Below are 86,803 nucleotides of genomic sequence, written 5' to 3'. Positions count from 1 at the left end.
CCCTTTTTTCCGCCGGCCGCGTGCTGGTGCGCCCGGACGATCGAACTGTCGATCAGTTCGAGGGAACCGGGTGATCGAGCCGCCAAGGCCTCGAAGATCCGGATCCAGACGCCCGCCTTGGCCCAGCGGTTGAAGCGGTTGTAGACGGTCGTGCAGGGACCGTAGCGATCCGGCAGGTCTCGCCACGGCGCGCCCGACCGCAGGATGAAGAAGATCCCGTTCAGGACCTTGCGGTCGTCCGGCCGCGGACGACCGTTCTTCTTGCCCTCCGCGCCCGGCAACAGCGGTGCGATGATCGTCCATTCCGCGTCCGTCAAATCGAAGCGTGCCATCGGAGCCTCCATCCGGAAGCCTTGAATCACCGACGACGATCAACCACAAGGGGTTTGGGTACGCGACCTAGGCGCCGCGCCAGTCTCCCAGCACCGCCTGCAGCACCGCGAGCGCGGCGACGGCGGCCGTGTCGGCGCGCAGGATGCGCGGCCCGAGCGACAGGCGCAGCACGTTGGGCCGGGCGGCGAGCAGGGCGCGCTCGGCCGCGTCGAACCCGCCCTCCGGCCCGATGAGGAGGGCGAGGGGCATGGCGCCGGTACCGTTCCGGCGGGCCTCCTCGCGCAGGCGCGAGAGGGCTTCCACCGGATCGGCGACGTCCGCCTCCTCGTCGCAGAAGACAAGAAGGCGCTCCGGCTCGAGCAGGGCCACGGCCTCGGGCAGGCGCCGCTCCTCGGCGACCTCGGGCAGGGCCAGGATGCCGCACTGCTCGGCGGCCTCGATGGCATTGGCGCGCATGCGCTCCAGGTTGACGCGGCTCGCCTGGGTGCGGCGGGTGATGACCGGCGCGAGACGGCTTGCCCCCATCTCCACCGCCTTCTGCACCATGTAGTCGAGGCGGGCGTGCTTCAGGGGCGCGAAGAGGTAGTGCAGGTCTGCCGCTGGCGGCTGCGGACGCGTCCGGCCGACGAGCGACAGCGTCATGCCCTTCCTGCCAATCTCCGCGATCTCGGCGCGCCATTCGCCGTCACGGCCGTTGAAGACAAGCACGGCTGCGCCGACGCCGAGGCGCAGCACGTTGCCGAGGTAGTTGGCCTGGGTCTTGTCGAGCGCCACGCCGCCCGCGCCCGGCAGCGGCACGTCGACGAAGAGGCGCGGGGCGCGGAAATCGTAGCTCGCCATCGTGGGCCTTCCGGACATGTCCTCGTCGCGCCCTCGATTAGCCGAGGCCGGGGCGTGACGAAAGCCGCCACAATCGGATGGCACAAGAGCGCCGCCAGCGCCGCCCGGGCGACGTGGCCCCGCCTGCCGGGAGCGGGCTTGGCGCGGCGGGCGCGGGCTGCTATCGGAACGGCAACCGGCCCCGGGCGGAGGTCCGCGGGCAGGAGACCACGTGCGACGAGGTTCGATGATGTCACGGTCCCATCCCGCGCGGGCGACGATCGGCGCCAAGGCCGGCACTGCGATCGGCTCCGCGATCGGCTCCCTTGCCACCGCGGCCCTCGTCGCGGTCCCGCTGATGGCGGCCGGCACGGCGGGGCCGGCCCGGGCCCAGGCTTCGAGCTGCGAGAAGCTCCGGGAGTTCCTCAGCGAGCGCCAGGAGCTCGTGAAGCGGGTCAACGGCCTCGGCAAGAAGGTCAATGCCAAGGACGCCTGCGCCGTCTTCGGCCAGCTCGTCTCCAACGGCAGCAACGCCCTGAAGTGGGTGGAGGCCAACAAGGACTGGTGCCAGATCCCCGACCAGTTCTCGACCGGCCTCAAGAACGATCACGAGAAGGCCGTCTCCATCCGTGGCCGCGCCTGCCAGGTGGCGGCGCAGCAGGCCCAGATGGAGAAGCGCGCCAAGGAAGGCGGTGGCCTCCTGGGCGGCGGGGGCGGCGACATCCTCACCGGGCCGACGCGCATTCCCCAGGGCGCGCTCTGATGCAGGCCGCGCCGGGCGTCGACCGGCCGGTTCCCGACGCGCCCGCCGGCAATTGGGTCGACCGGCGCGCGCCGGTCTTCACGCGTCCTTACCTGCGCCTCGCGCGCATCGACCGGCCGATCGGCTGGTGGCTCCTGCTGCTGCCCTGCTGGTGGTCGACGGCCGCCGCCGCCATCGCGGCCGGGCAGGGCTTTCCGAGCCTCGCCCACCTCGCGCTCTTCCTCGTCGGGGCCGTCGCCATGCGCGGCGCCGGCTCGACCTACAACGACATCGTCGACCGCGAGCTCGACGCCAAGGTGGCGCGCACGAGGAACCGTCCGCTGCCCTCGGGACAGCTGACGGTGGCGCAGGCCGCAGCCTTCCTCGTGCTGCAGGCCCTCGTCGGCCTCGCCGTGCTCGTGCAGTTCAACGGTTTCGCCGTGGGGCTCGGCCTCGGCTCCCTCGCCGTGGTGGCGGTCTACCCCTTCATGAAGCGCATCACCTCGATGCCGCAGCTCGTGCTCGGCTTCGCCTTCGCCTGGGGCGGGCTGATGGGCTGGGCGGCAACCTTCGGGCGGCTCGATGCACCGGCCTTCCTCATCTATGCCGCCGCCATCGCCTGGACGGTCGGCTACGACACGATCTACGCCCTGCAGGACATCGATGACGATCCGATCGCCGGCATCAAGTCCTCGGCCAGGCTCTTCGGCGAGCGCGCGGCGCTCGGCGTCGGCCTCTGCTATGCGGCGGCCCTCGCGAGCCTTGCGGGCGCGCTTGCCCTGATCGGCGTGGGCCCCGTCGCCTGGGCCGGCTTCCTTGCCTTCGCCCTGCATCTGGCATGGCAGGTGAAGTCGATCGACCGCCGCGACGGCGCCAAGGCGTTGCGGCTCTTCAAGTCGAACCGCGACGCAGGTCTCCTGCTCTTCGCCGGCCTCGCCCTCGACGCGGTGATCGCCCGCGCCCTCTGAGCCGCGGCAGGCGGCTCACTCGCGCCCGGCGAGCTCGCGGCCGCGCACCATCACGGGACGGTCGGGCAGGCGGGTCGTCTTGCGCCGCACGAGGAAGCGCGGGCGGCGGCCGTTGAGCAGGCCGTGGCGCCGGCGGATGCGGATCGGGCCGAGGCGCACCCGGCCGATCTGCTCATAAGGGCTTTCCAGCATGCCGTCGACGCGCTGCATCAGGAGCGGCAGGCCCGAGCGGGCGGAGAAGGTGCGCCAGGCGGCGACGATCTCGTCGGCGTCGAAACGGCCGACGACGACCGAGCAGGCGGCGTCCTCGTGCACCAGGACGAGCTCGAAGCTCTCGTCGAAGGGGTCCTCCGCCTCGAGCCGCACGGCGATGCCGAGGAAGGCGGCATAGTTCGCCTGGCCGAGAACGCGGCCGCCAGGCAGGGTCATGCCGCGCACGAAGCCCGGCTCGCCGGGCGCGGGGGTGAGTTCGGCCGTTCCGGGACGGACCCGCATGCCGCGGTCCGTCCCGGTGGCCGGCGTGACGCCTGTCATCGTTCGACGCCTTTTCGTCTGACGCTCCCGCACGGGCCTCTCTGACGGACGCCTCGTGCTCGATGCGGGGATCATGCCCGAGCCTCCCCGGCAAACCCCTTAAAAGCTTGGGTTAATTGCCTCTTGCGCGGCCCCTTTCGCCTGGGATGCTCAACGGAGTCTTGCCGTGATGCCGACAAGGCCGAGGTGCTCTGCCGCCGGAAGGGCCGCTTCCCGCGCGTTTCCGCGCCAGTTGCGCCGGGGCAGTTTGCGCGGGCGCAAGAACGCCGATGCCGTCGTCATTGCCGGGCGCCGGCCGCCGCCCTATTTAGGGCTCACTCCTCTCCTCTCCCGGTTCTTGCCCGGGACCTTCTGGGAACGCCTGCATGGCCCGCGATGTGTCCGATTCCACGCCTGTCGGCTCGCGCGACGATCTCGTCGCCTATCTCGCAGCGGGCTCCAAGCCGCGCAGTGCCTGGCGCATCGGCACCGAGCACGAGAAGGTCCCCTTCTACGTGGCCGACAATTCGCCCGTGCCCTACGAGGGCCGCGACGGAGGCCGGATAGGCGGCATCCGCAAGCTGCTCGAAGGCATGCAGGGGCTCCTCGGCTGGCAGCCGATCATGGAAGGCGACCACCCGATCGGCCTCTACGACGTGACCGGCGGCGGCGCCATCTCGCTCGAGCCGGGCGGCCAGTTCGAGCTGTCGGGTGCGCCGCTCGAGAGCGTGCACCAGACCTGTTGCGAGCTGCACGCCCATCTCGCCCAGCTCAAGGAGGTGGCGCGTCCGCTCGGCATCGGCTTCCTGGCGCTCGGCATGAGCCCCAAGTGGACGCGCGAGGAAACGCCCGTCATGCCCAAGGGCCGCTACGACATCATGCGCCGCTACATGCCCAAGGTCGGTGGCCACGGCCTCGACATGATGTTCCGCACGGCGACCGTGCAGGTGAACCTCGATTTCGGCTCGGAAGCCGACATGGTGAAGAAGCTGCGCGTGTCGCTGGCGCTGCAACCGGTGGCGACGGCGCTCTTCGCCAACTCGCCCTTCACCGACGGGCGTCCCAACGGCTTCCTGTCCATGCGCTCGGAGATCTGGCGCGACACGGACGGCGACCGCACCGGCATGATGCCCTTCGCCTTCGAGGAGGGCATGGGCTTCGAGCGCTACGTCGACTATGCGCTCGATGTGCCAATGTACTTCGTCAAGCGCGGCGACACCTACCACGACGTGGCCGGCGCCTCCTTCCGCGACCTTCTCGCCGGCCGGTTGCCCCAGCTTCCCGGCGAACGCGCGACGCTGTCCGACTGGGCGAACCACCTCTCCACGCTGTTCCCGGAGGTGCGCCTGAAGCGCTACCTCGAGATGCGCGGCTCGGACGGCGGGCCGACGGGCATGCTCTGCGCGGAGCCTGCCTTCTGGGCCGGCCTTTTCTACGACGAGCTGGCACTCGACGGCGCCTGGGAGCTCGTCAAGGGCTGGACGGCGGCGGACCGGCAGATGCTGCGCGACATCGTCCCGCGCGAGGGCCTGCGCTCGACCGTCGCGGGACGGTCCCTGCGCGACGTCGCCCGCGACGCCCTCGCCCTGTCGCGCGCCGGCCTCGCGCGCCGCGCCCGGCTCGACGCGCAGGGGCGCGACGAGACGATGTTCCTCGAGCCGCTGGAGCGTATCGTGGCGGAGGGACGCACGCTCGCCGACATCCTGCTCGCCAAGTATCACAACGACTGGCACGGCTCGGTCGAGCCCGCCTTCCGCAAATACGCCTACTGATCCGGCCCGCGGGCGCGGGAGGAAGGAGGGGGAGGCGGCGCGGCGCCGCGCCCCCGTCCGGCGCTCGCCGCTTCCATCATGTCGCGTAGGCAGGACGGGGGGGCGGCGCCTTGTGACCCCGGGGCGGTGAGGTATATCCTTCGCCCGCCGGTCGCAGTCATAGTTGGAGTTCAGCTATGATGAGGCATCGCTTGACCCTCATGATGGTTCTCGGATTGCTGGCGACGGCCGCGGCGTCGCCGGCGGTCGCCCAACAGCCTGCCGCCGGCGCGATGAGCGACGACGACATCGTCAGGAGCGCCCTGTCGGCGGCACCGGAGGCCGTGGCCAAGGGCGCGACGGTCGTCGCCGTGGAGGCGGACGGCAAGATCCGCACGGTCCGCAAGGGCACCAACGCCTTCACCTGCGTCGCCGACAACCCGGGTACGCCGAGCCCAGACCCCATGTGCGGCGATCAGAACGCCATGCTGTGGGTCAAGGCCTGGCTCGCCCGCAAGAAGCCGCCGAGCGGCAAGGTCGGCATCATGTACATGCTCTCGGGCGGCTCGGACGCGAGCAACACCGACCCCTATGCGACGAAGCCATCCCCCGGCAACAACTGGATCGAAACCGGCCCGCACGTGATGGTGGTCGGCGCCGGCCGCGCCGTCGCCGGCCATCCGAAGCTGCCCAAGCCGGACACCGCCCAGCCCTACGTGATGTGGGCGGGCACGCCCTACGAGCACCTCATGATCCCGATCAAGTGAGGCGCGCGGCAGGGCCCGCCCGGCCCTCGGATTGGCGGCCGGGAGGCACCCGCGCAGGCGGGCGCCCCGGGGTGCCTCCTCGATGCCCGGCCGGGCGCGAGGCGGCGCTCCCGGGCGAGCGTGAAGGCCAGAGGATCGACGCAGGACGCCTTGGCTCTCTCCCTCGGGAAGATGCGCAGGAGGGGGACTGGCGCCGCGGAGCGCGGTGTTGATGCACCGCAGAACCTGTCAAGGGCGCGGATGGGCAGGCGATCGACCCCTTCGGGCTACCGCGGTCGGGGGGCGGTGCGTCGCCCCGCATGGCCCTGCCGCGAGCGGCGGCGGCCGGCGGGGCTGACAGATGGCGGCGGCGGGCGCATCCTCGCAAGGCTTGTCCCGGGACGCCGCCCGCGGCCGATGGCAGGGGACCGCGCGACGCGCCGCCGGCATCGCACGGAGACACGACCATGCACGCTTCCCGGATCGCCTCGCACATTGCCACCCTCACGCTCGTCGCCACGCTCGCGGGGCCGGCGGCGACGCAGCAGCCCGCCCCGCCGGTCCCGTCGGAACACGGCCAGATGCCGGGCCAGATGCCGGGTCAGGCGACACCGGGCGCGCACGACCAGGGCCGGGCGGGGTCCGCCGCGCCGGGCCGGGACATGCCGGGTCAGGGCATGATGGGGCCGGGGATGATGGGCCACGGGATGATGGGGCCGGGCATGATGGGAATGATGCGTGGCGGCATGATGGGCGGCCGCATGACGGGCGGCATGCCGGGGCTGCCGGGTGGCGGGGACGAGAGCGTGCCCAGCCTTGCCCTGCGCGCCGTCGGCGCCAGGATGCACCGCGACATGGCCTTCGCCTATACGGGCGACGTGGACGCGGACTTCGTGCGCAACATGATCGCCCATCATCAGGGTGCCATCGACATGGCGACCGTCGCCATCGCCTTCGGCAAGGACGCCGAAATCCGCAAGCTCGCCGAGGCCATCGTCAAGGCCCAGCAGGCCGAGATCGCGACCATGAGGGATTGGCTCGCCAGGAAGGCGCCGCGGTAGGGCGCGCCTCGCCTGCCGCAGCAGGCTTCCCTTCCGAATGCCAAGCCGCGCGAGGAGCCCGGGGTAACGTTTGGTGTGTCCCGCGCGAACCTCTGACCGTCACCCGGGAAGCCGCGAAGCGGCTGTCCGGGGCCCGGAACCGATTCCGGTTGCGGCAAGGGGAGGCAAGGGCATGACGGTGGTGGGGCCTGATGGAGAAAGGCGAGACCCGCCCCCGGTTTTCTCTTCCCCCGGCAGAAGTTGCGCGCTGTCCGCTCCCCCTCCTCGCCGATCGTCTCATCACCGTTCCCGCGGGAATCCATGAGCGATCATCATTTGTCGTGATGAACATCCGGCGCTAGCTTGCAACTTTTCAACCAGGAGACCGACGTGACTGCGACGGACGCCGCGCGCCCTCAGCCCACCCTCGCCGGCCGGCTCGACGGGACCGACCTGTCCCTTTATGCCGTCACTGTCTTCGTGTGGGGCACGAGCTGGATTGCCCTGCGTATGCAGCTCGGAGTCGTGGCGCCGGAGGTGTCGCTCGTCTGGCGCTTCGCGCTGGCGGCCGCCCTCATGTTCGCCTGGGTGGCGGCGAAGGGCGAGCGGCTGCGCTTCTCCGCCGCGGATCACCTGCGTTTCGCGGGCCTCGGGGTCCTCATCTTCTCGACCAACTTCGTGCTCTTCTACTACGGCGGGCTGACGATCCCCTCGGGCCTTCTCGCCGTCGTCTTCTCGCTCGCCTCGGTGGTCAATCTCGCCCTCGGTGCGCTCTTCCTCGGCCAGCGGATCGACGGGCGCATCGCCGCGGGCGGGGCGCTCGGCGTGCTGGGGGTTGCGGCGATGTTCGCGCCGCAGATCCTCGGTGCCGGCTTCGACCGCGCGAGCCTCGTCGGGCTCGGCCTGTGCCTCGGCGGCACGCTCTCCTTCTGCCTCGGCAACATGCTCTCGGCGGCCAACCAGCGCCGCGGCGTGCCGGTGCTCCCGGCCAATGCCTGGGGCATGGCCTACGGCGTGCTGTTCCTCACGCTTGTCGGCCTCCTGCGCGGCCATGCCTTCGTCGTCGAGCCGACGCTGGGCTATCTCGGTTCCCTGGTCTGGCTGGCGGTCACGGCCTCGGTGGTGGCCTTCGCCTGCTATCTCACGCTGCTCGGCCGCATCGGCGCGGCGCGGGCGGGCTATGCCACCGTGCTCTTTCCCGTCGTGGCGCTCGCCATCTCGACGGTCGTGGAAGGCTACCGCTGGACGCCGCTCGCGGTCGCCGGGCTTGTCCTCGTCATCGCAGGCAACATCCTGGTCCTCGCCCGGCCAAGGGCGTCTTCGCCGAAGTGAACGCCGATCCGGCGACGAAAGTGCTCTGACCTTCCTGAAGGATGGACTGGTTGTCCGATCCCGAAGGATCGGAAGCTGCTCCCGAGCCGCACGAAGGATGGGCACCGGCTTTCCGTCTCATCCTGTTCCAACGGCTCAATCGGGCACGGGCCATGCGCCGGTGCACGCGCCGCCGCCCGCTTTACGCGCCGTTCACTCTTCCACGATTTGGGCGGCGAAAGCGCGAATGCGAGCGGTCGCGTTAACCTCTCGCAGAGCCTGCCGGAGCAAGCTGTCCCCGTCATGAGGAGGCGTTCATGCTGGCACGGCTCGGGGCATTCCTGCGCGACGAACGCGGTTCCGCGGCGGTCGAGTACGGCCTGCTCGCGGCCCTCATCACGCTCGCCATCGTGGCAAGCGTCGTCGTCGTCGGCCAGAGCGTCGTGCGCATCTTCGGCACCCTCGGCGACGAAATGGCGAAGATCCAGTAAGGCCGCAGGGCTGACCCGCGGCTTTACTCAGCGGCCATGGTGAGCCGCGCCGCGCTCAGATTGTCGAGGCTCTGCACGATGTGCTCGGCGAGTGCCGAGGCGAGGGCCGTCGGCTCGTGGCGGTTGCGCATCAGGCCGATCTTGCACGAGGGCAGGGCGGGAAAGCCGTCCGAGGGGCCGAGCACCCGCATGCCGACGCGCACCGCGCTCTCCGGCAGCACCGAGACGGCGAGCCCCGCCGTCACCGCCGCGCCGACAGCGGTCGAGTTCCAGCTCGAATAGAGGACGCGGAAGGGGCGGCCCGTGCGCTCCAGCGCCTCCGTGGCGCTCTGCCGCCAGTTGCAGTTCGGGCGCCCGAGGGCGAGCGGCACCGGCGTTTCCTCATGCGTGCAGTGGCGGCTCGAGGTCACCCACAGGAGCTGCTCGACGCGCACGATCTCGGAGGCGTAGCCCTTGGCGTCGGTGTGCGTGATGATGGCGAGGTCGAGGTCGCCCGACTGCACGCGCTCGACGAGCATCGGCGTCGGCTCGCAGACGACGGTCACCTCCACCTTCGGGTTCGAGCGCGCGAAGCGGGCGAGGATCTCGGGCAGATAGCGGTCGGCGTAGTCGTCCGGCACGCCGAGGCGCACGCGCCCGGTCAGGTCCACGTCGCCGAAGCTCGCGAGGCATTCGAGATTGAGCCGCACGATGCGGCGGGCGTAGTCGAGCAGCCGCTCGCCGTCCTCCGTGAGCTTGGAATGCCGGCCGTCGCGCTCGAACACGTCGCGCCCGAGCCGTTCTTCGAGGCGCTTCATCTGCATGGAGACGGCCGACTGGGTCTTGTGCACCACCTCGGCCGCGCGCGTGAACGAGCCGGTGTCGGCGATGGCGACGAAGGTTTTCAGCTGATCGATATCGAGGAGATGGGGCATGGCGGCCTCCCGCTTTGCCGGCATTCAATCATGCTTGGTGATATTTGCAATCATGAACATTCGTTTCAATGATTGATCGGGTGGTGGCATGATCCCCTCAACGCTCACGCAACCACCTCGGCCGACTGGCCAGAATACCACGCCCCGCCGGGGCGGGGGTAAGTGCGCTTGTGTCTGCGGTCCGGCGCCGGAATGCGCGCCGGCTCTCTTGAGGATCGGCATTCTGGAGGAAGCCATGACCGACCGCATGTTTGGCCAGACGACGACATTGCCCGCCGCGGGCGTCGGCCGGCGCTAGGCGGCCTGGCTCGTGCGGCGCTCCCTGCGCAGCTTTCTGCGCCTGTGGCGCGCCTGGCGCAACCGCCTCGCGGTGCGCAACCTGGCGGAGTTCGACGACCGCACGCTGAAGGATATCGGCCTGACCAGATCCGACGTCGATGGCGCGCTCGCCGAGCCGTTGTTCCGCGATCCCTCGATCGCTCTCGCCCTGAAGGTGCACGATCAGCAGGCGGCAGCCCGCCGCCTGGCCGCAGACGGGCTTCGAACGGTTGCTGTGAGCAGGCCGCAGCAGCGGCCGGCGACTGGCCGCTGCCGCGCAGGTGCGCCAGCCGCCTGCGCCTCCTGAGGTGCGGAAGTCGCCCGTCACCTGCGTCGGGCCCCGGCATGGGCGCGCGGGCCGCGGTGCGGCGGGGAGAAGAGGCGGGCGGCAAGTGGGCCGCCCGCCGCCGGTTCGAGCTTCGGGCGGCTCGTTCTGTCGACCGAATTCGCGCGTGAAGAAAGGGCAGGCGCCTCGAAAGGTTACCTTTCGTTGACCATGGATGAGCCGAATCGCGAATCTGGCAATCGCTCGATCGCGAACGGAGTAAATGTTGCTTTCCGGTTACAGGCATCTATGCTGAACCGTGGTACCGTTCGATTGAAGTGGTCAATCCAGGGGATTGTCATGAAGAGGTTGCTCTGCACAGTCGCCGCGCTCGGCTTCGCCGCCGGTGCCGCCAGCGCTGCCGACCTGCCGAGCCGCCGCGTCGCCCCGGCGCCGGTCGTGCCGGTCTTCACCTGGACGGGCTTCTACGTCGGTGTGAACGCCGGCTACGGCTTCGGCGAGTTCTCCAAGGGCGCCGGCTTCGACGATCCGGACGGCTTCATCGGCGGCGGCCAGATCGGCTACAACTACCAGTTCGGCCAGTTCGTCGCCGGCCTCGAGGCCGACATCCAGTACGCCGACCTCAAGGGCTCCACGAGCGCCCTGCGCTTCGCCAACGGCAACGTCGGCAGGGGTCGCGGTGAGGTCGAGTACTTCGGCACGGTGCGCGGCCGCGTCGGCGTCGCCTTCGACCGCGCCCTCGTCTACGTGACGGGTGGTCTGGCCTACGGCGAGACGAAGTTCTCGGGCGTCGACACCACGGCCGGCATCGCCTTCTCGAAGTCGGACACGCGCACGGGCTGGACCCTCGGCGGCGGCATCGAATATGCCTTCACCAACAACCTGACGGCCAGGGCCGAGTACCTCTACGTCGACCTCGGCGACAACCGCTACTACGGCGTCAACAAGGCCGGCACCGAGTTCTCGGTCGTCCGCGCCGGCCTCAACTACAAGTTCTGAGCCGATCGCCCGAACCCGGCCGGCGGCGCCGGGGTCATCGTCCAGCAATGGCTTGCGCCCGGCACGCGGTCGGGTAGGATTGTGTCATCACTCACACCTTGAGGGCTCGGAGCGCCACGCTCCGAGCCTTTGTTCTGTTGAAGCATCGTTCGATCGGGCGTCGACGCCAGAGCCGGGCGGGGCGGCGGCGGTGGCGGAGCTTTCCGGTGTGAGGGAACCCGGCCGGCCCGCTCGGGTGCAAGGCAGACCGCCGGTCGCCGCCGGGAGGCCCGGTCCGCAGCAGGGGCAGTGCGGGACCGGGACCGCGCGAGGCCTGCCTATTCCGCCGCTTCGCCGCGCAGTTCGCGCGGCAGGGGAAAGAACACACTTTCATCCGCCGTGGAGACGGTTTCGACCGTGACCGCATAACGCTCGGCGAAGGCGTCGATGATCTCCTCCACCAGCACCTCCGGTGCCGAGGCGCCGGCCGTGAGGCCGAGGCGGCGGATGGCGCCGTAGATCGACCAGTCGATGTCCTCGGCCCTGAGGAGGAGGCGCGACACCGGGCAGCCGGCGCGCTCGGCTACCTCGCGCAGGCGCTGCGAATTCGACGAATTGGGCGAGCCCACGACGATCATCGCGTCGACCTGCGGTGCGACGCGCTTCACCGCCTCCTGCCGGTTGGTGGTCGCGTAGCAGATGTCCTCCTTGTGCGGGCTGACGATGGCCGGAAAGCGGCTCTTCAGCGCTTCGACAATGTCGCGCGTGTCGTCGACGGAGAGCGTCGTCTGCGTCACATAGGCGAGGTCGCCGGCGGGAATATCAAGGCGCGTCACGTCCTCGATGGTCTCGACGAGGCTGATCGCCCCGGGTGGCAACTGACCCATGGTGCCGATCACCTCGGGATGGCCGGCGTGGCCGACGAGGACGATATGGCGCCCGCGCCGGTGGTGTACCTCGGCCTCGCGGTGAACCTTGGTGACGAGCGGACAGGTCGCGTCGATGGCGAAGAAATTGCGTTGGCGCGCATCCTCGGGCACAGCCTTGGGCACGCCGTGGGCCGAAAAGATCACCGGCGCGCCCGTCGGCGGGATCTCGTCGAGTTCGTCGACGAAGACGGCGCCCTTCCGCCGCAGGCTCTCGACGACATATTTGTTGTGCACGATCTCGTGGCGCACATAGACCGGCGGCCCATAGAGCGCGAGCGCCTTTTCGACCGCGTCGATGGCGCGCACGACGCCGGCACAGAAGCCGCGCGGGGCGCAGATCATCACGTCGAGCGGTGGCTTTTGGGCAACGGTCATCGGCTATCCGGTCGCGATCCTGCGGCCGATGTGGCGGTTCGCGCCGCATCGTGTCAAGAACGCCGTCGTCGCGCCCTGCGCCGACATCACGGCCCGCGCCGCCTCGCGCGGGCTTCCGCACCGGCCGCAGGAAGGTGCCGGACATGTTCGCGTCGTCAGTCCCTGCCATCGTCCTGTGCCGATGACCCGCCCGATCCGCCTTGCCATCTTCGACATGGACGACGTGCTCTGCCACTACGACCGCGACCGGCGCCTGCGCGTGCTGGCGCATCTGTCGCGGCGGTCGCCCGAGGAGATCCTTCGGAAAATCTGGGATACGGGGTTCGAGGACGCCTCCGACGCGGGCGAGATGGATGCGCGTGAGTATCTCGCCGGCTTCGGCGCGCGGCTCGGCTGCGCCCTGTCGCGCGATGCCTGGGTCGACGCGCGCCGGGCCGGCATGATCCCCTTCGCGGACGTGCTCGCCATGGTCGAGCGGGTCAAGAGCCGCGCGACGGTCGCCGTGCTCACCAACAACGGCTTCCTGACCGCCGAAGCGCTCGACACGCTCTTTCCCGGCTTGAGAAGCCTGTTCGACGGCCGCGTCTTCATCTCGGCCGAATTCCACATGAAGAAGCCCGAACCGGAGATCTACCGCCGGCTCTGCGCCCGGCTCGGCTTCGTGCCCGAGGAGGCCTTCTTCACGGACGACAAGGCGATCAACGTGGAGGGGGCGATGAAGGCGGGGCTCGCCGGCCATGTCTTCACGGGGGCGGCGGGCTTGCGCAGGGTCCTCACGGACCACGGCCTCCTCGATTGAACCGCCCGGGCCCGCGGCGCAGCACCGTTCAGCCGGCCGCCGAGGTGCGCCGGCGCACAGACCGCACCCTCCCCACTCGCCTACGGGCAGGGTAATGAAGGAGTGCCGGGATTCTTCGCCCCGGCGCGCGGCCATGCGGCGCCCTGTCCGTCCGGCCCCTGCGATGAGTCCCCCCAATGGCCGAGCCCGTTTCGCAAGCGAGCTTCCTTTCACCGGTCCTCATGTTCTGCGCCGCCGCGGTCGTGGCCGTGCCGCTGTTCCGGCGCATCGGGCTCGGTGCCGTGCTCGGCTATCTGGCCGCCGGCGTCGTCATCGGTCCGTCGGTGCTCGCGCTCGTCGACGACCCGGAGACGGTGCGCGGCGTCGCCGAGATCGGCGTCGTGCTGCTGCTCTTCATCGTCGGGCTGGAACTGAAGCCCTCCCGCCTCGTGGCCATGCGGCACGACATCTTCGGCCTCGGGCTCGCCCAGGTGGTGGCGACGGCCATGGTGCTCGCGGGCCTGACGGCCGCCTTCAGCGAGCAGGACAAGGGGCTGTTCGTCATCGGCGTGGCCTTCGCGCTCTCGGCGACGTCGGTGGCGCTGCAGATCCTGGAAGAGCGCGGCGATCTGCAGGCTTCCTACGGCCGGCGTGCCTTTGCCGTGCTCCTGTTCCAGGATCTCGCCATCGTTCCCCTGCTCGCCATGCTGCCGCTCCTCGCCAATACCCAGGCGCTCGCCGGCGGCGAGGCGATGAGCCGCGGTCTCGGTGCGGTCGCCGAAGCGCTGGGTGCGGTGGGCCTCACGGTCTTCGCGGGGCGCTACCTGCTCAACCCCTTCTTCCGCGTGCTCGCCGCGACGGGCGCGCGCGAGGTGATGACGGCGGCGGCCCTGCTCGTCGCCCTCGGGGCGGCGATGCTCATGGAGGAGGTCGGCCTGTCCATGGCCATGGGCGCCTTCCTCGCCGGCGTGCTCCTGGCGGAATCGAATTTCCGCCATCAGCTCGAGGCCGACATCGAGCCCTTCCGCGGCCTCCTCCTCGGCCTCTTCTTCATGAGCGTCGGCATGTCGATCGACGTGGGGCTCGTGGCGGGGAACGCCCGGCTCCTTGCCCTCGCGGTGCCGCTGCTGGTCGCCCTCAAGATCGGGCTCGGCGCGGGGCTCCTGCGCGCCTTCGGCTCGCCCTGGCGCGATGCCGTCAGGGCTGGGGCGCTGCTCGCGCCGGCAGGCGAGTTCGCCTTCGTGCTCCTGCCTGTAGCGGCGGCTGTCGGCCTCGTCACGCAGGAGGAGCTGCAGCTCCTGACCGCGCTCGCCGCCTTGAGCATGCTCCTCGGCCCGATCGTCGCCAAGCTCCTCGACCAGGTGCTCGAGCGCGTGCCGGAGGCCGAACGGGAAGCCGAAGCCGAGGCTTTCGCCGGCGGCGCCTCCAATGTCGTCGTCATCGGCTTCGGCCGCTTCGGGCAGGTCGTCAATCAGGTCCTTCTCGCCGACGGCGCCGACGTGACCGTGATCGACCGCAATGTGGAGCGCATCCGCGCCGCCGCGCGCTTTGGCTTCAAGGTCTACTATGGCGACGGCACGCGCCTCGACGTGCTGCGCACCTCCGGGGCCGGGCGGGCCGATCTCGTCTGCATCTGCGTCGACGATCGCGCCACCGCCCTGAAGATCGTCGAGCTGATGCATGTCGAATTCCCGCAGGTGCGCACCTATGTGCGGGCGTACGACCGCGTTCACGCCATCGACCTGATGAACGCGGAGGTGGACTACCAGATGCGCGAGACGTTCGAATCGGCGCTGGCCTTCGGGCGCGCCACCCTCGAAGGGCTCGGCGTGCCGGCGGAGCGTGCCCGTGCCGTGGTCGACGACGTGCGCCGCCGCGACGTTGCCCGCCTGATGATGCAGAAGGCCGAGGGGATCATGGGGGGCGCGGACATGCTGCACGGAGCGCGGGAGCGCCTGACGCCGGAGCCGCTGACGGCGCCGAAGGCCAGGACCAGGGCGCTGACGGCCGAGACCGAGGACCTGATCGCCGACGCGGGGACGAGCCGATGAGCGAAAGCGCTGTGACCGTCGACGAGACGCGTCCGGAAGGGACGCCCGCCCGCCCTGCGCCCGGGCCCGCCCCGGCCGCAGCCGCTCCGGCCGGCGGCGAGATGCCCAAGTTCGTCCAGGGCTCGACCATGCGCCACGTCCTCGTCATGACGGCGACCGGCTCGGTCGGCCTCATGGCCATCTTCCTCGTCGACTTCCTGTCGCTCCTCTACATTTCCTGGCTCGGCAACGCCTCGCTGACGGCGGCCGTCGGCTTCGCCACGATCGTCCTCTTCTTCGCCACCTCCATCAACATCGGCCTCATGATCGCCGTCGGCGCCCTCGTCTCCCGTGCCCTCGGCGCGCGCGAGCGCGACAGGGCGCGGCGGCTCGCCGCCTCGCTCGTCACCCAGACGGCGATCATCGCGAGCCTGTTCAGCCTCGCCGTGCTGCCCTTCGTCGGCCCGATCCTGACGCTCATCGGCGCGACCGGCGAGGCGCACGCGGTCGCGGCCCGCTTCCTCGCGATCACCCTCCCGTCGAATGTTCTCATGGGCCTCGGCATGGCGCTCTCGGGCGTATTGCGGGCCGTGGGTGACGCGCGCCGGGCCATGTACGTCACCCTCGCCGGCGGCGTGATGACGGCCATCGCCGATCCGATCTTCATCTTTCTGCTCGGGCTCGGCGTGGACGGCGCCGCCATCGTCATCGTGCTGTCGCGCGCCACCTTCGTGTTCGTGGGCTTGCGCTCCGTGGTGAAGGTGCACCACCTCATGGCACGGCCCCATCTCGACCATGTCGTCGCCGACATGAAGCCGATGCTCGGCATAGCCGTGCCGGCGATCCTCACCAACGTGGCGACGCCCGTCGCCAATGCCTTCATCGCGGCGACGATCGCCCGTTTCGGCGATACGGCGATCGCCGCCAGCGCCATCATCGACCGCCTGATCCCGCTGTGCTTCGGCGTGATCTTCGCCCTGTCGGGCGCCGTCGGCCCCATTCTCGGCCAGAACTGGGGCGCCCGTCGCTTCGACCGCATGCACGGCGTCCTCGTCAATTCGCTCGTGCTGGTCACCGTCTATGTCCTTGGCGTCTGGCTCGTGCTCGTCCTGCTCGGCGACCTGATCCCCCGCCTGTTCCACGTCGCCGGCACGCGCACGGGCGAGCTCGTCGTCTTCTTCTCTCTTGTCAGCGGCGCCATCTGGCTGTTCAACGGCTTCCTCTTCGTCGCCAACGCCGCCTTCAACAACCTCGGTTTCCCGCTCTACGCCACGGCCTTCAACTGGACGAAGGCGACGCTCGGCACCTTGCCCTTCGCCGCGCTCGGCGCCCGCCTCGGCGGCGTGGAGGGGGTGATGCTGGGCATCGCCGGCGGAGCCCTCATCTTCGGCATCGCGGCGGCGGTCACGGCCTTCCGCGCCGTAGCGCGCCTGGCGCGGGAGGGCTGACGGCGCGCGGGCGCACGGTCGATGCGCCAAGACTTGGTGATGTATTTCTCTTGTTGTTCGCCCGCAGAAATCTGCCAATCTGGTTGATATATATTGTATTGGTTCTTGTTAACGAATATGCGCCTGTTTTTCGTGTGCCGATGCCGGGACGAAATGAAGGTCCGCGCGCGGGGGCGCTGAATTGAATCGGGGCTGCGAAGTCGAGGGGCCCGCCAACTACGCCGGATGCGCCGTCCGTGCCCGCTTTCCCGGCATCCTGCGATGGTGCCGGGAATGCAGCCGCGCCGGGGGCGTGGTGATGGGCCGCGCGTCGTTGCCCGTACTTGTTGCGATGTCTCCGCCTGTCATGAGAGTTGTTCGGCGGTTGAGCATGACGATGGCGCTGATAAGCTGATTGTTTCTGGTTGTTTGTGGGAAAATACCTGGGTTGCACTCGTCCGGGTCAATTAATGGCGTTTCGATCTTGCGCAAGGAGAACAGCTTTGCTTGAATTCCTTCGGCCCTTTGGCGCACGCATCATGTTGTAGATACATTTTGCCATGCACTAGATTTAGGGGGGTGGGTATCGGACTGCCGCCGAACTGTCCCGCCGCCGGATGACGATCCGTTCCGCCCGTCGCTCGCAAGGCCCGCGAGCGAATGTGCGCTGATGGTCCTGTCACGCAGCCCGCAGATGGGCGGCGTCGTTGATCGGCCGCGAACCACGAGCCGCGGGCTCCCTCGTGGAAGGTTTCCGATCAATCCGCTTGTTGGGACTGGGGACAAGGAGTGGACGATGAGTGCGATTCACAAGACCCCTGCACCGAGCGGCCAACCGGCCGCCGGCAACGATGTGACCATGGTCGCCATGATTCCCCAGTGGTTCAAGGCGTCTACGGTCGACCTGCCCCTCGCCCTCGGCTCGGAACTTCTTCGCTTCGCCGCGCATCGGATGCAGGTGCAGGCCGAGTTCTGGGCGACGCTGGCCCGTTGCAACAGCCTGCCGCAAGTTGCGGAAGCGCAGTCGAGCTTCGCCCAGGAAGCGGTGTCCGAATACACGACGGAGATCGCCTCCCTCATCAAGACCGCGCAGGACAATATTTCCGCCCAGGCGGCCTGAACGGCGCGAGAGCGTTTTCCGATTCCGCTGAATCGGAAAACGCGTTCATCGTCTGCGAGAGGTAATTGTCACCGCTGACGCGGAACGGTGGTTCCTCGCAACAGGGCCAGCTCCAGCGTCGGGGCTCCCCGCCGCACCGGGCGCGCGAAGAGCTGGCGCGGGCGGCCTGTTACCTGGAGCGCCTGGCCTTCTCGGCCATGAACTCTTCACGATGTTCCGAGACGAAATGGCGGAGCGCCATGAAGAGCTCCCGCGCGTGCGACCTGTCGTGCCGCTTGAGCGCCGCGCGCAGGTCGTCGGTGATCATATCGCGGATGCGAATGGCCCCTCCGGGTTGTGTGAGAAGATATTGTGCGAGTGCCGCCGCCGCCACGTCGGGCAGATGCTCGTGCTCCGCGATTGCCGCGACCTCGTCCTCCTCGAGGCCGCACAACGCGATGCAGTCTTCTCTCGTGATGTTCATGGCCGCCTCCCTGGATGCGCCGCCCATTGTGCTGGGTCTGCCCCCATCGGCCCACATGCCCAATGATTAACACGTCTGCGCCCCTTCGACGACCGCGCGGTCTCCCGGCGCCGGGTGCGCGACGGGGCGCATCGCTTGGCAGGGCTCGAGCCGGGTGGGGCAGGGCCGCCGTCACGAGCCGACCTTGCGGAACCGGCTGCCGCGTGCCCGGACCGGCGCTGGCTTCCCGGATTGTCGCGCACCGCCCCCCGCCTTAAGCTCCGCCAGAATCCATCGGAGCGCGGGGAGGGGCCATGTTCAATCTCTTCGAGATCATCCAGGCCGCCCAGGGCGGCCATGCGATGGACAATCTGGCGCGCCAGTATGGGCTCACTCCCGACCAGGTGCAGCGGGCCGTGGAAGCGCTCCTGCCGGCCTTCTCGCTCGGCCTGCAGCGCAACGTGCAGGACCCGGCCTCCTTCCTCGGCACCCTCGGCCTGATGGGCTCGGGCCGCTATGCCGATCCTTTCGAGAGCGCCCGCTCGGCCTTCTCGGCGGATGCCGTGCAGCAGGGCAACGACGTGCTCGCCCGGCTGTTCGGCTCGAAGGAGGTGAGCCGCCGGATTGCGGCCCAGGCAGCGGTCATGAGCGGTATCGGGCAGAACATCCTGAAGCAGATGCTGCCGGTGATCGCTGCCATGCTCATGGGCGGCCTCTTCAAGTCGGCCGCGGATCAGGGGCTCGGCGGCGTGCTCGGCCAGCTCGGCGGTCTTTTCGGCGGCGCGGGCGCGCAGGCCGCGCAGCCAGGCCGCGAGCAGGCGGCGGGGCAGGGCGGGGCCGCCACGACACCCGCTGACATCTTCGGGCAGCTCAGCGAGATGATCCAGCGCGGGGCCATGGCGGGCTTTCCCGGCGGCTTCGGCGTGCCGCAGCCGCCCGCACCGCCGCAGAGCCCGCCGCGAGAGAGCGCTGGCGCCCCCCCACATCCCTTCGAGGCCCTGCTCGGCGGTCTTCTGGGAGGCATGTTCGGCACCGGCGCGGCGAAGGAGGCCGCGCAGCCCGAGCCGGCGCTCCAGCCCGAACCTCCGCCGGAGGCGCCCCGTGCGCAGGCGCAGGGCTTCGACCCTGCCCAGTTCGGTCTCGATCCGCTCACGCAGATGTTCGAGACGGGACGCGCCGTGCAGGACCAGAATCTGGCGGCGATGCAGGCGATCTTCGACGAGGTCCTGGGTCCCGCGCCAGGCCGCCGCCGGAAGTGACGCCGGGCCGCCCTTGCGGCGGGGGATGACGCGGGGCGCTCCCGCGCCAATCCTCTGCCGCGCGTCGAACCGGCCGGGGTGAGGGCAGGAGCGGTCCGCTCGCGGAAATCCACATGCCGGACATGACATCGCCCGGTCCGACAGGCTACACGCTGCGAAAGCCTGCGAGGGGGCGCGGCGCCGTCCGCGCGGGCGGCGTGGCTGAAGCGAACGGGGCGTCTCTTGGCCGTTTATACCGAAGTAACCGACGAGGAACTCGCGAGCTTCGTCGCGACCTACGACATCGGGGCCGTGCTGTCGGCGAAGGGGATCGCGGAGGGCGTCGAGAACTCGAACTTCCTGCTGCACACCGAGGCCGGCTTCTTCATCCTCACCCTCTACGAGAAGCGCGTGCACGAGGAGGACCTGCCCTTCTTCATCGGGCTCATGGAGCATCTTGCCGCCCGCGGCATCACCTGCCCGCAGCCGGTGAAGAACCGGCGCGGCGAGGCGCTCGGCCGGCTCGCCGGCCGGCCCGCGGCCATCGTCACCTTCCTCGACGGCATGTGGGTCAAGCGCCCCGGCCCGGCGCACTGCGCCGGCGTCGGCGAGGCGCTCGCGAAGTTGCACGAGGCGGGGGCGGATTTCCCCATGCGGCGGCCGAACGCGCTGTCGCTGCCGAGCTGGCGGCCGCTCTTCGAGCAGGCCGACGGCCGCGCCGACGAGGTCTCGCCCGGGCTCGCCCGGCGCACGCTCGAGGCGCTCGCCGAGCTCGAGCGCGACTGGCCGGACGGCCTGCCCGAGGGCGTCATCCACGCCGATCTCTTCACCGACAACGTCTTCTTCCTCGGCGGGCGGCTGTCGGGGCTCATCGATTTCTACTTCGCCTGCACGGACGCGCTCGCCTACGACCTCGCCGTGTGCCTCAACGCCTGGTGCTTCGAGGCCGACGGCTCCTTCAACCTCACCAAGGGCCAGGCCATGATCGCGGCCTACGAGCGCGTGCGCCGGCTGACGGATGCGGAGGTTGCCGCGCTGCCGGTGCTGTGCCGGGGCGCGGCCATCCGCTTCATGCTCACCCGCCTCGTCGACTGGCTCAACGTGCCGCCGGGCGCACTCGTGAAGCCGAAGGACCCGCTCGAATACGACCGCAAGCTCGGCTTCCACCGCCGCGTCGCGAGCGCCGCCGACTACGGGCTGAAGCGATGAGCGAGCGCGTCGCGATCTATACGGACGGCGCCTGCTCGGGCAATCCGGGCCCCGGTGGCTGGGGCGCGCTCCTCGTCTACAAGGGCAAGGAGCGGGAACTGTCCGGCGGCGAGGCCGAGACCACCAACAACCGCATGGAGCTGACGGCGGCGATCGAGGCGCTCGAGGCCCTGAAGCGCCCCTGCGCCGTCGATCTCTACACGGATTCCCAGTATGTCCGCTCCGGCATCACCCAGTGGCTCGCCAACTGGAAGGCGCGCGGCTGGAAGACGGCGGCCCGTGAGCCGGTAAAGAACGAGGACCTGTGGCGCCGCCTCGATGCGGCGCGCAACCGCCACGACGTGACCTGGCACTGGGTCCGCGGCCACGCCGGCCATGCCGAGAACGAGCGCGTCGATGCGCTCGCCCGCGCCGCCATGGAGCCCTTCAAGAAGCGCCGCCAGGCCGGGTGAGGGCGCGCGCCCCGCCTTCAGGCCGGCTTCTCGTCCACGAGCACGATCGCCGTCGTCAGGTCCGTCACATAGGGCATGGAGGCGATCTCGTCGCGCACGGCGTTGAGCGCCTTCGTCGTCTCCGATTCGATCTCGGCGATGACGTCGATCTCGCCGCTGATGGAGAAGCAGCGCTTCACCGCCGGATTGGCGGCGATGCGGTCCACCGTGTCGCGCGCCGGCGTCCTGGCAAGGCGGATGATGAGGAAGGCGCGGAAGAGATGGTCCTCCGCCCGCGCGGGCGCGACGTCGGCCCTGTAGCCGCGGATGGTGCCGTCCGCCTCCATGCGGGCGATGCGCTCGCGCACGGAACTGCGGGCGAGCCCCACCGTTCCCGCGATCGTCTTGATGGGAAGCCGCGCATTGTCCTGCAGGAGGCGCAGGATCTGCCTGTTCTTCTCGTCCATGGTCACGGCCAAGCCCGTCAGGACAGTATGGCGGAGACGGCGCTATCGCGCCGCCGAAACGGCGGCCGATCCGCCATCCTGCGCGGTGCGACCGCCACTGCATCAATGTCAGACTGCGGCCCCGGGAACAATTCTGAACGCGACAATTCGGGACGCCGCAATGACCGCCATCAACCATCCGCGTCCGACCTTCTCCGCCGAGGAGGCGGCGGCGGTGCTGCATGCCCTCTTCGGCGTGAGCGGCCGCCTCGAGGCGCTGCCGAGCGAGCGCGACCAGAACTTTCGGGTGACGGCGGCCGACGGGCGCGAATTCATCTTCAAGATCGTCAATGCGGCCGAGCCGCAGACGGCCGTCGCCTTCCAGACGGCCCTCCTGCGCCATGTCGAGGCCGTCGACCCGGACCTGCCGGTGCCGCGCATCGTGCCGACGCCGGAGGGCGAGGATTTCGGCTTCGCCACCGGCCGTGGCGGCGAGCGCCACGCCCTGCGCCTCGTCACCTGGCTTGCCGGCACGCCGCTCGCCGAGGCGCAGAAGACGCCCGGAACGCTGCGGGACCTCGGCCGGGTCCTCGGCCGGCTCGACTGGGCGCTGCAGAGCTTCGGCCACCCCGGGGCGCATCACGCATTCGACTGGGAGATCCGCGAGGTGCCGCGCTCGCGGGCGCGCCTGTCGCACATCGCCGATCCGGCGCGCCGCCGGCTCGTGGAGACCGTGCTCGACACCTACGACAGCCGCGTCGCGCCGGCGCTGAAGCGCCTGCGCTGCGGCGTCATCCACAACGACGCCAACGACTGGAACCTGCTCGTCGCCGGCCCCACCGGCGGCCCGATCACGGGCCTCATCGACTTCGGCGACGCCGTGCATTCCCCCCTTGTGGCGGAGCTCGCGATCGCCTGCGCCTATGCGATGCTGGGCGCCGCGAGCCCGGTGGAGGCGGCCGCCGCCATCGTCGCGGGCTATCACGCGGAACTGCCGCTGCAGGAGGCGGAGTTCGAGGTGCTGATGGACCTCGTCGCGGCCCGGCTCGCCGTCAGCGTCTCCATCTCGGCGACGCGCCACGCCGCCGCGGCCGAGAACCCCTATCTCCTCGTCAGCGAGAAGCCGGCCTGGGACCTCCTGGAACGGCTCGCGCGCATCGACCGGCGCATCGCCACCGCCATCCTGCGCAAGGCCTGCGGCCTCGAGGCCGCGCCCGGCGTGCGGCGCCTCGGGGAGTGGCTCGCCGCCAACCGCCGGACGCTTGCGCCGATGCTCAGGCCGCATCCGGCGCGCCAGCGCAAATGCGTGCTCGACCTCGGCAGTCCCGACGCGCCACTCCCCAAGGCGAGCGCGGCCGGGGACCATGCCGCCGCCGACCGCGCCTATGCCGAATTGCAGAAAGCGCACGGCTTCGACCTCGGCCTCGGGCCGCACGGGGAAAAGCGCACGGTCTACACGGCGCCATTCTTCCGCTCGGCGCTGATCGACGGGGCGCGCCGCGACCTCCATCTCGGCCTCGATGTCTTCGCGCCGGCCGGCACGCCGCTCTACACGCCTCTTGCGGCGAAGGTGGTGGCGGCCACCGTCAATCCCGCGCCGCAGGACTACGGAGGCCTCCTCCTCCTCGAGCACGAGCCCGAGCCGGGCCTGCGTTTCCAGACGCTGTGGGGCCATCTCGACCATGCCTCGGTGCGCGAGCGGCGCGTGGGAGAGGAACTGCCGGCGGGTGCCTTCGTCGCGCGCCTCGGCGACTATGCCGAGAACGGCGGCTGGGTGCCGCACCTGCATCTGCAGCTCGTCGCGAGCCCCTATGACGATGCGAGCATCATCCCTGGCGTCGGCGAGGAGGCCTTCCGCGAGGTCTGGGCCGAGCTCTTTCCCGCTCCCTACGACTTCGCCGGCCTGCCGCCGGAGACCTTCGAGAGAGGGGGGCGGGACAGGGCGAGCCTTCTCGCCGCGCGCAAGGCCCGGCTCGGGCCGAACCTCTCCGTCTCCTACCGCGAGCCCCTGAAGATGGTGCGCGGCGAGGACGTCTGGCTGATCGACGACACCGGCCGCGCCTATCTCGACTGCTACAACAACGTCGCCCATGTCGGGCATTGCCATCCGCGCGTGGTGGACGCGATCACGCGGCAGGTGCCGGTCCTCAACACCAACACACGCTACCTTCACGACACCATCGTCGACTACACGGAGCGTCTGGCGACGACGCTGCCGCCCGAGCTCGACACCTTCTTTGTCCTGTGCACGGGCAGCGAGGCGAACGAGCTCGCCCTGCGCATGGCGCGCACCTGCACGGCCCGGCGTGACGTGCTGGTGCTCGACTGGGCCTATCACGGCAACACCCAGGGCCTCGTCGACATCAGCCCCTACAAGTACAAGCGCAAGGGCGGCGCGGGGCGGCCCGAGCACACGCACGAGCTGCCCGTGCCCGACCCCTACCGTGCGCCCTCGGGCTGGCCGGCGGCCGAGATCGGCGAGCGCTATGCCGACGAGGCCGTGCGCCGCATCGGCCGCATGGCGGCCGATGGCCGCGCGCCGGGCGCCTTCATCGCCGAGACCATTCCGAGCGTCGCCGGCCAGATCTTCTTGCCGCCCGGATATCTCAGGGCGGTCTATGCGGCCGTGCGGGCCGCCGGCGGGTTGTGCATCGCCGACGAGGTGCAGGTGGGCTTCGGCCGCGTCGGCAACGCCATGTGGGCCTTCGAGGAGCACGGCGTGGTGCCCGATATCGTCACCATGGGCAAGCCCATCGGCAACGGCCATCCCCTCGCCGTCGTCGCCGTGCGCCGCGAGATCGCCGAGCGCTTCGCCAACGGCATGGAATATTTCAACACCTTCGGCGGCAATCCGGTGTCCTGCGCGGCGGGCCTGGCGGTGCTCGACGTGCTGGAGGAGGAGAGGCTCCTGCCGAACGCGGCCGAGCAGGGCGGCTATCTTCTCACCGGCATGCGCCGCCTGATGGAGCGTCATCCAGCCGTCGGCGACGTGCGCGGGCGCGGCCTCTTCTTCGGCATCGAGCTCGTGCGCGACCGGGCGACGAAGGAGCACGCCGGCGCGGAGGCCGCGGCCGTCGTCAACCGGGCGCGCGAGCTCGGCGTGCTCATGGGCACGGACGGGCCCTTCGACAACGTCGTGAAGCTGCGCCCGCCCATGACCTTCCGGCGCGAGCACGCCGACATCCTGCTCGACGTGCTCGGCGAAGCCATACGCGACGTGCTCGGCTGAGCGGGCGCGCGGCGGGGGCGGACATCACGGCAAGACGGGCGACGAAGCCCGCAGGTTCTCAGTCAACGGGAGAGAGGAAACGGTCAATGAGGGCACTTCCTTTCGGCGGCGCTGCGCTGGCGGCGTCCCTGGTCATCGGTGGCGCTTCCGCCGGCACGCTCGACAACGTCAAGCAGAACGGCTTCCTCAAGTGTGGCACGCACACGGGCCTCGCGGGCTTTGCCCAGCCGGACGACAAGGGCGTGTGGAAGGGCTTCGACGTCGATTATTGCCGCGCGGTGGCGGCGGCGATCTTCAACGATCCGAACAAGGTGAAGTTCATCCCGCTCTCGGCGAAGGACCGCTTCACCGCCCTGCAGTCGGGCGACGCCGACATGCTCGCCCGCAACTCCACCTGGACGATGGCGCGCGACACCTCGCTCGGCTTCAATTTCGTCGGCGTGAGCTATTACGACGGCCAGGGCTTCATGGTGCACAGGAAGCTCGCCGTGAAATCGGCCAAGGAGCTCAACGGCGCCACGATCTGCACGGAGCAGGGCACGACCACCGAGCTCAACCTCGCCGACTTCTTCCGCGCCAACAACCAGAAGTACGAGCTCGTCACCTTCGCGGGCTCCGAGGAGACGATCAAGGCCTACGAGTCCGGGCGCTGCGACGCCTATACCACGGACGCCTCCGCCATCTACGGCCAGCGCCTGCGCCTGGCGAAGCCCGACGAGCATGTCGTGATGCCCGAGCTCATCTCCAAGGAGCCGCTCGGCCCCGTGGTGCGCCACGGCGACGACCAGTGGTTCGACATCGTCAAGTGGACGCATTTCGCCCTCGTCAACGCCGAGGAGCTCGGCATCACGCAGGCGAACGTCGACCGCATGAAGGAGAGCGACAATCCCGAGGTGAAGCGCCTCCTGGGCACCGAGGGCAAGTTCGGCGAGTCGATCGGCCTGACGAACGACTGGGTCGTGCGCATCGTCAAGGCGGTGGGCAACTACGGCGAGGTCTTCGAGAACAACTTCGGCGAGAAGACCCCTCTCAAGGTCAAGCGCGGCGCCAACGAGCTCTGGAACAAGGGCGGCCTGCAATACGCCCCGCCGGTGCGCTGAGTTCGTTTCAGAGGAGCGCCTCCGCCGGGCCACCTGGCGGGGGGCTTCGCGGCGGCGCCCCGGGCGCAAGGGGCCGTCACGTTCGACCTCGAAGCTTGCCGGCTTCGTGCCGATCCTCACCTGTCATCCCCGGGCCTGCCCCGGGGATCCCGATCGGAAGGGCGCCGCGTCCGGCGATCTGAATGGCCGGGACGAGCCCGGCCATGACAAGGGAAGGAGAGGCGCAGCTCTTCCGTCAGGTTGCGCTCCCCCCGGGGCCGCCCCCTTGCGTACGGCTCAGGCGCGGCACAGTGGCGGCGTGGTGCCGTTGCCGAGGTCCCAGTAGAGGCCGGCCATGAGGGCGAGGCCCTCGCGGGCGATGGCCACCGGCAGATGCTCGTTCGGCGCGTGCTGCGAGCAGCCCGGATAGGAATGCGGCACCCAGATCGTCTTCAGGCCGAGGATCTCGGAGAAGATGTCGTTCGGCAGCGAGCCGCCAAGATTGGGCAGGATGGCCGGCTTCTTGCCCGTGGTCCGGCGCATCGAGTCGACCGCCCAGGTTACCCAGGCGTCCTCCGGGTCGAGCCGCGTGGCCTGGAAGATCTCGTCGCGGCTCTTCTCCACCCGCACCATGGAAAAGCCGTGGCGGGCGAGGTGGCGGCGGAGCGCCGGCAGCACCTCGTCGGGATCGATGCCGACGACGAAGCGCAATTGGCAGCGCGCCCAGGCCCGCGGCGGCACGGCGTTGACCGGCGTGTCGGGATTGCCGGCCTTCATGGCGAGCACGTCGAAGGAGCACCAGCCGAAGACCTGCTCGGCCGGGGTGAGGCCCGGCTCGCCCCAGTCGGGGTCGATCGCCGGACCGTCCGGCCCGCCGTCCACCTCGCAGTCCGCGAGCACGCGGCGCACGCTCTCGGGCAGCTCCTTCGGCACCCATTCGTGGATGCGGATCTGCCCCGTGGGCGAGACGATGGTCGAAATCGCATGGGCGAGCTGGATGGCGGGATCCGAGAGGAGGCCGCCCCAGTTGCCGGAATGATGGCCACCCTCGCGGGCGTCGATCGTCAGATCGAAGGTCACGCCGCCGCGCGAGCCGAGGAAGACGGTGGGGCGCTCGGCGTTGAGCCGCGGCCCGTCGGAGCCGAGGAGGATGTCGGCCCGGAAGAGGTCCTTCTGCTCGCTGCACAGCTCGCGCAGGCCCGGCGAGCCCATTTCCTCGCCCATCTCGATGAGATATTTGGCGTTGAAGCCGAGCCGCCCCCGCGTCTCGAGCACGGCGCGCAGCGCCGCGATATTGATGACGTGCTGGCCCTTGTTGTCGACGACGCCGCGGCCGTACCAGCGGTCGCCCACCTCCGTCAGCGTCCAGGGCGAGAGCCCGTCCGCCCAATCCTTGTCGAGCCCGCGGATGACGTCACCGTGGCCGTAGCCGAAGACGGTCGGCAGGGCCTCGTCCTCGATGCGCTCGGCATAGAGGAAGGGCCCCTTGGCGCGCGGATGGGTGAGCGTCCGGCAGGCGAAGCCGAGGCCTTGGAGGAGCGGGCGCATCTCCGCCTCGACATAGGCTGTGAGCACGGCCGCCCGCTCCGGGTTCTGGCTCTCGGTCGGCATGGCGACGAGGCGGGCGAGGTCGCTCTTGAAGGCGCCGGAATCGAAATAGTCCTCGGCGCGCGCGATGGCCGCTTCACGGGTCATGTCGGGCTCTTCTCCTCGGATATCCACGTTTGTCCTGCCGGCTCCTGTCCTGCCGGCTCCGCGGCACGCTTCGGGCGATCGGCCGGGCGCCTAGGGCGTCGCGGCGAGCCAGGGGCACGCCTGCTCGTAGGCCTGCGCGAGCTGCAGGACTGAGAGGTCGTCGCGCGGGCGGCCGACGAGCTGCATGCCCATCGGCAGGCTGCGGCCGTCGAAGCCGACGGGCAGGCTGATCACCGGGCAGCCGGAGAGCGTCACCGGCGCCACCACCTCCATCCAGCGATGGTAGGAATCCATGTGCCGGCCGGCGACCTCGCGGGGCCAGTGCTCCTCGACGGGGAAGGGGAAGACCTGCGCCGTCGGCAGGGCCAGATAGTCGCAGGTCTCGAAGAGCTTCAGCACCGTCGCGTACCAGGCGGTGCGCGTCTCGCTCGCTGCATAGACGTCGTAGGCCGACAGGCGGTAGCCGCCCTCGATCTCCCATTGCGCCTCGGGCTTGAGCAGCGCGCGCTTGCCCGGGTCGTCATGGAGCGGCTTCAGCTTGCCGCCGACGGTGAGGTGGCGCAGCGTGACGAAGGCCCGCCACAGCTTCTCGAAGTCGAAGGCGGGCACCGTCTCCTCGACCGTGCAGCCGATCTCGCCAAGAAGCGAGAGCCCCTGGCGGCAGAGGTCGAGAATGCCCGGCTCCATGGCGAGATGCCCGCCGAGGTCGCCGAGCCAGGCGATGCGCCTGCAGCGGGGGTCAGCCTGCAGCCGCACCGCATAGCGATGGTCGCCCCCGTCAAGCGAGAGCGGGGCGCGCGCGTCGTAGCCCGCCTGCACCGAGAGCAGCAGGGCGAGGTCCTCGACGTTGTGCGCCATCGGCCCCTCGTAGCCGAACTGCGACAGAAAGCTCTCGAGCGCCGGCGCGTTCGGCACGCGCCCCTGCGACGGGCGGAAGCCGAAGATGTTGTTGAAGGCGGCCGGGTTGCGCAGCGAGCCGCCGAAATCGCTGCCGTCGGCGACGGGCAGCATGCGCGTCGCGAGCGCCACCGCCGCGCCGCCGCTCGATCCGCCGGCCGTGCGGCTCGGATCATAGGCGTTACGCGTCGCGCCGTAGACCGGGTTGTAGGTGTGCGAGCCGAGGCCGAATTCCGGCGTGTTGGTCTTGCCGATGATGATGGCGCCGGCCTTGCGGATGCGCTCGACGCTGACGCTGTCCGCGGGCGGCACGAAATCGGCGAAGAGGGGCGAGCCGAACGTGGTGGTGAGGCCCTTCGTGAGCGCGAGGTCCTTGATCGCCTGCGGCAGGCCGTGCAGCGGGCCGACCGCCTCGCCCCGGGCAATGGCGGCGTCGGCTGCATCCGCCTCGGCGAGGACTTCGGCGCGCGGCCTGAGCGCGACGATGGCGTTGTAGCGGGGGTTCACCGCGTCGATCTGGTCGAGGAAGGCCGAGACGACCTCCCGCGACGACACCTGCCGCCGGCGGATGAGCGCGGCGAGCGCCGTTGCGCTGCGGCGGCAGAGCTCCGGCGCCTTGCCCACCACGCTTCCCAAGGGTTTCGTCGCAGCAAGGCTCATGGTCGGCTCTCCTCAGTGGGCGGCGGCCGGATCCATGGCGGGCCCGTGCAGGTGGCAGGAGACGGCGCCGCGCCCGTCGCGCAGGAAGGGCGGCACGACGCTCGCGCATTGCGGCAGCCGCTCCGGGCAGCGCGGGTGGAAGGGGCAGCCCGACGGCGGATGGAGCGGGTCGGGGAAGGCAAGCCCGAGTCCCGTTTCCGGAATGCCCTGGCCGGGCTCCGGCGTGAGCACGGAGGCGAGCAGCGCCTTCGTGTAAGGGTGGCGCGGCGCGCTGAACAGCGCTGCGGTCTCGGCGAGCTCGACGACGCGGCCGAGGTACATCACCGCGACGCGCGTCGCGATGTGCTCCACCACCGCGAGATTGTGGCTGATGAAGACGTAGGTGAGGTTGAGCTCGCGGCGCAGGTCCATGAGCAGGTTGAGGATCTGCGACTGCACGGAGACGTCGAGCGCCGAGGTGGGCTCGTCGCAGACGACGACCTCGGGCTTCATGACGAGCGCGCGGGCGATCGCCACGCGCTGGCGCTGGCCGCCGGACAATTCACGCGGGTAGCGGTCGGCGAAGCGCTGCGGCAGCCCGACCTTGTCGAGCATGTCGACAGCCGTGCGCCGGCGCTCGGCCGCCGTGCCGATGCCGTGCACCTCGAGCGGCAGCGCCACGATGGAGGCAATGGAGCGGCGCGGGTTGAGCGAGGAATAGGGGTCCTGGAACACCGGCTGCACGCGCCGCGCCATGGCCTTGCGGCCGAGGGCGCGGATGTCCTCGCCCTCGAGCGTGATGGCGCCCGCGCTCGGCGGCAGGAGGCCGAGCAGCATGCGCGCCAGCGTGGACTTGCCGCAGCCGGATTCGCCAACGATGCCGAGCACCTCGCCGCGGCGGATGTCGAGCGAGATGCCGTTCACCGCGTGCAGCGTGCGCTTGCCCTTGAACAGGCCCTGGCTGACCGCGAAGGACCGGGTGAGGGCGCGGGCTTCGATGAGGGCAGTCATGCCGCGTTCTCCAGGATGCAGCGCCAGCTCTGGCCGTCCGGAGCGCGGTGCACGGGCGGCGCGGCGGCGCAGGCCTCGCGCGCGAAGGCGCAGCGGTCGCGAAAGCTGCAGCCGCGGACATCGCCCACGAGCGAGGGCACGACGCCGGGGATGACGCCGAGCTTGCCGCCGGGCTGCGTGCGGCCGGGCACGGGGATGCAGTCGATGAGCCCGCGCGTGTAGGGGTGCCGCGGATTGCCGAAGAGCGCGGCCGTCGGGCCCTCCTCGACGATCTGACCGGCATACATCACCGCCACCCGGTCGGCGATGCGCGCCACGACGCCGAGGTCGTGGGTGATGAGCACCATGGCGATGCCGAGCTCGCGCTGCAGGTCGGCGAGCAGGCGCAGGATCTGGGCCTGGATCGTCACGTCGAGAGCGGTCGTCGGCTCGTCGGCGATGAGGAGGTCGGGGCCGCACATCAGCGCCATAGCGATCATGACGCGCTGGCGCAGGCCGCCCGAGAGCTGGTGCGGATACTGCCCGAGACGTTCGCCGGCGGAGGCGATGCCCACCTTGCCGAGGAGGTGGACGGCACGCTCGCGCGCCTCCGCCTCACTCGCCTTGCGGTGCAGACGATAGGCTTCGACGAGCTGGTTGCCGATGGTGTAGGCGGGATTGAGCGCCGTCATCGGCTCCTGGAAGATCATCGCCATGCGGTCGCCGCGCAGCGCGTTGATGCGCCTGGCGCCCGCCCGGCTGAGGTCCTCCCCGGCGAAGGCGAGCCGCCTCGCCCGGCGCGTCGCCCCCTTCGGCAGGAGGTCCATGATTGCGAGCGAGGTCATGGACTTGCCGCAGCCGGACTCGCCGACGAGGCAGAGCGTCTCGCCGCGCTTCACCTCGAAGGAGATGTCCCGCACGGCGTGCAGGGTGCCGCGCTGGGTAGCAATGTCGACGCTCAGCCCGTCGACGGCGAGGATGACGTCGTTCTGCAAGCTGCTCATCGCTCAGGCGCGTCCTTCCGGCGAGATCACGTCGCGCAGGCCGTCGCCCGCGAGGTTGATGGCGAAGATGAGGAGCGCCAGCGCCGTTCCCGGAATGGCGATGAGCCAGAACGAGAAGAACATGTAGGCCTTGGCTTCCGAGATCATCAGCCCCCAGGAGGGGAGCGGCGGCTGCACGCCGAGGCCGAGGAAGGACAGCGCCGCCTCGAGCAGGATGGCGCTCGCCGCCTCGAGCGTGGCGACGACGATGAGATGCGGCGCGATGTTGGGCAGGACCTCGCCGAGCACGATGCGGGTCGTCGAGGCGCCGGCCGATTCCGCCGCGGCCACATAGTCGAGCGAGCGCACCTGCTGCGTGGCGCTGCGCATGACGACGGCGAAGCGGTCCCACTTCAGGAAGCCGAGGACCAGGATGACGATCCACAGCGAGCCGCCGATCATGGCGACGACGGCGAGCGCCACCAGGATCACCGGCATCGACAGGCGTGTCGTGACGAGGAAGGTGACGAGCAGATCCACCCGGCCGCCGAAGTAGCCGGCCGCGAGCCCGAGCGCCGTGCCGATGAGGCCGGAGATGACGACGACGCTCACGCCGATGAGGAGCGAGATGCGGGCGCCGTAGACGACGCGGGAGAGATAGTCGCGCCCGAGCTGGTCTGTGCCGAGCGGATGCGCCCACGTGCCCTTCTCGTACCAGACCGGCGGGATCGTGCGCAGGTCGAGGTTCTGCAGATAGGGATCGTGCGGGGCGATGAGCGGTGCGGCGAGCGCGAGAAGGACGATGACGGCGAGGATGCCGGTGCCGATGACGAAGGCCTTCTGGCCGAGGAAGCGGCGCAGGAGTTTCATCGCGGGGGACGGCTCGGGCGCCTCGGGCAGGGACAGGGTGGTGTCGGTCATGTCAGGCCACCCGGATGCGCGGATCGAGCCAGGCATTGGCGACGTCGGCGAGGAGCGTCAGCAGCACGTAGAGCACCGAGAGCAGCAGCACGACGACCTGCATCACCGGAAAGTCCTTGTAGGTGATGCTCTGGTAGGCAAGGTAGCCGAGGCCATCGAGGGCGAAGATGGTTTCGACGACGACCGAACCGCCGAGCAGGAAGCCGAGCTGCACCGCGGTGAGCGCCACCACCGGCACGAGGGCGTTGCGCAGGGCGTGCTTGAAGATGACGCTGCGCGCCGGCAGGCCCTTGGCGCGGGCCGTGCGGATGTAGTCGGCGGAGAGCACCTCGATCATGCCGGCGCGCACGAGGCGCATGAAGGCCGGCGCCACGTAGTAGCCGAGGGCGATCGTGGGCATCACGAAATGGGCCCAGGAATCAGAGCCTGACACCGGCAGCCAGCGCAGGGTGATGGAGAAGAACATCACCAGGATGAGGGCGAAGAAGAAATTGGGCAGCGCCTGGCCGACGACGGCGATCGCGAGCGCCAGCCGGTCGATCCAGCTGTTGGCATAGACGGCGGCGAGCACGCCGAGCGGGATCGAGACGAGGAGGGCGAAGCCGAGCGAGGTGAGGCCAAGGACGATCGTCGTCGGCAACTTGTCGAGGACGAGGGCGCTCACCGGCGTCTTGAAATAGAGCGAGGTGCCGAAGTCGCCCCTCAGCGTCTGCCACAGCCACTCCACATACTGCACGACGAGCGGGCGATCGAGCCCGTAGGTCTTGCGGATGAGCTCGATGTCCTCCTGGCGGGCGCCCTCGCCGGCGATGGCGGTCGCCGCGTCACCCGACAGGCGCAGGAGGAAGAAGGCGATTGCGGAGACGGCGAGCGCCACGAGGAGCGCAAGGCCGAGCCGCTTGAGAACGTAGCCGATCATCGCGATCGATCCGCGTGCGTGGACATCATCTCGGCACCTGCCGTGGCCGGGCGTTCATGGCGGAGGGGTGCCGCACGGGCTCCGTTCCGGCCGCCTCGGCCGGAACGGATGCGCCGCGGCGCGTTGGTCGGGGCGCGCCCGGCCATCGCCCCTTCGGGCGGCAGACGCGCTACTTCCAGCTCATTTCCCAGAAGCGGGGCAGCTCGTCCGGATAGGCCTTGAAGACGAGGTCCTTGGCCGCGACGTAGTAGCTCGGCAGGGAGTACATCGGCACGGCGTAGGCCTTCTCCGCGATGAGGGCGAGCGCCTTCCTGTAGGCCTCCTTGCGCATCTGCGGCTCGACCGAGTTGTCGCCCTTCTTCAGGAGTTCGGCGACGGCCGGATCGCGCGTGATGTCGTCGTCGCCCGCGGCGAAGAACACCGGCGTCGAGGCCGAGACGTCGTTGACCGAGAACGAGCCCCAGGTCTGATGCGTCAGCATCGCCTTGTTGCCGCGGATGATGTCGCGCATGGCGGCATATTGCAGGAAGCGCAGGTTGGCCTTGATGCCCACGGCCCTGAGATAGCCGATCACGGCCTCGGTCTGGTTGCGCTCGCGATAGGCGACGATGTCGAGCTCGAGGCCGTTGCCGTAGCCGGCCTCGGCCAGGAGCTGCTTGGCCTTGGCGGGGTTGTAGTCGTATTTCACCGCACCGTCGTTCGTGCAGCCGAACTGCGACGGGAAGCAGACGGTGTCGATGACGCGCGAGCCCTCGCCGACGATCTGCTTGACCATTGTCGGGCGGTCGATGGCGTGGATGATCGCCTTGCGCACGCGCTCGTCCTTGAGCGCAGGGGAGGGAGCGCCTTCGAGCGTGTTCATCTGCAGGAACACGATGCGCATCGTCTCGCCGGAGACGACCTGGAGGTGCGGCGCGGCCTTGAGCTGGTCGGCCTGGTCCTTCGGCACGCCCATGATGAGGTCGACGCCGCTCGAGATGGCCTCCGCCATCTGGGTCTGCCGGTCAGGAATGAAACGGATCTCGACCTTGGCGATCTTGGCCGCCGGCTTCGGCGAATCCCTGAAGTAGTCGGGGTTCTTCTCGAGCGTGATCGACTTGCCGGGGACGTAGTTGGTCACCTTGTAGGGACCGGAGCCCACGGGCTTGTCGTTCTGCCCCTTCGGGCCGACCTTCTCGTAATATTCGTTCGGGTGGATCACGACCGGGCCGGCGAGATATTCGACGGCCGCCGGGAACACCTGCTTGGTGGTGACGCGGACCTTGTACTTGTCGACCTTCTCGGCCTTCTCGATCCAGCTCACGTTCTGCTGGGTGACGACCTTGTTCTCGGGCTTCGCCACGAAGTTCAGCGTGTAGACGACGTCGTCGGCGTCAAATTCCTCGCCATTGTGGAACTTCACGCCCTGGCGCAGGTCGAACTCGAGCGTGCGGTCGTCGATCCAGCGCCAGGCGGTGGCGAGCTGGCCCTTGTATTCATTGGTGACGGGGTCGCGGTAGACGAGCGTGTCCCAGACGTGCTGGCCAATGATGACGCCGATGCGCACGTTGTTGAAGAAGGGATCGGCGCTCTCCGGCGCCTGGTCATAGGCGAAGCGCACCGTGTTGTCGGACTTGCCGGCGAAGGCGACGCCGGTGAGGACGCCCGAGACGAGGGCCGTCGAGGCGAGGCCCGCGACGACGGCTTTCCGCATGAACCCCATGATCCAACCCCCTGGAAGACGCGTGTTCTTGTGTTGCTGGAACCGCCGTCGGGGCTCGATTCGGAGCCGTTGGAGGCGGCAAGGCGATCACTGTGCCAATAGTATGGCCTTGCTTCCATAAGAATGATTCGAATGTATCGTTGCCGAATCGGCAACGATGGGAATGCGAATGCAGCAATCGGCGCTCCGCTATTTTCTGGAAGTCGCGCGCACCGGTTCCGTCAGCGCGGCGGCCGAGCGCCTGCGCGTCGCCGCATCGGCGGTGAGCCGGCAGATCTCGAAACTCGAGGAGGAGCTGGGCGCGCCGCTGTTCGAACGGCGTGCCCGCGGCATGGTGCCGACGCATGCCGGGCGCCTGCTCGCCTCCCATGCCGAGCGCGCGGCGCTGGAGAGCGAGCAGATCGTCAACGAGATCCGCGAGCTGAGCGCGGCGGGGCGCGGGCTCGTGCGCCTGGGCGTCACGGAGGGCATGGCGGTCAGCTTCATCCCCGAGATGATCCACGCCTACCGGATCGCCCATCCGCGCGTGCTCTTCGATCTGAAGGTGCTGCCGCCGGCGCAGGTGACGACATGCGTGCGCGAGGGGGAGGTCGATATCGGCATCACCTTTTCCCTGTCGGCGGATGCCGGCGTGAAGGTCCAGTGGCAGCGTGCCGTTCCCGCGCATGCCTTCGCGGCGCCCAACCATCCCCTGATGCGGCGCGAGCGGGTGACGATGGCCGAGGTCCTCGCCTATCCGACCGCCAGCCTCGACGGAGCCGCCACCATCCGCCGGATGCTCGATCACTACTGCGCCGCGCAGGGCATGGAACTGGAGCCCGCCATCAACTCGACGAATGTCACGAGCGTGATCCATTTCTGCCGCCTGGGCGGGGCCGTGATGTTCTCTGCCTATGTGTCCGTGCTTGCCGCCGTCCGTGACGGCCATCTCGCCGCCGTTCCGCTCGTGGAGGGCGGCATCCTCGAGCGCAGCCTCCAGGTGCAGACCATGCTCGGCCGCCGCCTGCCGGCCGCGACGCAAGGGTTCCTCGATCTCGTCATCGCCGAGCTGGAAGCCCTCGGGCCGCCGCCGCCCGCCAGGGCCTGACACGCATCCCGCCCGGCCTGCCGCTCATCCCGCCGCGGCCCGGTGCGCGTGGCGCTGGCCCGTCAACAGGTCGATGAGGCCGAGCTGGCGCGTCAGGCACTGTTCGAGATTGTAGTCGCGCAGGACGGTCGCACGGGCGCCGGCGCGCAGGGAGGAGAGCGCGTCGCCCCTCGTCAGCGCCTCGAGAATGGCCGCGGCGATCGCCTCCTCGTCGAAGAAGTCCACGAGAAGCCCGTTGCGGCCGTGCGTCAGCACCTCCCGGACCGGCGGCGTGGCGGAGCCGATGACGAGGCAGCCGCAGGCCATGGCCTCGAGGAAGGACCACGAGAGCACGAAGGGATAGGTGAGATAGACGTGCGCCGCCGAGATCTGGAACAGACGGATGAGCGCATCGTGGGGAATGCGGCCGAGGAAGGCAATGCGCTCGGGTGGCAGGCCGGTCTCCCGCGTCAGCGCCTCGCGCCAGGTGCGCCCGTCCTCGCGGTGGCGCCCGTAGCTGACGCCGTCGCCGCCGGCGACGAGGAAGAGCGCCTGCGGGTGGCGCCGGGCCACGCGCGCCGCGGCCCGCATGAATTGGGGAAAGCCGCGGTAGGGCTCGAGATCGCGGGCGACGAAGGTCACGACCGGATCGCCCTGCGCGACCATGCGGCCGTCGGGCAGGGCGAGGCGGACTCCGGGCAGCGGCCGGCAGCGCGAGGTGTCGATGCCGTCGTGGCAGACGGCGATGCGCCGGCGGATATCAGCGGGATACTGATGGCGCTGCCAGCGCGTCGGACTGACGCCCGCCTCGATGGCCTCCATGGTCAGGATCTGCGCCGTATTACGCATGCGCAGACGCATGCGCGTGTCGAGCGACACGCTCTCGGCCGGGTCGAAGCCGACGTCGCTGCCCTCGGCACGATAGTAGAATTCGCAGTAGCCGAGCATCGGCGTGCGGGGCAGGACGTCCTTGGCGAACAGGAGCCCTCCCCAGCCGATGTGCCCGACGACGATCGCCGGGGCCCCCTCCCGCTGGCGCAGGTTGTCGAGCACGGCCGCCACCTGTTCGCCCGTGCGCAGGTGCTGCTCCGGCATGACGAGATGCCTGTGCGAGGCGCCCGCCTGCCGCCGTCCCGTCATGTAGCGCACGAGCCGGACGTGTGGCGGGTGTTTCTCGGCATGTTCGCAGACGAACGTCGTCTCCCATCCCTCCGCCGCCAGCCGGTGGAGGAGATGGCCGAACTGTCCGGGAAAGTGCCGGTGGACGAAAACCGCCCGCATCATGCGCCGGTCAGGCGATTCGGGATTCGCCGTAGCGCAGGGCGTTCGTCCACATGTGCTCGAGCCGGCGAAGCGTGCGGAACGTCGTGTCGAGATCGCGCGCCTCGGTCTCGTCGCGCGCCACGAGCCGGTGGTAGGTCGCGTCGACCGTGCGCACCAGGTCGCAGAGCTGCCGCCCCTTCTCCGACAGCCGGATGCGCGCCGAGCGGCGGTCGCGCGGGGAGGCGCTGCGCTCCACGTAGCCCGATTCGACCAGCCGCTTGAGGTTGTAGGAGGCGTTGGAGCCCAGATAGTAGCCGCGGTCGATGAGGTCGCGGACCGACAGGTCGTCGGGGCCGATCGTGAACAGCATCATGACCTGGGCGGGGCTCAGGTCCTCGACGCCGAGCCGGGTCAGGTCGACGCGGAAGAGGTCGAGATAGCGGCGATGCAGCCGCTCGATGCAGCGCACGAGCTCGAGGTGCACGACCGCGCTCGGGTCGCCCGCGTCCTCGCTCGCCCGCGGCGCGGGGACGAAGGGCGCGCGCCCGTTCGATGGTTCTGCCGAGGCAATGGCCATCTCATTGATCGACTTGCGTTCCATGCTGGTTCCCGTCACGTCGCCACAGATTTAATTCGAATTTCGAACCATTCCTGTGGCGTTTCCCCTAGATTACCCGGTGTTCGTTCTTTGACTTCTAGTTGCGGTCGGCTCTGGTCCATGGGTATCAATTCGTGCGACCATTCTACGATGCGCAAGACTTTGTCCATGCGCAACGACTCTCGACACATTCCTGCACGAATTTTCGGGCAAAAATTAGAGGGCGCCTGACGCCTAATCGCTCGGAGCCACCAGCGCATGAAACAAACTGCAAGCCGGCCCGCCGCCGCCGACCTCATCCACGGGGGGCAGAAGGCCTTCTTCCTCGGACTTTTATATGCGGGCGTCCTGAGCGGTGTCATCAACCTGCTGCAGCTCACGGTGCCGCTGTTCATGCTGCAGGTCCACGACCGTGTGGTGAACAGCCAGAGCCTCGACACGCTCGTGATGCTCATCATCATCGCCGCGGTGGCCCTCGTGCTCTTCGGCGTGCTCGACTTCGTACGTGCGCTGACGTTCCAGGTCATGGGCAGCGCGCTCCTGCGCAAGCTCAACCTGCCGGTGCTGCAGGCTGCGGTCTCGGCTTCGCTCGGTCGCAGCGGCGCGCGGGCGAGCCAGGCGATCCGCGATCTCAACGACATCCGCTCCTTCATCACGGGCAGTGCAATCGGCGTTCCACTGGAAGCGATCTGGTGTCCGATCTTCCTCGCCGTGCTGTTCGCGCTGCATCCCATCTACGGCCTCGTCGCCCTCGTCTCGGCGACAATTCTCGTGGTGCTCAGCCTCGTGTCGGACCTGCTCACCCGGCGGACCTTGAAGCGCGCGAACGAGGCGGCAGTCGACAGCCTGAGCGAGATCAGCGCGAGCCTGCGCCACGCCGAGGCGATCGAGGCGATGGGCATGCTGCCGGCCCTGGCGCGCCGCTGGCGGGCCGCCCAGATGCGCACGCTCGACCTTCTCGACATGGGCACGCGGCGGGGACGGGCGATCGCTTCGATCACGCGCAGCTGCCGCTACATGATGCAGATCGCCGCGCTGTCCGCCGGCGCCATGCTGGTCATCGAGCAGGAGGTGAGCCCGGGCTCGATGGTGGCGGCGAGCATCATCATGGGGCGCCTGCTCCTGCCCTTCGACACCATGGTCGACGGCTGGCGCCAATGGGTCTTCGCCCTTGCCGCCTGGCGCCGGGTGCGCGACCTGCTCGAAAACCAGACGCCGGCGCGCGAGACGAAGCCCACGCCGCGCACGGAGGGCGAGCTCATCGTCGATCGTCTCGTCTTCGCGCCTCCGGGATCGGACATCCCCGTGCTGAAGGGCGTTTCCTTCGCGCTCTCGCCGGGCGAGGTCCTCGGCATCGTCGGGCCGTCGGCGGCCGGCAAGTCGACGCTGGCGCGGCTGATGGTCGGCGTGCTCAAGCCGACGGCGGGCGGCATCTATCTCGACGGTCACAGCGTCTACCTGTGGGAGCGCGGCTCCTTCGGCGACATGGTAGGCTATCTGCCGCAGTCCGTGTCGCTGCTCGACGGCACGATCCGCGAGAACATCGCCCGCATGCGCGAGGCCGATCCGCGCCTGGTCCTCGAGGCGGCCCGGCTCGCCGGCGTGCACGAGATGATCGGCCGCCTGCCGCTCGGCTACGACACGCAGCTCGGCGAGGCGGGCCAGGTGCTCTCGGGCGGCCAGCGCCAGCGCATCGGCCTCGCCCGGGCGCTCTATGGCAACCCGCGCCTCATCGTGCTCGATGAGCCGAATGCCAATCTCGACGCCGAGGGCGAGCAGGCGCTCATGCGCGCCATCGACTCCGCCCGCGCCGGCGGCGCCATGGTCGCGCTGATCGCGCACCGACCCTCGATCATGCAGATCGCCGACAAGCTGCTGGTCCTGCAGGACGGGCGCGTCAGCCAGTTCGGGCCGCGCACCGCCGTGGTCGGCACCATCGATCCCGGCGAAAGGCCTGCGGCCGTTGCCGGAGGCGGACGCGTCGCCGTGCTTGCACGCGAGGGGAGGGGGAAGTGAAGGGCGACATCGAGATCGTCGGGCCCGGGGCGCGCCCGGTCCCGGCCGAGCGCAGGGCCGCCTTCGCCGATCCGCCGGACGCAATGGCCTGGACGGATCGCTTCGAGGCCGAGGAGCCGCGCGGCCCCTCGCTGCGCACGCCCGTCGTCGCGGGCCTGACGGCGATCCTCCTCGGCCTCGGCGGCTTCATGGGCTGGGCCTTCTCCGCCCAGCTCGACAGCGCCGCGGTCGCGACCGCCACCGTCATCGTCGATTCGAAGCGCAAGACGGTGAGCCACCTCGAGGGCGGCATCCTCAAGACGCTGCTCGTGCAGGAGGGCGACGTCGTCAGGGCCGGCCAGCCTGTCATCCGGCTCGACGACACGCGTGCGCGGGCCGAGCTCGCCCAGCTCGAGGCCAGGCGCATCGGCCTCGAGGCACGCCTCGTGCGCCTGCATGCCGAGCAGGCGCGGGCGGCCGAGCTCGTCTTCCCGCCGGCCCTTCTCTCCTCGACGAACCCCATCGTCGCCGAGGTCATCAAGGCCGAGCGCAAGCTCTTTGCCGCGCGCCGCGAGATGCTGGAGCGCAAGCTCGAGATCCAGCGCAAGACCATCGAGCAGCAGGATGCGGAACTGGCCGCGAGCCGCGCCCAGACCGAGGCCAACAACCGCCAGGCCGCACTGCTCGACCGCGAGCTGAAGGCCATCGCCACCCTGGTGGACAAGGGCTACGCGCCGCGTCCCCGCCTCACCGAGCTGCAGACCCGGGAAAGCGAGCTCGCCGGCCGGGCGGGCGAGCTCACCGCGCGCAGGACCAAGGCCGAGCAGGCGAAGGCCGCCGCCGAGCTCGAGATCCTGTCGCTCCAAACCGACATGCAGCAGCAGGTGGCGGCCGACCTGCAGACGGCCCAGCTCGACCTCGCCGATACGCTGGAGCGCATCACCTCCGCGAGCGACGTGCTCAAGCGCGTCGAAGTGGTGTCGCCGCAGGACGGCATCATCACCGACATCCGCATGCGCACGCCCGGCGGCGTCGTCGCACCGGGGCAGGCCATTCTCGACATCGTTCCCGAGCAGGAGCGGCTGGTCGTCGAGGCCAAGATCGGTCTGCGCGACGTCGATTCCGTGCGCGTCGGCGCGCCCGTCCAGGTGCGCCTCACCGCCTACAACAACCGCACCCAGCCGCCCCTGGCGGGCAGGCTGACCTATCTGTCGGCCGATCAGCAGGTCGACGAACGCAACGGCGCGGCGTTCTTCGTGGCGCGCGCCGAGATCCTGCCCGAGAGCCTCGCCGCCAATCCGTCAGTGAAGCTCTACCCCGGCATGCCGGCGGAGCTGCTCGTCATCAACAAGCCGCGCCGCGCCATCGATTATCTCGTCGCCCCGATCGCCGAGAGCTTCAACCGCGCCTTCCGCGAGGAATGAGGCGGCCCGGCATCGCGGACGCGCATAGCCCGGCACGCCAGCGAAGAGCCCGCCGCCTCGCGGCGGGCTCTTCGCTTATGCGAGAGAATGCCTGCGAAAACGGTTCGAATTTCGAAATAATTAATACGCGAAACAGTTCTGGAATAGGTTCGGTTAAGAAGGAAATTATATGACTATTGTGCGGAATTGCATTGTGCGTGCTCAGAATTTGGCTTTTTAAGACTTAACATCAACTGATTTGGCTCATATAGTGCGTCGCGTCGAATGCTGTTGTGCGCTGCACACTGCAACTGGAGACGAGTCGGTGCGATCGGGCGGGTGTCCGCTCCTCCGGCGGAGCAACGAAGGAGACAGCTATGGCGACTCTCGAAGGTGGTGCCTTCGACGATACCCTGTTCGGATCGAGGTCCCCCGACGTGATCTTCGGCCGCGGCGGGGACGATCTGATCTTCGGCGGGCGTGGCAACGACGCCCTCTTCGGTGAAGATGGCGACGACCGTCTGTTCGGCGGCGAGGGAGAAGACACGCTCTTCGGCGGACGCGGCAGCGACCTCCTCTTCGGCGGCAACGGCAACGACTTCGTCCAGGGCGGTGCCGGCGACGACATCCTGTTCGGCGGCAACGGCAACGACCTGCTGCAGGGCGGCGAGGGGAGCGACTACCTGCGCGGCGGCAACGGCAACGACCTTCTGCAGGGCGGCGCCGGTGACGACGTCCTGGATGGCGGGTCGGGCGACGACCTGCTGCAGGGTGGTGCCGGCGACGATCTGCTGACCGGCGGCTCGGGCGACGACGTCCTGCAGGGCGGCGCCGGCGATGACGTGCTCATCGGCGGCGGCGGCCGGGACGTCTTCGTCTTCTCCGGCGGAGGCGGCAGCGACGTGGTGCTCGACTTCAAGGTCGGCGAGGACATCCTCCAGATCTCGAAGGACATCAACGGCACCGGCATCCAGTCGGCGGACGATCTCGCCGGCCGTGTGCAACAGGTCGGCTCGAACGCGCTCATCGATCTCGGCAACGGCGACACGATCACGCTCGTCAATACCAATGCCGACGACGTGCAGCACAACCCTGGCGACTACTTCACCGTCCACTGATCGCGAAGGGCGCCGCGGCCTCGTGCTGCGGCGCCCCCATTGTCTCCGGACCGGCGTATGGCGATGCTCGAGGTCACCGAATTGGCATTTGCTTCCGACAAGGCCGGCCGGCCGCGCGTCCATCTGCTCGGTCGCGAGGTGATCCTGCTCGCCTGGGACGTGCCCCATGCGGTGCACGGCGTCGTGCCCCTGTCGGTCGCCGACGGGGTCTCGATCGCGCCGACGGCCTCGCTGCGACTGGCGCGCGTCGACGGTGGAACGCGCCTGCTCTGGGCGCTGCGCCGCCCGGGCCATGCGCCGCTCAGCATCGCGTTGTCGGCGGGCGCGCCGGGCGTGGATGCCGCCATCGACCTCGACGTCTCGCAGGAGGTGCCAGCCGTCGATGCCGCGGCCCTCGTGGTCGGCCTGGAGCCGGCGGCGCGCATCGCGCTCGTCTGCGCGCTCTTCAATCTCTGGAGTTCGCTGTTTCGGCTGCAGCGCTGCCGCATCTTCGCCGCTGTCCTGCGCGGCGTCCTCGATGCGTTGTCTCCCGAGCCTCGCCCGGCCGGAATCGTGGCGCGGGCATCGGAGGATCTCGTCCTCCTGCAAACGGCGCTCGCCTCCGGCTTCGGTCGAATCGATGCGATCCATATCCTGGGCGACGCCGGCCCCATGCGCCTCTCCGCGCGCCCGCATCTTGCCCCGGCGGGGAGGGACGGGTTGCGGGCCGTCCATCTCGTCGCCGACCGCGCGGCTTCCTTCAGCCGCGCGCCTCTCGTCGTCTTCATCGGCCCCGACGGCCTGAGCGTGCGGGCCGTGGCGGCGCCTCCGCGCCCGCTGCCGTCGATGGTGCGCTGGCTGCGCGAGCAGGCCGCCGCCGCGCCCGGTCTGCGGGAACAGCTCCTGCTCGATCTGGCGGGCCGCTCGGAGGCAGGCCGGGCGGTGGCGCTTGAGGCGCAGCTGCGCGCGCCCCTCCAGCCGAAGCGGGTCACCGGCGGGCTCGCCGCGCCCTCGGCCGAGATCACGACGGCTCTCGCGACCCGGGCCGGTACGCTGGTCACCGGCTGGTTTCGCGATCCCGCGGAACTCGTCTCCGGTATCGAGGCGCCGGCGGCCGACGGTTCCGTCACGGATCTCACGGCGGCCCTGCACCGCTTTCCCGTCGATGTCGAGGGGCCGGGGGAGGGCGTGCGCCTGCGGGCCACGGGGTTCGCGGCGCTGGCGCCGGGCTTCGACGCCGCCGTGCCGCTGCTGCAGCCGCGCTTCCGCCTGCGCCTCAAGTCGGGCGCCTTCCACGCGCTCGTACCGCCGCCGCAGCCGGCCGATCCCGTCGAGGCGCGCGCCGCCGCGCTGCGGGCCGTGCCGCCACAGCACGTCGACGAGAAGCTGCTTGCCGATGTCATCGCGCCGGTGGTGGCCGATCTCCATGCCCGGGCCCGCGCGCGGGTGGGCGAGCCCGTCGTGCTGCGGATCGGCGAGCCCCTCGCGCGGCCCCTCGTGTCGATCGTCGTGCCGCTATACAAGGTGCTCGATTTCCTGCGCTTCCAGATCGGCGCCTTCGCCGCCGACCCGTGGCTGCGGACACATGCCGAGCTCATCTATGTGCTCGACTCGCCGGAACAGGCGAAGGACGTCGAGCATCTGCTGACGGGGCTCCACCTCGTCTACGCGCTGCCGGTGACCCTCGTCGTGATGGCGCGCAACGGCGGATTCGCACGCGCCTGCAACACGGGCGCCGCCGAGGCGCGCGGTGCGGCGCTCGCCATGGTCAATTCGGACGTCGTCCCGACGGCGCCCGGCTGGCTCGAGGCGTTGCTTGCGCGCTTCGACGGGCGGCAGCAGGTCGGCGCCGTCGGGCCGAAGCTCCTCTTCGCCGACGGATCGCTGCAGCACGCCGGCATGTATTTCGCGCGCGACCACCGCGGCCGCTGGCTCAACCATCACTTCCACAAGGGGATGCCGCGTGACTATGCGCCTGCCTGCGTCGAGCGGCTGGTGCCCGCGGTGACGGGCGCCTGCCTCATCCTGCCGCGCGCGCTCTACGAGGAGGTCGGCGGCTTCAACGAGGACTATGTCATCGGCGACTACGAGGATAGCGATCTCTGCCTCAAGATCACCGAGCGGGATCTGCGGATTCTCTATGTCCCGGACGTCGAGCTCTATCACCTCGAACGTCAATCGATGGCGCAGAGCGCCGATTACATGCGCGGCATCGCCTGGCAATACAACTGCGCCCTGCACGCCGCGCGCTGGAACGACCTTATCGCCGCGATCATGCACCTGGGCGGCCCGCGCCGCCCCGCCGACACGTTGCCGGCCGTCGAGGCCGAGGCACCGGCAGACATCGATCCACGCCATCGTCGGGTCGTCAGGAGCATCAACGCATGAATGTCCAGGTCGCCCTCAAGATCCCCGCGCGCGCGACGCCGCCTCTCTCCGCCGGTGAGGAGGTGCGGCTGGCGTGGCTCATGCAGGCGATCGGGCGCAACCGCTTCCTGCCCGCGCCGCCGCCCGAAAGCGTCTTCGTCGGCGATGGCGACTACCGCGCCATCGGGGCCGAATTCCTCGGGCATTTCGTGCGTCTCGGCGAGTTGAAGCCGACCGAGCGCGTGCTCGACATCGGCTGCGGCATCGGCCGCATGGCCGTGCCGCTGACGCAGTATCTCGAAGGCGAGGGTGCCGCCTACGAGGGCGTCGATCCCGTGGCCGAGGGCATCGCCTGGTGCACGCGGACGATCACGCCCGTCTATCCCAATTTCCGCTTCTGCCGGGTGGACGTGGCCCATCCCCTCTACAACCCGCAGGGCCAGCTGGCGGGGGAGGAGGTGGTCCTTCCCTTCCCGGACGCGGGTTTCGACTTCGCCATGATGGTGTCGGTGGCGACGCATCTGCCGCTTGCCGAGATCGGCGCCTATGCCCGCGAGGTCGCGCGCGTCCTCGCGCCGGGCGGCCGGCTGTTCCTCACCGCCTTCCTCGTCGCGCCCGGCGATCCGGCGCGGGAGACGGCGCGCCCGCGGTTCCTGCCCGGCGAGGCGCCCGGCACGTGGATCGGCGATCCGCAGGCGCCGCTCGCCGCCATCGGCTTCGATATCGGACTGGTGGAGGACGCCCTTGAGGCGGCAGGGCTCGTGATCCGCCAAGTCGAGCTCGGTCATTGGCGCGGCACGGACAGCGCCCACTACCAGGACGTGATCGTCGCGGCGAAGCCGGGGAGTGCGCCTTGAGGGTTCTCGTCGTTGCGCATAACCACCCGGACTTCCACCCCGGCGGCACGGAGATCTTCGCCCACGACCTGTTCCGCAGCCTCGCGGCGCGCGAGGGGGGCGAGACGCTGTTCCTTGCCGCCACCAACCGCATCCACCGCGAGCCGCGGCCGGGCACGGCCTTCCAGGCCGTCACGGGCGCCTCGGGCGAGGTGGTGCTGTGGAGCGGGCATTTCGACCGCTTCTACATGAGCCAGGTGGATACCTACGGCGTCGTGCCGGATCTGACCGCCCTCCTCGAGGACTTCCGGCCGGACGTGGTGCACATCCACCACCTTCTGCTCGTCGGCGTCGAGTTCATCGCCCTCGTCCGGCGTGTCCTGCCCGAGGCGCGGATCGTCCTGACGCTGCACGACTACTATCCCATCTGCGCCCACGACGGCCTGATGATGCGCACGAGGGGCCGCGAGCGGTGTGACCGCGCCTCGCCCGATCGTTGCCATGGCTGCTTTCCCGACATAGCGGCCGACCGTTTCCTGCTGCGCGAGCAGCACCTCAAGACCCACCTCGCGCAGGTGGACGCCTTCGTCGCGCCGAGCCGCTTCCTCAAGGAGCGGTACGTCGCCTGGGGGCTGCCGGCCGGGTCGATCGACGTGATCGCCAACGGTCGGCCTGCCGTGCCGGCCGCCGCTCACCGCTCCTCCCCTGACGGGCGGCGGCCGGTCTTCGGCTATTTCGGCAACGTCAACCCGTGGAAGGGGGTCACCGTCCTTCTGAAGGCGGCGAAGCGGCTGATCGAAGAGGAACTCGACGGCTTCGAGCTGCGCCTGCACGGCGGCACGCCGTTCCAGGCGGAGCGCTTCGTCGAGGAGGTCGACGCGCTCGCCGCCGCCACCGAGCCGCGGGTCGTGCGGCTCGGGCCCTACGGTCGCGACGAGCTGCCGGCGCTGATGGCTGCGGTCGACTGGGTCGTCATGCCCTCGATCTGGTGGGAGAACGCGCCGCTCGTCATCCAGGAGGCCTTCCGCCACCGCCGCCCGGTGATCACGAGCGGCATCGGCGGCATGGCCGAGGCGGTGCGCCACGGCATCGACGGCCTGCATGTGCGCCCCGACGACCCGGTGGCGCTGGCGCGGGCCATGCGCGAGGCCGCCGAGACGCCGGGCCTGTGGGAGCGCCTGGTCGAAGGCATCGTCGAGCCGCCGGACATCGAGACGGTCGCCGACCGTCACCTCGCCCTCTACCGGCGCCTGGGCCGCATGGCCGCAGCCGCCTGAGCCGGGAGGAAGACGCATGAGCCTCGCCGAAGCGAAGACCCAGAAGACGGACCCGGCGGACATCCACGGCCGGATGGACGCCATCGACGGCGCCCGCCTGTTCGGCTGGGTGTGGGACCGCGCGCATCCCGACGAGCGCCTGCAGGTGCGCGTGCTGCTCGGCGGCCGCATGGTCGCCTCCGGCGTCGCTGACAGGCCGCGCATCGACCTTCGCCGCAACGGCATCGGCGATGGCGCCCACGCCTTCGAGGTGCAGCTGCCGGATTTCGCCATGCAGCAGACGGAGCAGCTCTCGGTCGTCGCGGTGTCGCCCTCGACGGGACAGGAGGTCATGCTGCGCGTGCCCTCGCAGGACGAGCGCGCCGCCGAGGCTGCCGTCAGCGCGCCACTTGCCCGCGTCCTCGACCAGCTCGATGTGCTCATCGCCGCCCAGCGGCGCTCGCAGATCATCCAGCGCGAGGCCGCCGAGATCCTGCGCGCCACCGCCGAGGAGGTGGAGAAACTGTCGTCCACGGAGGACGGCATCGGTGCCGCCCTCGAGGTGGTGCGGGCCAACCAGGACGAGCTCTCGCGCCGCGTGTCCGACGTCGAGGTCTTCCTGATGCGCTTCGACAGGACGCTCGCGGATTTCGACGAGCGCATCCGCGATCTCGCCGCCGCCGCCGACCGCCCCATGCGCCGGGCGGTGACCCTGCTCGCGGCGCTCGGGGCCATCTCCGCCGTCGCCGCCATTGCCGCTGTCGCCCTCCTCCTCGTGCGCAAGGGCGGGCTGTGATGGGCGGCGCTCGGCGCACAAGGGATCGGCGGACGACGGCCGTTTTTTCAATTCAGCGACGGGAGAGGCGCGTGTGAGCGAACATCCGAACCTGCCGGTCGACGGCGAGACGGCCCTGGCCGCGCCCATCGGCGAGGAGTTCGTACTCGTCATGGGCGTGGCGGACGCCATGCCCGGTGCCCTCCAGGTGCTGCTCAACGGCGATCCGGCCATGTGCATGGAGGCGACCGTCGTCACCTGGCGCCGGGCGGAGGCGCCGGCCGAGGCCGCGATCGGCTTCGTCGCCGCCGTGCCGCTGCAGATCACGGGCCGGCTGCGCCTCGGCTCCATCGTCATGCGCCGCGGCGGCCGGCCGGCGCGTTACACGCTGGTGCGCCGCGCCCTGCCGCTGCAGGGGCTCCTGCACCTGATGGCGACCGATGCGGGCGAGGCCTTCAAGGACGCCGCCGACGGCCTTATCCACGCCCTGATGTCCGGCAAGAGCGGGCCGAAACGCCTCGCCGCCGCCCTCACCATGCTGCAGGCCGCGGCCCGCAACGACGGCTTCGTCGAGGTGATGGGCACGCTCGACACCGGCGAGGTCTTCCTCCAGGGCTGGTCCACGGAGCTGCCGGCGGATACCACGCGCCTCCTCGTGGCGCATGACGGCTTCCTCGTCGGCGAGTTCACGGCGGCGACCGTGCCGCGCGAGGATCTCGGCGGACGGGGCCACGGCTTCTTCGGGCTCCTCTCGCCTGGCAAGACAGTTGTCGATCCGGAAAAGCTGCAGCGCCTCTACTTCCGCGGGGCGGAGGGCTGGCGGGCGCTTGAGATCTACGAGCGGCGCGTGCTGCTCGCCTCGACGGACGTGCCCGCGCACATCCGGGACGTGCTGCCGCGCGGCGACGCCGGCACCGAGACCCTGCGCATCCTGCGCCGGGCGAGCGAGCGTTTCGACGGGCGCGATACGGTCTCCCCCCTGCAGAAGCCGATCCGCATCGGCATGGACATGGTGGTCGACGTGCCCGGCGGCGGCATCCTCGTCAGCGGCTGGATGCTCGACCCCGACGGCCTCGTCGACAGCATGGCGCTCAGGGCCGGCGCCGGCGCCCAGCCGGTCACGGAGAACTGGACACGCCTGCCGCGCCCGGACGTGACGAGCGCCTTCCTCAACGATCCGCTGTTTGCCGGCCGGCTCGACCCGGCCCGCCACGATCACGGCTTCCTCGCCTTCGTGCCCGGACTGTCCGCGGCCGACGGGGCGCCGGTCTATTTCGAGCTGACGATCGAGGACGACACGATCGCCTTCTATCCGCTCACCGCCATGCGCGGCCTGTCGCGCCGGGTCATCGAGCGGCTCGTCTCGGCGCTCGATCCGCGAACCGCCACGGCCGCGCTCGCCATCGAGCGGCACATCGGACCGATGATGCAGGCCGTGGACCAGCCGCCGCCACGGACCGTGGAGACCCGCGATTTCGGTTTCGACGACGAGGAGGCGCCACTGGCGCTGGTCGTCGCCGCCGGGCTCGACGCCGAGGAGGTGACGGCCGCCCTGTCGCTGCTCGCCCTCGACCCGGAGACACGGGCCGTGCCGATCATCGTCTCGGCTCCCGTCGAGGCATTCGACCGGGTTGCCGCCGAGGTGTGCCGGCTGGCGGGCTTCTACGGTCTTGGCGTGCGCCTCGTCGTCGCCGAGGGCGTCACCGACGTCTGCGACGCCTTCGAGGCCGCGCTCGGGGCGACGACGGCCGAGACGCTCGTCTTCCTCGCGGCCGGCGTTCTGCCGCGCCGGGCGGGCTGGCTGTCGCGCATGGAGCGCGCCTACCGCGCCCGCGGCGGCAAGGTGCTGGTGAGCCCGACCATCGTCTTCGAGGACAATTCCATCCGCTTCGCCGGCACCTGGCTCGAGACGGAGGGCGGTGAGCGGCGCCTCACGGACCGCTTCATCGGCTATCCGCGCGATGTCGTGCGCGATGCCGAGCCGACGGAGGTCGTGGCCGGATCGGTGGCCTGCTGCGTCGTGCCGCGGGCGGCGGTGGAGACGGCGGGCGGCTTCAGCCGCTCCTATCTCGGCGCCGCCGACAAGGGGCGCGACCTCTGCCTCAAGCTCAAGCTCGCCGGCACGCCGTCGCTGTGGCTGCCGGAAGTCGAGATGGTCGCCGCGGACGAGGAGGCGGGCGCGGCGAGCCTCGCCTGGCGGCGTCTGGCCCAGCGCGTCGACCGCTGGAGCTTCAATCGCCGCTGGTCCCTCCTGGTCGCCAACATGCGGGGCTGATGATGACCGACCGTTCCGTGACCGATCGTCCCCTGCGCGTCCTCGTCGTGTCGCACGGCCATCCGAGCTTCTCGCTCGGCGGTGCCGAGATCGCCTCCTACAACCTGCACAAGGGGCTCAACCGCCTCGACGGCGCAGGGTCGCGTTTCCTCGCGCGCGTCGGCCATCCCGTGGCGCGCCACGGCGCGACCGCCCTGCTCAGCCTGCGCCAGAAGGACGGCGAGATCCTCTACCACGCCGACGAGTACGATCATTTCCTCCTGTCGAACCGCAACACGGAGGAGATCGAGCGCGATTTCCTGCGCGTGGTGCAGGACCTGAAGCCGGATGTGGTGCATTTTCACCACTTCATCGGCCTCGGGCTCGAATGCCTCTACGCCGTGCGCCGGGCCCTGCCCGAGACGCTGATCGTGGTGACCTTTCACGAATTCCTCTCGATCTGTCACCACCACGGACAGATGGTGAAGACGGGCGGCACGAAACTCTGCTACCGGGCCTCGCCCGCCGATTGCAATGCCTGCTTCCCGGACATCTCGCCGGCGCGCTTCCTGCGGCGCGAGCATTTCGTGCGCGGGCTGCTCGAGGTCGCCGACCATTTCGTCTCGCCGAGCCGCTTCCTCGTCGACCGCTACGTCGACTGGGGGCTCGACGCCGCGCGCTTCACGGTCATCGAGAACGGCCTCGACATCGCCGCGCCCGTGCCGCCGCGCCCCCTCGGCCCGGCGGAGGGGCGACGCTCGCGCTTTGCCTATTTCGGCCAGATCACGGCCTTCAAGGGCGTCGACGTGCTGCTCGACGCCGTGACCCGCATCCCCGAGGCCGTGTGGGGCGAGGACGCCCAGCTCATGATCTTCGGCGGCAATCTCGAACGCCAGCCCAAGCCCTTCCAGGAGAAGATCGAGGCCCTCATCGAGCGTGCGGGCCCGCGCGTGCGCTTCTACGGTGCCTATCAGAACAGCGAGATGCCGCGCCTCATGCGCTCCATCGACTGGACGATCATTCCCTCCATCTGGTGGGAGAACTCGCCCATCGTCATCCAGGAGTCCTTCTTCCACGGCCGCCCGCTTATCTGCAGCAACATCGGCGGCATGGCCGAGAAGATCACGGACGGCGTCGACGGCCTGCATTTCCGTGTCGGCTCGTCGGAGGACCTGGTCGACCGGATGGTCGAGGCGCTGACCGATCCCTCGCTGTGGGAGCGGCTGCGCGCCGGCATCAGGCGGCCCATCGACTTCGAGGAATTCGCGCGGCTGCACGTCGATCTCTACCGCGAGATCGCTGCCAGGAGGGCGGCGCGCACCCCCGCCGCGGCCCCTCCGGCCGCGCGCTCCGCCTGACGCGGCCACGAACTGACAGGCCTGATCCGTGCATGAAGTTGAAGGGAGACGACCAATGGCACGTATACTCGTGATGATCCCCTCCGGCGAGGTCTACGACCACGACAACGTGCGTTGGTATCGCTACAAGGACATCCAGGCCCACATCAATCACTACCACAACATCGGCGACGCCTTCGTCTTCGACTCGTCCCTGAAGCTTCTCGATTTCGAGAAGCTCGGGGTGCTCGAGATCGCCAATCCGAAGCTCGACGACATCGACCGCATCAACAAGGAATACGACTACGTCTTCCTGCGCGGCTCCAACTACGTCCACAAGGACATGAAGTGGAGCCAGACGGTCGATGTCCTCAAGCGCCTGAAGATCCCGGTCATCGCCTTCGGCATCGGCGCCCAGGCACCGGTCAAGGGCAAGCTCGAGCTGTCCGACGAGACGAAGACCGTCCTGCGCATGATGGCCGATTCCACCACGTCGATCGGCGTGCGCGGCACCTATTCCGCCCAGGTGCTCTGGGACATCGGCATCCGCAACGTGCGCATCGTCGGCTGCCCCACCGCCTTCCGCCGCAACGATCCGAACCTCGCCATCAAGCTGCCGCGGCTCGAGGAGGTGAAATACGTGGGCGTCACCATGCGCCGCGAGGTCTCGCCCGCCTACGCCCAGGACATCAAGCGCTACCTCACCTTCCACCGCGACCTCGTGAAGTCGCTCGCCGCGCGCTTCGACGTGGTGCTCATGGCCCAGGGCGAGGTGGAGGAGAAGAAGATCGTCTTCGGCACGCCGGAGCAGAAGGAGGAGGCCTTCGCGACGCTGAAGGCCAACAAGTGGGTTTCCGAGTGGTACCTTGACGAGACCATGGAGAAGCTGCACCGCGAGCGGCTGTTCTATTCGGACGTCGTGGCCGACTACGAAGCCCTCGTGCAGCAGAAGGACCTCGTCCTCGGCTATCGCCTGCACGGCAACCTCATGGCCCTGTCCAACGGGACGCCGGCGATCTACTTCACCTACGACAGCCGCACGGTCGAATTCGCCGAGACCTACCAGATCCCGAGTTTCGACGTCTTCTCCGGCAAGGATTTCGTGCTGGAGGACTATTGGGACCAGTCGCTGTTCGACAAGTTCAACCGCGCCTACCATCACACCTACCGCGAGATGCGCCAGTTCCTCGTCGAGAACGGCGCCGACACGAAGATGGTGGATGTGATGCAGAAGGCGCCCGAGCCGGCGCGAAGGGTGGCGTGATGGCGGGCCGCACGAAGGGGGCGCGCATCATCCTGGCCGCGGGATGCCTCGCGGCCGGCCTCGGCGCAGGGCCGCGCGCGAGCGCGCAGACCCTCTCGGCCGGTCTCTCCGTCGTGCCGGCCGGCCCGATGGAGACGGTGTTCGACTGGTCCCGCGAGGCCTGCGTGAAGAGCCACGTGCCGGATGCCCCGGCACGTGCCTTCCGCAACGCCGAGGGCGAGGTGCGGCTGATCGTCAGCCACAACGACAACCGCGCTCTCGTCGGTTCGAGCCTCCACGCCGTCAGGCCGAGCTGCGCCGTGCTCTACGAGGCGAGGCGCTCAGCCGATCTCGCCGCCTTCGACGACCTGAGCTGGATCGGCGGCGTCTATACACATGACGGACGCACGGTCTATGCGCTCGCCCACACCGAGCTGCGCGGCGAGCGCACGCCGGGGCAATGCCCCGCCGGCAGCTACAGCGCCTGCCTGCTCAACACCGTCACCGGCCTCGTCTCGCGCGACGGCGGCCGCACCTTCCGCCCGGAAGGGCAGGGCAAGCCACCCGTGGTGGCGACGCTGCCCTATGCCTTCCCGACCGATCGGGATGCGCGCGTCGGCTATGCCAACCCGACCAACATCATCGCGCGCGACGGCTTCTACTACGCCTTCGTCTTCGCCGACGGCTACCGGGGGCAGAAGCGCGGCAACTGCCTTATTCGCACCCGGACGCTCGACGATCCCTCGTCGTGGCGGGCGTGGAACGGCGCGGATTTCTCCGCCCGCTTCGTCGATCCCTTCCGCGACGCGGTCGCCGACACCGACGCCCATACCTGCACGCCCGTGGCGCCCAACGTCATCGGCCGCATGATCGGCGGGCTCGTCACGCTGCGTGGCAGCAACGAGGTGATGGCTGTCTTCGCCGACAAGCGCCGGGGCGCCGGCGGGCAAGTGGTCGAGGGCATCTTCACGACGGTCTCGCGGGATCTCCTGCACTGGAGCGAGCCTTCGCTCGTCATGGAGGCGCAACTGCTCTGGGACAAGGATTGCACGCGGCCCGACGCCTATTTCTATCCCTCGCTCATCGACGCGGGCGCGCGGACCTTTTCCTTCGAGGATTTCGGCGACAAGGGGTTCCTCTACCTCACGCGCTACCAGTTGAAGAACTGCAAGGTCACATGGGATCGCGACCTCGTGCGCGTGCCCGTGCGCCTGCACAGGGGCGGCTGAGCCGCGGGTCTTTCAACGCGCCCGACGGGGGCGCACGCCGAGGGGGCGAACATGGCGGTAATGGTCACGGGCGGAGCCGGCTACATCGGCAGCCACATGGTCCTGGCATTGGTCGACGCGGGGCGGGACGTCGTCGTCCTCGACGATCTGCGCGCGGGCTTTCGCTGGGCGGTGCATCCTGCGGCGGCCTTCGTCGAAGGGGATTGCGGCGACGAGAAGCTGCTGGCACGCCTCATCCGCCAGCACGGCGTGACCGCCATCGTGCATTTCGCCGGGTCGATCGTCGTGCCGGACTCGGTCGTCGATCCGCTCGGCTACTATTTCAACAACACGGTGAAGTCGCGCGCCCTCATCGGGGCGGCCGTCGAGAACGGCGTGCGCCACTTCCTCTTCTCCTCGACCGCCGCCGTCTACGGTGATGCCAAGGAGAGCCCCATCCCCGAGACGGCACGGCTCGCGCCGGTATCGCCCTACGGCACCTCCAAGCTGATGACAGAGTTCATGCTGCGCGATACGGCGGCCGCACATCCGCTGCGCTACGTCGCCCTGCGCTATTTCAACGTCGCCGGCGCCGATCCGGCGAGGCGCAGCGGCCAGTCGAGCCCGCGCGCCACGCATCTCATCAAGGTGGCCTCCCAGGCCGCAGTTGGGCAGCGCACGCACCTCGACGTGTTCGGCACCGACTATCCGACGCCGGACGGGACCTGTCTGCGCGACTACATCCACGTCAGCGACCTCGCCCGGGCCCACGTGCTGGCGCTCGACCATCTCGCCGCCGGCGGCGAGAGCGCCGTCCTCAACTGCGGCTACGGGCGCGGCTATTCCGTCCTCGAGGTGATCGAGGCCGTGAAGCGTGTGTCCGGTGTCGAGTTCCCCGTCCGTCTTGCGCCCCGCCGGGCGGGCGATCCCGCCGCCCTGGTCGCGGGCGCCGACCGCATCCGTGCCGTCCTCGGCTGGAAGCCGGAGCACGACGATCTCGACGCGATCGTCGCCCATGCGCTCGCCTGGGAGCGCTCGCTGGCGGAGAGGCGCGAGGCGGCGGAGTAGCTCGGCGGTCGGGCGCTGCCGCTTGCATCGGGCCGGTGCTGCGCATCCCGAGCGGTACCGGGGAAAGCATTCGGTCTGCCGGCGGGCCTGCCGGAAAGTTGTCGTCCAGAATCGCCGGCGCTTCCCACCGTCGGCAGCATGCAGCGGCAACGCAGCCGCCACGTCGCCGCACGCTCATCCGCGCGGCGACGATGGCAAGCATTCCCCCTGCGAATGAAGGGGACCATCCTGCCGCCAAATTTACCTAGAATTTTCGAACTTCGGTCGGCCGGGTTCTTTGCGGTTGCGGAATACCGGGGAAGACGGTTAGCTTACTCGACGCCTTCGGGAACTGTTGATGCCGGGTTTGTTCCGCAAGCTTCTAGCTGTCAGAAGGACGGATGCGGAGCTGCCGGCGGAGGTTCGCGCGGCTCTCGTCGATACGCTCTACGCCCCCTTCGCCTCGCTCGTCGTCGGCGCGGTCTCGGGCGGCCTCGTCGGCGCCATGGTCGCCTATCGCTCCGGCGACCGCTGGCTGACGCTCTGCTCCATTGCCGTCTTTTTCTGTGGCGTCGGACGCATCCTGTCGGCGCTCGCCTACCGGCGCCGAGCGCCGACCAACGAGCCGGCCACGATCCTGCGCTGGGAGCGGATCTATGAGGTCGGGGCGTGGAGCTACGCGGGACTGCTCGGGCTCCTCAGCTTCCTCTCTCTCGTCCGTTCCAACGACCCGGGCCTGCAGCTCCTGCTCGCCACCACCTCCGTGGGCTATGCGGCCGGCATCAGCGGCCGCAACGCGGGACGGCCGCTCATCGCCATCGGCCAGCTCGCGCTCGCCGCCTTGCCGCTGTCCTTCGGCCTCTTCGCACTCGGCGGCCTGTTCAATTCCGGGCTCGGCGCCGTCCTCCTCCTCTTCATCTTCGGGATGATGGACATCACGCTCAACATCCACGACACCGTGATCGACGCCCTGGTCACGACGCGGGACAAGGCGATCATGGCGCGGCGTCTGGAGCAGCAGGCCGAGCAGTTCGACGCCGCGCTGAAGAACATGTCGCACGGCCTGTGCATGTTCGACGCCGAGAGCCGCCTTGTGGTGTGGAACGAGCGCTTCCTGCAGCTCGCGGGCCTGCCGCCCCAGGCGGTCGAGCACCGGATGACGGCCCGCGAGCTCCTGCAGATCAGCATTGCCTGCGGCAATCATCGGGGCATGAGCGTGCGCAAGGTTGCGGCGGAACTCGGACGCCGCCTGTCCTCGGGGGTCGGCGGACAGACGCTCGTGACGCTCGCCGACCAGCGCGCGATCTCCGTCACGCAGCGCCCCATGCCCGGCGGCGGCTCCGTCATGATCTTCGAGGACATCACGGAGCGGAAGCAGGCGGAGGAGGCGATCGCCCGGCTCGCCCGTCACGACGACCTGACGGGCCTCGCCAATCGCGCGAGCATGCGCACGCGCATGGAGGAGATGCTCGCCGCCCTGCAGCGGGGGCACGGCCGCGTCGCCATGCACTGGATCGACCTCGATCGCTTCAAGGCCGTCAACGATACGCTCGGGCATCCCGCCGGCGACCGCCTGCTGCAGCTCGTGGGCGAGCGGCTGCGCGCCACCGTGCGGCGCAGCGACATGGTGGCGCGCTTCGGCGGCGACGAGTTCGTCGTGCTCCAGGCCCCGCTGCTGCGGCGCAGCGACGCCGCCAAGCTCGCCCAGCGCATCGTCGACAGCCTGTCGGCGCCCTTCGACATTGACGGCCAGCAGGTGGAGATCGGCGCATCCGTCGGCATCGCCGTGGCCCCGGCGGACGGCGGCAATGTCGACCAGCTCCTGAAGAACGCCGACACGGCGCTCTATCGCGCCAAGGGGGAGGGGCGCGGCGCCTTCCGCTTCTTCGAAGCCGAAATGGACCATGCCGCGCAGCTGCGCCGCGTGCTGGAGCTCGACCTGCGCAAGGCGCTGGCCCGCGAGGAGTTCGAGCTGCACTATCAGCCGCTGATCGACCTGACGAGCGGCCGCATCGCGGCCTGCGAGGCCCTGCTGCGCTGGCGGCATCCCATGCGGGGGTTGATCTCGCCGGCGGAATTCGTCCCGATCGCGGAGGAGACGGGGCTCATCGTGCCGATCGGCGAGTGGGTGCTCAGGCGGGCCTGTGCCGACGCCGTGAAATGGCCGGAGACCGTGCGGCTCGCCGTCAACCTGTCGCCCGTCCAGTTCAGGAACCACGACGTGACGAAGCAGATCGTCGACGCGCTCGCTCAGTCCGGCCTGCCGGCGAGCCGGCTCGAGCTCGAGATCACCGAGGCGGTGCTGCTGCAGGACAGCGAGGCGACGCTCGACGCCATGCGGGCCCTGCAGAAGCTCGGCATCCGCATGTCGCTCGACGATTTCGGCATCGGCTATTCGTCGCTCAGCTATCTCAACAAGTTCTCGTTCCAGAAGATCAAGATCGACGCCTCCTTCGTGAAGAACCTCGAGCGCAACGACGGCGCCATCGCCATCATCCGTGCGGTTGCCGGCATGGGTGCGGACCTTGGGATGGCGATCGTCGTCGAGGGCATCGAGACCGTGGAGCAGCTCGAACGCGTCAAGGCGGAGGGCTGCACCCAGGGCCAGGGCTATCTGTTCAGCCCGCCCCTGCCCGTGGCCGCCGTCGGCGAGCTGTTCGCGGCCGGCGCCGGCACGATCCAGCTCGTCGCCTGACGCCGGTCGCGCCGACGGCCGTCCATGGGCGGCCGCGGAGATCGGGGCAGCCATGCGATCGGGCCGGGCCCGGCCGCATGCCCGCACGGAGGCGACCTGCCCCGCCCGACGCCCCGGGAGGAGGTGCGAGAGGCGGCGGGCCGTCACTCCGCCGCGACGGCAGGCACGCCGAGCAGGCGATCCTGGGCGGCCGCGGAGATCGGGGCAGCCATGCGATCGGGCCGGGCCCGGCCGCATGCCCGCACGGAGGCGACCTGCCCCGCCCGACGCCCCGGGAGGAGGTGCGAGAGGCGGCGGGCCGTCACTCCGCCGCGACGGCAGGCACGCCGAGCAGGCGATCCTGGGCGGCCACCAGGCGCTTCATGGTCTTCAGATCCTGGTCGCGCAGCTCGAGCGCCGCATCCGCCCAGATCTCGACGATGCTCTCGAGTTCCTCGAGCGTGATCGGATCGACATTGCGCCCGGCCCGGTAGATGGCGCGGTGCCCGCCGTGGCGACGCGACTGCTTCTCGATGTAGCTGCGCACGGCCTGCCGGCCTTCCCCGGGCTCGGCGAGCACGTGGACGATGCCCATCTCGTACATCTCTTCCGCGGTGCACAGGCGCCCGCTCATGATCAGCTCCTCGGCCCGGGCCGCGCCGAGGCGGCGCGCCAGGAAGCTGTAGGCGCCCATGCCGGGGAAGAGGCCGAAGACGGTCTCCGGCAGGCCGAACTTCACGCCCCGCTCGGCAACGATGACGTTGAAGGACAGGAGCGATTCGAAGCCGCCGCCGAGCGCGTCGCCCTGCACGAGGCCGATGGTGATCATCGGCAGGTCGAGCGCCCTCATGTTGCGATAGAGGATGTTGATGCAGGACCGGCCGTAGCGCACGAGGGTCTCCCGGTCGCGCTGGCGGATCTTCTCGGCGAAGAGGTCGAGGTCGCCGCCGAGATTGAACACGCCGGGAAAGCGCGAACCGAGGACGAGATAGCGGATGTCGCTCTCGCGCCCCTTGAACAGGGCCTGGATTCCGTCCTGCCAGGCGTGGAAATCGGCGAGCATCGCCGGGTTGTAGCTGGGGCGCCCGTGCGGCCGCATGAAGGTCCACAGGGTGCCCGTCTGCGCCTCCCACGAGACCTCGAGCTGGCGCAGGCCGAAGAGCGCTCTCTCGGCCGCCTCCCAGCCGCCGTCGCGGGTGTGGGACGTGATTCGGCGCCGCAGCGCTTGGTTCAAATGCAATTGGCGAACATGCGCAAGAAACGGGGCAGGAGCGGGCTGGGGCAAGGCCATCGGGAAGCTCCTCGATCGGATAGGTTAACCATACCCGTTAACCATAACAGTGCGGTGAGCGGTATGTCATTGCCCCGGCGCCGGGAGCGTGCGCCGCCGAGGCCCGGCCTCCATAGACGCCCGACGTGGCAGGAATCCGACCTTGGGTCCGAGGTGGTCGATCCGCGAGGCCGAGCACGGTCCTCTCCACCTTGCAGACCGCGCCGGGCGAGGGGAGGCGGCTCCGTCGCGGCGGCTGCAATCTAGACCGCCGCCGGCGCTCGGCCCCCACCCGAACACAGGGGCGTCACGCGCCGCGCCGGCCGGCGGCCGCGCCTAACCGATCCGCTGGCCCGTTTCCCGCTGGAACAGGTGCAGGTCGCCGGGTTCGGCCGTCAGGCGGATGGGCTCGCCGGGCGCGGCCGCGACGCGTCCCATGGCGAGGCTGCAGACCTGCTGGCCGGCGAGCGTCGCGTAGAGCTGCGTCGACAGCCCGAGGGGCTCGACCACCGCGACCTCGCCCGCGAGGGCGCCGCTCGCCGCGATGCGCGGATGCTCCGGGCGCACGCCGAGCGTCACGAGGTCGCCGTCGCGCACGGGAAGCGCGGCGTCGATGGCGAGGGTGCCGCCGTCGGCGAGCACCACCGCGGCCTCGTCACCCGCCCGCCAGACCCGCGCCGGCAGGAAGTTCATGGCGGGCGAGCCGATGAAGCCGGCGACGAACGCATTGGCCGGACGGTCGTAGAGATCGAGCGGCGCGCCGACCTGCTGCACGACGCCGTCGTGCATGACGACGATGCGGTCGGCCATTGTCATCGCCTCGATCTGGTCGTGGGTCACGTAGATTGCCGTCGTCTTCAGGCTCTGGTGCAGGGCCTTGATCTCGGCGCGCATGTGCACCCTGAGCTTGGCATCGAGGTTCGACAGCGGCTCGTCGAAGAGGAAGACCTGCGGGTCGCGCACGATGGCCCGGCCCATGGCGACGCGCTGGCGCTGGCCGCCCGAGAGCTGGCGCGGCAGGCGGGCGAGCAGCGCCTCGAGCCCGAGGCGCCCGGCCGCGCCGGCCACGCGCTCGGCGATGGTCTGCCGCGCCGCCTTCCGCAGCGCCAGGCTGAAACCCATGTTGGCGGCGACATCCATATGCGGGTAGAGCGCGTAGGACTGGAAGACCATGGCGATGTCGCGGTCCTTGGGCGCGACGTCGTTGACCAGGCGCTCGCCGATGCGGATCTCGCCCGCCGAGATGTCCTCTAGCCCGGCAATCATGCGCAGGAGCGTGGACTTTCCACAGCCGGAGGGGCCGACGAGCACGATGAACTCGCCGTCGGCGATGGCGAGGTCCACGGCCGAGAGGACGTTGAGCGCCCCGTAGCGCTTCTGGACGTTGCGCAGGGTGACGGAAGCCATGGCGTCAGCCTTTCACGGCGCCGGCGGTGAGGCCGGTGACGAGGTAGCGTTGCAGGAAGGCGAAGAACAGGCAGGCCGGGACGAGGGCGAGCACGGAGGCCGCCATCATCTGCCCCCAGTCGACCGCGAACTTGCCGATGAAGGTGAGGAGCCCGACTGCGAAGGTCTTCTGGTTCTCGCTGTTGATCAGCATCAGCGCGAAGAGGAGCTCGCTCCACGCCGCGGTGAAGACGAAGCCGAGCGTCGCTCCCATGCCGGGCAGCGTGAGGGGCACGATCACGCGCCGCAGCGCCTCGACGCGGGTGCAGCCGTCGATCATCGCGGCCTCCTCCAGGTCCTTCGGGATGCCGTCGAAGTAGGACTGCATGAGGAAGGTCGCGAAGGCGACGTTGAAGGCTGTGTAGATGACGATGAGCCCCGTCAGGCTGTTGGTGAGCCCGATCTCGCCCATCAGCCGGTAGATCGGCGGGATGACCATGACGAGCGGGAAGGTCTGCGTCAGCAGCAGCAGGAAGGCGACCGCCGCCTTGCCGCGGAAGCGGAAGCGCGACAGGGAATAGCCTGCCGCCGAGGCGACGAGGGTGACGATCGCCGCCGTCGTCACCGAGACCACGACGCTGTTGAGGAAGTAGCGCGGGAAGTCGGTGGCGCGCAGCACGCGCGCGTAGTTGTCGAGTGTCGCCGCCGACGGCCAGACGGTGATGCCCTCGCCGTAGAGGAGCGACTGTGGCGTCACCGAGATCTTGAAGGTCCAGAACAGCGGGAAGAGGGCGAAGGCGACATAGAGCCCGACCGCGGCATAGAGGCCGGCGGCGGCGAGCCTGCGCTTCGCCCGGGAGCGTCCGGCGATCATCAGGCGTCCCTCGCGAAGAGGCGCCGCATGCGGATGAGCACGACGGCATAGAGGATGAGGAGGGCGAGCAGCAGCACGGCGACCGCCGAGGCATAGCCCTTGTCGAGCGACTTGAAGGCGCTGACGTAGATGTAGGTGGCGACCGTGTTGGTGGAGCCGGCCGGGCCGCCCTCGGTCATGACGTAGATCAGGTCGGCGAAGGTGGCGATCCAGATGGTGCGCAGCATCACCGTGATGGCGATGGTCGGCGCGAGGAAGGGCAGCGTCACCCGGGTGAAGCGTTGCCACGGGTTCGCCCCGTCGATGGCGGCCGCCTCGTAGAGCTCGGAGGGGATCGACTTCAGCGCCGCGAGCAGGGTGATGGCGAAGAAGGGGATGCCGAACCAGACATTGGCGATGATCGGCCCCCACATGGCGGTCGCCGGATCGGCGAGGATGTTGGTCGGCTCCGCCTTGAGCCCGAGGGCCGAGAGCCAATGGGGCAGGGGGCCGATGATCGGGTTGAACAGCCACGCCCAGGTGAGGCCGGAGAGGAAGGTCGGCACCGCCCAGGGCAGGAAGACGATGGCCTGCACCAGGCGCCGCCCGACGAAATCCCTGTCGAGGAGGAGCGCGAGGCCGAGCCCGAGGAAGAACTGGAAGAAGAGGCTGCCCGCCGTCCACCACAGGGTGTTGACGAGCGCCTGCCCGAGGATCGGATCGTGGAGCATCGCCTCGTACTGGCCGAGGCCGACGAACTCGGAGCGGAAGGCCGAGAACTTGCGGAAGGAATAGCCGATGCCGAAGAGGAGCGGCACGAGCAGTACGGTGGCGATGAGGACGAGCGCCGGGCTCAGATAGGCCCATGGCTCGAGCGCCGCGAGGAGCGCCCGACGCCGGCCGCCGGAGCCGGAACGGGACGCCGCCTCCGCCATCTGGGAGGACAATGAGGTCATGCCGCTGGAACCCTCGCCATCCGCCGGCGCCCTGCGCCGGCCGGGGCCACATTCCCGGTGATCCGGCCGCCGCCCTCGACGGGCGGCGGCCCGACGTGCGAGGCGCTCAGCCCTTCTTGTTCTTCGCCATCCAGGCCTTCTGCTGCTCGGAGAGGATCTTCGCCCATTCGTCGGCGACGTCTTTCGCCGTGCGCTGGCCGACGAGCACCTGCTGGAAACCCTTGACCGCGATCTGGTCGTAGAAATTGCCAAGGTTCTCGAGGTGGCTCGGGTTGGTGACGAACTCGTACTTCGCGGGGTTGCGCAGTTCCTCGAACCAGCCCTTGAAGCCATCGGAGGCGAAGAAGGGGTCCTTGTCGGCGCCGTCGTGGATCGGCAGCACGCCGACGACCTTGGCCCATTCGATGTTCGCCTGCGGCGCCGAGAGATGCGCGATCAGCTTCCAGGCGTCCTTCTTCACCTTGGAATTGGCGAACATCGACCAGCCGGCGTAGCCGAGGGTCGGGTAGGACTTGCCCGAAGGGCCGGTCGGCATCGGGGCGACGGCGAAGTCCTCCGCCTTCATCTTCTCGGCGATGCCGAGGAGCGCGTCCGGGTCCTGGTCCAGCATGGCGCAGGTGCCGGAGTAGAAGCCCGCGACAATCTCGTTGAAGCCCCAGTTGACGCTGTCCTTCGGGGCAAAGCCCTTCTTGTAGATGTCGGCGAGCATCTCGAGGCCCTTCACGGCGCCCGGCTCGTTGAAGGTGGCCGAGCCGTCGGCGTTGAAGTAGCCGCCCTTGCCGTTGGCGATGTTCATGAACATCTGCACGCCGCTGAAGGAGCCGGGGCCGCCGCGCAGGCAATAGCCATATTTCCCCTTCAGCGCGGAGATCTTCCTGTTCGCCTCCATGAACTCGTCGACCGTCGCCGGCGGCGCGGAGAGCCCGGCCTCGGCGAAGAGCTTCTTGTTCCAGAACAGCGCCCGCACGTAGTAGCCGTAGGGCAGCATAAACATCTTGCTGTCGACCGCCGAGCCGAATTCCCTGGCGCGGGCGCCCAGCGTCGCCGCATCCTTCCAGTCCTTCATGTGGGGCCCGAGGTCTTCGAGCTGGGCGTTGGTGGCGTAGAGGCCGAGCCAGCGTTCCGGCATCTCGACCACGTCCGGCGTGTCTCCGGCCTGCACCATGGTGAGGAACTTCTCGAAGGCCTGCCCCCACGGCAGCGACACGAGCTCCACCTTGATGCCGGGGTTCGCCTGCTCGAAGGCGGCGATCTGCTTCCTGATGAACTCCGTGCGCGGCGGGCTGGTGATCACCTCCACCATCTTGATCTTCGTCTCGGCCAGGGCCGCCGAGGCCGAGAGCGCGAGGCCGGCCGCAGCCCCCGCCAGAGCCGTGATCGAGAACCTGAAAGTCGCTGGCATTGTCCTTCCCCTCTGTCGTTGCTCTTGGTCGTTCGTTGTTTTCCCGTAGGTCAGCGGCGGGCGCGGTCGAGCGCCTGCGTGAGGTCGGCCCAGAGGTCCTCCGTGTCCTCGACGCCGATGTGGAGGCGGATGGTGCGTGGGCTGACGCCGAAGCGGCTGAAGGAGTTGACGTCCGGCGTCTGCTGCAGGGAGGCGAGCGCGGGCACGACGAGGCTCTCGTGCCCGCCCCAGCTCACGCCGATGCGGAAGAGCCTCAGTGCGTCGATGAAGGCCGGCACGTCGATCGCCTCCGCCACCTCGAAGGAGAAGAGGCCGGAAAAGCCTGTGAGCGTCGCCTTGCCGGGATGGTTCGAATAGGCCGGATGCATCACCCGCTCGACGGCGGGGTGGCCGCGCAGGCGCTCGGCGATGGCGAGCGCGCTCTTCATGTGGTGGGCGAGGCGCAGCGGCAGGGTGCGCAGGCCCCGCAGCAGCAGCCAGGCCTCGAAGGGCGAGAGCTTGGCGCCGAGATAGGGAAAGGTGCGCGCGTTGATGCGGGCGATGTGCTCGGCCGACCCGGCGACGATGCCCGCCACCGTGTCGCTGTGTCCGCCGAGATATTTCGAGGCCGAGTGCAGCACGAGGTCGACGCCATGCGTGATCGGCTTCTGGAAGAGGGGCGTCGCCCAGGAATTGTCGATGGCCGTCACGATCCCCTGCGCGCGCGCCATGCGGGCGAGGAGCGCGATCTCCTGCAGCTCGAAGATCATCGAGCAGGGGTTCTCGAGATAGAGGAGCCGGGCACCCGGCAGGGCAGCCGCCACCGCCGCGGCGTCCGAGCCGTCGACATAGTCGACCGTGATGCCGAGGTGTGGCAGCAGGCGTTCGAACAGGCGATAGGCGTCGCCGTAGACGTGGCGCACCGCCACCATCCGCTCGCCCGCCCCGACGAAGGCGAGGATGGTGGCGCTGATCGCCCCCATGCCGCTCGAGAACGCGCGCGCCGCCTCCGCGCCTTCGAGGGCGGCGATGCGGCTCTCGAATTCCATCACCGTCGGGTTGTCGCCGCGCGAATAGATCGGCTGGCGCCGCCGGCCGGCGAAGGTGTCGGCCATCTCGGCAAAGCTTGCGAAGGTGAAGAGCGAGGTCTGGTAGATCGGCGGCACCACCGGCCCGCCGGGGAGCGGTTCGTCATGGGCGAGCAGCGTCGCGGCCTGCGCCAGCGTGTCGGGGCTCAAGAGACTGGAATGGTCGTTCATCGGGAACCCGTGATGTCGAGCCTGGCGGCGCCGCGGCGCAGGTCCGCCTCGACGCTCGCGATGATCTTCAGGGCCTCGGCGCGCGCCCCCTCGGGATCGCGCGCGGCGATGCGCTCGTAGAGCGTGCGGTGAAAGGGAAAGCTCGCGTGGCCGAAGTCGTGCACGCCGAGCGGATGTTCCCAGAAGCGGTGGAACAGCTCGTACATGGCCGCGACGATCTGTTCGAAGAGCGGATTGCCCGAGGCGCGGAAGATTGCCTGGTGGAAGTCCCAGTCCTCGTCAGAGGACATGCCCTGCCGCTCGTGGAAGGCCTTCTCCATCACCTCGAGCTTGTGGCGGATGAGGGCGATCTCCCGCGGTCCGGCGCGCAGGGCGCACAGGGCGGCGGCCTCGCCTTCGAGGCCGCGGCGGATCTCTAGCGTGTGCATCAGGCTGTCGAGGTCGCTGCCAGACGGCAGGGTCAGCGGCAGATGCAGCATGTCCCGCGAGACGGGAGCCTTGAGATAGGTGCCGCTGCCCTGGCGCCGCTCGACAAGGCCGAGGCCCTCCCAGCGCGTCAGCGCCTCGCGCACGGTCGTGCGGCTCACCTTGAGCCGGTCGGCAAGCACGCGCTCGGTCGGCAGCCGGTCCCCGGGCCCGAGCCCCTCGCTCGCCGCGAAGGCCGCGAGCGCATCCAGCACCGCATCGTCGCGCGCCGCCGTGCGGATGGGATGGAGAGGGACGGGAGTGGCAGACATAGGCACGGGAGATTGGGCCAATGGTCGGACCAATTATGGACGCGGGGGCGTCAGGTTGTCAAAGGCCGATTTCGGCTGCCTCCGGGACGAGGTTCGCGCAGGAACCACCCGCCGTCATCCCGGGGCCGAGCGCAGCGAGGAGCCCGGGACCCAGAGCCGATGCGCGTGAACCGGAAGGCGCGGCGCCCGCCGCGCCCTCGCCGGCACCGCGATCGTTTCCGGGGTGACAGTCAGAGTTCACGCGGGAACCACCCCCGGTCATCCCGGGGCCGGCGAAGCCGGAGCCCGGGACCCAGAGCCGATGCGGGTGATCGGGACGGCGCGGCGGCCGCTGCGCCCTCACCGGCACCGCGATCGTTTCCGGGGTGACGGGGAGGAGGTGTTCAAGCGGCAACCACCCGATCCGGCCCGATCGCAGGCGTATCGATCCTATGCCCTGCCCCCGATAAGCCGTCCGGCCCGCTTCACCGTCGTCTCGCCGGCCGACCAGCTCAGCCGGCCGTTGACGAAGACGTGCTCGATGCCGGCCGACATCTCCGTCGGCTTCTCGTAGGTCGCCCGATCGGCCACCGTCTCGGGATCGAAGACGACGAGATCGGCGAAGAAGCCGGGTGCGATGCGGCCCCGGCCCGCGAGGCGGAAGGTCTTCGCCGGCATGCCGGTCATCTTGTGCACCGCCGTCTCGAGCGGGAAGAGGCCAAGCTCGCGCGCGTAGCGGCCGAGCACGCGGGGGAAGGTGCCCCACAGCCGCGGATGGGGATGCCGGTCGTGCGGCAGCCCGTCCGAGCCGATCATGGTCAGCGGGAAGGCGAGCACGCGGCGCACGTCCGCCTCGTCCATCTGGAAGTAGATGGCGCCGGCCGGCTGCAGGCGCCGCGCCGTCTCCGGGAGGCCGAGGCCCCAGGCCGTGGCGATGTCGGTGAGGTCGAGGCCCGTCACCTCCGGATGCGGCGCCGACCAGGCGATCATGATGCGGTACTCGTCGGTGACGAGGTCCTCGCGCAGCACGGTCGAGCCCGCCTCGTAAGGGTAGGCGTCGAGCGACACCGGATGGCGCCCGGCCGCCGCGGCGATGAGCGGCAGCGTTTCCTGCGTGCGGCCCCAGTTCCGCGGTCCCGCGCATTTGTGATGCGAGACGACGACCGGAATGTGGGCCCTTTCGGCGGTCAGGAAGGTCTCGGCGAGGCTGTCGACGACATTGTCGAACTCGTCGCGCATGTGCGTCGCATAGACGCCGCCGTGCTCGGCGAAGCGGGCCGCCACCGCCACCACCTCGTCGGCGTCCGCGGCCTTGTTGGTGAGGTAGAACAGGCCGGAGGAGAAACCGATGGCGCCGTTCTCCATGGCCTCGTCCGCGAGATCGCGCATGGCGCCGATCTCCCGTTCGCTCGCCTTGCGCGACACGTCGTCCATGGTCGCGAGCCGCAGGGCCGAGTGGCCGACGAGGGCGGCGACGTTGACGCCGGGCGTCGTCTCTCGCACCGCCGCCGCATAGTTGGCGAAGCGCGGGAAGGCGTAGGCCTTCCTCCCGCCGAGGAGGTTCATGGGCGGTGGCGGCTCGCCGGCGAAGGTGACGGGCGCGAGGCTGATGCCGCAGTTGCCGGCAACGACCGTGGTCACGCCCTGGCTGACCTTGGGCAACATGTCCGGGGCGTCGAGCACGATGCGATCGTCGTGCGTGTGCGCGTCGATGAAGCCCGGCGATACCGCCCTGCCGGCGATGTCGAGCTCCCGTGCCGCGTCGCCCGGCGCGACGAGGCCCGCCGCGCCGACGAGGGCGATGCGATCGCCCGCGAGCGCCACTTCGCCGCGGTAGGGGGCGGCACCGGTGCCGTCGATGACGAGCGCATTGCGCAGCACGAGGTCGTAGCGGGGAGGGGACATGGGCAGCCTCAGTCTTGCCGCTCGTCGTCGGCGGCGATGGTGGTCGGATCGTTGCCCGGCACGGGAATGGCGATGCCGATGCGCGCCAGGGTGTAGCGGACCCGCCTCAGCGTCTCGCGCACGGCGGGGCCGCGCTGCATGGCGACGCCGGCGGCCAGCGTGTCGACGATGGCGAGATGAGCATAGCGCGAGGGCGTGGGACGGAAGATGTTGCCGTCGTCGGGAATGGCGACGAGGAGGGGGATCTCGGCCGCACGCGCGAGCGGCGTGCCGGGCCGCGTCAGCGCCACGGTGGAGGCGCCGTAGGAGCGGGCGATCTCCACCGCCTCGATGACAGGCTTCGAGCGCCCGCTGTTCGAGATGGCGAGCACCGCGTCGCCCGCCGAGAGGGTCGCCGCCGACATGCGCTGCTGGTGCCCGTCCGCATAGGCTGCCGTCGGCAGGCCCATGCGGAAGAAGCGCAGGCGCGCATCTTCGGCCACGGCGCTCGAGCCGCCGCCCTGGCCGTAGATGTCGAGCCGGCGGGCGGCGGCAATCGCCGCGATCGCCTTGCGCAGCGCCTCGCTGTTGATCTGCGCCAGCGCATCGAGCACGGCCTGGCTCGCCACCTGCATGATGCCCTGCGCCAGCTGGCCGACGTCGTCCGCCGCCGGGCGATCACCCGACGCCCGCCCGGCGAGATAGGGCAGGGCGACCGCGAGGGTCCTTGCGAGCATCAGCTTGAAGTCGGCGAAGGAGGCGCAGCCGAGCGAGCGGCTGAAGCGCGTCACGCTCGGCTGGCTGACGCCGGCCCGCGCCGCGAGCTCGGCGATGGAGAGCCGCGTCGCCGCCTCATAGTCGGCGCGCACCGCCTCGCCGACGCGTCGCTCGGCCGGGCTGAGCGAGGGCATCACCTGCTCGATGCGCGAGACGATGTCGACGACGGGCGCGCGCATGGCCGCCTCAGAAGAAGGTCCGCACCGCGTCGACGACGGTGTAACCGTCGTCGACGACCATCAGCACCTGCCAGCGGTCGAAGGTGGTGCAGGGGTGCGAGATGCCGCAGGCCACGAGATCGCCCACGCGGAGGTCGGCGCCCGCCGGCAGGTCGAGACAGGCGTGCTGGTCGAAGAGCTTCGAGACGCGAAAGCCCTCGTCGAGGGGGACCGGGCGGCTGTCGCGTTCCTCGCGGAACAGATGCGTCGGCACGGGCAGATGCGCGTCGAAGCCGACGTCGCGCTTGCCCATGGTGACAATGGCGCGGCCGGGCTCCGGGACCGACTGCACCATGGCCCAGATCTCCAGCGCCGGCGCGAGCCGCCCCTGGGGCAGTGCCTCGCCGGCCCGCGCGGCGATGGCCGCGAACAGCCGCTCGTAGAGCACGCTGTCGTGGGTGATGTAGCAGCCGCTGCGCAGCACGATCCGCACCGGCCGCGACAGCGCGGGTCCGGAGAGCCCCTCGACCACGAGGTCGAAGCAGCCCGAGCCTCCGGCCGTGACGAGGATCTCCTGCCCGGCGAACAGGCCATCGGCGTCGAGCCGGCGGGAGAGCTCCGTCAGGGCCCGGAGATAGCGGCGCACGGCACCATTCTCGTCGGCCGTGCCGCTGTTGCCGATCACGCCCTCATAGCCCTCGACGCCGGCGAGGGTGAGGCCGGCGGCGCGCACGGCGCGGGCAACGGCCGCCGCCTGGTCGGGGCTGCGGCAGCCGGTGCGCCCGCCCGCGACGCCGAGCTCGACGAGACAGCCGAGCCGGGCGAGGCCGGGATGGGCAGGCAGCGCTTCGGCGAGCCGCATCACGCCGGCCACACTGTCGACGAGCGCGTAGAGGATGAGCCCCGGGTCGGCGGCGAGCAGGCGGCCGAGGGCGGCAATGGAGGCGCGGTCGACGACCTCGTTCGCCACGATGACGCGCCGCGCGCCGGCGGCGACCGCCACGCGCGCCTGCTGCGCCGTGGCGACGGTGATGCCCCAGGCCCCGGCCGCAAGCTGCAGGTCGTAGATCTGCGGTGCCATGGTCGTCTTGCCGTGGGGCGCGAGGTCGACGCCTGCGCGCCCCACGAAGTCGCGCATCCATTCGGCATTGCGGCGCATGACGCCCTGCTTCAGCACCGCCTGCGGGAAGGGCAGGTCGCCCCTCAGCACATTCCAGCCCTGCCGCGCCACGGCGGCGAGCGGCATCTCGGCGCTGTCCGGCGGCAGGCCCTTGGTCCGGCCGTCGACGGCCGAGGCGAGGATTGGATCGAGATCGAGGATCGTCATGCACGGCTCATTCGCATTGCCGCCCGTGAAGGCCGGCGCCGGGGTGCAGGTTACACCTGCTCATAGGTGAAGGCCTGGACCAGGGGCGGCTGCCCGGCCGTCAAGCCGCAGTCGGCCGGCAGCACGGCCCCCGTGACCACCGCCGCGTCGTCCGAGGCGAGGAAGGCAACGACACGGGCGATCTCCTCCGGCTCCGCGACGCGGCCGAGCGGATACCAGCGCTTGACCTCGTCGAAGACGGCGGGGTCGAGCGCGATGCGGTCGTTCCAGGCGGGCGTGCGCACCGTGCCCGGGCAGACGATGTTGACGCGGATGCCGTAGCGGCCGAGCTCCACCGCCATCGACTTCGTCAGGCTGACGAGCCCTGCCTTGGCGGCGGCATAGGCCGGATGGCCGTAGCTGCCGAGGGCGTTCACGGTGCCGATATTGACGATCGCCGTGCCGGGCCGCGCCTTGAGTGCCGGCAGCGCCGCCTCGACGACGTGGTAGGTGCCCTTCAGGTTGAGGTCGATGTCGCGGTGGAAGGCGGCGACCGTCATCGAGCCGAGCGTCTTTGCCGCCGCCGCCCCGGCGTTGTTGACGAGGATGTCGAGCCCGCCGGCGCGCTCGACCGCGGCGGTGATCGTCTGGCGCGTCGCCTCCGCGTCGCACAGGTCCGACCAGGCAAGGATCGCCGGGCGATGGGCGCCTGCCACGGGCGCGAGCGCTTCCTCGCTGCGGTCGTGGGCGATGATGCGAGCCCCCTCGCCGGTGAAATGCGCGACGAGCGCCCGGCCGATGCCGCCGCCCGCGCCGGTGACGAGCACGGTCTTGCCGGAAAACCTCATGTTGTCCTCCCTGCAGGCGGCAGTTGCGCCAGAGCGTCGCGCACCCAGGCGTGGTGGTGCGGCCTCAGCAGGCCGTCGTTGTAGAAGGCGATCTCGTCGATGCCCCGGGCTGCGAGTTCGGCCACGAGCGTCACGAGCTCCCCCTTCGCCGTCATGTCCGGCGGCCCGGGCCGCAGGATGCAGCGCAGCGGCCGCTCCCGGCCCACCCGGCGGCGCACGTCCCACAGATCGGCGAGCGCCCGCGCCGTCGAACGCTCGTAGAGCGGGATCTCCAGCCGGTCGGCGACGCCGGCGAGGGCCGCGAGGTCCGAGCCTTCGGACCAGGCGAGCGCGCTCGGCCGCTGCACCGAGGGGATGACGGCGAGCGTCACGCCCTCCGGCATCGCCGCGCGGATCGCGCCGACGAGGCTCGTCACGGGCTCCGAGCGCCAGCGCAGGAACGCGAGAAGGTCCGGGTCGCCGACGGCGTCGGCGAGCGCCCAGTGCATGGCCATGTCGTCCGCGGGCGCGGCGTCGCTCGCGAGCCATCGGTCGAGCGCGCGGGCCACCGTGTCGCGCACCCGTCGCGCCGGCACGCCGGCGGCCTCCGCGCGCGTGACGCAGCTCTGCGAGAACGACAGCCCGAGGAGGATCTCGGCCCAGGGGTTGAGCGGCACCTGCGTCAACTCGTGGTGGAAGCCGTGCGCATAGGGCAGGTAGCCGGGCGTCTCGAGCGACAGCCCGCAGACCGCCGGTCGCGAGGCGAGGTCGCGCGCCAGCGCCACCGCATAGGCGCGCACGTCGGGATGGCAGGGCTCGAGGCTGTAAACGTAGGCGTCACCGAAGGCATTGCGCACCACGCAGTCGGGGTGCGCCGCGCCGAGCGGCGTGTTGTGCAGGAGCACCGTCCAGGCATTGAGCCGCAGCCGGGCGTCGCGCGGCCAGTCGGAGAAGAGGTCGTGCCCTTCGACGAGGTTGCTCACGCGCGGCTTGATGGCACCGTAGAGCTCGGTCCGCGGCCGGAAGTAGACGGTGCCGTCCTCGGGGAACACCACCTTGCCCGCCTTGCCGCGCGGGCGGATGAACTTGCCGGCGTGGTAGGAGGCGGCGAGAGTGAGCGTGCCGATGCCCATCCCGGCCATGCGCTCCATGGCTGCGTCGAGCCCTTCCTCGGCGATGTCCCAGGCGTAGGCGTACATGGCGCGATACATGCGGGCGGGCTCCCCGGGAAACGGTGTAATTTAATTACATATTCCGAGCCCGCAGGCGGCAGCGCCTGCGAGGGCAGTTGGCCAGCATAGGCGGATGGAACGGCGGCGCAAGGCAGTCGGAGCGCCCGTTCGCAATCGGGAACATCCGTTTCGACCGCATCCCCAGTGGCAGGTCACGTCGCGCGGCTCAGGCGGGCTCCTGCCTCGCCATGTAAATTGATTTCAGAAGCGTGACCCTCGGCGGGGCGGCCGGTGGTGCGCTGCAACACCTATGGGCGTCCGGCGGGAAGCGCATCGTCGCTTGCGCGGATGATGCGCCAGCCCTTCTCCATCTCGTCCTGGAGGCGGAATTCCGCAAGCGCGATCGCCGCGACGGCGACAGCGGCGGCCGCGATACCGGCAATGAGGCCCGCGATCCGCGCGGCGGTCGCGCGGCCGGGTCTGCCGTGACGGAAAGCACGATTGGCCATGGGCGCGCGCGAGCCGAAGGAGGGGTGAATGGAACCCGTGCCCATCGGGTCTGTCACGACCTGCGCGGGTGCCGGGGCGGACATGTCGCGGACCGCGCCGGGATCGCGGTCACCGACGGCGGCGTAGGCGCGGGCGATGGTCGCATCCAGGCCGCGCTCGACCGCCCGGCGCGCCTGCTCCAGAGCCTCGTCGCCGGCATCGGGGGGGACGTGGATCGGCTGGCCGACGACGATGGCGCCGCGCCCGAAGGGCAGCGGAATGCTCGTGCGGTCCCAGTTGTCGAGATCGATGCGGCGGTTGGAGACGACGGCGAGCGGATGGATCGGCCGCCCGGAATGCTTGGCGAGGAGGACGATGCCGAGGCCCGCGCGACGGGCCGTCTTCGGCACGTCGGCCGTGAGCGCCACGCTCTCGCCGGCTGCGAGCGCCCGCAGCATCTGCCGAAAGGCGGCCATGCCTCCTTTCCTGCGCGCCTGTTGCCGGTCATGGGCGCCGGAGCCGCGGATGACCCCGAGCCCCAGGCGGCGGACGACTGCGCCGACCAGGGCGCCGTCGCGATGGCTGGAGACCAGCACTTTGACGCGCCGCCCGCCGCGTCGCGCGGCCGGCGCCAGAAGCTGCTGGCCGTGCCACATGGCGACGATGCAGGGCTCCTCGATCTCCGCCGCCGCGTCCCGCCCGGCCGGTGGCGGCCTGAAGCGGGTGGTGGCGATGACCAGCTTCAGATAGGCGGTGCACAGCGCGGAGGCAGCGCTGCGGGCGAGGGCGTCGAGCCGCGGCGCCGCCCAAGACGCCCGCATGGCCGGTCCCCCTGCAGGAGGTTCGTTGCGGCCTCGGCCCGGGCTGTCGGCTGGATCATCGTGCATGAGCGCGCTCCACGGCGGTCGCGCCCACCGACCGGCGGTGGGTGCCTTGCGCGCTCTCTCACCGGTCGAGATTGCCGAAAGCTGACGTGGTGCGGCGCGCAGGCGCGGGCCGCTCCGCAAGCCGGCTGCGAGCAGTCATTCAGCTATTCGATCGCGTATTTCTCACGAGAGGTCGTTCGCCCCGCGATGTCATGAGACATGGCGTCGTAGAATCTCAGCAATGACGGCGCTTCTTGCCGCGCGAAGCGTCGGCACGCGCGGAGGCGGTCCGCGATCACCTTGTCGCGCCCGTGGCCCATGGCGTCGAGAAGCTGTTGGTGGAGGCTGTGCAGTTCCAGGAACTCGGGGCTCTGGGCGACGCGTTCGTCGCCGACGAGGACGTGCATCCTGGTCTTGCCGGTCTTGCCGCGCAGCTCGACGAAACCGGCGTCGAGGAAGGCGAAGTCCGCCACGTCGCGCGCGACGCTGTCCGAGACGACGATGTCGAAGCCGATCGCCTTGGACGTGCTCTCGATGCGTGAGGCGACGTTCACGGTGTCGCCGACGGCAGAATAGTTGAATCGGCTCTCGGATCCCATGTTGCCGACGCAGGCGGGCCCCGCATTGATGCCGATGCCGATGGCGACCTCAGTGACCGGATAGCCGCGCCGCCTGAGCTCAAAGGCATCGGCCTCGTTCAGCGCGTTCAGAGTCTCGCGCATGCGCAGCGCTGCACGGCAGGCGCGACGCTGATGGTCGGGCACCTCGATGGGGGCGTTCCAGAACGCCATGATCGAGTCGCCGATGTATTTGTCGATCGTGCCCGCCTCGGCGATGACGTCCTCGCTCAGGCGGCCGAGAAGCCGGTTGAGGAACTCGACGACGTGGGTCGGGGTGAGCTGTTCGCTGAGTGCAGTGAAATTGCGGATGTCCACGAACATGATGGTGATGTCGCGCTCCTCGCCCCCGAGGCGCAGTGCCTTCGGGTCCTTCTCGATCTGGGCGAGGATCGACGGCGCCACGTAATGGGCGAAGGCGCGGCGCACGAAGCGCTTGTCGCGGTCGGCCGCAAAGTAGCGGAAGGTGGTGATGGCGAAGTGAAGCGCAAGCCCGGTCAGGCATGGAAAGACCGGATCGACGAGCAGTCCCCAGCGGGTGAAGGCGAGCCAGGAGCCCGTGACCGTGGCGCTGGCGATCGCCCCGCCGAGGATGAGGGCGACAGCCGGGCCGTTGAAGATCGCCGTAAGCGCGATCAGGAGGCCGATGAGTATCGTGGCCAGGACCTCGAGCGGGTCGACCCAGTCCGGGCGCAGCAGATGCGCCCCGCTCAGGATCTGCTCCAGCGCCTGGGCCTGGATCGAGACGCCGGGAACCGTCTCGCCGAGCGGTGTGGCGCGCGCGTCGAGCAGGCCGGTCGCGGACGTTCCGACGAGGACGAGGCGTCCCTCGATCACTCGCCTCAGGTCGGCATCCGGTTCGGTCGCGAGGACGCGCATCGCCGAGACGTACCGCTCCGGGGTCTCCGGCGTGAAGCGCAGGCGGATTTCGCCCGCCCGCGTCGTCGGGATGTCGAAATCGCCGACGCGGATGAGCGCGACGGCGGCCGGTGGTTTCGGCGTGCCGTGGATCAGGATCGTCGCCGCCCCTTGCGCGACCCGCAGGGCCTCGAGGGCAAGGCTGGGGAAGATCTGCCGCCCGTCCGTCCAGAGGAGCGGGACGTGGCGGACGACGCCCAGGTTGTCCTCCGGGCTGAGGCTGATCGCCCCGACCCCTGCCGCGGCCGCGTCGAGCGCCGGCAGGTTCCGCGTCGCGGCCTGGAAGTGGAAGAGGGCTTCCTTCGGATCCTGGCCCGTGTGGGCGAAGCCCGTCTTGCGCGGCGGCCGCCGGTCGTCACGGCCCGGCTGGACCCCGAAGCCGAGCACGACCGGCCGGTCGGCGATGGCGCGGGCGAATGCGACGTCCGGCGCCGCGGCGCCCGGCAATGGGGAATGCTGACTGCCGCCGATCGTCGCGGCAGTCAGACCCGTCTCGACGGGCCCCGTGGCAGCCTGCGAGCGGTCGGGTTCCGCGAAGACCATGTCGAAGACGACGACCGCTGCACCGAGATCCTGAAGCCGCTCCACGAGCCGCGCGAGCTCGGCGCGCGACCAGGGCCACTGGCCGCGTGCGGCGAGAGAGGCCTCGTCGACGTCCACGATCCGGATCGGCAGGTCCTGGAACGGACGCGGAGCAAGTCTCTGATACTCGTCGAAGACCGCCTCACGGGCGACCTTGAGCTCGAGAGGATCGAGAATGCGCAGGCCGGCGAATGCTCCGACGAGCGTCGCACCGAGGGCCATGGCGAGGACTTGCACCCGGTTCATCACCAGCCTTCATGCGCTGTCCCGGCGCGTCGGCGGCGGACCGGGTCCGGGATCGGCGGCGCCGGTTCGTCTGCCCGCGTCGCGGGGCCCGGCGATCACCGTGCCCCTCCCTGGCCGCCATCCTGTCCCCCCTGGGCATGACCGCCGCCGCGTCCGTGACCTTGGCCATGGGTGTCGCCCTGGCCGCGGCTGCCGCCGCCGAAATTCCCGCCCCCCGGCGACTCGCCTGCATTGCCGACACCCTTGTCGTTCCCCGGATTGCCCTTCGACGCCTGGCCGGCGTCGGGACCGGGGTTCGACGGAGAGCTCGGGGAGGCGGGGCTGTCCGGCGCCGCGCTGGCAGGGGTGGAGTCGCGCGGGGCGGCGGGAGTCGCCGCCGGCGCGACGCCCCCCCTCGTGTCCTCCTAGGGGAAGGTCTGGGTCAGGTCGCCGCAGGAAGAGACATTCACCTGGAAGTCCCGCCGCAGGCGGAAGGACTGGCCGACCACATAGGGAAAGTCCGCGCGCAAGCGCGAGCGCGTTTCCTGGAGGCTGGAGACCCGCCGCACCGGTCCGCGCGACGGCACGAACAGCATGCTGCACGGTTCCGTCGCTGTCAGGCACCGGCCGTTGCCGTCGCAGACGCGCGCCCGGCCGTCGAACAGGACGAAGCTCGTTTCGCCGCCGGGACCGACGGCGAGATCGAACTGCGTTCCCCTGATGCCGATGGTTGCCGTCGGCGTGCGGATGGCATAGGCGGATTTGGGGCTCGCTCCGCTCATGAACCGGAACGAGCCGCGCAGCGCATCCACCGTGAAATCCTTCACCGTCGTGCTGCCGCGCAGGACGTAGCGCTCGATCAGGAAGACGGAGTCCGGCCCCACCACGAGACGGGTGTCGTCATGGAAGCGGATCTGCGCCTCTCCGGTCGAGCCGGTGCGGATGCGGTCGCCCATATATACGGGCTGCTCGATCGCGAGAATGCGCGCGCCGGTGGGGCCGACGGCATCCGCGGCCTGCAGCACGGCCACGGCCTTACCGCTCGCATCCTGCGCCTGCGCCGCGCCGCCGGCCTGCCAGCCACCGGCGCACATGCAGGCAATGAACGCCTGCCGCCAAACGCGCGGTACCATGTCCCGACCCTCGTGGCCGCCATCCTCGCCGGCGAAGGGGGCTCTCGTGGAAAATTTACCATCATTTTTATCATCAGATAAGAGAGAAATGCAAAACTATACTTTCAGATGCAGCAAGACTTAATATATATTTCTATTCTAAATCAGGTATTATGGTATTTTGGCGCAATGACTTGAATTTGTTTGATGTTGCATATAAGTTATTGTCGGTAATATTTGGCGTGTATCATCATTAGAGTTGTAATTGCATGTTTGTCAACCGTTGTTGACGGCAATGAAATGACTGGCCCTATTGTGGAATATTCTGGCAGGATGCCCATTGTGGAGGGCGCACCTGCCGCGGTGGTCCCCACGCGGGAGAGGGCGGCGAATGGCGGCGAGGCCGGCCGCGCCTTCGGCCCGCCACCGGGCGAGCCACTTGCGGGCCGTCCGCTCGCTGATGCCGAAGCCTGCGGCGACTTCCACCACCGGCCGCCCCTCTTCGACGATCCGTCTCACCATCTCCGCTCGACCGAGCGGCGTCGTTCGCGCATTCTTGTGCGGGTGGTTCATCCTCGTGTCCTGCGGTGCTTCGTCTGGCAACGACCACCTTCAGGCCATCAGTTCGGATGAACAACCTCCTCAGATTCCACAGCTAGGGAATGGGCCTCAGCTCGCATGAATGCGATGAAGCAGCCAACGACCGAATCCTCACGGCTGGGCAGCCATGTGAGAACGAGTTCCAAGAGAGCATTAGCGTCCGTGATCGACTTGAAGATCACACCCGGGAACTTCACCTGTGCTTGTCCGGCCGTTGCCAGCGTAATGCCAAAACCAGCAGCAACGAGTGCAAGAATGCTTTGCTTGCTCGCGGGATGGGCTCGGAAGTCTGCACCGCTTCCCAAGAAAGAAGCGTATAGTTCTCTCGCAGACTGACTATCATTCCATCCTTGGACGAGTATTGTCTCGGGCCGCAACGAAGTCAGATCGATCTTACGGCATGATGCCAATCGATGATTGCTCGGCAGCGCGGCAAACATGCGCTCAGAGTAAATCGGTTCGTAGACCGCATGGGGACGCAACGTATGCTTTGTCATGAACGCGCCGTCGATCTCGCGTGCCTCAAGGGCGGCGCAGATCTGGTGCTCATGCATTTCGTGAAGCGTCAGTTCCACCTTTGGGTCCTTGCGGTGCCAGGAAGCAAGAAGGTCGGACAGCGGGTCTCCAATTGGGGGCGTCCGCACGCCCAATCTGACCTCTCCAAGTTGCCCTGACCCATTGCGCCGTCCGGCTCTCTTGATCTCGTCGAGTTCAGCGATGATACGCTTCACGTGACGCAGCGCGTGCCGGCCGCCGGGCGTCATTCGCACTCCGGACCGGCTCCGTTCGAATTGACGTTGCCCCCAAGCTCTATCCAGTTCTGAGTTCGCTTCCGGCATTGGTTATGCCCTGCTGGGCGGGTGAAGCGGCGGGCGCTTGCGCGGAGCCGTTGGCATAGCGCAGCGTGAGCGACCGTCGCGGGGCGAAGGTGCTAGCGAACTCGTTCGGTGTCTGCCAGGCGATCTGGGAGTGCGGCCGGGCGGTATTGTAGTCGGCGGGGAGAACGCCTGGCTGATCGTCGATGATACCGCGCGGTCCAGGAAGGGGCGTCACTCGGTCGGCGTTGCCCCGCAGTATGCATCGGCGCTCGGCAAGAACGCCAACTGCCAGACATTGGTGTCGCCGACGCCCGCCTCGGGCGAGGTGCCGGTTATGGTCGGGCTGCGGCTGTTCCTGCCCGAGAGCCAAACGAGCGATCCCGCCCGGCTCGAGCGCGCCGGCGTGCCGCAGGATCGTCGGGATTATCGAACCAAGCCCGAGATCGCCCCGGCCGAAATTGACCGGGTTCGCGCTGCCGGCGTGCGCTTCGGCCGCCTTCTCGCCGATGCCGGCTATGGCTTGAGCGCGCCGTTCCGCCAGGCCTTGAGCGAACGCGGCCTCACCTGGGCGGTCGGCATCCCGTTCAAGCAGAAGGTCTATCCCGCCGATGTCGCGATGATCTTCCCGGTCGCCGGGCGCGGCCGCCCGCGCCAGCGCCACATCCCCGACGTGAAGTCGATCACCGCGCAGGCGATGCTGGAGACCGCCCGATGGCGAACGATCGGCTGGCGTTGCGGCGCGAAGGGGCGCCTGTCGGCGCGCTTCGCCGCCACGCGCGTGCGTGTCGCCGACGGTCCCACCCAGTGCATCCATGACATGGGGCCCGGCACCTGCCCGGCGAGGAGGTGTGGGTCATCGGCGAGCACCGCACGACCGGCGAGCGCAAATACTATCTCTCCAACCTTCCTGCCGGCATCCCGCTCAAGAAGCTCGCCGCAGCCATCAAGGCGCGCTGGGTGTGTGAGCAGGCTCACCGGCAGCTGGAGGAAGAACCCGGTCTCGACCGCTTCGAAGGCCGCTCATGGCCAGGCCTGCATCGTCACGCATCGATGACCATGATCGCCTGTGCCTTCCTGCAATCCCGCCGTCTCAAGCTGGCGGGTGAAAAAAAAGAGCCCTCGGCCCGCCGCCGCAGCCAAGCCTTCCAGCCATCCGGCAGGCCGTCCTCACCGCGCTCGCGCCGCCGCCACCAACCCGCTGCCCGCACCGCCGCAGATCCATGGCCGCCAAATATCTGCCAAGGTAGTGGTAGGTCAAAGCTGCAGCGTCAGCCGCGCCGATGGCGCGGCGGCGCTTTACGGTCCGGCGCCGAGGCCCGGCTCGGCGAAATGAGGAAGGCGCTCAGATGTGCAGCGCGTGGCCGAGAGCCTTGAGGGCGGCTTCCTGAAAGGCCTCGCCCTGGGTCGGATGGGCATGGATCGTCGCGGCGACGTCCTCAAGGCAGGCGCCCATCTCGATGGCGAGGCCGAAACAGGCTGCGAGCTCGGATACCCCCTGGCCGACGGCCTGGATGCCCAGCACGAGGTGATTGTCGGTGCGCGCGACAATCCTGACGAAGCCATCCTCGCCCTGGCGTGTCATGGCACGCCCATTGGCGGTGAAGGGGAACTGGCCCACCGTCACCTCACGGCCCGCGGCGCGTGCCGCCTCGGGCGACAGGCCGGCCGTTACGATCTCCGGGTCGGTGAAGCAGATGGCGGGGATCACCCGCTTGTCCCAGGAGCGCTTGCGGCCGGCGATGATCTCCGCGACCATTTCGCCCTGCGCCATGGCGCGATGCGCGAGCATCGGCTCGCCGGTCACGTCGCCGATGGCATAGACGCCCCGCATGGAGGTGCGACAATGGTCGTCGATGCGGATGAAGGCGCCATCCCGGTCGAGGTCGATCTCGTCGAGCCCCCAGCCTTCGATCACTGGCCGACGGCCGACGGCGACAAGGATCCGATCCGCGGCGAGCTGCAGCTCCCGGCCATCGGCCGTCTCGACCAGGAGCTTGTCCCCGGTTGACGACAGGCCCCTGGCCTTGGCCCCGAGCAGCAGCTCGGCTCCCAGCGCTTCGAGCCGCTTGACGACCGGACGGGTGAGCTCGGCGTCATACTGCGGCAGGATGCGCGGCAGGGCCTCGACCACGGTCAGCCGCGATCCCATGCGGGCGAACGCCATGCCGAGTTCGAGGCCGATATAGCCTGCCCCGACCACGATGAGGTTTTGCGGCAGTTCCGCGAGCGCCAGAGCCCCGGTCGAGGAGATGATCGGGCCGCCGAAGGGCAGAGCCGGCAGCTCGACCGGGGCCGAGCCGGTCGCGATCACGACGGCTTCGGCGCGGATCACCTGCCGCCCGGTCTCGGTCTCCACCTCGACGGTCTTGCCGTCGCGGAAACGCGCCCGGCCCTCGACCGTCTTGACCTTCGCCTTCCTCAGGAGCCCGGCGACGCCCGTGTTCAGGCGTCCCACGATATTGTCCTTCCAGGCGACCGTTCGGGCGAGGTCGATGGCGGGCTCCCGCAGGCTGATGCCGAGAGGACCGGCATCGGCCGCATAGTGCAGGACCTTCTCATATTCCTCTGCGGCGTGGATCAGCGCCTTGGAGGGGATGCAGCCGACGTTGAGGCAGGTGCCGCCGGGCTTGCCCGCATCCACGATCACCGTGTCGAGCCCGAGCTGGCCGGCGCGGATCGCGCAGACATAACCGCCCGGTCCGGCGCCGATCACCAGAAGCTTGCAGGAGATCTCCCTCATGCCGCCGCCCCCGGAGGCATCCGAACGGATAGGGCCCTTCCCGGCATCGTCAGGTCTCCATGAAGATCATCGCCGGCGTCTCCAGGAGCGCCTTGATGCGCTGGACGAAGACCGCGGCATCCCAGCCGTCGACGACGCGGTGATCGAAGCTCGAGGAGAGGTTCATCATCTTCCTCGGGATGAACTGCGAACCGTCCCAGACGGGTCGCACGGCGATCTTGTTGACGCCGACGATCGCGACTTCCGGATGGTTGATCACCGGCGTGGTCGCGATGCCGCCCAACGCCCCGAGCGAGGTGATGGTGATGGTCGAGCCTGTGAGCTCCTCGCGCGTCGCGAGGCCGGCACGGGCGGCCTCGGCGAGCCGGGCCGTCTCGGCGGCACAGTCCCACAGATCGCGCGCCTCCGCGTGCCGCACCACCGGCACGACGAGCCCTGCCGGTGTCTGGGTGGCGATGCCGATATGGACACCGCCGTGGATCGCGATCACCCCTGCTTCATCGTCGAAGAGGGCGTTCATCCCGGGCTGTTCGGCGATCGCCCTCACCATGGCGCGCATCAGGAAGGGGATGAGGGTGAGCCGCGGCCGGTCGTCGCGCTTGTCGCGGTTGAGTGCGGCGCGCAACTCTTCCAGCGCCGTCACGTCGACCTCCTCGACATAGGTGATGTGCGGGATGCGCGATTTCGCCAGCGCCATCTTCTCCGCGATCCTGCGGCGCAGGCCGATCACCTTGACCTCCTGGATCGAGGTGTCGGCCTGGCGGGCGGTACGGGCGACCGTCAGCCCGCCGGCCATGAAGGCATCGAGGTCCGCGTGCGTGATGCGGTTGGCCGGGCCGGTGCCGGCGACCTGGCGCAGGTCGATGCCCGCCTCGCGAGCGCGCAGCCTGACGGCCGGCGAGGCGAGCGGCTTCTCGCCTTCCGGGCGCGGGGCGCCCGGGGCGACCCGATGGCCGCCGGCCGGCCGCGGTGCGGCCATGGTCGGTTTCGTCTCGACAGGTTCCGACGGTCGCGTTGCGGCGATCTGGGCCGGTTTCGCCGCCTCCGCGACGATGAGCGGCCTGGCCTCATGAGGCTGCTGCGCTTCGAGCGGCTCTTGCGGCGCGATCAGGCCTTCGCCCTCCGTCTTCAGCCGCACCAGCGGGGCGCCGACGGCGACCATGGCGCCGACCTCGGCGCCGAGCCACAACACTTCGCCGTCGACCGGTGAGGGAATTTCGACCGTGGCCTTGTCGGTCATGACGGCGGCGAGCACGGCGTCCTCGCGCACGACGTCGCCGATCTTGACGTGCCACTCGACCAGCTCGGCCTCGGCGATGCCCTCGCCGACATCGGGAAGCCTGATGACATGCTCGGCCATGCGTCACGCCTCCATCGTCGCGAGCAGGGCCTCGCCGACCCGCTTCGGACCGGGGAAGTAGTCCCACTCCTGCGCGTGCGGATAGGGCGTGTCCCAGCCGGTGACGCGGGCGATGGGCGCCTCGAGGTGGAAGAAGCAGTGCTCCTGCACGAGCGCCGCAAGCTCGGCCCCGAAGCCGGAGGTGAGCGTGGCCTCGTGCACGACGACGCAGCGCCCGGTCTTCTTCACCGACGCCACGATCGCCTCGAGGTCGAGGGGGAGCAGGGTCCTGAGATCGATGATCTCGGCATCAATGCCGACCTCCTCGGCCGCGGCCTGGGCGACATGCACCATGGTGCCGTAGGCAAGTACGGTCAGGTCCTTGCCCTCCCGGCGCACCGCCGCGCTGCCGAGCGGCACGGTGAAATGGCCCTCCGGCACCTCGCCGAGGTCGTGCTTCGACCAGGGCGTGACCGGCCTGTCGTGGTGGCCGTCGAAGGGGCCATTGTAGAGGCGCTTGGGCTCGAGAAAGATGACAGGGTCGGGGTCTTCGATGGCGGCGATCAGCAGGCCCTTGGCGTCGTAAGGGTTGGATGGCACCGCGACCTTCAGCCCGCAGACATGGGTGAACAGCGCTTCAGGACTCTGGCTGTGCGTCTGTCCGCCGAAGATGCCGCCCCCCGCCGGCATGCGCACGACCATCGGACAGGTGAACTGGCCGTTGGATCGATATCGGATGCGCGCCGCCTCCGACACGAGCTGATCGTAGGCCGGATAGACATAGTCGGCGAACTGCACCTCCACGCAGGGGCGCAGGCCGTATGCCGCCATGCCGATGGCGGCGCCGACGATGCCGAGTTCGCTGATCGGGGTGTCGAAGCAGCGGGTCCTGCCGTACTTGCGCTGCAGTCCCTGCGTGCAGCGGAACACGCCGCCGAAATAGCCGACGTCCTCGCCGAACACGACGACATTGTCGTCCCGCTCCATCGAAACGTCGATGGCGCTGCGGATCGCTTCGATCATTGTCATGCGCGGCATGGGAGCACTCCCTGACGACGCGCCATTTGCAGGACCCGGCCGCCGTCCCCGGCGCACGCCTTGCTCCGATGGGGAGAGCGAGGCGCGCAGCACCCGATGTGAGCCGTCGCGCACGCGGCCGTTTCCATGGTCACACCCCCGCCTGCTGGCGCTGGCGCCTGAGATGCGGCGGCATCTCGGCGTAGACGCCCTCGAACATGTCGCGCACCGAGGGCTTGCCGCCCGAATGCAGCGTGCCGTGCTTCTCGGCCTCCTTCTGCGCGCCGATGACCGTCTCGAGGATCTCGGCTTCGAGCTGCCTGTGGCGCTCCTCGCTCCAGATGCCCTTGCGGATCAGGTGGTTCTTCAACCGGATCACGGGGTCGCCGAGCGGCCAGGCCTCCGTTTCCTCCTTCGGCCGGTAGGCGGAGGGATCGTCCGATGTCGAATGTGCGCCGACGCGGTAGGTGACGTGCTCGATCAGTGTCGGCCCGAGGTTGCGCCGCGCACGTTGCGCCGCCCACATGGCGACCGCATGGACGGCGGGATAGTCGTTGCCGTCGACCCTCAGCGCCGGGATGCCGAAGCCGAGCGCGCGGGCGGCGAAGGTGCCCGATCCGCCGCGCGCGATGCCCTGGAAGGTCGAGATCGCCCACTGATTGTTGACGATGTTGAGCACCACCGGGGCGCGGTAGGTCGAGGCGAAGACCAGGGCAGCATGGAAGTCGGACTCGGCGGTCGAGCCGTCGCCGATCCAGCCGACGGCGATCTTGCTGTCGTTCTTGATCGCCGAGGCCATGGCCCATCCGACGGCCTGGATGAACTGCGTGCCGAGATTGCCCGAGATCGAGAAGAAGCCGTGCTCCTTCGACGAATACATGATCGGCAGCTGGCGGCCCTTCAGGGGATCGGCCTCGTTGGAGTAGATCTGGTTCATCATGTCGACGATCGGGTAGCCGCCGGCGATGAGCAGGCCAGCCTGCCGATAGGTCGGGAAGTTCATGTCACCCGGCGCGAGCGCCTTGCGGAAGGCGCAGCTGACCGCCTCCTCCCCCATGTGCTGCATGTAGAAGGAGGTCTTGCCCTGGCGCTGCGCCATCAGCATGCGCGCGTCGAAGGCGCGCAGCGTCATCATGTGACGCAGACCCTCGTTGAGCTCCTCGTCCGACAGCGTACCGGCCCACGGGCCGACAGCCTCCCCCTCGCGGTTGAGCACCCGGATGATGGAGAAGGCGAGGTCGCGGATCTCCCTGGGGTCGACGTCGATCGGCGGGCGCGCGACCGAGCCGGCCTTGGGGATCACGACGTTGGAGAAGTCAGGCGTATCGCCCGGCCGCACCGCTGGTTCGGGAACATGGAGGCTCAGCGGACCATACTCCGATGTGCTCATTGCCCCCTCGCTCGAAACGATGGCCCGCAGGCGGCGCGCGGCGGGCCTGCCGGCCGCTCTCCGACCCGCAGAGCACGTCGACCGACTGCCGCCGGGGCTCACCCGACGATGTGCTCATCTTGCGCCCATTCGACTCTATGGGAAACACCGTGGAAATCTTGCGGAAGGACATGATGTTTTCGCCTCACGGCGGATGAAATTTCTGTCATACTCCACATTGACAGAAAATTTATCGACGAGACTTGGAGGGTCCGCCATGACAAGGCCGCTCGATCAGATCGACAAACGAATCTTGAATGCCCTCGTCGCCGAGGGGCGGCAGACGACGAACGAGCTCTCGGAGCGCGTGGGGCTGTCGCCGAGTCCGTGCTGGCAGAGAGTCCGCCGCCTCGAGAACGAGGGCTACATTCAGGGCTACAGTGCCCTGGTTGATTTTCGCCGGCTGGGATACACCGATATCGTTCTGATCGACATCAGGCTGAACAGCCATGATGATGATGTTCTGGAGAAATTTGGTGCATCCATTGCTTCGTTGCCGGAAGTCATGGATGTGCATTTGACCACAGGTGAATTCGATTACTTCATAAAGGTTGCAGTCAAGGGCGCGCAGGGGCTGGAGGATTTTCTCTTTCGCAAGCTCTACAAGATCGATGGTATCCGGAATACGAGGACGAGCTTCGTCATTCGGAGCCTGAAGGATACCCACGCGCCGTATCCGTTCTGATCGAAGGGGAAGGGCTGAGCGGATCTCCCGGGACGCCATGCCGCGGGCCGCGCCGCCGGAGCGGGGACAAGCGCTGATGCCGATGGGTGCGCCTGACGGGCGGGTGCCCGGCATGGCGTTCAACCGGCGCTGCCTGGACGATCGGGGCGTCTAGGTGGCCGGCTGCCTCACTCGCGAGATCCTGCCAGCATATGGGGATGAGACAGACAAATTTGCTGTGTGGACTGTCGGCGCATCCGGTGTCTCCATGCGCCTCCCTCGCGGCGAGCGAGGGAGGGGCCTGGACCACTGCGTCGGATCGGACCGACCGTTGACGCGGTGACCCGGGGCCGAACCTGCCGTTCGGCCTCGCCGTGGCGTCGCCCGCGACGGGTCCGCCGACTGCACTCTCAGGGCGCGGCCTGTTTGAGCTGCCTGCGGTCAATCTTTCCCGTCGATGTCTTCGGCAGCGATCGGCACAGTTCCATCTCCTCCGGAACCATGTAGCTGGGCAGTCTCCGGAGGCAGTGTCTCTTCAGGTCGCCGAAATCGACCGTTGCGCCGTCGGCGGCGACGATGAAAGCCTTGAGGAACCGCGCGCGCCGCGCGTCTCCACGATCGATGATGCGACCTCCGTGACGTCAGGGTGTCGCAGGATGGCATCTTCGACTTCATTGAGGTTGACGCGATATCCTCTGATTTTGACCTGTGCGTCCTTGCGCCCGACATGGCGAAAATTGCCATCTGTATCCAATTCCACGAGATCGCCACTCTTGTAGACCGGGGCGTGGAAGTTGGCGTGAAGGGGATCTTGCACGAACCGCGCCGCTGTGAGCTCCGGGTCACCCCAATAGCCCTGCGATACGGTGCCTCCGCGGGCGTGCAATTCGCCGACAAAGCCCGGTTGCGAAATCAGGGCACCCTCGTCATCCAGGGCGAAGGCATCGAGACGCGCCCCCCGTCCGATGGGGAGAACATCGCCGGTCGGGAGGTCGACGACGCGTTTGGAGTCCGTTTGAGAATGGGATCAGTGGCTGATCCTGTGGAGGAGCAGGCTGCCGAGGGGGGGTGTCCCTGATGGTGGTGTAGCTGACGGAGGGGACCGTCGCTTGCCGGCATTGGCCGGGCTGGCCAGGCTGCGACGTTTGGTAAGCTGACGAGGGGATCATCGCTGATCGGGGCGATGCTTTCCAGCGTGATGTAGCGGGCGCGCTGGACGGCCCATTCGTCGTTCTGTTCGAGCAGGATCGCGCCGACGAGCCGTGTGATGGCGGCCTCGTTCGGGAAGATGCCGACGACCTCGGTGCGGCGCTTGATCTCGCCGTTGAGGCGCTCCAGCGGGTTGGTGCTGTGCAGCTTGGCGCGGTGCTGGGTCGGGAAGGTCATGCAGGCGAGCACGTCGGTCTCGGCGGCATCCATCAGCGCGGCGAGCTTGGGAACGGTCGGCCTGAGCTGATCAGCGACCTTGCGCCATTGCTGGCTGGCGGCCGCCGCATCGTCCTGGGCGAAGGCGGTGGCGATGAAGGCCGAGACGACACGCCGTCCGCTGCGGCCGGCGTGAGCCAGGGCATTGCGCATGAAGTGCACCCGGCAGCGCTGCCAGGTCGCGGTCAGCACCTTCGCGACGGCGGCCTTGATGCCCTCATGGCTGTCGGAGACGACGAGCTTGACGCCGCGCAGACCGCGCCGCGCCAGCTTGCGCAGGAAGGCGGTCCAGAAGGTCTCGGCCTCGGACGGGCCGATATCCATGCCCAACACCTCGCGCCTTCCGTCGCCGTTGACGCCGACCGCGACGATCACCGCGACCGAGACGATTCGGCCGGCCTGGCGCACCTTCACATAGGTGGCGTCGATCCACAGATAGGGCCAGTTGCCCTCGATCGGCCGATCGAGGAAGGCCTGCACCCGCTCGTCGATCTCCTCGCAGAGCCGCGAGACCTGGCTCTTGGAGATGCCGCTCATGCCCATCGTCTTGACCAGATCGTCGACCGAGCGGGTCGAGATGTCCTGGATATAGGCTTCCTGGATCACCGCCGTCAGCGCCTTCTCCACCATGCGCCGCGGCTCGGGGAAGCCGGGGAAGTAGCTGCCCTTGCGCAGCTTCGCGATGCGCAGCCGACCGTGCCAGCTCGCGTCTCCCAGTCGCGCTCGCGATAGCCGTTGCGCTGCGCCCGTCGCGCAGGGTCCTTCTCGCCATAGGCCGCGCCGGTCACGGCGCCGAACTCCAGTTCCATCAGCCGCTGCGCGGCAAAGCCGATGACGTTGCCCCTGCGATCTAATCCGGATTGAAGTTCGTTCTGGCCCACTGAGAGGACCAGGACATGAAGCGCAGCC

General features: G+C 69.4%; 72 protein-coding genes and 2 pseudogenes. 34 read left to right on the top strand and 40 right to left on the bottom strand.

The window, feature by feature from the left end; translation table 11 throughout:
- Together QNA08_RS17555 and QNA08_RS17550 are read right to left on the bottom strand one after the other, a co-directional pair.
- A partial coding sequence (locus tag QNA08_RS17555; protein WP_283742021.1) for an IS5 family transposase occupies positions 1-332 on the bottom strand: 332 nt, incomplete at its 3' end.
- A gap of 67 nt (positions 333-399) precedes the next feature.
- Positions 400-1,173, bottom strand: a complete 774-nt coding sequence (locus tag QNA08_RS17550; RefSeq protein ID WP_283742020.1) for a 16S rRNA (uracil(1498)-N(3))-methyltransferase — start codon at positions 1,171-1,173, stop codon at positions 400-402.
- A gap of 226 nt (positions 1,174-1,399) precedes the next feature.
- Between QNA08_RS17550 and QNA08_RS17545 the strand changes: the two genes are divergently transcribed.
- Positions 1,400-1,915 carry a hypothetical protein gene (locus tag QNA08_RS17545; protein ID WP_283742019.1) on the top strand — a complete coding sequence of 172 codons (516 nt, stop codon included), beginning with the start codon at positions 1,400-1,402 and terminating at the stop codon, positions 1,913-1,915.
- Positions 1,915-2,862 (top strand): 4-hydroxybenzoate octaprenyltransferase, encoded by a 948-nt coding sequence (ubiA, locus tag QNA08_RS17540; protein WP_283742018.1) that lies wholly within the window; start codon positions 1,915-1,917, stop codon positions 2,860-2,862. The genes QNA08_RS17545 and ubiA overlap by 1 nt, the downstream gene beginning before the upstream one ends.
- Before the next feature lie 15 nt (positions 2,863-2,877).
- Here the strand turns inward: ubiA and QNA08_RS17535 are convergent, their stop codons facing one another.
- Positions 2,878-3,357 carry a DUF6101 family protein gene (locus tag QNA08_RS17535; protein WP_283742017.1) on the bottom strand — a complete coding sequence of 160 codons (480 nt, stop codon included), beginning with the start codon at positions 3,355-3,357 and terminating at the stop codon, positions 2,878-2,880.
- Between the two features lie 404 nt (positions 3,358-3,761).
- Here QNA08_RS17535 and QNA08_RS17530 point away from each other — a divergent pair, with 404 nt between their 5' ends.
- The 5 genes from QNA08_RS17530 to QNA08_RS17510 all read left to right on the top strand — a co-directional run bounded on the left by QNA08_RS17530 (position 3,762) and on the right by QNA08_RS17510 (position 8,714).
- On the top strand, positions 3,762-5,147 hold the full coding sequence (locus QNA08_RS17530) for a glutamate--cysteine ligase (RefSeq protein WP_283742016.1): 1,386 nt from the start codon (positions 3,762-3,764) through the stop codon (positions 5,145-5,147).
- 200 nt (positions 5,148-5,347) lie between these two features.
- Positions 5,348-5,893 carry a hypothetical protein gene (locus QNA08_RS17525; RefSeq protein ID WP_283742025.1) on the top strand — a complete coding sequence of 182 codons (546 nt, stop codon included), beginning with the start codon at positions 5,348-5,350 and terminating at the stop codon, positions 5,891-5,893.
- Positions 5,894-6,339: 446 nt separating this feature from the next.
- Positions 6,340-6,933 carry a CopM family metallochaperone gene (gene copM / locus QNA08_RS19000; RefSeq protein WP_422679943.1) on the top strand — a complete coding sequence of 198 codons (594 nt, stop codon included), beginning with the start codon at positions 6,340-6,342 and terminating at the stop codon, positions 6,931-6,933.
- Between the two features lie 369 nt (positions 6,934-7,302).
- Positions 7,303-8,244, top strand: a complete 942-nt coding sequence (locus tag QNA08_RS17515; RefSeq protein WP_283742015.1) for a DMT family transporter — start codon at positions 7,303-7,305, stop codon at positions 8,242-8,244.
- Positions 8,245-8,540: 296 nt separating this feature from the next.
- Positions 8,541-8,714 (top strand): Flp family type IVb pilin, encoded by a 174-nt coding sequence (locus QNA08_RS17510; protein WP_283742014.1) that lies wholly within the window; start codon positions 8,541-8,543, stop codon positions 8,712-8,714.
- Between the two features lie 23 nt (positions 8,715-8,737).
- Here the strand turns inward: QNA08_RS17510 and QNA08_RS17505 are convergent, their stop codons facing one another.
- Positions 8,738-9,628 (bottom strand): LysR substrate-binding domain-containing protein, encoded by an 891-nt coding sequence (locus tag QNA08_RS17505; protein WP_283742013.1) that lies wholly within the window; start codon positions 9,626-9,628, stop codon positions 8,738-8,740.
- Between the two features lie 310 nt (positions 9,629-9,938).
- Here QNA08_RS17505 and QNA08_RS17500 point away from each other — a divergent pair, with 310 nt between their 5' ends.
- On the top strand, positions 9,939-10,253 hold the full coding sequence (locus QNA08_RS17500) for a DUF1127 domain-containing protein (RefSeq protein WP_283742012.1): 315 nt from the start codon (positions 9,939-9,941) through the stop codon (positions 10,251-10,253).
- Between the two features lie 318 nt (positions 10,254-10,571).
- A complete protein-coding gene (locus QNA08_RS17495; protein ID WP_283742011.1) occupies positions 10,572-11,231 on the top strand; it encodes an outer membrane protein in 660 nt (219 codons plus the stop codon).
- Between the two features lie 317 nt (positions 11,232-11,548).
- On the opposite strand, the gene ispH is transcribed toward QNA08_RS17495, so the two are convergent.
- The gene (ispH, locus tag QNA08_RS17490) at positions 11,549-12,514 is read right to left on the bottom strand and encodes a 4-hydroxy-3-methylbut-2-enyl diphosphate reductase (RefSeq protein WP_283742010.1); all 966 of its coding nucleotides are present in this window, start codon (positions 12,512-12,514) and stop codon (positions 11,549-11,551) included.
- A 181-nt stretch (positions 12,515-12,695) separates the two neighbouring features.
- Here ispH and QNA08_RS17485 point away from each other — a divergent pair, with 181 nt between their 5' ends.
- The 4 genes from QNA08_RS17485 to QNA08_RS17470 all read left to right on the top strand — a co-directional run bounded on the left by QNA08_RS17485 (position 12,696) and on the right by QNA08_RS17470 (position 17,869).
- Positions 12,696-13,313, top strand: coding sequence for an HAD family hydrolase (locus QNA08_RS17485; protein ID WP_283742009.1), 618 nt, complete (start codon positions 12,696-12,698; stop codon positions 13,311-13,313).
- A 176-nt stretch (positions 13,314-13,489) separates the two neighbouring features.
- Complete coding sequence (locus tag QNA08_RS17480) at positions 13,490-15,343, top strand: monovalent cation:proton antiporter-2 (CPA2) family protein (protein WP_283742008.1); 1,854 nt, start codon at positions 13,490-13,492, stop codon at positions 15,341-15,343.
- Positions 15,340-16,770: an MATE family efflux transporter gene (locus tag QNA08_RS17475; protein WP_283742007.1), complete on the top strand. Its 1,431-nt coding sequence runs from the start codon at positions 15,340-15,342 to the stop codon at positions 16,768-16,770. The genes QNA08_RS17480 and QNA08_RS17475 overlap by 4 nt, the downstream gene beginning before the upstream one ends.
- A 775-nt stretch (positions 16,771-17,545) precedes the next feature.
- Entirely contained in the window at positions 17,546-17,869 is a 324-nt protein-coding gene (locus QNA08_RS17470) for a phasin family protein (protein ID WP_283742006.1), read from the top strand.
- A gap of 169 nt (positions 17,870-18,038) precedes the next feature.
- Here QNA08_RS17470 and QNA08_RS17465 read toward each other — a convergent pair whose 3' ends face one another.
- A complete protein-coding gene (locus tag QNA08_RS17465; protein ID WP_283742005.1) occupies positions 18,039-18,332 on the bottom strand; it encodes a hypothetical protein in 294 nt (97 codons plus the stop codon).
- Positions 18,333-18,625: 293 nt separating this feature from the next.
- Between QNA08_RS17465 and QNA08_RS17460 the strand changes: the two genes are divergently transcribed.
- The 3 genes from QNA08_RS17460 to rnhA all read left to right on the top strand — a co-directional run bounded on the left by QNA08_RS17460 (position 18,626) and on the right by rnhA (position 21,210).
- Positions 18,626-19,570, top strand: a complete 945-nt coding sequence (locus QNA08_RS17460; RefSeq protein WP_283742004.1) for a DUF937 domain-containing protein — start codon at positions 18,626-18,628, stop codon at positions 19,568-19,570.
- Positions 19,571-19,792: 222 nt separating this feature from the next.
- Complete coding sequence (locus QNA08_RS17455) at positions 19,793-20,758, top strand: homoserine kinase (protein WP_283742003.1); 966 nt, start codon at positions 19,793-19,795, stop codon at positions 20,756-20,758.
- A complete protein-coding gene (gene rnhA / locus QNA08_RS17450; RefSeq protein ID WP_283742002.1) occupies positions 20,755-21,210 on the top strand; it encodes a ribonuclease HI in 456 nt (151 codons plus the stop codon). Before QNA08_RS17455 ends, rnhA begins: the two co-directional genes overlap by 4 nt.
- A gap of 17 nt (positions 21,211-21,227) precedes the next feature.
- Here the strand turns inward: rnhA and QNA08_RS17445 are convergent, their stop codons facing one another.
- The gene (locus QNA08_RS17445) at positions 21,228-21,656 is read right to left on the bottom strand and encodes an Lrp/AsnC family transcriptional regulator (protein WP_283742023.1); all 429 of its coding nucleotides are present in this window, start codon (positions 21,654-21,656) and stop codon (positions 21,228-21,230) included.
- A 160-nt stretch (positions 21,657-21,816) separates the two neighbouring features.
- Between QNA08_RS17445 and QNA08_RS17440 the strand changes: the two genes are divergently transcribed.
- Positions 21,817-24,864, top strand: coding sequence for an aminotransferase class III-fold pyridoxal phosphate-dependent enzyme (locus tag QNA08_RS17440; protein ID WP_283742001.1), 3,048 nt, complete (start codon positions 21,817-21,819; stop codon positions 24,862-24,864).
- 86 nt (positions 24,865-24,950) lie between these two features.
- Positions 24,951-25,964 (top strand): amino acid ABC transporter substrate-binding protein, encoded by a 1,014-nt coding sequence (locus QNA08_RS17435; protein ID WP_283742000.1) that lies wholly within the window; start codon positions 24,951-24,953, stop codon positions 25,962-25,964.
- 276 nt (positions 25,965-26,240) lie between these two features.
- On the opposite strand, the gene QNA08_RS17430 is transcribed toward QNA08_RS17435, so the two are convergent.
- From QNA08_RS17430 to QNA08_RS17400, 7 genes are all read right to left on the bottom strand, one after another.
- Positions 26,241-27,638 (bottom strand): M20 family metallopeptidase, encoded by a 1,398-nt coding sequence (locus QNA08_RS17430; RefSeq protein WP_283741999.1) that lies wholly within the window; start codon positions 27,636-27,638, stop codon positions 26,241-26,243.
- A gap of 90 nt (positions 27,639-27,728) precedes the next feature.
- Positions 27,729-29,195 (bottom strand): amidase, encoded by a 1,467-nt coding sequence (locus tag QNA08_RS17425; protein ID WP_283741998.1) that lies wholly within the window; start codon positions 29,193-29,195, stop codon positions 27,729-27,731.
- Between the two features lie 12 nt (positions 29,196-29,207).
- Positions 29,208-30,185 carry an ABC transporter ATP-binding protein gene (locus QNA08_RS17420; protein ID WP_283741997.1) on the bottom strand — a complete coding sequence of 326 codons (978 nt, stop codon included), beginning with the start codon at positions 30,183-30,185 and terminating at the stop codon, positions 29,208-29,210.
- Positions 30,182-31,168: an ABC transporter ATP-binding protein gene (locus tag QNA08_RS17415; protein ID WP_283741996.1), complete on the bottom strand. Its 987-nt coding sequence runs from the start codon at positions 31,166-31,168 to the stop codon at positions 30,182-30,184. Before QNA08_RS17415 ends, QNA08_RS17420 begins: the two co-directional genes overlap by 4 nt.
- 3 nt (positions 31,169-31,171) lie before the next feature.
- Positions 31,172-32,068: an ABC transporter permease gene (locus QNA08_RS17410; RefSeq protein ID WP_283741995.1), complete on the bottom strand. Its 897-nt coding sequence runs from the start codon at positions 32,066-32,068 to the stop codon at positions 31,172-31,174.
- Between the two features lies 1 nt (position 32,069).
- Entirely contained in the window at positions 32,070-32,987 is a 918-nt protein-coding gene (locus tag QNA08_RS17405) for an ABC transporter permease (protein WP_283741994.1), read from the bottom strand.
- Between the two features lie 169 nt (positions 32,988-33,156).
- Complete coding sequence (locus QNA08_RS17400; RefSeq protein WP_283741993.1) at positions 33,157-34,680, bottom strand: ABC transporter substrate-binding protein; 1,524 nt, start codon at positions 34,678-34,680, stop codon at positions 33,157-33,159.
- A gap of 178 nt (positions 34,681-34,858) precedes the next feature.
- Between QNA08_RS17400 and QNA08_RS17395 the strand changes: the two genes are divergently transcribed.
- Positions 34,859-35,776, top strand: coding sequence for a LysR family transcriptional regulator (locus QNA08_RS17395; protein ID WP_283741992.1), 918 nt, complete (start codon positions 34,859-34,861; stop codon positions 35,774-35,776).
- A gap of 24 nt (positions 35,777-35,800) precedes the next feature.
- On the opposite strand, the gene QNA08_RS17390 is transcribed toward QNA08_RS17395, so the two are convergent.
- Together QNA08_RS17390 and QNA08_RS17385 are read right to left on the bottom strand one after the other, a co-directional pair.
- Positions 35,801-37,036 (bottom strand): glycosyltransferase, encoded by a 1,236-nt coding sequence (locus QNA08_RS17390; RefSeq protein WP_422679946.1) that lies wholly within the window; start codon positions 37,034-37,036, stop codon positions 35,801-35,803.
- A gap of 10 nt (positions 37,037-37,046) precedes the next feature.
- The gene (locus QNA08_RS17385) at positions 37,047-37,619 is read right to left on the bottom strand and encodes a MarR family transcriptional regulator (RefSeq protein ID WP_283741990.1); all 573 of its coding nucleotides are present in this window, start codon (positions 37,617-37,619) and stop codon (positions 37,047-37,049) included.
- 255 nt (positions 37,620-37,874) lie between these two features.
- Between QNA08_RS17385 and QNA08_RS17380 the strand changes: the two genes are divergently transcribed.
- The 13 genes from QNA08_RS17380 (at position 37,875) to QNA08_RS17320 (ending at position 57,129) form a co-directional block, all read left to right on the top strand.
- Positions 37,875-39,632 (top strand): type I secretion system permease/ATPase, encoded by a 1,758-nt coding sequence (locus QNA08_RS17380; RefSeq protein WP_283741989.1) that lies wholly within the window; start codon positions 37,875-37,877, stop codon positions 39,630-39,632.
- Positions 39,629-41,035: an HlyD family type I secretion periplasmic adaptor subunit gene (locus QNA08_RS17375; RefSeq protein WP_283741988.1), complete on the top strand. Its 1,407-nt coding sequence runs from the start codon at positions 39,629-39,631 to the stop codon at positions 41,033-41,035. Before QNA08_RS17380 ends, QNA08_RS17375 begins: the two co-directional genes overlap by 4 nt.
- A gap of 356 nt (positions 41,036-41,391) precedes the next feature.
- Positions 41,392-42,132 carry a calcium-binding protein gene (locus tag QNA08_RS17370; RefSeq protein WP_283741987.1) on the top strand — a complete coding sequence of 247 codons (741 nt, stop codon included), beginning with the start codon at positions 41,392-41,394 and terminating at the stop codon, positions 42,130-42,132.
- Between the two features lie 57 nt (positions 42,133-42,189).
- On the top strand, positions 42,190-44,499 hold the full coding sequence (locus tag QNA08_RS17365) for a glycosyltransferase (protein ID WP_283741986.1): 2,310 nt from the start codon (positions 42,190-42,192) through the stop codon (positions 44,497-44,499).
- On the top strand, positions 44,496-45,335 hold the full coding sequence (locus QNA08_RS17360; protein WP_283741985.1) for a class I SAM-dependent methyltransferase: 840 nt from the start codon (positions 44,496-44,498) through the stop codon (positions 45,333-45,335). Before QNA08_RS17365 ends, QNA08_RS17360 begins: the two co-directional genes overlap by 4 nt.
- The gene (locus QNA08_RS17355; protein WP_283741984.1) at positions 45,332-46,591 is read left to right on the top strand and encodes a glycosyltransferase family 4 protein; all 1,260 of its coding nucleotides are present in this window, start codon (positions 45,332-45,334) and stop codon (positions 46,589-46,591) included. The genes QNA08_RS17360 and QNA08_RS17355 overlap by 4 nt, the downstream gene beginning before the upstream one ends.
- A gap of 16 nt (positions 46,592-46,607) precedes the next feature.
- On the top strand, positions 46,608-47,366 hold the full coding sequence (locus QNA08_RS17350) for a hypothetical protein (protein WP_283741983.1): 759 nt from the start codon (positions 46,608-46,610) through the stop codon (positions 47,364-47,366).
- Between the two features lie 73 nt (positions 47,367-47,439).
- Complete coding sequence (locus QNA08_RS17345; RefSeq protein ID WP_283741982.1) at positions 47,440-49,620, top strand: glycosyltransferase family 2 protein; 2,181 nt, start codon at positions 47,440-47,442, stop codon at positions 49,618-49,620.
- Positions 49,621-49,622: 2 nt separating this feature from the next.
- Positions 49,623-50,957 carry a glycosyltransferase family 4 protein gene (locus tag QNA08_RS17340; RefSeq protein ID WP_422679945.1) on the top strand — a complete coding sequence of 445 codons (1,335 nt, stop codon included), beginning with the start codon at positions 49,623-49,625 and terminating at the stop codon, positions 50,955-50,957.
- Between the two features lie 55 nt (positions 50,958-51,012).
- A complete protein-coding gene (locus QNA08_RS17335) occupies positions 51,013-52,200 on the top strand; it encodes a polysaccharide pyruvyl transferase family protein (protein ID WP_283741980.1) in 1,188 nt (395 codons plus the stop codon).
- Entirely contained in the window at positions 52,200-53,408 is a 1,209-nt protein-coding gene (locus tag QNA08_RS17330; RefSeq protein WP_283741979.1) for a hypothetical protein, read from the top strand. Before QNA08_RS17335 ends, QNA08_RS17330 begins: the two co-directional genes overlap by 1 nt.
- Before the next feature lie 51 nt (positions 53,409-53,459).
- A complete protein-coding gene (gene galE, locus QNA08_RS17325; protein WP_283741978.1) occupies positions 53,460-54,455 on the top strand; it encodes a UDP-glucose 4-epimerase GalE in 996 nt (331 codons plus the stop codon).
- Positions 54,456-54,792: 337 nt separating this feature from the next.
- Positions 54,793-57,129, top strand: a complete 2,337-nt coding sequence (locus QNA08_RS17320; RefSeq protein WP_283741977.1) for a putative bifunctional diguanylate cyclase/phosphodiesterase — start codon at positions 54,793-54,795, stop codon at positions 57,127-57,129.
- 301 nt (positions 57,130-57,430) lie between these two features.
- Here the strand turns inward: QNA08_RS17320 and QNA08_RS17315 are convergent, their stop codons facing one another.
- The 17 genes from QNA08_RS17315 to QNA08_RS17235 all read right to left on the bottom strand — a co-directional run bounded on the left by QNA08_RS17315 (position 57,431) and on the right by QNA08_RS17235 (position 77,226).
- The gene (locus QNA08_RS17315) at positions 57,431-58,342 is read right to left on the bottom strand and encodes a crotonase/enoyl-CoA hydratase family protein (RefSeq protein WP_283741976.1); all 912 of its coding nucleotides are present in this window, start codon (positions 58,340-58,342) and stop codon (positions 57,431-57,433) included.
- Between the two features lie 372 nt (positions 58,343-58,714).
- Entirely contained in the window at positions 58,715-59,785 is a 1,071-nt protein-coding gene (locus QNA08_RS17310; RefSeq protein ID WP_283741975.1) for an ABC transporter ATP-binding protein, read from the bottom strand.
- Positions 59,786-59,789: 4 nt separating this feature from the next.
- Positions 59,790-60,638, bottom strand: coding sequence for a carbohydrate ABC transporter permease (locus QNA08_RS17305; protein WP_283741974.1), 849 nt, complete (start codon positions 60,636-60,638; stop codon positions 59,790-59,792).
- A complete protein-coding gene (locus QNA08_RS17300; protein ID WP_283742022.1) occupies positions 60,638-61,552 on the bottom strand; it encodes a carbohydrate ABC transporter permease in 915 nt (304 codons plus the stop codon). Before QNA08_RS17300 ends, QNA08_RS17305 begins: the two co-directional genes overlap by 1 nt.
- A gap of 127 nt (positions 61,553-61,679) precedes the next feature.
- Positions 61,680-62,975: an ABC transporter substrate-binding protein gene (locus tag QNA08_RS17295; RefSeq protein ID WP_283741973.1), complete on the bottom strand. Its 1,296-nt coding sequence runs from the start codon at positions 62,973-62,975 to the stop codon at positions 61,680-61,682.
- Positions 62,976-63,025: 50 nt separating this feature from the next.
- Positions 63,026-64,213, bottom strand: a complete 1,188-nt coding sequence (locus tag QNA08_RS17290; protein WP_283741972.1) for a PLP-dependent transferase — start codon at positions 64,211-64,213, stop codon at positions 63,026-63,028.
- Positions 64,210-64,950, bottom strand: a complete 741-nt coding sequence (locus QNA08_RS17285) for a FadR/GntR family transcriptional regulator (protein WP_283741971.1) — start codon at positions 64,948-64,950, stop codon at positions 64,210-64,212. The genes QNA08_RS17290 and QNA08_RS17285 overlap by 4 nt, the downstream gene beginning before the upstream one ends.
- A gap of 429 nt (positions 64,951-65,379) precedes the next feature.
- Positions 65,380-66,834: an N-acyl-D-amino-acid deacylase family protein gene (locus QNA08_RS17280; RefSeq protein WP_283741970.1), complete on the bottom strand. Its 1,455-nt coding sequence runs from the start codon at positions 66,832-66,834 to the stop codon at positions 65,380-65,382.
- Between the two features lie 8 nt (positions 66,835-66,842).
- The gene (locus QNA08_RS17275; protein WP_283741969.1) at positions 66,843-67,769 is read right to left on the bottom strand and encodes a MurR/RpiR family transcriptional regulator; all 927 of its coding nucleotides are present in this window, start codon (positions 67,767-67,769) and stop codon (positions 66,843-66,845) included.
- Between the two features lie 7 nt (positions 67,770-67,776).
- A complete protein-coding gene (locus tag QNA08_RS17270) occupies positions 67,777-69,075 on the bottom strand; it encodes an alanine racemase (protein WP_283741968.1) in 1,299 nt (432 codons plus the stop codon).
- A gap of 50 nt (positions 69,076-69,125) precedes the next feature.
- The gene (locus QNA08_RS17265) at positions 69,126-69,902 is read right to left on the bottom strand and encodes an SDR family oxidoreductase (RefSeq protein WP_283741967.1); all 777 of its coding nucleotides are present in this window, start codon (positions 69,900-69,902) and stop codon (positions 69,126-69,128) included.
- Positions 69,899-71,092 (bottom strand): hypothetical protein, encoded by a 1,194-nt coding sequence (locus tag QNA08_RS17260; RefSeq protein WP_283741966.1) that lies wholly within the window; start codon positions 71,090-71,092, stop codon positions 69,899-69,901. Before QNA08_RS17260 ends, QNA08_RS17265 begins: the two co-directional genes overlap by 4 nt.
- Positions 71,093-71,361: 269 nt before the next feature.
- A complete protein-coding gene (locus QNA08_RS17255) occupies positions 71,362-72,363 on the bottom strand; it encodes a lysophospholipid acyltransferase family protein (protein WP_283741965.1) in 1,002 nt (333 codons plus the stop codon).
- Positions 72,364-72,572: 209 nt separating this feature from the next.
- Positions 72,573-74,771, bottom strand: a complete 2,199-nt coding sequence (locus tag QNA08_RS17250; protein WP_283741964.1) for a CHASE2 domain-containing protein — start codon at positions 74,769-74,771, stop codon at positions 72,573-72,575.
- Positions 74,772-75,175: 404 nt separating this feature from the next.
- Positions 75,176-75,883: a FecR family protein gene (locus QNA08_RS17245; protein WP_283741963.1), complete on the bottom strand. Its 708-nt coding sequence runs from the start codon at positions 75,881-75,883 to the stop codon at positions 75,176-75,178.
- A 255-nt stretch (positions 75,884-76,138) separates the two neighbouring features.
- The gene (locus QNA08_RS17240) at positions 76,139-76,435 is read right to left on the bottom strand and encodes a helix-turn-helix domain-containing protein (RefSeq protein ID WP_283741962.1); all 297 of its coding nucleotides are present in this window, start codon (positions 76,433-76,435) and stop codon (positions 76,139-76,141) included.
- Between the two features lie 47 nt (positions 76,436-76,482).
- On the bottom strand, positions 76,483-77,226 hold the full coding sequence (locus tag QNA08_RS17235; protein WP_283741961.1) for a LysR family substrate-binding domain-containing protein: 744 nt from the start codon (positions 77,224-77,226) through the stop codon (positions 76,483-76,485).
- Between the two features lie 223 nt (positions 77,227-77,449).
- Between QNA08_RS17235 and QNA08_RS17230 the strand changes: the two are divergent.
- Positions 77,450-78,492: pseudogene (locus QNA08_RS17230) on the top strand (IS701 family transposase); the annotation flags it as partial.
- 130 nt (positions 78,493-78,622) lie between these two features.
- Here QNA08_RS17230 and lpdA read toward each other — a convergent pair.
- The 4 genes from lpdA to QNA08_RS17210 all read right to left on the bottom strand — a co-directional run bounded on the left by lpdA (position 78,623) and on the right by QNA08_RS17210 (position 83,766).
- On the bottom strand, positions 78,623-80,020 hold the full coding sequence (gene lpdA / locus QNA08_RS17225) for a dihydrolipoyl dehydrogenase (RefSeq protein ID WP_283741960.1): 1,398 nt from the start codon (positions 80,018-80,020) through the stop codon (positions 78,623-78,625).
- A gap of 49 nt (positions 80,021-80,069) precedes the next feature.
- A complete protein-coding gene (locus QNA08_RS17220; RefSeq protein ID WP_283741959.1) occupies positions 80,070-81,380 on the bottom strand; it encodes a dihydrolipoamide acetyltransferase family protein in 1,311 nt (436 codons plus the stop codon).
- 3 nt (positions 81,381-81,383) lie between these two features.
- Complete coding sequence (locus QNA08_RS17215; RefSeq protein WP_283741958.1) at positions 81,384-82,397, bottom strand: alpha-ketoacid dehydrogenase subunit beta; 1,014 nt, start codon at positions 82,395-82,397, stop codon at positions 81,384-81,386.
- 130 nt (positions 82,398-82,527) lie between these two features.
- Positions 82,528-83,766 carry a 3-methyl-2-oxobutanoate dehydrogenase (2-methylpropanoyl-transferring) subunit alpha gene (locus QNA08_RS17210; protein WP_283741957.1) on the bottom strand — a complete coding sequence of 413 codons (1,239 nt, stop codon included), beginning with the start codon at positions 83,764-83,766 and terminating at the stop codon, positions 82,528-82,530.
- A 256-nt stretch (positions 83,767-84,022) separates the two neighbouring features.
- Between QNA08_RS17210 and QNA08_RS17205 the strand changes: the two genes are divergently transcribed.
- Positions 84,023-84,490, top strand: a complete 468-nt coding sequence (locus QNA08_RS17205; protein WP_283741956.1) for an Lrp/AsnC family transcriptional regulator — start codon at positions 84,023-84,025, stop codon at positions 84,488-84,490.
- A gap of 389 nt (positions 84,491-84,879) precedes the next feature.
- Here QNA08_RS17205 and QNA08_RS19080 read toward each other — a convergent pair whose 3' ends face one another.
- The 3 genes and pseudogenes from QNA08_RS19080 to QNA08_RS17195 form a co-directional block, all read right to left on the bottom strand.
- Positions 84,880-85,047 carry an AMP-binding enzyme gene (locus QNA08_RS19080; RefSeq protein WP_422679944.1) on the bottom strand — a complete coding sequence of 56 codons (168 nt, stop codon included), beginning with the start codon at positions 85,045-85,047 and terminating at the stop codon, positions 84,880-84,882.
- Complete coding sequence (locus QNA08_RS17200; protein WP_340322331.1) at positions 85,005-85,286, bottom strand: hypothetical protein; 282 nt, start codon at positions 85,284-85,286, stop codon at positions 85,005-85,007. The genes QNA08_RS19080 and QNA08_RS17200 overlap by 43 nt, the downstream gene beginning before the upstream one ends.
- Positions 85,287-85,603: 317 nt before the next feature.
- Positions 85,604-86,787, bottom strand: a pseudogene (locus tag QNA08_RS17195) (IS256 family transposase); the annotation flags it as partial.
- Between the last annotated feature and the right edge of the window lie 16 nt (positions 86,788-86,803).

The organism is Chelatococcus albus (assembly GCF_030067675.1).
GTDB lineage: Bacteria > Pseudomonadota > Alphaproteobacteria > Rhizobiales > Beijerinckiaceae > Chelatococcus_A > Chelatococcus_A albus.
The sequence above is the reverse complement of the archived record's forward strand: the minus strand, read 5'-3'. Positions and strand labels throughout refer to the sequence as shown.

Bases quoted from the DNA above. Each gene is read 5' to 3' on its own strand.
- QNA08_RS17215 (WP_283741958.1), bottom strand. From the start codon at position 82,397: ATGCCGCGCATGACAATGATCGAAGCGATCCGCAGCGCCATCGACGTT.
- QNA08_RS17275 (WP_283741969.1), bottom strand. From the start codon at position 67,769: ATGCGCGCGCCCGTCGTCGACATCGTCTCGCGCATCGAGCAGGTGATG.
- QNA08_RS17260 (WP_283741966.1), bottom strand. From the start codon at position 71,092: ATGTATCGCGCCATGTACGCCTACGCCTGGGACATCGCCGAGGAAGGG.
- QNA08_RS17395 (WP_283741992.1), top strand. From the start codon at position 34,859: ATGCAGCAATCGGCGCTCCGCTATTTTCTGGAAGTCGCGCGCACCGGT.
- QNA08_RS17410 (WP_283741995.1), bottom strand. From the start codon at position 32,068: ATGACCGACACCACCCTGTCCCTGCCCGAGGCGCCCGAGCCGTCCCCC.
- QNA08_RS17340 (WP_422679945.1), top strand. From the start codon at position 49,623: ATGACCGACCGTTCCGTGACCGATCGTCCCCTGCGCGTCCTCGTCGTG.
- QNA08_RS17335 (WP_283741980.1), top strand. From the start codon at position 51,013: ATGGCACGTATACTCGTGATGATCCCCTCCGGCGAGGTCTACGACCAC.
- lpdA (WP_283741960.1), bottom strand. From the start codon at position 80,020: ATGAGGGAGATCTCCTGCAAGCTTCTGGTGATCGGCGCCGGACCGGGC.
- QNA08_RS17415 (WP_283741996.1), bottom strand. From the start codon at position 31,168: ATGAGCAGCTTGCAGAACGACGTCATCCTCGCCGTCGACGGGCTGAGC.
- QNA08_RS17530 (WP_283742016.1), top strand. From the start codon at position 3,762: ATGGCCCGCGATGTGTCCGATTCCACGCCTGTCGGCTCGCGCGACGAT.
- QNA08_RS17370 (WP_283741987.1), top strand. From the start codon at position 41,392: ATGGCGACTCTCGAAGGTGGTGCCTTCGACGATACCCTGTTCGGATCG.
- QNA08_RS17285 (WP_283741971.1), bottom strand. From the start codon at position 64,950: ATGTCTGCCACTCCCGTCCCTCTCCATCCCATCCGCACGGCGGCGCGC.
- QNA08_RS17435 (WP_283742000.1), top strand. From the start codon at position 24,951: ATGAGGGCACTTCCTTTCGGCGGCGCTGCGCTGGCGGCGTCCCTGGTC.
- QNA08_RS17300 (WP_283742022.1), bottom strand. From the start codon at position 61,552: ATGGCGGAGGCGGCGTCCCGTTCCGGCTCCGGCGGCCGGCGTCGGGCG.
- QNA08_RS17330 (WP_283741979.1), top strand. From the start codon at position 52,200: ATGGCGGGCCGCACGAAGGGGGCGCGCATCATCCTGGCCGCGGGATGC.
- QNA08_RS17430 (WP_283741999.1), bottom strand. From the start codon at position 27,638: ATGACCCGTGAAGCGGCCATCGCGCGCGCCGAGGACTATTTCGATTCC.
- QNA08_RS17425 (WP_283741998.1), bottom strand. From the start codon at position 29,195: ATGAGCCTTGCTGCGACGAAACCCTTGGGAAGCGTGGTGGGCAAGGCG.
- QNA08_RS17470 (WP_283742006.1), top strand. From the start codon at position 17,546: ATGAGTGCGATTCACAAGACCCCTGCACCGAGCGGCCAACCGGCCGCC.
- QNA08_RS17265 (WP_283741967.1), bottom strand. From the start codon at position 69,902: ATGAGGTTTTCCGGCAAGACCGTGCTCGTCACCGGCGCGGGCGGCGGC.
- QNA08_RS17390 (WP_422679946.1), bottom strand. From the start codon at position 37,036: ATGCGGGCGGTTTTCGTCCACCGGCACTTTCCCGGACAGTTCGGCCAT.
- QNA08_RS17550 (WP_283742020.1), bottom strand. From the start codon at position 1,173: ATGGCGAGCTACGATTTCCGCGCCCCGCGCCTCTTCGTCGACGTGCCG.
- QNA08_RS17420 (WP_283741997.1), bottom strand. From the start codon at position 30,185: ATGACTGCCCTCATCGAAGCCCGCGCCCTCACCCGGTCCTTCGCGGTC.
- QNA08_RS17380 (WP_283741989.1), top strand. From the start codon at position 37,875: ATGAAACAAACTGCAAGCCGGCCCGCCGCCGCCGACCTCATCCACGGG.
- QNA08_RS17305 (WP_283741974.1), bottom strand. From the start codon at position 60,638: ATGATCGCCGGACGCTCCCGGGCGAAGCGCAGGCTCGCCGCCGCCGGC.
- QNA08_RS17485 (WP_283742009.1), top strand. From the start codon at position 12,696: ATGACCCGCCCGATCCGCCTTGCCATCTTCGACATGGACGACGTGCTC.
- QNA08_RS17255 (WP_283741965.1), bottom strand. From the start codon at position 72,363: ATGCGGGCGTCTTGGGCGGCGCCGCGGCTCGACGCCCTCGCCCGCAGC.
- QNA08_RS17295 (WP_283741973.1), bottom strand. From the start codon at position 62,975: ATGCCAGCGACTTTCAGGTTCTCGATCACGGCTCTGGCGGGGGCTGCG.
- QNA08_RS17465 (WP_283742005.1), bottom strand. From the start codon at position 18,332: ATGAACATCACGAGAGAAGACTGCATCGCGTTGTGCGGCCTCGAGGAG.
- QNA08_RS17440 (WP_283742001.1), top strand. From the start codon at position 21,817: ATGACCGCCATCAACCATCCGCGTCCGACCTTCTCCGCCGAGGAGGCG.
- QNA08_RS17545 (WP_283742019.1), top strand. From the start codon at position 1,400: ATGATGTCACGGTCCCATCCCGCGCGGGCGACGATCGGCGCCAAGGCC.
- QNA08_RS17320 (WP_283741977.1), top strand. From the start codon at position 54,793: ATGCCGGGTTTGTTCCGCAAGCTTCTAGCTGTCAGAAGGACGGATGCG.
- ispH (WP_283742010.1), bottom strand. From the start codon at position 12,514: ATGACCGTTGCCCAAAAGCCACCGCTCGACGTGATGATCTGCGCCCCG.
- QNA08_RS17350 (WP_283741983.1), top strand. From the start codon at position 46,608: ATGAGCCTCGCCGAAGCGAAGACCCAGAAGACGGACCCGGCGGACATC.
- QNA08_RS17290 (WP_283741972.1), bottom strand. From the start codon at position 64,213: ATGAACGACCATTCCAGTCTCTTGAGCCCCGACACGCTGGCGCAGGCC.
- QNA08_RS17365 (WP_283741986.1), top strand. From the start codon at position 42,190: ATGGCGATGCTCGAGGTCACCGAATTGGCATTTGCTTCCGACAAGGCC.
- QNA08_RS17400 (WP_283741993.1), bottom strand. From the start codon at position 34,680: ATGCGGAAAGCCGTCGTCGCGGGCCTCGCCTCGACGGCCCTCGTCTCG.
- QNA08_RS17280 (WP_283741970.1), bottom strand. From the start codon at position 66,834: ATGTCCCCTCCCCGCTACGACCTCGTGCTGCGCAATGCGCTCGTCATC.
- rnhA (WP_283742002.1), top strand. From the start codon at position 20,755: ATGAGCGAGCGCGTCGCGATCTATACGGACGGCGCCTGCTCGGGCAAT.
- QNA08_RS17445 (WP_283742023.1), bottom strand. From the start codon at position 21,656: ATGGACGAGAAGAACAGGCAGATCCTGCGCCTCCTGCAGGACAATGCG.
- QNA08_RS17250 (WP_283741964.1), bottom strand. From the start codon at position 74,771: ATGAACCGGGTGCAAGTCCTCGCCATGGCCCTCGGTGCGACGCTCGTC.
- QNA08_RS17235 (WP_283741961.1), bottom strand. From the start codon at position 77,226: ATGACGCCCGGCGGCCGGCACGCGCTGCGTCACGTGAAGCGTATCATC.
- QNA08_RS17495 (WP_283742011.1), top strand. From the start codon at position 10,572: ATGAAGAGGTTGCTCTGCACAGTCGCCGCGCTCGGCTTCGCCGCCGGT.
- QNA08_RS17535 (WP_283742017.1), bottom strand. From the start codon at position 3,357: ATGCGGGTCCGTCCCGGAACGGCCGAACTCACCCCCGCGCCCGGCGAG.
- QNA08_RS17510 (WP_283742014.1), top strand. From the start codon at position 8,541: ATGCTGGCACGGCTCGGGGCATTCCTGCGCGACGAACGCGGTTCCGCG.
- QNA08_RS17210 (WP_283741957.1), bottom strand. From the start codon at position 83,766: ATGAGCACATCGGAGTATGGTCCGCTGAGCCTCCATGTTCCCGAACCA.
- QNA08_RS17245 (WP_283741963.1), bottom strand. From the start codon at position 75,883: ATGGTACCGCGCGTTTGGCGGCAGGCGTTCATTGCCTGCATGTGCGCC.
- QNA08_RS17205 (WP_283741956.1), top strand. From the start codon at position 84,023: ATGACAAGGCCGCTCGATCAGATCGACAAACGAATCTTGAATGCCCTC.
- QNA08_RS17220 (WP_283741959.1), bottom strand. From the start codon at position 81,380: ATGGCCGAGCATGTCATCAGGCTTCCCGATGTCGGCGAGGGCATCGCC.
- copM (WP_422679943.1), top strand. From the start codon at position 6,340: ATGCACGCTTCCCGGATCGCCTCGCACATTGCCACCCTCACGCTCGTC.
- QNA08_RS17480 (WP_283742008.1), top strand. From the start codon at position 13,490: ATGGCCGAGCCCGTTTCGCAAGCGAGCTTCCTTTCACCGGTCCTCATG.
- galE (WP_283741978.1), top strand. From the start codon at position 53,460: ATGGCGGTAATGGTCACGGGCGGAGCCGGCTACATCGGCAGCCACATG.
- ubiA (WP_283742018.1), top strand. From the start codon at position 1,915: ATGCAGGCCGCGCCGGGCGTCGACCGGCCGGTTCCCGACGCGCCCGCC.
- QNA08_RS17505 (WP_283742013.1), bottom strand. From the start codon at position 9,628: ATGCCCCATCTCCTCGATATCGATCAGCTGAAAACCTTCGTCGCCATC.
- QNA08_RS17525 (WP_283742025.1), top strand. From the start codon at position 5,348: ATGATGGTTCTCGGATTGCTGGCGACGGCCGCGGCGTCGCCGGCGGTC.
- QNA08_RS17310 (WP_283741975.1), bottom strand. From the start codon at position 59,785: ATGGCTTCCGTCACCCTGCGCAACGTCCAGAAGCGCTACGGGGCGCTC.
- QNA08_RS17460 (WP_283742004.1), top strand. From the start codon at position 18,626: ATGTTCAATCTCTTCGAGATCATCCAGGCCGCCCAGGGCGGCCATGCG.
- QNA08_RS17475 (WP_283742007.1), top strand. From the start codon at position 15,340: ATGAGCGAAAGCGCTGTGACCGTCGACGAGACGCGTCCGGAAGGGACG.
- QNA08_RS17385 (WP_283741990.1), bottom strand. From the start codon at position 37,619: ATGGAACGCAAGTCGATCAATGAGATGGCCATTGCCTCGGCAGAACCA.
- QNA08_RS17405 (WP_283741994.1), bottom strand. From the start codon at position 32,987: ATGATCGGCTACGTTCTCAAGCGGCTCGGCCTTGCGCTCCTCGTGGCG.
- QNA08_RS17270 (WP_283741968.1), bottom strand. From the start codon at position 69,075: ATGACGATCCTCGATCTCGATCCAATCCTCGCCTCGGCCGTCGACGGC.
- QNA08_RS17240 (WP_283741962.1), bottom strand. From the start codon at position 76,435: ATGAACCACCCGCACAAGAATGCGCGAACGACGCCGCTCGGTCGAGCG.
- QNA08_RS17360 (WP_283741985.1), top strand. From the start codon at position 44,496: ATGAATGTCCAGGTCGCCCTCAAGATCCCCGCGCGCGCGACGCCGCCT.